Raw genomic sequence first — 112107 nt, forward strand, 5'->3', positions numbered from 1 at the left:
GCGTGCGGGGACTCCCGCGAGGACCTGCAGATGGCGCCCGTCGTCGACACCTTCTGGCTGATGGCGAACGCGCTGGAGGGCGACCCGTCGATCCGCGACGCCCTGACCGGCGTGCCGAACGTCCGCGTCACCGAGGCGACCTACGGCGGCGGCGTCTACGAGGCCGTCGTGACGACGCTGGCGCAGCGGGGTGATCGCCGGTGAAGGAGTGGTTGCGGACGTACGGCTGGAAGTTCGCGCTGGCGCTGCTCGTCGCTGCGGCGGCGATGTGGTGGCTCGTGCACCTGGAGCGCAAGTCGGCCGGCGAGGCGTCCGTCCCGTCGCCGGTGGTCGCGCTCGTGGCGCCGACCCCGCCCCCCGCCGTCCCTGTGCCGCCATCCATGCGGTGAATGCCGATCCACCCCGGCTGGGAGCCGTGCGATCGACCACTGACCACACGCGTCAGCGGTGAATGACGATCCACCCGGCTCGGAGCCGTGCGATCCGCCAGTGGCTGCGCACCCGGTGCCCGGTCAGGCCGGCGGCAGCTCGGCGCGGCGCTCGCGCCAGGTGCGCCAGCGGACCTTGAGCCGCGCCCACCAGCCGAGGCCGGCGACCACGTCGGCCGGCCGCCGGAACCGCGCGGGGGGCGGGACGGCGGTGCGCACGAGGCTGATCCAGCCGTCGAGCGGCAGCTCGCCCGCGATCAGGGCCGCCAGGCCCCGCGTCACGGGAGCCTCGACGCCGGCCCGCTCGAGCGCGCCGGCCAGCAGCGGGACCGACTCGAGGGCCTCGACGGCCTGCCCGATGCGTGCGGGGATCTCGGCGGTCGGGACGCCCTCGCCGAGCAGCTCGCCGGCGCGCCGGTTGCGCGACTGGGGCGCGAGCGCGGTCGCGACCAGGTCGCCCGTCCCGGCCAGCCCGATCATCGACTCCGCCTGGGCGGGCGGGTCCTGGATCGCCGCGAAGCGCCAGACCTCGGCGAAGATGTGGCCGGCGGCGGCACCGGCGGCGTTCAGCCCCTGCCGCTCGGTGGCCCCGGCGGCCAGGGCGGCGGCGTTCTTAGCGGCGCCCGCGAGCTCCACGCCGACCGGGTCGCTCGACTCCTCGCAGACGACGCCCGCCCGGATGAAGACCTGCGCGAGGGCGTGGGCCAGCTCCTCGTCCTCGGACGCGGCAACGAGGCCGGCACCCTCGTGGACCATCTCGCGCGCGTGGGCCGGTCCGCCGATGCAGCCGACGCGGGCAGCGCCGAAGGACCGGCGCAGCATCACCGTCGGCGCGACCCCATCCGGCGGGACCAGGCCCTTGGCCAGCGAGACGAGCTTCGCGCGCGGCGGCAGCCCGGCGGCGGCCAGGCCGTCGATGACCTCGTGCAGCCCGCGGGAGGGAACGCCGAGAAACACGTAGTCGGCCCGGGCGAGACCGGCGCCCATGTGCTCGATGCGCAGTTCCTTCGGGAACTCGACGCCGGCGAGGTAGACGCTGTTCTCCCGGTCCTCGGCCAGGCGCTCGGCCTGCTCCGGGGTGCGCGTCTGGAGCGTCGTGCGCAGTCCCCCGCGGGCCAGGAGGACCGCGACCGCCGTTCCGAAGGACCCGGCGCCGATGACGACCGCCCGGCGGCCGAACGGCGTCGGGAAGTTCACGCCGCGCAGGGGCGACGGCAGCTGGGGGCGTGGGCGATCCGGCGACAAGGTGTGCGCGAGCGTACCGGCCGGGGTGTCGGGGGCGACCCGCGGCCCGGGTCCCCGGAACTTCGCCGGCGACCGTGCGTCTGGGCCACAGGGGCACTGGCCCCGCCACCGCCCGCCACCGAGGGACCCGACGCCGTGACCACCCTGCCCCGCCCGACCATCTTCTGCCGCCTCGTCCTCGCGTCGGCCCTGACCCTGGCGGCCGCGGGGCCGCTGCCGGCCGTGGCGGGCGCCACGGGGCTCGACGTCGTGCAGGACTGCGCGTTCGACGGCGAGCTGGACCGGGTCTTCACCGCGCAGGAGTACGCCGACGCGCTCGGCGAGGTCGGCACGGACACCGACGAGTACAGCGACTGCCGCGAGTTCATCAAGCAGGCCGCACTCGCCTTGGCCGCCCGCTCCGCCGGGGCGGCCGGCGGGGACGACGCGAGCGATCCGAGCGGACAGGGTGGCTCGGCACCGGGCAGTCCCGGCGTCCTGGCCCCGGTCCCGGTCCCGGCTGGACCCGGAGCCCCTGCCGGGCCGGGGGCGCCGCAGTCCGAGGCAGCGCTGGCCGCGGCCTCGCCGCCGGAGCGCGCAGCCGTCGCGCGGGCGAAGCGCGTGGCCCCCGCCACGGCGCTCGCCGCCCGCCCCGGCGCCATCGCGACCGCCCCGGTGAGCCGCGCGAGCCTGATCCCCACCCCGCTGATCCTGGTCCTCGCGGGCCTCGGGCTCACCCTGCTGCTGGCCGTCCCCTGGTCCGTGCTCCACCACCGTCGCCGCTGACCGACGGGCGGACACTCGGGGGCTCGTGGTCAGAGGTGCCTCGTGGGCACATCTCGCAGCACGCCGGCGCAGGGCGACCCGATCAGGGGGTCACCCGACCGGGTAGGGGTACTCGTCCGTGCGCCCCTGGAAGGACAGGATCCGCGGGTTCTGGATGCGGCCGTCGCGGATCTCGATCGCCCGGCGGATCGTCTCGACGGCGTCCCACGCCGCCGGGCCCGCCATCACGGTCGGCAGGTACTCGAGCAGTGCCTCGCTGTTCTCCCACGTCGCCGAGTTCCACAGGTACGACGGGCTGTGGTCGACCGCATAGCTGTGCAGCCCGTCGCCGACCGCGAACATCGGATCGGCGAACGACGTGGGGCGCGTCCACTCGAAGCCCATCCCGGCATCGCAGGCGACGTCGATGAACAGCGTCCCGGGGGCGAAGTGCCCGAGGTCCTCGTTCATCACGAACATCAGCGGCGCGTCGGTGTCCTGCAGGATGCAGTTGACGATCACGTCGTACTGCGCCAGCACCTCGGCGAGCGGCCCGGGGTTCGGGTCCTTGAGCGCCAGCGTGTGCGTCGGGTTCGCCGGATCGCGCGCGAAGTGCTGCATGTGCACGGACGCGAACGGCGAGGCGACAGCGGCCACGTTGCGCTGCGTCAGCACTGTCACGTCGCTGATCCCGAGCGCCGACAGGGCCCGCACGGCGCCGCGCGCGGTGGCCCCGAAGCTGATGACCGCCGCTCGCAGCCGCCGGCCGTAGTCGCCGGTCGTCCCCCGCAGCTGCAGCGCGTGCAGGACGGAGCAGTAGCCCGCCAGCTCGTTGTTCTTGTGGAAGACGTGGACGCTGAAGTTGCCCTCCCGCGTCCAGTGGTTCATCGCCTCCCACGCGATCAGCGTGAGCCCGCGGTCGATCGCCAGCTGCGTCAGCTCGGTGTCCTGCACGCAGTGCGGCCAGCCCCAGACGACCTGGCCGGGCCGCAGCGTCTCGAGGTCCTCGGCCAGGGGCTTCGGCAGCAGGACGACGTCGCACTCGGCGAGCAGCTCCTCGCGCGTGCGCAGGCCGCCGACGAGCTTGCCGAGCTCGGTGTCGCTGAGGCCGAAGCGCTCGCCGTAGCCGTGCTCGGCGAACATCCGCGATCGCAGGCCGGGGTCGATCCGCGGCAGGTGCGCCGGGTGGATCGCCAGCCGGCGTTCGTCCGGCTTGCGCGACGTCGCGACGAGGGCGACGCTCAAGTTCTCCACCCCCTGAGTGTACGGCGGAGGGGGCTCAGGCCCCGCGCACGGCCCGGGCGAGGGCCACGGCGGCGGCCTCGATCGCCGCCAGACTCGTGGCCTCGCTGACCCCGGCCAGCCCGAGCGCGCCGCGGCCGGCATCGTCGGTCCCGTCCTGCCCGACGATCGCGTGGCACGGCATCCCGGCCGCCGCGGCCCGGGCCGCCAGCTCGCCGACGATCTTCCCCTGCCCGGTCTGCCCGTCGAGCCGGCCCTCCCCGACGACCAGCGCGTCCGCCGCCTGCAGCCGCTCGTCGAACCCGACGGCGTCCAGCACGAACGCAGCGCCCCCTTCGAGGTGCGCGCCGAACGCCGCCCACAGGCCGCCCGCCAGGCCACCGGCCGCGCCCGCCAGCGGGACGCCCCGCGGATCACGCGGCAGCCGCGCGGCGACCTCGTCCAACCGCGCCGACAGCCGCTCCACGCACGCCGCGTCGGCCCCCTTCTGCGGCGCGAACACGCGCGCGGCCTCCTCGAACGGCGTGCGGACGTCGCAGAGGACGACGAGCGCGGCGCCCCCCAGGCCCCCCGCCGCCTCGATCGCCGCCACCGCCCCCGCGCCGCCGTCCGTCGTCGCCGACCCGCCCGCCGCGACCAGGATGACCTCGGCTCCCGCCCGCGCCGCCGCCACGATCAGCTCCCCCGTCCCACGCGTCGACGCGTCCCACGCGGCCTGCGGCCCGACGCGCGAGTCCGGGACCAGCCCCAGCCCGCTCGCCCCCGCCACCTCGACGATCGCGGTCCCGCCGTCCTCGATCAGCGCGAACCCGGCCACGACCGGGTCGCCGAGGGGCCCTGCGACCGTCGCTCCGCCCGTCGTCCCGCCGAGGGCCGTGAGCAGGACGGCGAGCGTCCCCTCCCCGCCGTCGGCGACCGGGCACAGGTCCGGTGGCGGCGCACCGGAGGACTCCAGGCCGCGCCCGATCGCGGCCGCCACCTGTGCCGCGGTGAACGTCCCCTTGAAGCTGTCCGGCGCGACGAGGAAGCGGGCCACGGGTCAGCGCTCGAGCGCGCGGGCCAGGCGCGCCTCGTACTCGGCCTGCTCGATCAGGACGCAGCCGAGGCGCTCGGTGTGGGGCGTCGGCAGCTGGATGTCGCAGAGCTCGACGCCGACCGCCACCAGGTGGTCGAGCGTCCGCACCAGCAGCGCATTGCCGGCCGCCGGCCGCGTCCGGCGCATCGACTCGAGCATCGCCGCGCGCCCGAGCACGACCCCGAGGATCCCGGCCGTCAGCTCTCCCTCCGGCGTCCAGAGCTCGAAGCTGTGGGCGACCTGCGCGCGGTGCAGGCGGCGGTACAGCGCCGCCAGGCGCGGAGTGATCCAGACGCCGTCGCCCTGCGGCGGCTGCGCGCACAGCTCGAGCACCTGGTCGTACGCGGCGTCGACCCGCAGGACGAGGTCCTCGCAGGCGCGCACGTCACGCCGGACCTTGCGGCGGACCGCCGCCCGCGAGGCGTCGTCGAGCTCGAAGATCGCGCGCTGCGGCGCGACGTACCACGGCAGCTCCACCGCGTCCGCGTCGTCCATCGGGAACGCGCCTGAGGCGTAGCGGTAGACCGCCTCCTCGACGTCGGGCTGCCAGCGCGTCACGGTCGTTGCGGGATCGCGCGGCCGTCGCTCAGCTGTCGAGCTGGTCGACCGTGCACTCGGCCGGCGCCTTGTCGTCGCGCCAGCGGGCGACCTTGGCGCCGTGACGGATGCGCCCGTCCGAGACCTGGTCGAAGGTGACCTCCACGACCAGCTCGGGCCGCAGCCCGATCCACTCGAGCTCCTTGTCGGACTTCCAGCGCGACGCGTCCCCGGTCCCGCGGTCCCCGCTCTCGAACGGCGCCAGCTGATCGGGCAGCTCGCGCTTCTGCTTGGCGGTGAAGCCCGACGAGTGCCCGACCACGCGCAGGTCGCCGTCCGGCGTGTACAGCCCCAGGATCAGCGCGCCCAGCGTGCCCTCGGCCTTCCCCGGCCGCCAGCCGACGATGACCGCGTCGATCGTCCGCACGCGCTTGACCTTCGCCATGCCCTTGCGCTCGCCGGGCAGGTAGGCGGCCGCGCGCTCCTTGGCGATGACGCCCTCGGTCGAGTGCAGCCACGGCTCGGCCTCGGCGGCGGTCAGCACCATCGGCGTCAGCATCAGCGGCTCGGCGACGAGCGCCTCCAGCGCGGCACGGCGCTCGATGTAGGGCAGCTCCAGGAGCGTCTCGTCGTCCCGCGCCAAGAGGTCGAAGGCGACGAACGTCCCCGGGGTCTCGACGCTGAGCCGCTCGACCCGCGACGCCGCCGGGTGGATCCGCTGACCGAGCAGGTCGAACTCGGTCCCGCCGCCCGCGTTGAAGATGACGATCTCGCCGTCGACCACGTAGCGGCCGGCCGGGAACGAGAGCTCGGGGAAGTAGCGGGCCAACGGCTTGCCGCTGCGCGACTGCAGGAAGACGTCCTCCCCGTCGACGAACGCGATGCAGCGGAAGCCGTCCCACTTGGGCTCGTAGGCCCAGACCTCACCGTCGTCCGGCAGGCTCGAGCGCGAGCGCGCGAGCTGGGGCGGCAGCGGCGGGGCGAGCGGGAGGGCCACCCCGTGGAGGCTATCCGGCGGCTACCAGTTCTTCTCGTCCCGACGGCTGTCAGTGCCGTAGCGGGGGGCCAGGAGGCTGGCGACGGCGGAGGCGATGAGGATGATGAGGAAGGTCATGGACCACATGATGGGGACCGGGCTCGCGTTGCGGTAGCCTTGATCACCTCCACCAAGCAAAGGCTGAACCTTGACCCTGGCCCAGCTCGAGTACTTCATCGCCGCGAGCGAGCACGGCTCGTTCAGCGCGGCGGCCGAGCACCTGCACATGGCGCAGCCGTCCTTGTCGGACCAAGTGCGGCGACTCGAGGCCGAGTTCGGCGTGCAGCTCTTCCGCCGGGTCGGTCGCGGGCTCGTCATCACCGAGGCGGGCGAGACGCTGCGCGCCCACGCGACCGCTGTCCTGGACGCGGCCGCCGCCGCCCGCGAGTCGCTGAGCGCCGCCCGCGACCTGCAGGGCGGCACCGCGGTCTTCGGGACGTTCGGCAGCGCGAAGTACTTCCTGGGCACGGACCTCGTGGCCGACTTCCGCGAGCGCCACCCCCGGGTCGCGATCCGCCTGATCGGCCAGAACTCGGTCGAGACGGCCGAGGCCGTGCGGGACGGGCGCCTGGAGGCCGGCATCATCGCGATCCCGGTCGACGACCGTGGCCTCGAGGTCCGCCCGATCGCCCGCGACGAGATCGTCTACGCGTCGGCCGTCCCCGAGCGGCTGAAGCGCCACGCCACCATCCAGATGGTCGCCGCCGCGCCGCTGATCCTGCCGGATGCCACGTTCGGTGCCGAGGACCCCGTCCGCCGCCAGCTCGCCGAGCTGGCCCAGCGCGCCGGCGTCAGGATCGAGCCGGTGATCGACGTCGAGGACGTCGACTCGGCGCTGGAGCTCGCGTGGCGGGGGTTCGGGGACACGATCACCTCGCGGGCGTGGCTCGCCGGGATGGAGGACCGCATCCCGGACCACCTGGGCTGGGTGCCGTTCGACCCGCCGCTGTACGACACCTTCGCGTTCGTGTGGCGGCGGGGCGCACCGCTGTCCCCCGCGACGCGGTCGTTCCTGCAGCTGGCGGAGGAGCGGATGTCCGCCCGCACCCGCGAGCTCGAGACGGAGGGCCTGCCGCGGCGACGCCCCGCACGCGCAGCGCCGAGACCCGTTCTTCATCCACCTGGGTGATGAATGACGGGTCTCGGCGCGTGGTGGGGGTGTGTTGCCCGCCCGGCGGCGTCAGTCCACGCGCGGAGCCGCCCCGCCACCGCGCAGCGCGCGCAGGAAGCGGTCCGACAGCTGCGGCGACAGGCCGTGGACGGCCCCGAGGATCCGGACGAGGGGCGGGAAGTGCACTGCGCGTGCGTCCTTCTCGATCGCCGCGATGACCTTCGCCGCCAGCGCCTCGGGCGGCGCCGCGGCCGGCCCGCCGCGGTACCAGTCCGGCATGCGGTCCTTCTCGTGGTCGTGCAGGGTCGTCGCGATCTCCCCCGGGTAGACCATGGTCAGCCCGACGCCGGTCCCGCTCAGCTCGTGGCGCAGCGCCTCGCCGAACATGCGCTGGGCCGCCTTCGTCGCCCCGTACACCGCCGCCCACGGGAACGATCGCAGCCCGGCGCCGGAGGAGACGATCACGACGTGGCCGCCGGCCTGGTCCAGCAGCACCGGCAGCCCCGCGTGGACGGTGAACAGCGTCCCATACCAGTTGACGTCCGTCATCTGGCGCAGTTGCTCCATCGACTGGGCGCGGAACGGCCCGTAGTGCGTCAGGCCCGCGTTCGCCACCAGCAGGTCGAGTCCCCCGGCCGCCGCCACGAACGCGCTGATCGCGTCCCGGACGCTCTCCTCGTCGGCGACGTCGCAGCGCAGGACGTGGTGCTCGCCGGGCAACGAGTCCGCCAGCTCCTGCAGCTCGTCGGTCGAACGCGCCGCCAGGCCGAGCGTGACGCCGCGGTCGGCCAGCGCGACCGCGAGCGACCGTCCGATGCCGCGTGACGCGCCGGTGATGAACGCACGTGTGCCTGTCCCGAGAACCATGGGGCCGAGCCTATCCGCCGCCGGTACGATGGCCGGGTGAGCTCTGAGACCGTCACCGTCGCCGAGGAGGAGTACCTCCAGACCCTGTTCTGGCTCTTCGAGGCCGGGCTGCCCATGACGGGCGCCAACATCGCGCGGGCGATGCAGCTGTCGGCCCCGACCGTCCACGAGATGGTCGGCCGCCTCGAGCGCGACGGCTACATCACCCGCAGCGCGAGCAAGGCGATCTCCTTCACCGACTCGGGCCTGGAGCACGCCAAGGCGATCGTCAGCCGCCACCGCCTGATCGAGCGCTACCTCACCGACGTGGTCGGGGTGCCGTGGGACGACGTCCACGAGGAGGCCGAGCGGCTCGAGCACGCGATGTCGCCCCGCTTCGAGGCCTACATCAAGCGCGCCATCGGCGACTCGAAGACCTGCCCGCACGGCCACCCGATCGAGGTCGGCACGCGCGTGGACGGCGTCCCCCTCGCCGACGTCGAGCTCGGCGCGAAGGTCCGCATCCTGCGCTTCGAGAACGAGGCCGAGGACCTGCTGCACTACCTCATGGCGTCGGGCCTGGAGCCCGGCCTGGAGGGGACGATGGCGATCAACGACGACGACGAGGTCGCCATCGAGCTGCCCGACGGCACCCGCCGCAGCGTGACGCCGAGCGTCGGCGCGACGGTCAGCGTGGTCGCCGACCCGTCCCCGCCGCCCCGCGTGACCCTTCCCGAGGCACTCGTCCTCGGGAAGGACCGCTACGGCCGGTAGTCACCCCAGCGAGCGGTAGGCCTTGGCGAGGCGCGTGATGCCCTCGTCGACCTGCGCGACCGGCGTGCCCGAGTAGGCGAGCCGGAGCATGTTGCCGCCGCCCTCCAGCAGGAAGTCCGAGCCCTTGACGAACGTCACGCCGTGCTCGCCGGCCGCGTCGAACAGCGCGGAGACGTCGGTGCCCTCGGGCAGCGTGACCCACATGAAGTAGCCGCCTTCGGGGGCGACGTACTCGGCCTCCGGCAGCTCACGGTCGAGCGCCGCGGTCAGCGCGGCGACGCGCTCGGCGAGCGCGGCCTTCACGGTCGCGATCGACCGGTCCAGGCCACCGCCGATGCAGAAGCGGTAGACGATCGACTGGGCGACCTGGTTCGGGGAGATGTACGTGTTGGTCGCGCGGCCGGCGATCGCCTTGATCGTGTCCGGCGCGCCGACCAGGTAGCCCACGCGGATGCCGGGGCACACGGTCTTGGAGAACGAGGAGGCGTAGACGACGTTGCCCTTGCCCTCGTCGAGCTCCAGCATGGTCGGGAGCTGCTCGCCGGTGAAGCGGATGGCGACGTACGGGTCGTCCTCGAAGATCGTGAAGCCGTACTCGGCCGCGAGCGCGAGCAGGGCGTGGCGCTTCTCGAGCGACAGCGTGTAGCCGGCCGGGTTCTGGAAGTTCGGGATGATGTGCGCCAGCGTCGGGCGGACGCCGGACTCGAGCAGCGCCTTCAGCTCGTCCGTGTCGATCCCGTCGGCCTGGAGCGACACCATGCGCACGTCCGCCCCGCGGCCCTTGAGGGACAGCAGCGTGCGGTCGTAGGTGGGCTTCTCGACGACGACGGCGTCGCCGGAGCTCACGAACTGGTCGAACAGGAAGGCGTCCGCCTGCATCGAGCCGTTCGTGACCAGGACGTTCTCGGGCGCGACGCCGTGGCGTTCGGCGAGCCAGTTGCGGAGCGGGACGTAGCCCACGGAGGTGCCGTAGGCGGTGGTCCCCGAGGCGTCCTCGTCGAAGGCGGCCGCAGAGGCCGCCTTGAGGCCCTCGATGTCGATGATGTCCAGGGACGGCGCCCCGCGGGCGAAGGAGATCGTGTCAGGCATCGTCCGGCCATCATGCCACGGAGGCGGCGTCGTCGACCGGTCGGGCCGGCAGGTCTGACGGCATGTCCGTCCGTCCGGAGGAGGCACACCACACCCCCTGCGCCACTACGGTGTTGGTGGACCGATGCGCCTGCGCCGCCTCATCACCCCGATCGCCGCCGTGCTCGCGAGCTTCGGCGCCGCCGCGGGCGCGACCGCCGCGCTCAGCACCGGCACGCAGAGCCCGCGCGCGGCGTCGACGTCCGGGACGACGACAGGGGCGGGCACGGCCACCACCACGGCGGCGAGGACGGTCACGACCTACGTCACCTACCCGGAGGCGTCCGAGGGGGCCGACGGCGTTCCCGGGAAGCCCGGAGAGCCTGGCGCGACGGGGCCGCCCGGCCTTCCCGGCGCCCAGGGCCCCACCGGGCAGGCGCGCATCATCGCGTCGCCCGTGTCGATCAACTGGCAGAACAACGCCTCGGTCGGCCGGTCGACCGCGACGTTCACCGCCCCGGGCATCGGCGAGGGCATCATCACCTGCCGCCCGAACATCGACTCCGGCAACATGACCGACAACGGCGCGCAGTACATCGAGTTCACGCCCTACGACCAGGATGCGGACACGACCATGGCGTCGGTGCGGACGGACGACCGCTACTACACGTTCATCAACCCGAAGCGCCCGCAGGAGAACGACCCGAGCGCCGCGGCGGAGAACCCCATCACCGTCAAGTTCGCCCACCGCGAGCTGTACACCGGCCCGACGTTCCGCGAGGGCTTCAACCTCAAGGCGTTCAGCCCGACCTACCGCGGCCAGGGCGGCATGGTGGGCATCATCAGCCAGCGCGGGCGCCGCGGCGCGATCGGCGGCCCCGCCACCGCCAAGCCGACGACCTTCCGCCTCACCTGGCACTGGACCTTCGACGACGGAAATCCCCGCTGCTACGTGGCCGGGGCGTTCTACACGGAAGCGACCTGATCATGAGCAGCTCCCCCTCCCAGACGCCAACCCCCCGCCGCCGGCCCACCTCGCGCCAGGCGACGGCTGCCGCCGCCGTGGTGGCAGCCGTGGCCGGCGTCGCCACCGCCGGGACGTTCGCAGGTGCGGCAGGCTCCGGCTCCTCGAGCGCGGCGAAGACCACCAGCACCGCCAAGAAGCCGCTGACGGCCGCCCAGAAGAAGGCCGCCGCAGCGCGCAAGAAGGCCGCGGCCAAGAAGACGACGACCACGCCGAAGGTGGTCCGCGTCGTCGTCAAGCGCGGGCTGAAGGGCAGCGCGGGGCCGATCGGCAGGACCGGCGCCGACGGTCCTCAGGGCCCCGCCGGGACCCCCGGTCCGCAGGGCGCCCCGGCCAGCGACGCTGCGCGCTCGCTGTCGCTGAACTGGATCCGCGACTTCACCGGCAAGGACACGGCGGGCATCGACGTGGCCGGCATCGGCCGCCTGGACCTGACGTGCAACACCACGACGCGCGAGCTGCGCCTGACCCCGGCGCGCAGCGACGTGCGGACGATCATGACCGCGGACGTCTACTCGGCGACGAACGGCGACCACCGCCGGATCGCGTCCGCGGCCGGCGAGGCCGTCACCGCCGCGCTGCCGGTCAGCGGGCTGCTGACGGCGGTGCTGTCCGTCGAGCCGAAGGCCGGCGACGGCGGCGCGACCACCGCGCCCGCGACGGTGATGCTGTCGATCGAGTCGAAGACGAACGCGGTCCCCGCCGACAACGCGGACCCGACCAAGCAGGACTTCAACTACTGCTACGCCGCCGCCCAGACGCTGCAGGCGGCGGGGTAAGGCCTCGTCATCCACTGGCTGGGAAGCGCGAGCCCCTGGGCGAGCGGTTCCCGACGGAATCCGAGCCCCCTGGGCGAGGATTCCGCGTCCTAGCCGGAGGTGTTTGCCGCTCGGCTACGCCTCCCGGCGAGGACGTAGTCCTAGCCGGAGGTGTTTGCCGCTCCTTCACGGGAGTCCAGGACCCGGTAGAAGACCAGCGCCTGGTCGACGACCCGGTAGGCGCCGAACGTCGTCAGCGTGCTGTCGCCGGTGGCCGAGATCGAGTAGGACCCGAGTGAGGACTGGCGATTGCGGAGCGCGAACCACTGCGCTACGACCTGGGCCCGCGTGGGCTCGCGGCCGGCGGCGTTGATGGCCGCCAGCACGGCTCGCATCGTCTCGTAGCCGTAGATGCCGGACGGGTCCGGGACGCCACCGAAGCGGATGCCGTAGGTGGAGAGGAAGTCCTGCCCGGCCTCGTTGAAGTACTTCGAGGCGAGCGTCGGGGTCGTCAGGTACGTCAGCGGGCCGGCGCTGCCGATCCGCAGCGCGAACTCGGCGTTGGCCAGCGCGTCAGGACCGATGAGCCGCGCGTTGGGGAGCGCAGCGTGCAGGCGCCCCCACAGCGCGATGACATTCTCGCCGGCCGACCCCGCGTAGATCACGCAGTCCGGCGCGCCGGTGGCGACCGTGCGGATCCCGGCGCTGCCGTCGGTCTTCGCGAGGTCGATGGTCGCTTGGCGCCCGAGCGTGACGCCGCCCGCCCGGCCCTGCGCGACGAGCTGCTGCGCGAGGCCGCTGCCGAAGACGCCGCCGTCGTTGAGGACGCCGATCGCGCGGCAGTTGAGCGTCTTGGCGAGCGCGATCTGCGCGCCGGCCTGAATCTTGTCGGTCGGGACGATGCGGCCGTAGTTGCGCTGCCCCGACGGGTAGAACTTGCCGGGGGCGTCCTTGTCGAGCGTGCCGGTCTGCGTCAGGCCCGGGCTCGTGTTCGTCGCCGACACGTGCAGCAGCCCGGCGGCGTTCGTGATCGGCAGGGAGAACGCCGTGTCACCGGAGCCCTGATCGCCGATGTAGGCGATCGCGGTGGGGTCGGTGACCGCGGTCCGCGCGTTCTGCTCGATCGCGCCGCGGTCGGTCAGGCCCGTGCTCTGCAGGGCGTCGTCGAGGGCGACGAGGTCGACGCGCATGCCGCCGGCGCGGGCGCCGGCCTGCTCCAGGGCGAGCTGCGCCGAGTTGCGGATCGACTCGGCCGACGGCTTCGAGATGCCCTGGAACGCCTGGCTCAGGTAGACGGTGAGGTTGTCCCGCTTGAGCTTCTGGGTCGGGGACGGGACGGCGACGGTCGTGGTCCGGTTGACCGTCGTCGTCCGCGCGTTCTCGGTGCTGTTGTCGTCGTCACCGCAGCCGCTCGCGACGAGCGCCAGCAGGGCGGTCGCGGCGAGGGCGGGGAGGAGGTGTCCGCGGGTCATCGGGCTCACTCCCCCGTCGTCGTCGTGTTCGCGTTCGAGCCGGCCCCGTCGACGCCGGGGACCCCCCGGCCGCCGCTGCTCTGCGGGGTCGCGTCCTCGCCGGTGATCAGCGGGGTCGAGTTCGTCTCGGTGGTCGGGGTCGTCGTCGCGTCGGTCCCGGTGCCGGTCGTCCCGGTGGTCCCGGTGGTCCCGGTGGCCCCGGTCGTCGTCGTACCCGTGCCCGTCGTCGTCGTGGTCGTCGTCTCACCGGTCGTGGTCGTCGACGTGCCCGCCGGCGCGCCCGGGATCTCGCCCTCGTTGACCAGCGGCGTCTCGAGGTCGAGGTCGTCCGGCGTCAGCGTGCGGCCGGTGACGAGCTTGTACTGCTCGCCGCGGATGCCCTCGCCGAGCGGGATGAGCCGCTGCGCCGCGACGACCTCCTGGCCGCCGAGCAGGTAGTAGCCGAGGTAGTCCTGGACTTCCTTGCGCCGGATGCTGGCCCGCGAGACGTAGGCGAGCAGGCGCGTGGAGAGCGGGTAGACGCCGTTGGTGACGGTGGTCCGCGAGGGGAAGATGCAGCTCGGCGTCGTGTCGACGTTGATCGGGCCGCCGGCCGGGACGACGACCTTGCTGCCGAAGGAGCTGTTGTAGGTGGCGCCGGGCGTCGACGGTGTCGACGGGTAGCGGATCCGCTCGGTGGTGGACACCTGGTTCGGCCGGCGCGGGAGGGCGCGGGCGCGGATGGTCTCGGTCGGTGCGGCGCGCGTCCGGTTGGTCGCGATGCCCCGAGACTCGAACGTCGCCTGGGCGTTGACCGGGTCCCAGATCTCGAGCGGGCGCAGCTCGTTCTCGTAGAGCTCGTAGTAGGTGAAGCGGAAGTACCCGACCGCACCCGTGGTGTCGATCGCGGCGAGCTGCACGCGCAGGCGCCCGCGGATGTCCCGGACGATCCCGTCGATGACGGCCTGGGCGGCGCGCAGTCCGGCGGCCCGCTTGAACGCCTCGATGCGGCGGCGGTTGGTCCGCTCGAGCCGGTCCGCCTGCGCGGGGGTGAGGACGGTCTTCTTCCTCTTGAGCGCCGCGTTCTCGGCGCGGAGGATCCTGAGGAAGTCCCTGTCGGCCTTCGCGATCGCGGCGGCCGAGGCACGCTTACGCGCCGACCGCGATGCCCGCACGCGGCGGTTGCGGTCCCTCGCGGCCTGGTCGATGAGCGCCTGCATCCGGACGCTGCCGGTGATCTCGTCGCGCTCGGTGGCGTCGGAGGTCCGTGCCTGGTAGTCGGCGCGGACGTCGCCGCGCGTCGCGTCGCTCTGCGCGCCCAGGACCAGGTCCCCGAACAGGCCGAAGACGTCGGTGTCGGCGTTGCGGCCGGTGACCGTCATCGGGATGTTGTCGAACCCGACCTGGCTCCAGTTGTTGATGTTCGAGCCGGAGCCGAAGATTCGCCGCACGGTCTCGCGGCGCATGCAGTCGCCGCCGACGTCGGACTCGTTCTTCGTGGCGATGACGATGCCCTCCGCGGCGAGCTGCAGCGGACGCACCCGGCCGGAGGTGTCGGCCAGCAGGTTCACGCCGTTGTCGGCGCAGCGGTTCGTCTCGCCGGCGGACATGCGCCGGGTGGACTCGACGATGTCGATCTTGCCGTCGCAGAGGTCGCGGAAGCCCGCGGCGTCCGAGGTCTCACGCCTCCGGACCGAGACGTCGCTCTTCTTCTCGAACTCCTTCTGCACCTCGGAGGAGATCCCGAGCGGTGAGCGGCCGGCGATCGAGACCACGCCGCTGACGGGGCGCGGCAGCGCGGACCGCCGCCGGGCGACCTCGGCCGCTCGCTGGCGCTGCAGGGTCTGGAGCGCGTCGGCCTGCGTCACGCGCGTGACCGTCGACGTCGTCGTGAACGTCGCCGACTTGCCGGCCTCCTTGTTGTCGACGCCGCACGCGGCGAGGACGCCGGTGGCGGCGACCGCGGCGAGGCCGGCGGCCACCACGGGACCGCGGGGCATACGCCGCGGGCTGCTCTGACGGGGACGGCTCATGGTGCGACTCCTGCGGCGTTCGACGAGGTCGTGGACGTCGAGGTGGTGGAGGTCGACGTCCGCGGGGTCGTCGACGTGGAGGTGGTCCGCGGCGCCGTGGACGTGGAGGTGGTGCCGGCACCGGTGGTGGACGTGCTGGTGGTGGCGACGCCACCGGCCGCGGCCGCGCCGGCGGCGGTCGTCGTGACCACCTGCGGGCTGACCGACCCGAGCCGAGCCGTGGCCACGTCCAGCTGGTTGTCGAGCGGCGGATCGCGGCGCAGGACCGGGAGCGTCACGACCTCGAAGTCGGTCAGCAGCAGGCCCTGGATCTCACTGCCGCGCAGCAGCGGCGTGCCGGCGCGGTCGCCCACGCGGCGGATCTCGTCGCGGCTGACGACCTGCCGGCCGTTGGCCTTCAGCAGCGTGCCGTCGGCGCGCCGCAGCGGGTCGGACCACTTGACGTTCAGCTGCGCGTAGAGCGTCGGCGTCGCAGCGCGGTCCACGACGATCGCGCCGTATCGGCGCAGGGCGAGCAGCAGCGCACGGGCGGCGCGGCGGTTCGTGTTGCCGGCGAACGGGTCGCGGCGCTTGCGGACGATCTGGCCCTTGTTGTTGAGGATGCCGGTGGCGAACCCGGGGCGCTCGGACAGCAGGCGGTCGATCGAGATGTTCCGCTTCAGGCGGATGCGCGCACCCTCGGGCAGCGAGTCGAACGGACCGTTGCCGTTGGTGACCGACGCCGGCTGCACGTAGTTGCGGGCCGCCGGGCCGGGCACCGAGATGGCCAGGGCGTGGCGGACGGACCCGCTCTCGATGTCGGACTTCGTGATCAGGCCGCCGAACAGCGGCATGCCCGAGCCACGGGCGGACACGGTGGTGGGCGCCAGGAAGCCGGGGCCGTTCAGGTCCCAGGTGCGCATGAACTGGTAGGAGATCGAGCTGTCGTCGTCGGACCGGCGCGCGCGCCAGAGGTCGTACGCGACCCCGCGGGAGCGGTCGGTCACCGTGAACCAGCCGTCGTTCTCGGGGACCGGATCCTCGTCGGCGGGGATGCTGATCTCGCTCACCGACCACCCGTCACCGCAGTCGTTGTTCGGCGGCGGCAGGTTGATCTGGCGGCAGGTGATCTTCGTCGGGACGCCGTTGTCGGCGCCGTCGACGACCGGGACGGTCCACTGCGACGTGTTGATGTAGAGCGGCTCGTTGATGGTGCGGCGCCGCGTCTGGACGGTCTCTAGCTGCGTGGAGCCGCGGCCCTCCTCGACGCCGACGCGCGCGGTGGCGCTGCGGATCAGCTGGGTGGAGCGCGAATCGACCGCCAGCGTGTCGATGCGCGTGTTCCAGGGGCTCTGCGCCGAGAACGGGCGCTCGCCGGCAGCGCGCTGCTGGATGGTGCCGTCCTCGTTCGTCGAGGTGCCCCCGGTTCCGGTCCCGGTCGTGGTGGTGCCGGCACCGGTCGCCTGCGGCGCCACCGTCGCGCCGGGCAGGCGCGAGCCGCGCGGGCGCGGCACGGTGGGCGTGCGCGGGACCGCGGGCGTCGTCGCGACCGTCGCTGTCGACGTCGTCGGCGACGAGTTCTCGTCGTCGCCGCCGCAGGCCGCGAGCAGGCCGGCGGTCAGGACGAGCGTGGCGGCGAGCGCCAGGGGGGTGATCGGGCGAGGCGTCATGGCAGAGAGGTCCATCAGGGGTTGGTCGTGCTGGGGGCGATCGTCCGCGGGCGGCTGGTCGTCGTGGTCGTGGTCGTCCCACTCGTGGACGTCCCGCTGGTGCCGGTGGTGCCGGTGCCGGTGCCGGTGGCGCCGGTCGCCGTGCCGCCGGGCCGGGCCGCCGCACCCGGGGTCGTCGTGGTCGTCGCGACCGCCGTGCGGGCGACCTTCAGGAGGGCGTACCGCGGGGTGCGGAACACGACCTCGAGGCCGGGCACCTGGCCGTCGACCGCGGTCGGGTACCGCTGGCGGATGATGTCCGCCGACCGCGCGTTGGTGGTGAGCAGCATGTAGTCGACGGTGCCGAACGGCCGTTCGAGCGTCTGACGGAACTTCGTGTCGCCCTTGTCGATCCGGTCGAAGACGTTCTGCGGACGGCCGCTGAGCAGGATGACGCCGAAGGTCTGGGCGTCGTCGGCGAGGATCGAGCTCTTCTTCTGCGGGATGCGGGTGTTGATGTAGTCCGCCATCCGGGCCTCGGAGGCGATGCCGACGGTGAAGCCACCTCGGGAGGACGTGCCCTCCTGGTCGTCGCCGCTGAAGAGGGCGCGGGTGAACGCCTGCTCGAGCGACTGGAACGGGTAGTTCTGCATGCCGCGCCAGGCGGTGAACATGCCCAGCAGCAGGATCACCGTGGTCGCGGCGAACACGATCAGCCGGAACGAGACCATCGATCGGTAGAGCCAGCCCGCTCCCACGAACGCGGTGACGTACATCGGCATCGAGTCGCGCATCGTCAGCAGCGCCTGGTTGTCCGACGTGTACGCGTGCACGCCGATGATGACCATGCCGAGCACGATGAACGCGGCGAGCCACAGCGCCATGTCGTTGCGCTGGCTGACGAAGGCCATGACGAGCGCGGGGACGGCGACGAGGCCGAGCGGGAAGCACGCCAGCGCGAGCTGGAACAGGCGCTTGGCGACGTCGTCGATACCGAGCGAGCCCTGGTCGACGATGCCGGTGCCGTTGATGGCCTGCGAGGACGTGGTGGTGTCGGTGATCCAGCCGAACGGGTCGCCGATGATCAGCGTGTTGAAGAGGATCCACAGCCCGAGGACATAGACGATCGGCGCCGCGAAGGCGATCACCGACCCCTCGACCTCGATGCGGCGCGCCGCCCGGCGGATGAGCGCGACACCGATCAGGATGGCGACGAGCGCCGCCCAGATGATGAACGCGTATCTGACGAGCACCAGCAGGCTGAGGCCGAACCCGGCCGCGATCAGGAAGCGCGGTTCGGTCGTCGCGTACCAGCTGACGAACGCGTACAGCGTGAACGCGAGGAAGAACGAGTAGACGACCTCGCTCATCCCGTTGCCGGCGTAGAACAGCCAGTAGGGGTTCAGCCCGAACGCCAGCAGCATCGGGATGCGCAGCAGCGGCATGATCTCGCAGCGCGCGAGGACGCGGTCGAGCATCACGATCGTCGCCGACGCGAAGCACGCGCTGGCGACGGGGAGGGCGACGAGCGACGTCGCGAACGGCTTGACCACCGCGAACGGCAGCAGCGACATCGTGGTGATCGGCGGGAAGACGAAGCCGACCGCGGCGAGCTTCGGCGGGTCGTTGTGCCAGGTCAGGTACGAGCGCGACAGCCGGTCGAGCGCGTCGAAGACGACGACGTGCGAGGAGATCGTGGTCCGGTAGCCGATGTAGCCGTAGAAGATCGCGATGATCACGAACATCCCGAGCGTGACGATCTTGCCCGGGAGCTGGACGGGGGTCTCGTGGAGGGTGTCCTCGTCGAGACGGGTGCCGGCGCGATGACCGTGGTCGATCGACGCCGCGGGGCGGTGACTGGGGGGAAGGGCGATGGCCATGGTGGTTCTAGGTCGTGGGCTGATCGAGCCCGTGGACCGTCTTCTCCCAGTAGAACGGCGCGTAGAAGAGCTGCAGGAAGCCCTTCCAGGCCGCGATCGACATCAGGCCCCAGTAGAGGGGCGACAGCAGGGCGTACTTGGCGAGGTCGAAGTACCCGCGCTGCACCGACCCGGCCACGTTCAGGTACATGAAGATGAAGTTCCCGATGAACAGCTGGAACGCCGCGGCGTAGAAGATGAAGCTCGGGTAGATGTCCTGGATGATCCCGGCCTGGGTGAAGAAGAACATCGTCGTCATCGCCCAGAAGATCGGGTTCAGCAGGAAGATGAACGTGCCGCCGATCACCAGCTGGAAGCTGATGAAGCTCTTGAGGCCGAGCTGGCGGAAGAGCTTGAACGGGTGCCGCATGTGCACCAGGTACGTCTGCAGGTAGCCCTTGATCCAGCGCGACCGCTGACGGATCCAGTTGTTGAGGTCCGAGTTGGCCTCCTCGAGCGTCGTGGAGTCCACGATCGCCGTGGTGTAGCCGGCCTTGTGCAGGCGGATGCCGAGGTCGGCGTCCTCCGTCACGTTGAACGGGTCCCACGACGCGAGGTCGATCAGGCGGTCGGTGATGAAGTGGTTCGAGGTGCCGCCGAGCGGAATCGGCACGCCCTCGGCCTGGAGGCCGGGCAGCAGGAGGTCGAACCACATCGAGTACTCGGTGGTGAACCAGCGCGTGAGCAGGTTCTGGTTCGCGTTGAAGTAGTTGAGCTTCGCCTGCATGCAGGTGACGCGGGGCTCTGCGCGCTCGAAGGCGGCGACGCACTTCTTCAGCTGGTCGGGGTCCGGCTGGTCCTCGGCGTCGTAGATGACGACGTACTTGCCGGTCGCCTGCAGGAGGCCGTAGTTGCAGGCCTTCGGCTTGGTCTTCGGCTGGGCGTCCGGCACGACGACGAGCTTGAAGTGCGGCGGCAGGCTCATCGCCTGGATGGCGGGGACGGTCTCGTCGTCGTCCTCCTCGCAGAGCAGGCGCACGTCGAGCTTGGACTTCGGGTAGTCGAGGCCGTCGATGCCCTTGGTCAGCTTCGGCAGGACGCTCGCCTCGCGGTAGAGCGGGACGAGGATCGTGTACATCGGCAGCTCGCGTTCGTCCATCGCCGCGATCTCCTCCGGCGTGATCGTGACCTCGAACGTATGCCCGAGCGCGTTGTACGTGAGCCGGAACTTGTACAGCGAGGTGGCCGTGTAGAAGATCGAGCTGACGGCGATCAAACCGATCAGCGTGGGGATCGGGAAGGCCGCGATCAGGACGGCGACGATGATCACCGCGGCGATCAGGAACGCCTTCTGGCCATTCGAGAGGACGCGGTTGGCGCACTCGTCCGGGAAGCGCTCGAGCAGCAGCGACTTGGCGACCGCGACGTAGTCGCCGCCGTGGACGCGCTGCAGCAGCTGGTCGATGGCGTTGCGGCTCGCGAGGAACCCGCGCAGCTCCAGGTGCGTGTGCTCGCGGAGCGCGGAGACGGTCTCGTCGTCGAGGATGTCGCCGATCGCGAGGTAGAGCGTGGTGTCGTCGATCGCCAGCGGCACGATCCGCAGGTGGCGCGAGAGCGGCTCGGGGATCTGGGCCAGCGCAGCGGGGTCGGGCTCGTACTCGCTGAGGTCGACGAGCGGCAGCTGGAAGCGCTCGGCGAGGATCGCGACGAGCTCGTCCTCGGAGATGATCTCGTTGTGGACGAGCACCTCGCCGAGGCGGCTGCCGGTCCGCTCCTGCTCGACCAGAGCCTCGGCGATCTGCTCGTCGGTGGCCACGCCGCGGGCCACGAGCAGGTCGCCCAGGCGGGTCGGTGAGCCGGGGTTCGTGACCGGCGCCCATGGGGCGTCGAGGTCGTGGTCCTCCGGGACGGTGGGGTCGCCCTCGAGGCGAGGGTCGGGCGCGTTGCCCTCGGTCCAGCCGGCGAAGGTCTCGTCGATCGCGAGCAGCAGCTCGTCCTCGGCGGCGACGACGAAGGCGACGTCACGCCCGGTCAGGGAGACGGCGACGTCCCGGGCGACGTCGTCGGCGGGCGACGCCGTGGCGATCGTGACGACGCCGCCGGCGTAGGAGACGGGCAGGATCGTGAAGTGCCGGCAGATCTGCTCGCTCAGCAGGCGCGCCGCGAGTGGGTTGATGGCGCGGTACTCCTCGGTCCCCTCCGCGGCCGGGTCGAACGTGACGAAGTCCAGGCCCGCGTGTTCGGCCAGCTGGCGGTAGAAACGCTTACCGGGATCGATCGTGGAGGGCATCAGGCGTCGGGTCCTTGGGCGTGCGCGAGCACGCGATCAATCTCGTTGGCGGGTGCGATGACCACGTCGATCTGCAGCGCCGGGAAGTGCCGGTGCAGGACCGCGAGGTCGGGGTCGGGTGTGGCGCTGGCGACCTGCAGGCGGTTCCCGATGATCGTCATCGGGACCACGCGCTGTTCGAGCGCTTCGTGGAGCGGGAGGTAGTGCCACATGCGGGGGTCTGCTTCGAAGTCCTGCAGGGTGGTGGACTTGTGCCCACCGGCGCTCGGGAGCGGGTCCGTCACGGGCCCGGCCGGTCAGTCTGCCCGGCCACCGGCTCCGGCTCCATGCGCTCCATCACGGCGCGACGCTGCGCGGCCTCGCGGGCCAGGCGGTCGGCTGCGGTGTCCGGGACCTCGTCGTCGTACTCCTCCTCCGCCTCCGCGGGTGCGTGCCCGCCGCCGCTCTTCTTGCTGCGGTCCATCGCCGAGTACACGACGTAGAACACGAGCAGGATCGCGAGCGGCGCCACGAGGAAGCCGATGAAGAACACCGCGAACAGCAGCAGCGCTCCGATGACGATGGCGAACAGCGCCAGCGGGTTGTACTGCTCATTGGTCGGTTGTTCAGGCATGCCATCCGCCGTCGATCGTGATGGAAAGGTGGTCACTGGTTGCGGCAGTGATCGTGAACCCCAGAGGGGCGGTCTTGCGCAATTCGTCGCCCACTGCGACGGGCGCGCCGAGCACCAGGTCGATCAGCGCGCGGCTGCCCTCGAACCCGCGCACGTAGACGTCCTGCGTGCCCGGCAGGTGGCCCAGCGCCTGCTCGAAGGAGCTGAGGGTCGAGATGTCCTCGAACGGGCCCGCGTCCACGGTCACCTGACCGGCGAACGTGAGCTGGTCGTTCGGGCCCGGGCCGGCGGGCGCGGCCGGGTCGGTGCCGGTCACCGGCAGTCCGCCGTCGCCCGGGAGCGGGAGGAACGCCGAGGCGGGCGCCGGAGCGGGGGTGGGCTCCCAGCCGACGGGCGGCTGGGGCGGCTGCTGCGGCTCCCAGGCGGACGGCGGCAGCGGCTCGGCGACCGGCTGCGCCGGGGCCGCGGCCTCGGTCTCGTCCGGCTCGGGCGCCGGGGGCGGCGACCACGAGGGCGGCGGGGCGGCCGGCAGCGCCGAGGCGGGGGGCGCCGGTGCGGGGGGCGGGGTGGCAGCAGCCGGCGCGGGTGCCGCCGGGGCCGGCAGGGAGCCACCGAGCGTGGCGGCCGGGCCCGGGGTCGCAGGGATCGAGGAGCTGGGCAGGCCGCCGAGCAGCCGGTTGTACTCGCGCAGCAGCTCCTGGGCCGACCGCTCGAGGTGCTCGCGGAAGTGCATGAGCTCCGTGAGCTGGCCGTCGACGCTCTGGTGCGCGTCGGCGATCAAGCGGCTCGCGTCGACGCGAGCCGCAGGGGCCTGCGGGGTGGCGATGACCACATCACGGTGCGCGGCCGTGCTCGGGCCCGGGGTTGCCGGCGTGGTCGCGGCGGGTGCGGGTGCCGGGGGAGGCATCGGCACGGCGGCGGGCGCAGGGGCGGGGGCAGCCGGGGCGACGACCGAGAGGGACGCCGGGGGCGCGGGCTGACGGCCGGAGGACGCAGGGTCGCCGGCCGACGCGAGTTCGCGCTCGAGGTCCTTCAGCTTGCGCTCGAGGTCATCGAGCGTGGTGGCGACGTCCGCCGGACCGGTCATCGTGCCCTCCGTGGCAGATTTGGGGAGAACTGCATGTCGGGGATGCTGTGGCTGACGGGTGAGACGCCGGCGACAGCGAGGGGCTGCATCTGGCGCAAGGCTACCAGCGATCTGCGGGTCTTCCTCCGCTTCGAAACAGCGCGTGTCCAGGGGGATTCGACCGACCGTCGGACGCGACGGAGCAGACTGACGGCAGGGGCTGTCCGCCCCGCGGGCAAGGCCGGGAACGACGACAGCACTAAGCGTTCCTGCACGATGCGTTCACTTTCGGCCCCACCGGGCCTTCCCGGCATCGTCCGATCGGATGAGCGATAGGACGAGACGCGCCTCACCTTTGCGCCGCCTTCCGGCAAGTTCGCTCAGCAAACGGATTTGCCGAGGGTGCCAGGTTGCTCCCGCGCGTCCGTGCAAGGGGCGTGGAGGTGACGTGGCGGGCGCGGATCGGGCCGGCACGACGGAGACGGGGCATCGGACGTTGGTACGACGCCGGGCGCGCTTTGTCCTTCCCTGCCGGCAGCTGCACCGTCCCGCCCGTTCGCCGCCCACAGGCCGCGAACGTCGCTTTCCCCACCCCTGTCGACGGGGAAACGGACGCTCGCCGCCGGCAGACCCGCCCCGAGCCGCGAACGTCGGTTCCCCCGCGTCCTCCGACGGGGAAACCGACGCTCGATCCGGGCGGGGCAGCCCGCGGGCCGTCGCCGTCAGCCGGCCAGCGCGTCCAGGGCGTCGGCCTTGCCCTGCAGGTCGACCAGGGTTCCGGCGGACGTCGTCGCCGCCGTCGCCGTGCTCGCGGTCCCGCTGAGGTCGACCGCGGTGCCGACCTGAGCTGCCGCCGCCATCACGCTCGTCGAGCCGACCCGGCCGTCGGACCGCTGCCCGCCGCCGGAGCCGTCGGTCAGGACCCAGCGGATCCGGCCCGACCGGACGGCGTCCGCGAGCCACTGCACCGTGACCTCGCTCTCCCGGCCCGAGAAGCCGCCGATCGCGGCCACGTCGGTCGCGCCGCCGATGATCGCGTCCGACGCGCCCTGCTGCGAGGAGACCGCGATCGTGCCGCCGCCGTGGGCCTTGGCGTAGGCCCGCGCCGCGGTCAGGTTGCTGTTGCCGCCGAACATGCCGCCGCCACCGCCTCCCGGCCCGCCGAAGCCACCGCGCCCTCCGGCGCCACCGCCGGGCGCCCCGCCGGCGCTCCCGCGGCCGCCCGTCGCGCCGGTGCCGCTGCCGGTAGGCGCACCGCCGCCCGGGACGACCGGTGCACCCGGGACGACCGCGGACCCCGGCAGCACCGGTGGCCCGCCCTGGCCCGTCCCCGGGAACCCGCCGCGCGCAGCCCCGCCGCCCGGCCCGCCGCCGAAGCCACCGCGCCCGCCGCGGCCGCCGCCGCCCGGGCCACCCATGCCGCCGCCGACGCCGGCGGGACCGCCGGCGGGGAACGTCGAGCTCGTCGCGTGGTCGAGCGTCTGCGCCGACCACGACGCCGGCGCGATCAGGAGCACGCCGAGCGTGGCGGCCACCACGACGGTCCGGACGCGGCCGGCCCCGAGGACCGCCAGCGCGACCGCCCCGGCCGCGACAGCGAGGCCGAGCACCGGCGGCAGCCAGCCCAGCGACGCCGGGTTGTCGCGCAGGATGACGAGCTCGCACACGAGGCCCGCGACCACGGCGAGCGGGCCACCGATCCGGACGACCAGACCACTGCCACGAGCGATCACGCCGACCGTCGCGCCCACGAGCGCCGCCGCGAACGGCGCCAGGGCGGACACGTAGTACGGGTGGAAGATGCCCTTCGCCTGGCTGAACACGACCGCCGTCGTCGCGAACGCCCCGCCGACCGCGATCAGCCAGCCGGTGCGCGCATCGCTGCGGCGCAGCCGTGTCGACACGACGATCAACAGCCCGCCGACCGCCGCGAACCCGAGCAGCCAGCCCGCCTGACCGCCGAGCGACTCGTTGAGCAGCCGCAGCGGCCCGCTGTCGCCGCCGAACACGCCGCCGCCCCCCGGGCCGCCGGCGGCGCCACCCGGCCCGCCGGCCTGCCCGTCGACCCGGCCCAGGCCGTTGTAGCCGAAGATCAGCGACCAGATCGAGTTGTCGCTCGTCCCGGAGACCCACGGACGACTGCCCGCCGGGGTCAGCCACAGCAGGACCGGCCAGGCCAGCGCCACGACCGCGAGCGCGAGCCCGCCGAGGCTCAGCTGCCGGACCGCCGTCAGGTACCCGCGCGGGGCGACGTACAGGTAGGCGGCCGCGATCGCGGGGACGACCAGCAGCCCGGCGGCCATCTTCGTCTCGAAGCCGAGCCCGACCATCACGCCCGCGAGGACGAGCCAGCGCGTGCGCCCGTCCTCCAGCGCCCGGACGAGGAACCAGAGGGCCGCGGTCACGCACAGGACCAGCAGCGCGTCGGGGTTGTTGTGCCGCGACATGGCGACCGTGATCGGCGTGACCGCGAGCGCGGCACCGCCGGCGAACCCCGCGACCCGGCCGAACCGGCGAGCGACGAGGTCGTACACCAGCGCGACGCTCGCGATGCCCATCAGCGCCTGCGGGACGAGCAGCGCCCACGCGTTGAAGCCGAACACGCGCGCCGACGCCGCCTGCACCCACAGCGCCAGCGGCGGCTTGTCGACGGTCATCACCCCGCTCGCGTCGAACGACGCGTAGACGAAGTTGTGCCAGCTTGTGGTCATCGACTTCACGGTGGCGCTGTAGTAGGTGTTGGCCCAGCCGTTCTGGCCGAGCGCCCAGAGATCGAGGACGGCGGCCAGGACCAGGAGCGCCACGAGCTCCGGCCGCGGACGGGGCAGCCGCGCTGCCCAGCGCCGCACAGAGCCCCTGTCAGACGGCCCGGCGGCGGCGGACGAGGGGACCCGGACAGGTGCAGGGGGGACGGAGATCGACATGTCCGGGACGCTGACGGCGCGGACTGGGGTGGCCGTGAGCCTTTCCTGAGAGGCTCCTGGGAGCCCGTCCGCACTCAGCCCCCGCTCAGTCGCCGTTAAGTTCGCGCATAGGCTGGGCACCTACGTTCACTACCGATGCCCTCACCGCGACATCTCTGGTCCGGCTCCTGGCGCGAGGAGTCCGAGAAGGCCCCGCCCCCCGCCCCAGAGCTTCCCTTCACCGAGGCCGAGGAGGACCTGGCCGCCGGCGCGGCAGCCGAGCGCACCCAGGTCTTCCAGCGCGCCCCCGCCGGGCCGCCGGCGGCGCCCGCGCCGGCCGTCGCTCCGCCGCCGCCCTACCGCCGGGCGATCGCCGCGGGCGCTGCCGCCTCGGTGGTCGCCGTGACCGCGGTCGGCGGCTGGATGGTCGGCACGCACGACGACCGCCGCCGCGCCTCGACGACCGCCGCCCTGCCGGCGCTCCCGTCCACCCCGGTCAAGCCGCGGCAGGGCCAGACCCGCGCGTCGAAGGTCTACGCGAACGCCAGCCCGGCGGTCGTCTCGATCCGGACCGGCAGCGGCAGCGGCACCGGCTTCCTCATCAACGACGACCGGACGATCGCGACCAACGCGCACGTGATCGACGGCGCGAGCAACGTCACGGTGCGCTTCGGCCCCACCGGCCGGGACATCCCCGCCGAGGTCAAGGGCACCGACCCCTCCAGCGACCTCGCGGTCGTCCGGATCCCGGCCGGCGCGGCCCCCGCGAGCGCCAAGCCGCTCAAGCTCGCCGACTCCGACCAGGTCCGGATCGGGGACCAGGTCTTCGCCATCGGCAACCCCTTCGGCCTCGACCGCACGCTGACCGAGGGCGTCATCTCTGGCCTCGCCCGCGCCATCCCAGCGCCCAACAACTACGAGATCGACGACGCCCTGCAGACCGACGCCGCCATCAACCCGGGCAACTCGGGCGGCCCGCTGCTGGACAGCGGCGGCAAGGTCATCGGCGTCAACTCCCAGATCGAGACGGGCGGCGGCGGGTCCGCCGGCAACGTCGGCATCGGCTTCGCGGTTACCTCGAACACCGTCCGCCAGGTGATCCCCGCGCTGGCGCAGGGCAAGAAGATCGACCGCGCCTGGCTGGGCATCACCTCCCAGCCGTCGGCGACCGGCACCGGCGCGACGCTCTCGCAGATCACCCCGGGCGGCCCCGCCGAGGAGGCCGGCCTGCAGTCCGGCGACGTCGTGCTGTCGATCGACGGCACCCAGATCCGCGAGTTCTCCGACATCTCCCGAGCAGTCAACAGCCACCAGCCGTACGACGAGATCAAGGCCAACGTCCGCCGCAGCACCGGCGAGGTGCAGGACGTGACGGTGACGCTCGGCGTCCGTCCCCAGACCCCGATCCCGTGAGCTTCGGCACGCCGCTCGTCCTCCTGGCGCTCGTGGCGGTGCCGGTGCTGGCGCTCGTCTACGTGAGCCGCCAGCGCCAGCAGACCCGCGCCTTCGCCGCGTTCGCCGCCCCGGTGCTCGCGGCGTCCCACTCCCCGGTCCGCCCCGGCCCGCGACGCCACGTCCCGTTCGTCTTCTACGCGCTGGCGCTGATCGCGCTGCTCGTGTCGTTCGCCCGTCCGCAGCGCTCGGTCGCCGTGCCCGTCGAACGGGCGTCGATCATGCTGGTGACCGACGTCAGCGGCTCGATGCTCGCGACCGACGTGACGCCGAACCGGCTCATCGCGGCGCGCACGGCGCAGGAGCAGCTGCTCAACACGATCCCCAAGCGCGTCAACGTCGGGGTCATGGCGTTCAACCAGAACGCCAGCGTCCTGCAGTCCCCGACGCAGGACCGCGCCGCCACCTTCGACGCGCTGCAGCAGCTCGAGGCCAGCGGCAGCACCGCGACCGGCACCGCCGTCGCCACCGCCACCCGCGTCCTGCGCCCCGGCGGGTCGAAGGCGAAGACGGACAGCAAGCCGCCGGCGGCGATCGTGCTGCTGTCCGATGGCGCGTCCGTCAAGGGCGTGGACCCGGTCGAGGCCGCGACCGCCGCCAAGCAGGAGGGCATCCGCGTGTACACGGTCGCCCTCGGCACCGCCCAGGGCACGATCACCGTCCCCCGCAGCAACGGCTCCGAGCAGGTCAAGCCCGTCCCGCCGGACCCGTCGACGCTGCGCGAGATGGCGCAGGCCGGCGACGGCGCGTTCTTCGAGAGCGCCAGCGCGGACAAGCTCGCGCAGGTCTACGAGCGGCTCGGGTCCGAGCTCGGCACCCGCAAGAAGGACGAGTCCGTGACCCCGGCGTTCGCGGCCGGAGCCGCGCTGCTGCTGCTCGGCGGCGCCGGCCTGTCCATGACCTGGTTCGGCCGGCTGGTCTGACCGGCCGCCCGCGCTCGAAGCCCCCACCCCCCTTCCCGACGACGTCCCCGACCCAGCACGAGAGCCCATGACCGAGATGCCCCCGCCCCACACCTCCGCCTTCGACGGCCCGCCGCCGGAGGATCCCCGCACCGCGCTGCAGGAGGCCCTGCAGGAGATCAAGCAGGTGATCGTCGGCCAGGACGCGATGCTCGAGCGCCTGCTCGTGGCCTTGCTCGCGGGCGGTCACGTGCTGCTCGAGGGTGTTCCCGGACTGGCCAAGACGCTGACGATCAAGACGATGTCCGAGGTCCTGGGCGGCAGCTTCGCCCGGGTGCAGTTCACCCCGGACCTCGTCCCGGCGGACATCATCGGCACCCGGATCTACCGCCCGAACAGCGGCGACTTCGAGACCAGCCTCGGCCCCGTGTTCGCGAACTTCGTGCTCGCGGACGAGATCAACCGCGCCCCCGCGAAGGTCCAGTCGGCGCTGCTCGAGGTCATGCAGGAGGGTCAGGTGACGATCGCCGGGACCACCTACGAGGTACCCAAGCCGTTCATCGTCATGGCGACCCAGAACCCGATCGAGTCCGAGGGCACCTACCCCCTGCCCGAGGCCCAGGTCGACCGCTTCCTGATGAAGGTCCTCGTCGACTACCCGACGGTCAGCGAGGAGTCGGCGGTCGTCGGCCGCAGCCTCGCCGGCGGCCGCGGCGTCCGGGAGCTGCTGTCGCTCGAGCGCCTGGAGCACTTCCGCCGCGTGACGAAGGAGGTGAACGTCGAGCGCGACGTCATCGCCTACGCCGTCGCCCTGACCGACGCCACCCGCAACCCGGCCAACCACGGGCTCCCGGAGCTGACGGGCCAGATCGAGCACGGCGCGTCGCCGCGTGGCTCGATCGGGCTGGTCCACGCCGCCCGCGTGCTCGCGCTGCTCCGCGGCCGTGGCCACGCGACCACCCAGGACGTCCGCGACCTGGCCCGCGACGTGCTGCGCCACCGCCTGGTCCTCTCCTACGACGCGCTCGCGAGCGGGACGTCGTCCGACGACGTGCTGGAGCGCGTCCTCGAGAAGGTCAGCGACCCGAACGGCGCCCGGCTGACGAAGCGCCAGCGGGTGCAGGCGGCTTGATCACGGAGCGCCCCCCACTCCAGCCCCCTGCCGCCCGGCAGGGGCCCGGCGCCCTGCCGGAGCAGATGATCGACGCGCTCGACGTGGCGCTCGTCCGTCACAGCGCGCGCACGCAGCCCGGCGACCTGAAGGCCGCCGGCGTCGGCGCCGGCACCGAGCTGTCGCAGCTGCGCGGCTACCAGGTGGGGGACGACGTCCGCCACCTCGATGCCGCGGCCAGCGCGCGGACCGGCGAGCCGCACGTGCGGCTGCACGTCCCCGAGCGCACCCAGACCACCTGGATCCTGCTCGACGTCTCGGCGTCGATGGCGTTCGGGACGGCCGAGCGCCTCAAGAGCGACGTCGCCGAGGGCGTCACCCAGGTCGTCGGGCGGCTCGCCCTGCGGCGCGCCGGTGCGCTCGGGATGGTCCGCTACGGCGCGCCCGGACCGCCGCGGATCTCGCCGCTGCGTGCGGGGCGCACGGCGCTGGGCGGGCTACGGCACGCGCTCGCCGAGGGCGTCGCCGCCGACGGCAGCGAGGACGAGCACGCGCTCTACGACGCGTGCGCGGCACTGGGGCGGCTGGCGCAGACCCCGGCCCTCGTGGTGATCGTCTCCGACTTCCGCAGCACCCTGGACCCATCCCGCGCGCTCGGGCCCCTGCGGGCGCGGCACAGCGTGCTGTGCGTCGAGGTCTACGACCCGCGCGAGGTCGAGGTCCCCGACGTGGGGCACCTGTCGCTCGTCGACCCCGAGTCCGGCAAGACGGTCCGCGTGAACACCTCCAGCAAGCGGGTCCGCGAGCGCTTCGCCGAGATCGAGGCCGAGCGCCGCGCCCGCCTGCACGACGAGCTGCGCCGCCTGCGGATCGGCCACGTGCCGCTCGGGACGGACGAGAACTGGCTTCTGGCGCTGGGACGGGCCCTGCGCTGATGTCCTTCGTCAACCCCGTCGTCCTCGTCGCCCTCCTGGCCATCCCGCTGCTGATCGCGCTCGCGGTCCAGCGCTCGCGGCGCCGCGACAAGTTCGCGATGCGCTTCCCCGCCGCGGCGTCGCTCGCCCTGGCGGCCGGCCCGCAGGACGCCTACCGCCGGTGGATCCCGTCCGCGCTGGCGCTTGCCGCCCTGGCCGCGCTCGTCTTCGCGGCGGCACATCCCGAGCGATCGGTCCGCGTCGCGCTGCAGGAGGCGTCGATCGTCCTCGTCACGGACCACTCCGGCTCGATGGCCGCGACCGACGTGGCCCCCAGCCGGATGGAGGCCGCCAAGTCGGCCGCGTCGACGTTCGTCGACAAGCTCCCGGGCGACGTGAAGGTCGGCATCGTGGCGTACAGCGCGACGCCGGACGACGTCCAGCCCCCGTCGACCAACCACACCGCGACCAAGGACGCGATCGCCCGCCAGACCGCGAACGGCGGCACCGCGACGGGCGATGCGCTGGAGGCCGCCGTGGCGCTGCTGCGGCCGAAGAAGACCGACCGCACCCCGGCCGCCGTCGTGTTGCTCAGCGACGGCACGACGACCCAGGGCAGCGATCCGATCGACGCGGCGCTGATGGCCAAGAGCCTGCGGGTGCCGGTCTACACGGTCGCGCTCGGCACGCAGGACGCCACCGTCCCGAACCCGGACCCGTTCGGGCAGCCGCTGCCCGCGGTCCCGGATCCGGAGACGCTGCGGCGGATGGCCGAGGTCAGCGGCGGCCGCGCGTTCACGGCGCAGGACGCCGGCCAGCTCGGGGCGATCTACAAGTCGCTCGGGTCGGCGTTGGGCTCCAAGAAGGAGACCCGCGACGCGACGGGCTACCCGCTGGTCGCAGGCTTCGCGCTGCTGCTCGGCGCGGGCGGGCTCGCCCTCCGGCGCCGCGGCGTCTGACCGTCGGGGCACCGCCCGCCCGCCCGGCGCGACGCCGACGCAATGCGATAGCTGTCGAACCTCGACGGCTATCGCATTGCTGTTCGTCCGGTCCGCGCTACTTGTTGTCCCGCAGGATGTACTGCTTCTCGCAGCCCGTCACCGACCGGCGCTCGACCTGGTTCAGGCGGATCCGGTCGCGGCCGGTGCCGCAGCTGACCCGGGCCTTCGGGCCCTGGACGGCGACGTTGACGATGTCGTTGCCGCTGCCCGCGGTCACCTTGTCCGCGCCGTAGCCGGCGTTCAGGATGTCGGCGCCGGTGCCGCCGCTCATCGTGTCCGCGCCGGAGCCGCCGTTGACCTTGTCGTTGCCGGCTGCGCCCTCCATGACGTCGTTGCCGAGGCCGCCGGTCATGGTGTCGTTGCCGGCACCGCCGTACATCTTGTCGCTGCCGATGCCGCCGTTCATCGTGTCGCTACCGCCGTCGCCCTCGACGCAGTCGACGCCGCGGCCGCCGTCGAGCGAGTCGTTCGCGCCCAGGCCGATGATGCGGTCATCGCCGTTGGAGCCCGTGATGCGGTCCTTCCCGTTCGTGCCGACCACCGCGAACTTGGGGCCGCCGCCGGTGAGGCACTTCAGCCGGCCGTACTTCTTCAGCGCGTCGGCCAGGGAGATGACCGTGCCGCCGCTCGGCCCCTGGAACGGCTTGCCGACGACGATGACGTCCCCGGTGTTGCTGCCGGTCCCGGTCCCGGTGCCGCCCGGCCCCGGAAGGCCCGTCCCGGAGCCACCGGTGCCCCCGCCGCCGCCGGTGCCGCCGCCGCCGCCGCCGCCGCCGCCGCCGACCGTGATGAAGCAGACCCCGGTGTTCGCGTCGTAGGTGGAGCCCGTCGGGCAGATCTGACCGGTGAGGCCGGGGATCTGCTTGTCCGGGTCACACGTGGCGGGGCCGGCGGTGACCTTGCTCTCCGCGATCACGACGTCCAGCAGCGGCGTGTTGTCGCCGCGCAGGACCTTGATGTGCGCCGCACGCACGGTCAGCGTCCCGCCCTCGTTGATCTGCTCGTTGAACTTCACGTCGACGAGCACGCCGAGCGGGGCGAGCACCTGCTGCAGGCCGCCGAGCAGCTCGTTGAGCGAGATGACCTGGCCGCCCAGCGTCAGGTCCGCCATCGAGCTCGTGGCGGCGAGCTTGGGGACGCCGCCCACGCAGCTGCCGGTCACCTCGGAGTTCGCCGCACCCACGCCGATGACGACGGCCGTGCCGCCGAGCGGGAGCGAGAGGTTCTCGACGCGGGACGTCGAGACGACGGCCTGGTCGATCGCGCGGCCGAGCGCCGGCGTGATCGTGGTCTTGGCGGACGCCGTCTTGGCGGCCACGAAGGTCTGAGGGATGCCGACGGGCGTCGCGAGGTTCTCCTCGCCGGCGCCGCTGTTGGCGCACTGCTCGCGGTCGGGGCTGGTGGCCTTCGTGTCGCTGCCGTTGCCGTTGGCCACGATCGGCTCGATGCGGTCGTTGCCCGCCAGCGACGTGTACAGCGCGCTGGCGCGGCAGTTCCAGAGCGGCTCGCTCGTGAAGGCGTGGCTCGACGACGGGATCGCGAAGAGCGTGAGGCCGAGTACGAGCCCGGCCAGCCACGCGCGTCCGCGCAGTGTGGAATCGGTCATTGGTTGTCCTCCTCGGACAGGTGTGAAGGGTGCCGGGTGTCCCGAACCGGCGTGGCGAGGCCCCTCAGCCCGCAGTGGTGCTCCCCGTCCGTGGAGTCCCACACCGTGTCGTGCCCACGGGAAAGGTAGCGGACGTGCACCTTTCGTCAAAGCGCAGGCCGGCCACAGTCCCCCGCCATGGGGGGATCTAGTCGACCGCGGCGACCGTCGGCGGCGCGGCAGCGACCGCCTCGCCCGTGGCGTGCCGGTCGACCCACTCGGTGATCGTCCGCAGCACGAGCGGCGTGTCGTCCCACATCGGGACGTGGCCCACCTTCGGCAGGACGACGAAGTCGACGCCGGGGATCTCCCGCCGCGCGCGGCCGGCGTGGAGCGCCATCGGGAGGATACGGTCGCGCTCGGCCCACGCCACGCGGGTCGGGACGTTGATCTGGTCGAGGTCCTCGAGGTGCGCCCGGCCGGCGCGCAGCGCCCGCAGGACGTCATCGATGACCTGGCACTGGATCGACGTGCGCATCAGGTCGAGCGCGTCTGCGGGGCTCACGAGCTCACCGTGGCGCATGATGTCCCGGAAGGCCACGTGCCGGATCCCGGGCCGCTTGACGATCAGCGGCGCCTGCCGGCTGGTCGCACGGCTCAGCTTGATCTGCCGCGCGAAGAAGTTCGCGATGCGCTCGGGCTCGCCGCCGCCGACCTCCCAGGTCGCCCCGGGCGAGATGGCGACGACGCTGCGGGCGCGGCCGCGCTTGGCGAGCTCGAGCGACAAGGCGCCGCCCATCGAGTTGCCGACGAAGTGCGCGGTGCCGACGCCCAGCTCGTCCAGGTGGGTCTCCAGGTGGTCCGCCGCGACGGCGATCGTCGCGTGGTCCTCCAGGACCAGCGGCGGCCCGCCGGCATGCCCGGCGAGCGTCGGCGCGATGACGTCGTAGCGCGAAGCGAGATCGCCGAGCAGCGGCCGCCAGTGGTGCCAGGTCCCGGTGAACCCGTGCAGCAGGACGACGGGCTCGCCGCTGCCGGCGCGATACAGGGCGGGACTGTTCTCAGGCATGCGCGCAAGCGTACCGGCTCGTGGTACGCCTGCGTACCTTTTCTGTCAGCCCGCCGTCCGGGTCCCCGCCACGACGTCCGCCATGTGCTCGAGGCGGACGAGCTTCACGCGCGGACGGCCGTGTGGCTCGCCGGCGCTGACCTCGTGCGCGTCGATGGCCTTCCAGTCCTCCCAGGAGACCGCGCCCGGGACGCGCGAGCGGACGAACGCCTCCGTCTCCTCGGCGGACGGCTTGTCGCCCGCCAGGAGTCCCTCGTCGCGGTCGGCGAAGATCTTGGCCGTCGTGTCGGCGGCGTCCTTCTTGTTCGTGCCGATCACGCCCGACGGGCCGCGCTTGATCCAGCCGACGGCGTAGGAGCCGACGCGCACGGTGCCGTCGTTCTCGACGACGCGGCCGCCCTCGTTGTTGATGAGGCCGCCCCGCTCGCTGAACGGGATGCCCTCCATCGGGATGCCGCGGTAGCCGATCGACCGCACCACCATGCCGCACGGGATGACCTTCTCCTCACCGGTCGAGACGGCGCGCAGCGAGCCGTCGGCACCGGCCTCGATGCGGTTGCGGACCACGCGGATACCCTCGACCTGGGTCTCGCCGACGATCTCCACCGGGGACCACAGGAACTCGAGCACCACGCGGCGCTCCTTGCCGGACGGCTCGCGCGTCGAGTACTCGCGCATGATGTTGACGTTCTTCTTGTTGGTGGCGTGCGCGTCCTCGGACTCGAGCCACGCCTGCGAGGCGTCGTCCAGCTCCATGTCCTCCGGGTGGACGATCACGTCGGCACGGGCCAGCTCACCCAGCTCGAGCAGCTCGGGGTTCGTGAACGCCGCCTGCGCGGGGCCGCGGCGGCCGAGCAGCATGACCTCCTGGATCTGCCCGCTCGTGAAGACCTCGATCGCGTGGTCCGCGGTGTCGGTCGGCGTCAGCTCCTCCTCCGCCAGCACGATCATGCGCGCGACGTCGATCGCGACGTTGCCGTTGCCGATGACGACGACGCGGTCGCTCGAGAGGTCGTAGTCGTGGTCGGCGTAGGTCGGATGGCCGTTGTACCAGGCCACGAACTCGGTGGCGGGGTGTGACCCGAGCAGGTCCTCGCCCGGGATGCCGAGCCGGTTGTCCGTCGCGGTGCCGAACGAGTAGAGGACGGCGTGGTAGCGCTCCTCGAGCTCGTGCGGCTTGACGTCCTCCCCCAGGACGACCCCGCCGAAGAAGCGGAAGCCGTCCTTCGCCGCGGTCTTCTCGAACGCCTTCGTCACCGTCTTGATCTTCGGGTGGTCGGGGGCCACGCCGGCACGCACGAGACCGAACGGCGTCGGGAGGGCGTCGTAGACATCGACCTCGAAGCCCTCCGCGAGCAGCTGGCCGGCGGCGTAGAAGCCCGAGGGGCCTGCGCCGACGATCGCGACGCGCAGGGGGGAAGCAGAATCGGTCATGGTGTCTGGATCATATGTCCGAGTAGGGTGCAGTGGACCGGACGATCGTAGAGCGCCACCGTGCCAGCCGTGCGCGGACCCCCACAGATGGGGGTCACGAACCCCTCTATGGGGACGGGGAGACGCCGCCGGACGGATCCGCGGGCGTGGGCACCGCAGGCTTGGCCGGGGTGGTCGGCGTCGTCGTGGCGGGCGTGTCGTCGGCCGGCACCGGCGCGACCTTCTTGCCCTTCACGTCGTACCTCGTGAGCTTCTCGCTGCGCATCAGCGAGACCACCTTGTTCGCGTACTCGGGGTCAGTCGCGTAGTAGCGGGCGATGACGCGCGCGAACTGCTCCGGCTTCTCGGTGTAGGCGAACGCGCCCTTGTAGACGTCGTTCGCGACCAGCCGCGCGCCGTGGTCCTCGATCGACTTGGCGAGCGAGGCGTACGCGCGGAACGCGCCGATCGTGGTGACCATCTTGCCGCCGATGACCTCGCCGGTCTTGCGCAGCACGCAGCCGACTCCGTTCACGCCCCACTGGAAGACGCCTTCGCCCTCGTCGGCGACGACCCCCGCCTTGATGCCGAAGTAGTTGTTCGCCCCGGCCGCGATCGTCCCGCTGCCCGTCTCCAGGATCGACTGGGCCAGCGTCACCGACGCGGGCACCTGCGTCTCCCGGTCGGACTTCTGCGCGCCCGGGACCGCCGCCTTGATGAACGCCGAGCGGCTCGGGAACGGCGGGAGCTGCGCGACCGGCGACGTGATCCCGCAGGCACCGGTGGTGTCGCCGGGGAGCTGCTGCGGGTCGAGGGCCGGGGCGCCGCACAGCTTGGCGACGAGGACGCCCGAGGACCCGGTCTTCATCAGCACGTCGGACATGTAGAGGCGCTTGGTCCCGACGATGACCCGGTTCCAGATGTTCGAGCGGCTGCCCTTGGAGGAGGCGATCGGGCCGGACATCTGGCAGGTGATGCGCAGGCGGGTGCCGTGCTTGACCTTCGCCTCGACGGCGCCGCCGGGGCTGACGCGGGCCTTGACCGTGGTCCGGTCGGGCGACATCACGGTGCCCTTCGCGGAGCCGGACTGCGCGGCGGCGGGGCCGGCGAAGAGCGTCGACAGGATCGCCGCAGCGAGGCCGGCGGCGGCGGTGAAGCGGACGACCATGCGTCCAGCATGGCAAATCACCGCCGCGTGCAGGCCAGACCCTGGACGGGTGATGGCCGGCTGGGACGGTTCGCCGCGGGCGTGGAGCCCGGACGGGGCGGTCAGGCGGGCTCGTCGGCGACGAGCGCCCGGCGCACGTCGACCGGCAGGTCCGCCGCGATCTTGCGCAGCGCCATCACCTGACGCGCGCGGGCGTCGTCCACGATCGCGATGCCGGCCGCGGTGGCCACGACGAGCGAGCTGCGACGGTCCTCGGGGTTGGTCTCGCGGTGGGCGAGGTCCAGCTCCGCCAGGCGATCGAGCACCGGGGTCAGGCTTCCGCTGGACCGGCCGAGCAGGCGGCCCAGGACCGTCGGGCGGATCCCGCCGGCCGCCACGGCCTCGTGCAGGACCAGGTAGCCGTCGAGCGACAGGCCGGCGTCACGCGCGATGGCGGCCACCGCGTGGACCGCGTCGGCGAGGAGCCGGGCGGCAAAGGCTGCGTCGTCGCGTTCGGCCGTCACGAGCGCCAGCGTACACCGAGGCACGGCGCCGGGGGAGCGCCCCACCTCCACACCGACTTCCGGTACGACGGATGATGGAGCTGTGTCGCGACTCCACCTCGTCCGCTACGTGCTGCCTGCGGTGGTGACGGTCGTCGGCATCGGCCTGATGGCGTTCGGCGGTGGCGAGGACGGCCTGGAGGGCGGCGCGGCGGTCGTCGGCGCGGGCCTGTCGATCTGGCTGATGAACTTCCTGTGGCGGGTCGGCGTCAGCGGCGACAGCGAGCGGGACGACGAGTCGGCCGCCCGCGACTACTTCGACCGCCACGGGCACTGGCCGGACGAGAAGCCCGGTCGCTGACCGCCGGCGCTCAAGTTTCTCTAGGCGACGGCCGTACCCTGAGGGGAGACGGCATCGATGCTCGAGACCATCAACGACCTGCTGATCGCCGCGCGGCACGCGGCGTCCCTGATCCTCCGCGACGCGGCGGACGTGAACCCCCTGCTGCTGATCCTCGGCACGGTCCTCTACGTCGTCAGCCAGGCGGTGCGCACCCGCGGCTGGCACACGATCATCGAGGCGGCCTACCCCGGCAGCCCGCTGCGCCCGCGCGACACGTGCTTCGCCTACCTGGCGGGTTCGGGCCTGAACGCGGTCATCCCCGCCCGCGGCGGCGACGTCGTCAAGCTGACGCTGGTCCGCCGCCGCATCCCCGACTCGAGCTACGCCACGCTGACCGGCACGTTCGTCCCGGAGACCGTCTTCGAGACGCTGTTCGGCACCGCGCTCGTGGTGTGGGCCCTGACGCAGGGGTTCCTCCCCGTCCCGACGTCCAGCGGCGAGCTGCCGAGCTTCGACGTCACCTTCGTCATCCACCACCCGGTGCTCACCGCGCTGATCGCGGTCGGCGGCGGGGCGCTGCTGTACCTGGTCGGGCGCACCCTGAGGCGCGGCGCCACCACGCTGATCGAGCGCTTCCGCATCGGGCTGGCGATCTTCGGCACGCCGCGGCGGTTCGTGACCGGGGTCGCGTCCTGGCAGGCCCTGGCGCGGCTCATCCGCCTGGGGTCCCTCGCGGCCTTCATGGCCGCCTTCGAGCTGCCCGTGACGGTCACGACGGTGGTCCTGGTCATGGCCGCGCAGGGCGGCGGGCGCATCATCCCGCTCGCGCCCGCCAGCGCGGGCCTGCGCCTGGCGATGCTGTCCTACGGCTTCGTCGAGATCACCGGCCAGCCGGTCGACATCGCCCAGATCACGGCGTTCACCTTCGGCGTCGGGACGGTCCTCATGGTCACCGGCCTGGCGATCGCGTCCGTGATCCTGTGGCGGGAGCTGGGCACCCTCAACCCGCGCAAGGCCGTCCGCGCGGCGCGGGCGGCGATCACGCCGGAAGGGGACGACGCCGCGCCGTCGGTGGCGTGATCAGCTCGGGGGGACGGCGCGGAGCACGGGCCGGGGCAGCGGGACGTCCGGGTCGCCGCACGCCGCCGCGCTCTCGGCGACCGTCGTGAGCTCGGCGGCCACCACCCGGGCGTGCTCCGCCGGCACGTCCGGCGCCGCGTCGCCCGCGACCTGCTCGTAGCGACCGTCCACCCATTCGCGCGAGAACAGGCCGGCGTACTGGTCGAGGGCGCCCAGGGAGGTCCGCAGCCGCACCGCGCGATGGCGCTCCCAGCCGGCTCGCCCCTCGGACGTCGAGCCGAAATGGCGGATCAGGACGCGGCCCGCCTCCCCGCCGCGCCCGGCGATCGCGTCGACCGTCTCAGCGTCCATGTCGAGGTTCAGGCCGCCCTCGTGCGCCGCGAGCTCGATGCTCGCCACGCGATCGCGGAAGCCCGGCATGTCCGCCTGGGCGTTGTCGCGCCAGTTCTGCAGGGTGTCCTTGATCGCCGCGGCCAGCGCGCCGACGCTGTCCACCGGCCGCCACTGGCGCCGCGCGGCCGCGGCCGCCAAGGCGGGTCCGTGGACCGCGCCGTCCGGGCCCGGGACCAGGTTGATGCCGAAGGTCGGGCGGCCCGGGATCGGCGCGTCGAACAGGTGCAGCGGGAAGTTCGAGGCGATCCCGCCGTCGGCCACGACGACCCGTCGCACGCGGCCGCTCCCGGCCTCGTGCTGCCAGAGCGGCACCGCGGAGATCAGCAGCGGGAAGCTCAGGCTCATCCGCACCGCGACCAGCACGGGCAGCCGGCCGTCCAGCGGCAGCACCATCAGCCGCGGGTTCTCCGCGGCCGCGCGCGCCGCCGCGGCGGCGGGCTCTGCAGACCCGGCGAGTGCCCGCATGACCGGGCCGGGGAACAGGCGCGCCAGCTCGTCGGGGTTGTACAGCAGCGTGCGCTCGTTCGCTGACCCTGCGCGCACGCCGGTGCCGGGGAGCCGCAGCGGCCGGCCCTCGCTGAGGTCGACCGCCATCAGCTGCAGGTCGATCGCGCGTGCCTTCGGGTCGACGGCCGGATCGCCGTCGACCCGCTCGCGGCCGTGCGCCGGCACCGGGGCCTGGTCGGCCGTCCAGAGGTGGTGGAAGGTCAGCGGGTCCTCCCGGTCCCGGCCGGCGAGCTCCTGCAGCAGGTCGTGGAGCCAGTCGGTGAGCGCGGGCCGCGTGCGCCGGGTGCCCGGGGATGCCGGACCGAGCCGGCAGAGGCCGAGGTCGTTGGCGGCGATCGCGGCCAGCGCGCTGCGCACCGCGCGCCCGGTGAGCCGGAAGGCGGCCACGAGGAGCAGGACCGCCCCGGCCAGCAGCGCCAGACCGGCCGCGGGGCCGAGCCCGGCCGTGACCGCTGCGACCGGAAGCGCCGCGGCGAGCAGCAGCAGCGCCGTGACGGGCAGCGGCAGCCACGCGAGCACGCCGGCCGCGATGCGCAGCCGGCCGCCGCGCAGCAGCGCCAGCGCGAGGCGGAACGTGCGCGCGGTCGCGGGATCCGGCTGGAAGAGCGACAGCAGCGTCGACGTCCCGTCCGCGCCGCGCCGGCCAAGGACCTCCGGGAGGCCCGCCACCCGCGCGAAGGCCGCACCGCGGCCCGGGCCGCGCGACTCGGCCGCCGCCGCAGCGGCCGCGGCGATCGCGCCGACCGACGTCCCGCCGATGCTGCGCAGCCGGAACTCGCGCGCCAGCTCGCAGACCAGGAGCGGGTAGGCGACCCCGCTCGCGATCCCGCCCTTCATCACCACGTCCGCGTCGGCGCGCGGCTGCGCGTAGGCCGCGGCGTCGCCGAGCCCCAGGCCCGGGTCGGTCCCCGCCTCCCGCTCCTGCGTCACCCGATGTCCCCGCTCACGGCCTGGTCGATGGGGTCGTTCGCGCGGGCGGGCGGGCGGCGGTCAGCTCACGACGCGATCAGCACCGTCGCCCCCATCGGGACGCGCTTGAAGAGGTCGATGACGTCGCCGACGTGCATCCGGATGCAGCCGTGGGACGCGGCGCTGCCGATCGAGGCGTCGTCGCCCGTCCCGTGGATGCCGACGCTGCCCGAGACGCCCATCCAGCGCGCCTTCAGCGGGTTCGCGGCGCTCCCGCCGGTGACGGTCGTCCCCGCCAGCTCGCCCGCCCACGGGGAGTTCGGGACCGACCAGACCGGGTTGACCTGCTTGCTCTGGATGTTGAAGCGGCCCTCGGGCGTCGGGTAGGCCGGCTGCCCGATCGCGACGCGGTAGCGCTTGCTGATCTTCAGGTTCTTGAAGAGGCGCAGCTTCCGCTCGGACTTGTCGATCGTGAGGATCGTGCCGTACTGCTTGGCGAGGTCGTTCGTGTTGACGGCGGCGCGGAACTGCTTGAACTTGAAGTGGAGCTTGCGGGACGCGGCGGCGTCGGCGAGCGCCGCGTTGATCGCCTTGTAGGCGGCGGGCTGGTCCATGCGGTACCCCGGCTTCGAGCGCCGGACGGTCATGTGCTTGACGCCGATCTTCAGCGTGGCGTTCCGCGAGCTGCGGCGGGCGCTGCGCGCGGTCTGGACGACGAAGCTGCGGACCGCGGTCGTCGAGTGCTTGACGACGAGCGGGACGACCGCACCCACCTGCGCGCCGCCCTGGGCCGGATCGGGCGCGGCCGGGGTGGCCGTCAACGCGGACTTCGCCGTGGCGACGGCGTCGAAGCGGAACTTGGCGGCGGTCGTGGTCAGGCGGAACACCTCGCCGCCGATGTCGACGGCGACCGGGCGGGCCAGGTGCGCGCCGAGCTCGCCGCGCAGCTTCGCGGCGGCGGCCGTGACGGTCAGGCCGGAGAGGTCGACCCCGCCGGCGGAGACACCCGCAGGGATCTTGGCCCCGGGGACGCCGGGCGCGGGCGCGGGCGCGGGCGCCGGAGCGGCCTGCTTGGGCGCCGCGGCGACCGCGACGGTGGTGGGGGCGGCGACGGCGACGAGGGCGCAGGCGAGGGTGATCCGGCGGGCGGGCATATGTCCTCGAGGGTACCCACGGCGGATTCGCCGACACGCAATCCGGCTGTCACGGGCAGGACGCGCACCGTCGGCCGCGACGACGCGGGGGCGGCTCGCGGTCAGAAGTGTCGCATCGGCACTTCTGACCTCACGCCGACCCGGCCGCGTCCGCCGGCTCGGCCTTCCGCCGGCGCCGCGGCGCCTTGGCGGCGACGGCACCCGCCCCCGCGCCGAACTCCTGCAGCAGCCGGACGATCGTCTCCGGCACCTCGATCTGCGGGCAGTGGCCGACGTCCGGCAGCAGCTCGTACCGCATGTCCGGGAGCGCCTCCATCAGGTGACGCGACCCCTGGTGGCGGACCATCCGGTCGTGGTCGCCCCAGATCAGCAGGACCGGGACCCGGATCGCCTGCAGGTCGAACGGGCGCACCAGCTCGGGCAGCATGCGCCGACCCGTCGCGAGGTAGCGACGCAGGTCGCGCGTGGAGCGGTGGTGCTGGGTGAACGCCGCCACCGCCTCGGCGGCCGCGGTCCGGGGGTGCGCGAACGCGAGCTGGCGGAAGCCCTCGCCGACCGCGGCCCGGACGACCGCCTCGGGCAGCGGGACGGGCGCGGCGAGCAGATGGCGCAGGACCGGCTGCGCCTCGATGGCGCTGAACCAGACGGGATGGTCGAACCCGGCGGGGCCGATGGGGACGATCGCCGCCAGCGGCAGGTCGTCCCAGGCGGCGAGCCGCAGCGCCACGCAGCCGCCGAGGGAGTTCCCGGCGACCACGACCGGCTGGCCGGACTCTGCGGCCAGATGCCGGATCGCCGCGGCGGCGAAGCGATCCAGCTGCGGCAGCACGCCCTCGGCCCGGTCCAGGCGCGTCGCGGTCCCGAACCCGGGCAGGTCGACGGCCAGCGCGCGACGGCCCTCGCGGCCGAGCCGCGCCAGGACGCTGCGCCACGTGTCGGCGCTGTCGGCGTAGCCGTGCAGCAGCAGCAGCGGCGGGCCGTCCCCCTCGAGCTCGAGGGCCCGGGTGTCGACGCCCGCAAGCGTCAGCCGGTACTCGATCAGGGGCTGCTGCATGGTGTCGTAGTTCTATCCGGCGGCAGCGGACCCTGCGCCGCGGCGGCTCGATCCCGGACCGGGAAACAGCAAATCCGGCCCTTTGCTGGGGATTCGTCCGAAGCGCGGCGTAGCGTTCACCGTCGTGCCGGTCCGTGACTTCACCGACGGTCTCGACCTCGACCAGATCCTGCTGGTCCGGTCCGTCGAGGTCCAACCCAAACGCGACGGCGGCGAATGCCTGCGGCTCGTCCTCGCCGACCGCACCGGAAGCGTCGCCGCGACGATCTGGGACGGCGCCCAGGACGTTGCCCAGATGCTGCAGCCGGGCCGCCCCGTGCGCGTGATCGGGCGGTACGCGGTGCACCCGCGCCACGGGGCGCAGCTCACCGTCCGCGCCCTGCGGCCCGCCGCCCCGGGCACCTACGACCCGGAAGCCCTCTGCGACGGCCCCGCCGTCCCGGTCGCCCAGCTCGTCGCGCAGCTGCGCACGCTGATCGCCGGGCTGCGCTCGCCGCACCTGCGCGCGCTGCTGAACCGCACGATCGGCGAGACCGCACCGCTGTGGCCGCGCTACCGCGACGCGCCGGCCGCCAAGCACTACCACCACGCCTACCGGCACGGCCTGCTCGAGCACTCGCTCGCGGTCGCCCAGGGCGTCAGCGCGATCTGCGGGACGTTCCCCGGGGTCGACCGCGACCTCGCGGTGACCGGCGGGCTGCTCCACGACATCGGCAAGCTCGAGGCCTACACGGCGGACCCGTTCGCGATCGCCATGACGGACGCGGGGCGGCTGATCGGCGAGATCCCACTCGGCTACTACCGCGTGCGGCGGGAGATCGAGGCCGTCGCCGACTTCCCGCCCGCACTGGCCCAGGCGCTCCTGCACATCGTGCTGAGCCACCACGGCAAGCTCGAACACGGCTCGCCGGTGATCCCGGCCACGCGCGAGGCCACGCTCGTCCACTTCCTCGACAACCTCGGCGGCCGCTTCGGCGCCTACGACCGGCTCGAGAAGGCGCTGCCCGCGGGCGCCGACTGGTCGGGCTTCGACCGCGTCATCGGCGGCGGCGCCTACTTCGGCGCCGGGACCGGGACGCCCGCCGGTCCGCCGGAGGTCCAGCCCCCGGAGGTGGCGCCCGTCCCGATGCCGGCGGCGGACCTGCTGCCGACGCCCGCGCCGGTCCCCGCCCCGGACTCGCCGACCGTGCCGGTGCCGGTCCACGTCCACGCCCTCTGAGCGGGACTCAGCCCAGGCGGTCGGCGCGTTCGCTGTCGAGGATCGCGCGCAGGTCCGTGGCCGCATCGCCCAGCCGCGTCAGGTACTCGGCGCGCTGCTCCTCGGTCAGGTCGCTGCGGCGGCGCAGCAGGTCGGCGAAGCCGGACACGATCGTCAACGGGGTCCGCAGGTCGTGGACCAGCCGCGTGAGGCGCTCCTCGGGCGCAGACGGCCAGGGCTCGTCGCGCGCAGCCGGCGGACCGGGGTCGGCAGCGGCCAACGCCGTCAGCCGAGGTCGACGTCGTCGACGTTGCCCAATGCGATCTCGCCGCGCTCGAGGGCCAGCGCGATCGCGTGCACGCGGTTGCGCGCCTGCAGCTTGCGGATCACGTTGCGCACGTGCGTGCGGACGGTCTCGACCGAGACGGAGATCTGGTCGCCGATCCGCTCGGCGGTCAGTCCCTCGGCCATCAGGTGCATGATCTCGCGCTCACGCGGGGACAGCTGCGGCACGCTCGACGTCGCCCGCGGCGACAGCAGGATCCGGTCCAGGCGCGGGTCTACGTAGGAGCCGCCGGCCGCGACGCGCTGGATCGCGCTGACGAGCTCCTCCATCGACCCGGCCTTCAGCGCGTACCCGCGCGCCCCGGAGTCGAGGCCGTTGTACAGCAGCTCGGCGTCTGCGTCGCCGGTGTAGAGCATCACGCCGAGCTCGGGCCGCAGCGCGAGCAGGTCGCGGCAGAGGTCGATGCCGCTCCCGTCCGGCAGGCGGATGTCGACGATGGCGACGTCCGGGTCCGCGTGGGTGACGAGGTCCAGGCCCGCCGCCACGTTGCCGGCCGCTCCGACGACGTTCAGGCCGTGCGCTCCGAGCAGCGCGACGAGACCCTCGCGGAGGGCTTCGTGGTCGTCCACGATCACGAGCGAGGTCATCGCCGCCAACCGTACCGGGCCGGACGTGGCTTGCACGGAAAGTCGCAAAGAGCGGACGAGTTGGCCGTCCGGAGTGCACGCGGCGGCACGGGCACCGCCCGCGGCCCCCGCCGCCCGACTATCGTGCCCCAGCGAATGGCGAAGGACACCGAGAAGCTCATCCGTCAGCTCTCGCTCATCTCGTACCTGATGGCAGAGCGCCGGCCAGTGACCGCACTGGAGATCCGCCGGGACGTCGAGGGCTACAGCGGGATGAACGAGGACGCGTTCGCGCGCCGTTTCTACGCGGACCGGGCCGAGCTCGACTCGCTGGGGATCCAGCTCACCGTCGAGCGCCCGATCGACGGGATCGCCGAGCAGGAGAACTACTCGCTGCGGCCGGAGAACTTCCACCTCCCGCCGATCGCCTTCACCGACGGCGAACTGGCGTCGCTGCAGACGTCGCTCACGCTGCTCGACGGCGAGTTCGCCTACGCCGAGCCGCTGCGCCTGGCGCTGCAGCAGATCACCTGGGGCCGCCCGTCGCCGCTGACCGCCCCGGCCCAGCAGTCGATCGCCCTCGGCATCACCGGCAGCGCCGGCGGCCACGAGCTGTCGGCGCGCCTCGCGAAGGTCGAGACCGCGATCTTCCGCAGCAAGACGATCACGTTCGACTACTACACGATGGAGCGCGACGACACCGGCGCGCGCAAGGTCGACCCGTACCACCTGCTGTTCCAGGGCGGGCAGTTCTACCTCCTCGGCCACTCGCACGAACGCGGCGCGCTGCGCGTCTTCCGCCTGTCCCGCATGCGCGGCAAGGTTGCCTACGCGACGAAGGCCGAGCACGACTTCAAGCGTCCCGACACCTCGGTCTTCGACCCGCGCGACTACGCCGACCGGGCCACCTGGCAGTTCGGCGACACGGTCGACACCGGCCGCGTCTGGATCGCAGGCCGGATCGCCTGGCAGGTCGAGCGCCACTACGGCCGCTACGGCACCGTCGACACCGACCCCGCCCAGCCCGGCGGGATCGTCTTCAGCACCCCCTACGCCAACACGCGCCAGCTCGCGGCCTGGGTCCTGCGCCTCGGCGAGCACGCCCGCGTCCTGGAGCCGGCGGCCCTGGCCGACGACGTCAAGGCCCGCATCGACGTGCTGCGCGACCGCCACACGGGCCCCCTGCAGCTGGCGGCGACGGTCAGCCACGCCCCGGGCGCCGCCGAGGCCGAGACCCCGTCGCGCGCCAACGGCTCCGGCGGCGAGTCCCGCCGCGAGGCGGCCATCCGGCCGGAGCGCTTCGCGCGGCTCGTGACGCTCGCGTCGATCCTGATCGAGGCCGGCCGCGGCGGCGTGCGGCTGGACCTCGCCGAGCTGCTGCAGCGCCTGCAGATCACCGAAAGCGAGCTGCGCGAGGACGTCAACGTCCTCAACGTCGTGAACTTCGGCGGTGGCTCGTACGTCCTCTACGCCGAGGTCCACGACGACGGCACGATCGAGGTCGACCCCGAGCCGTACTCCGACAACTTCGCCCGCCCCGCGCGCCTGCTGCCCGTCGAGGCGAAGGCGCTCGTCGCGGCGATCGACCTGATCGGCGACCACCTCCCCGAGGGGACGCTGACCAGCGCCCGCGAGAAGATCGTCGCCGCCCTCGGCGCCGACCCGATGGAGCAGGGCCTGCACGTCGCGCGGTCGGGCGGGGACGATGCCGCGATCGCCCGGGCCGCCTCGCAGGGGATCCGCGACAAGGTCCTCGTGAACATCGAGTACTACAAGGCCAACGAGGACGAGTTCTCCGAGCGCCTGATCGAGCCGTACGCGCTGATCAACGGCCGCGAGGGCTGGTACGTCGCCGCCTACGACCCTGCCAAGGAGGACGTGCGGCACTTCCGCCTGGACCGCATCAAGACCGCCACGGTGACGGACACGCCGTACGAGCAGCGCCCCCAGACCGATGCGGCCCGCGACGTCGAGGGCTGGCCCCGGACCGGCGAGGTGCCGGCATCTCGCAGCGCGCGCGTCTGGGTCTCCCCCGACCGGGCCCGCTGGGCCCGCGAGGAGCGGCACGTGGCCGAGGAGCTCGAGGACGGCTCGATCATCGTCGAGCTGAGCTTCGCCGGGACCGACTGGCTCGTGCGCGAGATCCTCATGGAGGCCGGCGACGCCGCCGTCGTGGAGCCGGCCGACGTCCGCGAGGCGGTCCTGGCGGGCATCGCCCGCATCGCCTGACACTCGCGATGGTGGTCGGGCCCGGCTGCGCGGAGGGTTCCGGGGGGCTGACCCGCCGAATCCTCCGGGCGTCTAGCCCGAGCCCGCTGCGCGGAGGGTCCCGGGGGGCTGACCCGCCGAATCCTCCGAGCGTGCCGGCCACCGGACTGGGAGCCGTGCGATCCACCACGCGCCCCTCCCGGCCAGCCGCCCGCCCCACGCCCCGCACCGAGACCCCGCAGCCCCCCGCCGCCCACCGTCGTCAGCAGCCGCAGTTCCCAATGCCGCCAGGACAGGGACGGTCCTCGGCGTCAGCGCCACAGACCCCCCACCACCAGGCCTCCGGCGCCAGCGCCACCGACCCCCGACCACCAGGCCTGCCGGCGGCAGCATCTCGCCCCGACGACGCGTTTCTCGCACCCCCGGCGCCGTCCGTCCAGACACCCGGAAACAGCCGGCTCCCTGTGCTTTGATGCCGCTGACACAGGTTCTGCCTGGCGCATGGCGCCCGGGTGGGGGCAAGCCACAGGAAGGTCGTTCTCGATGGTCTCGCACTTCTCGGCGCGCGCGACGCGCCGCCGCACCGCTCTCGCGGCGACCGCGGCACTGCTGACCCTCGGCGGGCTCGCGGGGGCGTCAGGCGCCGCGGCGGCGACCGCCCAGTGGACCTGCAGCGCCGAGGCCGTCACCGCGTCGGTCGCCGGGATGAGCACGCTGAACCCGCTCACGGTCGCGCACACCCCGTGCACCGACCAGGTCGCCGGGCTGCCGAACACGACGAATGCCGTCGGCCTCGCGCCGTCGGTGGGCGCGAAGTCGGCCTACGCGATCACGTCGGCCAAGCCGGTCGACGCGATCCCGGCCGCCCAGTCCGTCGGCGCGGCGACCGGCGTGGAGGGGTTGACCCTGAACACCGGGGCGGGCGCCGTCGTGATCGGCGTCGGGGCGGCGGAGTCCGAGGCGAACGCGATCTGCCGCGACGGAGCCGTCGTGCTGAGCGGCGCGAGCCACGTCGCGGACCTCACGATCAACGGGCGCACCGTGTCGCTCGACGGCCTCCTCGGGCCGCTCACGGACGCGATCAGCGACTCCGGGCTGTCGGCGCTGCTGTCGATCCGGCTGAACGAGCAGGTCAGGACGGCGACCGGTCTGACGCAGTCGGCGGCCCACATCAAGCTGCTGAGCGTCCCCGGGGGGCCGCCGGTGGCCGAGGTCTTCGTCGCGCGCTCGACCGTGAGCTCGGCGAGCGCCTGCGACCCTGCGGCCGACGGCAACGGCGGCGGGAATGGCGGCGGGAGCGGCGGCGGCACGGGCGGCGGGGGTGCGGGCGGCAGTGGCTCGGGCGGCGGCAGCGCGCTCACGGTCTGCCCGGCCGGCGCGACGCTCGACCCGTCCCGCGTCGTCTGCGTCATCACCGCCGCGGCCTCCGGCGGCGCCGGCGAGATCACGATCGGCCGTCCGTTCAGCGGGCCGGCCGGCGGCAGCGTGACCTCGCTCGTCAACGCCCGCAAGAAGTACAAGAGCCCGTGCCTCGACGGGCCGGGGCCGAAGTTCGTCGTCCTGGGGACCGCGAAGGCCGACCGGATCACGGGCCGCAACGACGCCGACCGGATCCTCGGCCTGGGCGGCAACGACTCGCTTGACGGCGGTCGCGGCAACGACTGCCTCGACGGCGGGACGGGCGGCGACGGCCTCAACGGCGCGACCGGGAACGACCGGATCTTCGGCCAGACCGGGAAGGACCACCTCAACGGCGGCCCCGGCAAGGACCGGCTCGACGGCGGCGCGGGCGACGACTCCATCAACGCCGGCTTCGGCGCGGACACCATCACGGGCGGCTCCGGCGTCGACTTCGTCAACGTCGCGACGGCCGGCCCGGCGGCGCGGGTGAACTGCGGGTCCGGGAAGGACGTCGTGCGGCTGAACCGCAACGAGAAGCGCCGGACCACCGCCTGCGAGCGACGGTACGTGCTGAACGACTGACCGGGGGGTCTTCCGGTCGGAAGTTGGTGTCACGCCGCCCGGAGGCGCATACTGCGGGCAGGAACGCTCCTGCCGGACGGCAGGAGGGGCGGCGTGGCCGGGATCCACGCCGGGGACCACACATGGAGGAGCACCACTGATGCAGGGCATGGGAATTCGCAGGATCGGCGCGGCGCTGGGCGCCCTCGCCGTCATCGGGGCGTTCGCGCCGTCAGGGGCCGCAGCGGACACGACCTCGCCGTCGTGGAACTGCCGCGCGAGCGTCGCGTACGTCCTGACGAACCTCGGCATCGCACCGCTGAACCGCATCGAGCCGTTCGCGGCCAACGGCCAGCCGACGAACTCGGCCATGCCCGACAACCCGGTCTGCGCGGACGACACGCAGGCCGTCCCGCACATCGAGGTGAACCAGGATCCGCTCTCGGCGCTCGTCAAGCTCGACGCCGACGCGGTCAAGGGCGTCACCCAGATCGACCCGGACATCGCCGCCGCGCGTGACCAGACGGCGACCGCGACGGTCGCAGCGACGGACGTCGACCTGACCCTCGCCTCGATCCCGATCCATGTCGACGCGATCCTCTCCTCGGCCACGGTGAAGTGCCAGGCCGGCGTGCCGACCTTCCAGAGCACGAGCCTCGTCGCCGGCCTGGAGATCGCCGGGCAGGCGGTGCCGCTCCAGGAGGGACTCGTCCAGATCTCCACCGTCGTCAACGGCAGCCCGCTGGCGCAGCTCGTCCGCATCCAGATCGGCGGCAAGGACGGCGTGACGACCGGCGATGCGACGACCGACATCCAGACGCGCACGCAGACCGCGATCCGCGTGGAGCTGCTGAACGTGACCGGTAGCGCGCCGCTCGCGGCGATCGTCCTCGGCGAGGCCAAGGTCTCGCGCCAGGGACGCACCTGCGACGCCGACAGCACGCCGCCCGGCCCGGTCGGCCCGAGCCCGAACGACCCGAACTCCGGCAACACCGTCACGGTGACGACCCCGGGTGGAACGACGACCCCGTCGATCATCTACGTCCCGATCATGACCACGGGCGGCGACGGCTCGGGCTCCGGCACCGGGCAGACCACCACGATCGAGCTCAACGGCCAGAACGGCGGCTGCGGCAAGCTGTCGATGTACTTCGCGGTCCCGAAGAAGCCGAAGTTCCGCAGCAGCGTCTACGGCAACCGCGTGGTGACCCGTGGCCGACTCATCAGCTGCGGCGGGAAGCCGATCGTCGGCGGCCGCGTGGACGTCTACCACGTGATCAAGGGCAAGACGACGCGGATCCGCAAGACCGGCGTCCGCTCGCGGGCCGGCGGCCTGATCACGCTGATCCTGCCGCTGAACCTGACGACCCGGAAGATCGTGTTCGAGTACCGCGGCAACCTCGCGTCCTCGAAGATCACGTCCTCGCAGTCGCTCTCGCTGACCGTCCGCTACAAGGGCAAGGTCATCACGAAGGAGCCGGGGCCGGTCCGCAAGCCCTCGTTCTGAACGCCGTGACGGCGTGGGGTGAATCCGGTTCACCCCACGCCGGTAGGGTGGCGGCATGAGCCGCCGCGATCAGATCCTGATGACCGACGACGAGGTCCTCGCGTTCCTCGACGAGGAGAAGACCGTCGTCTGCGCGACGGTCGGCAAGGACGGCTGGCCGCACCTGATGCCGCTCTGGTACGTCGTCCGTGACGGGACCGTGTGGGCGTGGACCTTCGGGAAGTCGCAGAAGGTGAAGAACCTCGAGCGCGACGCGAAGGCGACGATCCAGGTCGAGGCGGGCACCGAGTACCAGCTGCTCCGCGGCGTGATGCTCAAGTGCGAGGTCGTGCTCCACACCGACCTCGACACCGTGCTCGGCGTGGGCCTCGACGTCATGGCCCGCTACGGCGGCGTGGCGCTCGACTCGATCCCCGGCGACACGCGGGCGATGGTGTCCAAGCAGGCCGAGAAGCGCGTCGCGCTGCAGTTCGTCGAGCGCGAGCGCGCCACCTGGGACCACCGCAAGCTGGCCGCCGGGGTCTACTAGGCACTCACTCCCCGGGACGCGACGACGCGCCGCGGACCCGCGGGCTTCAGCGCAGCGCGTCGTCCAGCGCCGTCTCGACGGGGTGCTCGCCGCCGTTGACGTAGAGCACGCGGCCGACCGCGCGCTGGCCGTGGAGGACGGCGTCGAGCACCGCGGCCACGTCGTCCCGGGTGACCTCGCCGCGGTACGGGTCGAGGTCGAGCCGCACGCTGCCGGTCCCGGCGTCATCGGTCAGCAGGCCCGGACGCAGGACGGTCCACGCGAGGGCGGAGGCCATGACGGCCGCGTCCGCCGCGGCCTTGGCCTGCAGGTAGACGGAGAAGACCTCGTCCCCGGCCGGCGGGTCCTCGGCACCGACGGCGCTGACAATCACGTAGCGCGCGACCTGCGCCTGCTGGGCCGCCTCGGCGAGCAGGATCGCGCCGTCGCGGTCGACCGTGAGCTTGCGTGCCGCGCCCGACCCGGCGCCGGCCCCCGCGGCGAAGACGACAGCGTCGGCGCCGTCGATCGCCGTCGCCACCTCCGCGAGGGTCGCGGACTCGAGGTCGCAGACGATCGGGATCCCGCCGTCGGACTCCACGTCGGCGACGTGATCGGGGTTGCGGAGCAGGCCGCGGACCCGGTCGCCGCGGGCGGCGAGCAGTCGGGTGAGGCGGCGGCCGATGGCTCCGTGGGCTCCGGCGATGACGACGTCCATCGGGTTCACGCTAGTGCCCGGGCGGGCGCCGGCCGCTGCGCGGGGGCTCTCACCGCAACTCCGTGGGCACCCCGGCCGTCTACCCTTCCGACCTCATGGATCCCCTCAAGGGCCTCATTCTCTCGGGCGGCAAGGGCACGCGCCTGCGCCCGATCACGCACACGTCGGCGAAGCAGCTGGTGCCGGTGGCGAACCGCCCGGTGCTGTTCTACGGCATCGAGGCGATGGCGCGGGCGGGCATTCAGGAGATCGGGATCATCATCGCGCCCGAGACCGGGGACGAGATCCGCGAGGTCGCCGGTGACGGCTCGCAGTTCGGGGTGACGATCACCTACATCGTGCAGGACGAGCCGGCCGGCCTCGCGCACGCGGTGCTGACCGCCGAGCCGTTCCTGGGGACGTCGCCGTTCGTGATGTACCTGGGCGACAACCTGCTGCAGGGCGGGATCGACGACCTCGTCGCGGCGTTCCGCGCCGACGAGCCGGACGCGCTGATCCTGCTGACGCCGGTCGACGAGCCGCAGCACTTCGGCGTCGCCGAGCTGGGGGACGACGGCAGGGTCGTCGCGCTCGCGGAGAAGCCGCCGGAGCCGAAGACGAACCTCGCGCTGGTCGGCGTGTACATGTTCACGGCGGGGATCCACGACGCGGCGCGCGCAATCCAGCCGTCCCCGCGCGGCGAGCTGGAGATCACCGACGCGATCCAGCACCTCGTCGACACCGGGAAGACCGTCGCGCCGCACGTGGTGCAGGGCTGGTGGAAGGACACCGGCCGCCTGGCCGACATGCTGGAGGCCAACCGGCTGATCCTCGACACGATCCAGACGCGGGTCGACGGCGAGCTGGACGAGGGGTCGCAGATCGACGGGCGCGTCGTGGTGGAGGCGGGCGCCGTCCTGACGCGCGCGACGGTCCGCGGGCCGGCGATCATCGGCGCGGGCGCGGTGCTGACCGACTGCTACATCGGGCCGTACAGCGCGATCGGGGAGCGCTGCGTGGTGCAGAACGCCGAGGTCGAGCACTCGATCCTGCTCGCGGGCTCGTCGGTGACCGGCCTGGACGGGCGGATGGAGTCCTCGCTGCTGGGACGTGACGTGAAGATCTCCCGCTCGGACCGGCAGCCGCGCGCCTACCGCTTCATGGTCGGCGACACCTCCGAGATCGAGATCCTCTGAGCTTCTGATGCGTGTCCTCGTCACCGGCGCCGCCGGGATGCTCGGCCGGCGCGTACTCGCCGACGCGGCCGCCCGTGGGTGGGACGCGGTCGGCATCGACCTGCCGGACGCGGACCTGACGGACGCGGCCGCCGCGTCCGCGATCGTCGCCCGGCACGCGCCCGACGCCATCGTCCACTGCGCCGCCTGGGTCGACGTCGACGGCGCCGAGGAGCGGGAGGCGGATGCGCTGCGCGTGAACGAGAGCGGCTCGCGCAACGTCGGCCAAGCCGCCGCGCAGGCGGGCGCACGCGTCGTCGCCGTCTCCACCGACTACGTCTTCGACGGGACACTCACCGGGCGCCCGTACGTCGAGTCCGACCCGGTCGCGCCGCTCGGCGCCTACGGCCGCACGAAGCTCGCGGGCGAGGTCGCACTCGCCGCGGAGGTCGACGACCACGCCATCGCGCGGACCGCCTGGCTGTTCGGCTGGCCCGGCAAGAGCTTCCCGGACACGATGCTGCGCGCCGCGGAGACCCGCGACCGCGTGGCCGTCGTCACCGACCAGGTCGGCTCACCGACCTGGACGGGTCACCTGTCCCCGGCGCTGCTTGACCTCGCGGCCTCCGATGTGCGCGGCCCCGTACACACCGCGGGCGGCGGGCAGTGCTCGTGGCACGAGCTGACCGTCGAGCTGTACCGCCAGGCCGGCGTGGCCTGCGCGGTCGACGAGACCACGTCCGCCGACTTCGTCCGTCCCGCCGAGCGTCCCGCGTGGAGCGTGATGGCGACCGAGCGCGCCGCCGCCGGTGCGCCCGTCCTGCCCGCCTGGCAGGACGGCGTGGCCGGCTACCTGATCGAGAGGAACAAGACATGAAGCTGCTGGTCTGTGGTGGTGCCGGGTTCATCGGCTCGAACTTCGCCCGGCTGCGGGTCCGCGACCACGGCGACGAGGTCCGGATCCTGGACAAGCTGACGTACGCCGGCCGGCGGGAGAACCTGCACGACGTCGAGCACGAGTTCGTCCATGCGGACATCGCGGACGCCGCGAAGGTCCGCGAGGCGATGGACGGCGTGGACGCCGTCGTGAACTTCGCCGCCGAGACGCACGTGGACCGGTCGATCGCCGAGCCCGACGCGTTCGTCACCACGCACGCCGTCGGCACCTACGTCCTGCTGGAGGCGGCCCGCGAGAGGAACCTGCGCTACCTGCAGGTCTCGACCGACGAGGTCTACGGGTCGATCGAGTCCGGCTCCTTCACGGAGGAGTCGCCGCTGCAGCCGTCCTCCCCCTACAGCGCGACGAAGGCCGGCGCCGACCTGCTCGTGGCGTCGTACGCCGAGACGTTCGGCCTGGAGACCGTCATCTGCCGCGGCTCGAACAACTACGGGCCCTACCAGTACCCCGAGAAGCTGATCCCGTTGATGGTGCTCAACGCGCTGCACGGCGACAAGCTGCCCGTCTACGGCGACGGGCTGCAGGTCCGCAACTGGCTGTACGTGGAGGACTTTGGCCGCGGGATCGGCCACGTCCTGGAGCACGGCGCCGCGGGCGAGGTCTACAACGTCGGCGGCCCCGACGAGTGCGCGAACATCGACGTGGTCAAGCGGATTGTCGGCCTGACCGGCAACGACGAGTCGCTGATCCAGTACGTCACCGACCGGCCCGGGCACGACCGGCGCTACAGCCTCGGCTCGGAGAAGGTCCGTGCGCTCGGCTGGCAGGCGCAGGTGCACTTCGCCGAGGGCCTCGACGCCACGGTGCAGTGGTACCAGGAGAACCCGGACTGGTGGCAGCCGATCCGCTCCGGGGACTACCTCGAGTACTACCAGCGGCAGTACGGCACGGCGCTCGGCGGTTGAGCGCCCAGCAGCTGCTGATCGCGCTGCCCCCGTCGGAGGGCAAGGCGACAGGCGGCGACGGGCCCCCGCTGGAGCTCGCGGGGCTGTCGTCGCCCGGCGAGCTGACCGCGGCGCGCGAGCGCGTGCTGCGGTCGCTGGTCAAGGTGTGCAGCGTGACGAGCCCACGCGCGGTCACGCGGGTCCGCGGGGTGCTGGGCCTCCCGGTCGGGCTGGCCGGGGAGCTGGCGGTGAACGCCGCGTTGCGGTCCGCCCCGACGCTGCCGGCGGCCGCCCGCTACACGGGCGTGCTGTACGACCACCTCGGGCTGTCGACCCTCCCGCCGGCGGCCCGCGAGCGGGCGGCGTCGCGCGTCGCGATCGTCTCCGGCCTCTGGGGCGTCGTCCGGCCGGACGACGCGATTCCGGCGTACCGCTTGAGCATGAACGTGACGCTGCCGGGCGTCGGGCGGCTCGGGACCTTCTGGCGCGCGCCGCTGGCCGCCGCCCTGCCGGACGACGCGCTGGTGGTCGACTGCCGCTCGGCGGCCTACGCGGCGGCGTGGAAGCCGCCGGCAGGCTGCACCGTGCTGGCGGTCCGGGTCTTCACGGTCGCCCCGGACGGCACGCGGAGCGTCGTCAGCCACATGGCCAAGGCGACCCGGGGCGACGTGGCGCGGCTGCTCTTGACGCGCCCGAGCGGCGCGGACGCGGACCCGGGGACGCCCGGCGACGTCGCCGCGCTGGTGTCGGCGGCCGGTCTGCGGTGCGAGCTCGTCCGGCCGGCGCGTCCCGGCGGCGGCGCGGCGGCGCCCTGGTTCCTGGACGTCCTGCTGACCACCTGAATCGGCGGCGGGCGTCCCGCCAGCGGGCGGCGGCGCTCAGCCCGCGAGGGCGCTGACCTTCCAGCGCTGCTCGGTCTTGCCGCCGCGGCGCTGGGCCTCCTTGACGAGCTGCAGCGTGTCGACCTGCTCGTCCTTGCCGGCCTCCGAGCGCACCTTCGCGGTGGCCGTCGTCCCGCTCACGACGATGCCGTTGTCGACGACCTCGAGCTTGAAGGCGTCGACGTCCCGCAGCGAGTCCTTGACGGCGTCGTCGCAGGACTGCTTGCTGGAGGCGCGGATCTTCTCGACGAGCGCAGCGGACAGGAGCTCGCTGCAGATCTCGTCGGCGTCCCGGCGGCTGCTGGCGTCCTGCAGGTCGTCGATCGCGGTCGCGACGGCTTTCGGCTCGCCCTTGAAGCTGTCCGCTGACTCGCTCGTCGACGAGCCGCAGCCGACCGCCAGGACGGCGAGCAGGCTCGCGGCGACGGCGGACGGGCGGCGGAATTCCATGTCGGGGAGCGTATCCCAGGGGCCATTTGCGAGGATGGGCGGCGTGGAGCGCGCGGAGAGAGCCTCGTCATCGGCCCCGTTGCCGCGTGGGCGCCACGCGCCACCGCTCGAGGTGCGCGTCGGCGTCCAGCGGTCGCGGCTGTTCGCAGCCGCCGCGGCCGTGTTCGCGCGGAGCGGGTACGCGGACGCGACCGCCGAGGGCATCGCGCGCGAGGCCGGCATGTCCAAGGCGACGTTCTACGAGCACTTCGCCAACAAGGAGGAGTGCCTGCTCGCGCTCTTCGACGCCGCCGCTACGGCGATCCTGCGCGCCATGAACAAGGGCGCCGGTCCGCGCGAGGGCGTCGCCACGTACGAGGAGTGGGTGCAGCGCGGGCTGCGCGCGGTCCTCGCCACGCTGGCCGCCTACCCGTCCGAGACCCGCACCCTGCTGGTCGAGGCGATCGGCGCCGGCCCGGAGGCGATGGACCGCCGTGACGCGTTCCTGGACGCGTTCGCCGAGGTCCTCTACCGCGACAACGTCGAGAACGCCCCGGCGTTCGGCGCGCCGGTCTTCGCCACGCCGTACGACGCGTTCACGGTGATCGGCGGCGTCATCGAGGTCGTCTCGCGCCAGCTCCGCACGCAGCAGCCGCCCGACATCCGCGACGTCGAGCCGACGCTCCTGCGGCTGATGCTGGGCGTCATCGCGCAGGCGCGGACGCCGGGCCTGCCGCCGGCCTGATGAGCGCGGCCGCGGACGGCGCCGACCGTCACGCGTCGCTCGCCGCGTTGCACGACGAGATCACGTCGTGCCGGGCCTGCCCGCGCCTCGTCGAGTGGCGGGAGGAGGTCGCCCGCGTCAAGCGCGCGGCGTTCCGCGACCAGGAGTACTGGGGCCGCCCGATCCCCGGGTTCGGGGACCCGGACGCGCGGGTGCTGGTGCTCGGCCTGGCGCCGGCGGCGAACGGCGCGAACCGGACAGGGCGCGTCTTCACCGGCGACCGGTCCGGCGACTTCCTGTTCGCGTCGATGCACCGGACCGGCCTGGCCAACCAGCCGACCTCGGTCAGCGCCGACGACGGCCTCGCGCTGACGGGGGCGTGGGTCACGGCCGCGGTCCGCTGCGCGCCGCCGGCGAACAAGCCGACGCCTGCCGAACGGGACACGTGCCTGCCGTTCTCCGTCCGCGAACTGGCGCTGCTGCCGGACCTGGGTGTCGTCGTCTGCCTGGGCGGCTTCGCGTGGGACGCGGCGCTGCGGCTGCGCCGCGCGGCGGGGGCACCGAAGCCCGCCGGCTCGCGGCGGCCGGCGTTCGGCCATGACGTCCTGTTCGCCGACGGCGGCTGGCTGCCGATGCTCGGCTGCTACCACCCGTCCCAGCAGAACACGTTCACGGGCAAGCTCACGGAACCGATGATCGACGCGGTCTTCACCCACGCGGCGGAGCTGGTCGGCCTGGCGTGAGGCGCCCTGCTGCTTCGTGCTGACGTGATGGTCGGGGGTCGGTGGCGCTGACGGCGGTGGGCACTGCGAGGCTGCGAGGTCCGGGTGCGGGGCGTGGAGCCGGCGGCGGGCCGCGTGGGACGAGTGGTGGATCACACGGCTCCCGGCCCGGCAGAACGCCAGTGGCCGCTGCCGGGCGGGGCGGGTGGTGGATCGCACGGCTCCGAGCCCGGCGGAACGCCATCGGCCGCCGCCGGGCGGCGGCCCGGCATCAGACCCACCAGACCCTCCGCGCGTCGCGCGGACGGTTGCTTTCGCGCACCCGCCGGACCGCCACCCCGAGGGTCCTGCTCAGGCCGGGACGGCGGCCGCCGGCGTCAGGCGACGGCCGCTCGCCGTCGTGATCAGCAGCGCCGCCGCGAAGCACAGCAGCGCCGACACGAAGAAGACCCCGTCGTAGGAGCCCGACTGGTCGCGCGTGAAGCCCGCCGCCCAGGCCGCCATCGCGCCGCCCAGCTGGTGCGCGGCGAAGATCCAGCCGAACGCCACCGTGCCGACCTGACGACCGAAGCGCTTGGTCACGAGCGCGACCGTCGGGGGGACGGTGGCGATCCAGTCCAGGCCGTAGAAGACCGTGAACGCGAGCAGCGTCGGCCCCTCGACGGCGAGCGCGACCGGCAGGATCAGGAGCGAGACGCCGCGCCCGGTGTAGTAGACGATCAGCAGCTTGCCGGCGTCGTAGCGGTCGGTGAGCCACCCCGATCCGGTCGTCCCCACGATGTCCAGGACGCCCATCGCGGCCATGATCCCCGCGGCGTGCCCGGTGCTGATGCCGTGATCGTGGGCGGCCGGGATCAGGTGGACCGCGATCAGCCCGACCGTCGTCGCCCCGCAGACGAAGAACGACCCGGCCAGCGCGAGGAAGACGCGGTCGCGCATGACCTGCCGCAGGACGCCGACGGCCGAGGGGCGGGCGGGCGCATCGATCGCCGCCGCGAGTTCGGGCGTGCCGCCGTACGGTGCCTCGCCCTCGGCCGGCCCGTCGCGCATGAAGAGGACCGCGAGCACGAGGGCGACCACGGCCGCACCGCCGACCACGACCATGGTCCAGCGCCAGCCGTCGTCGATCAGCGCCGCCATCAGCGGCAGGAAGATCAGCTGCCCGGTCGAGTTGGCGGCAGTCAGGCCGCCCAGCACCAGCCCGCGCTTCTCGACGAACCAGCGCCCGCTGATCATGGCGGCGAGGACCGGCGCCACCGCGCCGGTGGCCGCGCCCGCGATGAGGCCCCAGACCAGGTACAGCTGCCACAGCTGGTTCACCTGCGTGATGAGCGCGGCGCTGACCCCGATGAGGATCAGCGCGATCGTCACCACGCGGGTGAGCCCGAAGCGCTCGGCGAAGCTCGCGGCGAACGGCGCGCTCAGCCCGAAGACGACGAGGTTCACCGACGCGGCCGTCGAGATCGCGGTGTGGTTCCAGCCGAACTCGTCCATCAGCGGGTCCATCAGGATGCCGAACGTCGCCCGGATCGCCGCCGATGCGAGCAGGACGACGAAGCCGGCGGCGGCGACGATCCAGGCACGGTGGAGGCGACGGGGATGCTTCATGCGCCCGACATCCTGCCGCATCACGGCAGAACAGACCAGTGGCGGAAACGACAATGTTCGCTAGGTTTCCGCCATGACCGATTCCGGCTGTCGCGTCGCCCTGTTGCTCCTGGAGCAGGTCGTCCTGCACGACGTGGGCTCGGCGACCCAGGTCTTCGGACCGCGAGTGTCGCGCCCGGAGCGGCCGGACCAGCAGTACGCGATGACGGTCTGCGGCGCGCGGCGGGGCACCGTCATGTCGACCTCCGGGATCCGCCTGTCCGTGGACGCCGGCCTCGAGGCGCTCGCCGACGCGGACCTGATCGTCGTCCCCGGCACGCTGCCTGCCGCGATCGCAGATGAGCACCGGACCTTCGCTGCCCTGCGCGCCGCGCACGCACGCGGCGCCCGCGTGATGTCGATCTGCACCGGCGCGTTCGTCCTCGCCCACGCGGGGCTGCTCGACGGCCGCCGCGCGACCACCCACTGGGGCTACTGCGACGAGCTCGCGGCGCGCTTCCCGCAGGTCGACGTGGACCCGGGCGTGCTGTACGTCGACGACGGGGACGTGCTGACCTCGGCCGGGCTCACCGCCGGGATGGACCTGTGCCTGCACGTCCTGCGCCAGCAGTTCGGGCCGGACACGGCGAACGGCGTGGCGCGGTGGAACGTGGTCGCGCCCCACCGGGACGGCGGCCAGGCGCAGTTCATCCAGCAGCCCGTCCCGAGGGTCGCCGACGGCGGGCTGGCGGCGACCCGCGCTTGGGCCCAGGAGCACCTGCAGGAGCCGCTCGACGTGGACGCGCTGGCCCGGCACGCGCACATGAGCGAGCGCACGTTCACGCGCCGGTTCCGCGCGGAGACGGGGCTCGCACCCAAGCAGTGGCTGCTCGCGCAGCGGGTCGCCCGCGCCCGCGAGCTGCTCGAGGGGACGGACCTCCCGATCGAAGCCGTCGCGACCGCCGCCGGGTTCGGCAGCGCGGCGAACCTGCGGCTGCACTTCCAGCGCGCGACCGCCACCCGGCCGACCGCCTACCGCGCGACGTTCCGCGACCGCGCGGCTGTCGCGGCCGCCTGACCCGCGCCGCCGCGATCACGGGCCGCGCACCCCGGGTACGGTCCGGTGATGCGAATCGGCGTGTCGACGGCGTACTGGCCCTGGATCACCCCGGACCGCCAGCTCGAGATCGGCGTCCTGGCCGACGAGCTCGGCCTGGACAGCGTCTGGTGCTCGGAGGCCTGGGGCCAGGACGCGGTGTCGATGCTCGGCCTGCTCGCAGGCCGCACCGAGCACGTCCGCCTCGGCACCGCGATCATGCAGATCCCCGCCCGGAAGGCGACCGCCACCGCGATGGCCGCGGCGTCGGTGGACGTCCTCTCCGGCGGCCGCATGATGCTCGGCCTCGGGCCGAGCGGCCCGCAGGTCTCCGAGGGCTGGTACGGCGAGCCGTTCGCCCGGCCCCTGGCCCGGACGCGCGCGTACGTGGAGACGGTCCGCACCGCGCTGGCCGGGGAGACGCTCCCGGTGCAGCTGCCGGAAGGCGAGTCCGGCACCGGGCTCGCCAAGGAGCTGCGGCTGCTGGCCCGCCCCGTCCAGCCGCGGATCCCGATCTACCTCGGCGCGACCTCGCCGAAGGGCATCGAGCAGTGCGGCCAGATCGCCGACGGCTGGATCGGGACGGTCGTCGACCCGCTGCAGCCGGCCCAGACGATCGACCTGGTGGTGGACGCCGTCGCCGCGGCGGGCCGGGAGCGGACGGCGTTCGACGTCGCGTGCCTGACGCCGACCGCGGTCGCCCCGACCGAGGCGCAGGCGCTGGACCTCGTCCGGCCGTGGGTCGCGTTCTACCTCGGCGCGATGGGCGCGAAGGACAAGAACTTCTACGTCGACCTCGCCGGGCGGTACGGCTACGCCGAGGCGGCCGGTCGCGTCCAGGACCTGTACCTCGCCGGCGACCGCGCGGGCGCCGCCGCGGCGCTCCCGGACGACCTGCTGCGCTCGGTCACGATCGCCTGCGACCCGGCAGGCCTTCCGTCCCGGCTGGCGGCGTTCGCGGACGCGGGTGTGGACACCCTGATCGCGGTCCCGGGCGGCGGGGACCTGGACACCGTCCGGGCGCTGGCGGCGGCCCGCGCCGGCGCCGCGGCCTGATTCGTCACACCCTCGGCCGCTGCCTCCGCCCGCGGGTGCGGCCCGGAGTCAGAGCCAGCCCTGGTCCTCGGCCATCCGCAGCGCGTCCGCCCGCGTGGGCGCGCCCAGCTTCTGCATCACCGCCGACAGGTGGTTGCGGGCGGTGCCGTGGGACAGGTGCAGGTCGGCGGCGATCTGCGCCGTCGTCCCGCCGTCGCGGACGCGGCGCAGGACCTCCTGCTCGCGGGGGGTCAGTGGGTTCTCGGGCGCGCTGAGCGCAGCGGCCGCCAGCCCGGGATCGACGACCCGCTCGCCCGCGATGACCCGCCGGATCGCCGCCGCGAGCTCAGCGGCGGGGGCATCCTTCAGCAGGAACGCGGATGCGCCCTCGGCCATCGCGCGGCGCAGGAACGCCGGTTTGCCGAAGGTCGTGACGATCACGACGCGCACCGCCGGCAGTTGGTCGTGCAGCAGCGCGGCCGCGTCGAGGCCGCTGCAGCCCGGCATCTCGATGTCCATGACGGCAACGTCGGGGGACGCCCCTCGAGCGGCGTCCAGGACCTCGTCGCCGCGTCCCACCTGGGCGACGACCTCCAGGTCCGGTTCCATCCCCAGCAGGCTCGCCAGGGCCCCGCGGACCAGCGCCTGGTCCTCGGCCAGCAGCACGCGGATCACGCCGGCGCTCCGTCCGCCCGCAGCGCGCCGACGGTCGGCGGGCCCGCGGCGCCGTCCACCCCGGCCGGCGGCGCGGCGGCGGCCGCCGCCGCCGTCAACGACACGCGCATCTCCAGCCGGAATCCGTGACCGTCGTCCACGGGACCGGCCAGCACCCGGCCGCCGAGCGCAGACGCCCGCTCGCGCAGGCCGGCCAGGCCGTTGCCCAGCGGGTCGGCCGCGGCGCCCCGGCGTCCCCGCCCGTCGTCCTCGATCGCGACCGACGCCACGTCCCCCTCGGCGTGCGCGTGGATCCGGCAGCGGCCGGCGCCGCTGTGCCGGATGACGTTCGTCGTCCCCTCCCGGACCGTCCAGGCCAGCACCGCCTCGACCTCCGCGGGCAGGGGAGCGTCCGGGAGCGCCACGTCGAGGCTCACCCCGGCGGCCTCCAGGGCCATCCGCGCGCCCTCGACCTCGGCGGCGAGCTCCGGCCGGCGGTAGCCGCTGACGGCCTCACGGACCTCGCGCAGCGCCTCGCGCGCCACGCCCTCGATCTCGTTGACGTGGGTCTGCGCCTCGTCGGCGCGGGCCGGCAGCAGCCGGCCGGCCAGCTCGGCCTTCAGCGCGATGACCGACAGCGAGTGACCGAGCAGGTCGTGCAGGTCCCGCGCGAAGCGCTCGCGCTCGGCGGCGACCGCGTGCTGCGCGAGCTCCGCGCGGGCCATGTGCAGGGCGACGTTCGACTCGGCCAGTCGTCGCATGCCCATCATCATCAGCCCGACGCCGAACGTGGAGGCACCGACACCGATCGCGTTCCCCGGGCCACCGGTCGACGAGGCCGCCGCGGCCACGCCGGTCAGCGCGAGCATCGACGGGATCCGCCAGACCTCCGGCAGCCGGGCGAGTCCGACGCAGAGCGCGGGGAAGAGGGTGCCCCACGACGACCGCTCCAGCAGCGTCAGCGCCGTCACGTCGGCCGTCAGGAACAGGAGCGCGGGCACGAGCCGCCGCGTCGGCGGGGCCGCTCCGGCGATGCCGCTGCGGAAGGCCTCGTAGCCGAGCCGCAGGTAGACGCCGAAGCCGAGCAGCGCCAGCGCGACGCGCCACGGCGAGGACTCGCTGCTCAGCAGGTCGACGACCGGCAGGAACAGGAGCGGGACCCACAGCAGCCGCGGCCACCAGCGGCGGTCGCGGTCCTGCAGTGCGCGTTCGGCCACGGCGCGTGAGTCGATCTGCTCGGTCATCGGGTCGGTCGGGGGTCAGTCCCGTGCGTTCAGGTTACGGATGGTCCGCCGCATGATGACCGCGCCGGCAACCGCCCAGACGGCGAGAACAGCCAGGTCGTGCCAGACGAGCCCCGCGCCCGTCGTGGCAGGATCGAAGGCGTGCTGCAGACCGTCCGCCAGCGGCCGCAGCGGGAAGGCCTTCGCGATGTCCTCGAGCCAGCCCGGCGCGCCGTCCAGCGGATAGAAGACGTTCGAGATGAAGGTGATCGGCAGCGTGATCATCGTCAGCACGCCCATGCCGCTCTCCGTGCTCGTGACGAGTCGCGAAGCACCGATGCCGAGCATCGTCATCGCGACGGACCCCAGCGCGAGGGTGATCAGGACCCCCGGCATGGTGTGCGTCGGGATGTGCGCCCCGAAGAGCGCCGTGCCGACGACCAGCAGGATCGCCGTGCTGATGACCATGACGAGGATCGTCGAGCCGACGATCCCGGCCACGTAGACCCAGGTCGGCAGCGGGGTGGTGCGCAGCCGCTTGAGGACGCCGCGCTCGCGCAGGGCGGTCATCGTCATCGCGGTCGAGTTGAAGGTCGTCAGCGTCACGGCGTAGGCGATGATGCCCGGGACGAAGAAGTCGATGAACGCGAGCCCGCCGCGGGTGTCGATGGTCTCGCCGGTGTTCAGCGAGCCGAAGATCGCGAGGAACATCAGCGGGAACGCGATCGACATGACCGCGGCCCGGCGGCTGCGCCAGAAGCTGCGCTGGGTGTAGCGGACCTGCCAGGCGGCGAGCCGCAGGTCGCGTCGCAGTGCACCCGTGCCGGGTCGGTGGGCGGCGACGTGCGACGACGACCGGGTGGCGGCGGCGTTCATGACGGGACCTCCTGGGTCGTGTCGGCGGGCTGCTCGGTGAGCCGTAGGTAGACGTCCTCGAGCGTCGGCTGCGCCACCGACAGCTGTCCGATCGCGACCCCGGCGTCGAGGGCCCAGCCGGTGATGGCGTGGGTCACCGCGAGGCCGGCCTGCGTCGTCACGTGGACGGCGCCGTCACCGGCGTCGCGGACGGTCGTCGTGCTGCCGCCGGGCAGGTCCGGCAGGCCGCCGAGCCCTGCGCCGGCAGGGAGCGTGAAGCGGATCTCCGTGGGGAGCGCGTCGCGGCCGCCGATCGACTCCGGCGACCCCTCGGCCACGAGGCGACCGCCGACCATCACGGCGATCCGGTCGGCCAGGTACTGCGCCTCGTCCATGAAGTGCGTCGTGAGGAAGACGGTCTTGCCGAGCCCGCAGAGCGCGCGGATGGTGCTCCACGCCTGCCGGCGGGCGTGGGGGTCGAAGCCGGTCGTGGGCTCGTCCAGGAACAGCAGGTCCGGGTCCCCGACCAGCCCGAGCGCGAGGTCCAGCCGGCGCCGCTGGCCGCCCGACAGGTCCCCGGCGCGGGTGTCGCGGCGCGCATCCAGCTGGACGAGGTCGATGAGCTCGTCCACCGGCCGCGGGCGCTCGTACCAGCGGCCGTACATCTCGACGAGCTCGGCGATCGTGAGCTCCTCCTGGATGCCGCCGGCCTGCAGGACGACGCCGATGCGCTCGCGCAACGAGCGCTCGGAGGCCGCCGGGTCGTGGCCCAGGACGCGGACGTGTCCGCTGTCGGCCAGGCGGTGACCTTCGAGGATCTCGGTGGTCGTCGACTTGCCGGCACCGTTGGGCCCGAGCAGGCAGAACACCTCGCCTGGGCTGACGGTGAAGCTCACGCCCGCGACGGCCTGCAGGTCGTCGTAGCGCTTGTGCAGATCGCGGACGTCGATGGCGGGTTCGGTCATGGTCCTGAAGCTACGCCGGTCCCGGACCCTCCGGAAGTGGCGGCCGTCCGGACCTCGGGGTGACACGTGTCATGGGCGTCTCACGTGCCTCGCACGGGACCCGACGAGCCGTCGCGGCCTGCGAACATGCGGCGCATGGCCCCGGTCCCTCCCTTCGCCGCGCTCGCGGCCTCGCCGGCGCCGGCCCTCGATCAGCTCGCGCTCGCACTGGCCGTCGAGCTGCGCCCGCCCGGGTCCGTCGACACGGCGCTCGTCATCGGGGCGCTCGACGCGCTCGGGGCCGAGCTGGGTGCGGTCACCGCGAGCCTGGAGCCGGGGGACGTGGTCGGCCAGACGCAGGCGCTGACCGCCCTGCTCGGCGTCGCGCACGGGTTCAGCGGCGACCGCGAGGACTACGACCACCCGGACCACTCGATGCTGGACCTCGTCCTGGAGCGGCGGCGCGGGCTGCCCATCCTCCTGTCCGTCGTCTACACCGAGGTGGCGCGGCGGGCGGAGATCCCGCTGGCCGGGGTGGGGCTGCCCGGCCACTTCGTCGTCGGGCACTTCGCCGCGGACCCGCCCGTGCTGCTGGACCCGTTCGGCGGCGGCGGCCGGCTGGGCCCGATCGGCGGCCCCGACGTGCGGCCCTGGACCCCGACCGAGGTCGCGATGCGGATGCTGAACAACCTCGTCGGCGCCTACCGGATGCGGCGCGACCTGCCGCGGGCGATCCAGTGCGCCGAACTGCGTCTGCACCTGCCGTCCGGGGGCGACATGCGCAAGACGCTCGCTGCCGAGCTGCGGTCGATGCAGGCACGCATGAACTGATCCGAGACCGCTTCAGGACCGGATGTCTTCTGCCGATGAGTAGTCTGGTAGAGCAACACGAAAGAGAGAAAGGAGGACCGCCATGCGCGTCCTCTGTGCGAAGTGCCTGCGGCAATGGGCCGCGGAGCGTGTCGCGGATCGCGCGAGCTGCCCCCACTGTGGTGGCGCTCTGCTGCACCGCTGATCCCGCCGGGCGGCCACTTAGGCGCCGCCGGCACCGGGTCTGACACCCACACGATCCAAAGCCCCGCTCGTTGAGACACGGCGGGGCTTTTGTCGTTCCGGGGTCTGGGTAGGTTCTCCGCCGTGCCCGCGTCCCGCCCCCTCGAGCAGATCATCGACCCGGGCTGGGCCCGTGCCCTGGAGCCCGTCGCCGACCAGATCGCGGCCATGGGGGACTTCCTGCGCGCCGAGGTCGCCGCGGGCCGCCCGTACCTTCCGGCGGGGAAGCACGTCCTGCGCGCCTTCGCGCAGCCGCTGGACGACGTCCGTGTCCTGATCATGGGCCAGGACCCATATCCGACCCCGGGGCATGCGGTCGGCCTGTCGTTCTCCGTCGCGCCCGACGTGCGGCCGATCCCCAAGAGCCTGGCCAACATCTACAGGGAGTACGGCGAGGACCTCGGGTTGCCGCTGCCGTCGAATGGCAACCTGTCCCCGTGGGCCGAGCAGGGCGTCGTCCTGCTGAACCGCTCGCTGACGGTCCGCCCGGGCGAGTCGAACTCGCATCAGGGCAAGGGCTGGGAGGCCGTGACCGAGCAGGCGATCCGCGCGCTGGCCGCCCGCCAAAAGCCGCTGGTCGCGATCCTCTGGGGCCGTAACGCGCGAAACCTGAAACCGCTGCTGGGGGACGTCCCGTGCATCGAGTCGGCCCACCCGAGCCCGCTCTCGGCGCACAACGGGTTCTTCGGCTCGCGGCCGTTCAGCCGCGCGAACGCGCTGCTGGCCGAGCAGGGGGCCGGCCCGGTCGACTGGCGCCTCCCCTGAAGGCCGAGCTGCGATGAGCGTCGACCTGGGTGTCGCGCGTCGCATCTCGGCGGGTATGGCGCTGGCGACCGGGGTAACTTGGAGGGGTCGTGCACGATTCCGCCCTGAAGGACTTCACCCCCCGGACCCGCGAGTGGTTCACGAGCGCGTTCGCCGGCGCGACCGAGGTCCAGCAGCAGGCCTGGCCGGCGATCGCGTCCGGCGCGCACACGCTGATCGCCGCGCCGACCGGCAGCGGCAAGACGCTCGCCGCGTTCCTCTGGGGGCTCGACGCGCTTGCCCGCGAGGAGAACCCCGGCCACACGCGGATCGTCTACGTCAGCCCCCTGAAGGCGCTCGCGTACGACGTCGACCGCAACCTCCGGGCGCCGCTCCGGGGCATCGGCGCCCAGGTCACCGTCGGCATCCGGACGGGCGACACCTCGCAGAAGGACCGCGCGCACATGAAGCGCCGGCCGCCGGACATCCTGATCACGACGCCGGAGTCGCTGTACCTCGTCCTGACGTCGCAGGCCCGCGACATGCTCAAGGGCGTCGAGGCGGTGATCGTGGACGAGATCCACGCGCTCGCGTCGACCAAGCGCGGCTCCCACTTCGCGCTCACGCTCGAACGCCTGCAGGCTCTGCAAGAGCCCGGTCACGAGGTCCAGCGCATCGGCCTGTCCGCCACCCAGAACCCGCTCGAGGAGGTCGGCCGCTACCTCGTGGGCCCACGCCGGACCTGCCGCCTGGTCGACGCCGGCGTGCGCAAGCCGCTGGACCTGAAGATCCACGTCCCGGTCGAGTCGATGGTGGAACCCGAGGCCCTCGACGAGCACGGCGAGCCGCGCGATCCGCTGGAGCCCGTCATCGGGGGCGAGGCCACGCGCAAGTCGATCTGGCCCGCGATCTACCCGGAGATCCTGAAGCTCGTCCTGGAGCACCAGTCGACGATCGTCTTCGTCAACAACCGCCGCGGCGCGGAGCGGCTGGCCCTGCGGCTGAACGAACTGCACCACGCGCAGCGCGTCGAGCAGGACGAGAACGCCGAGACGGAGACCATCGCCCGCGCCCACCACGGCTCGCTCGCCCGCGAGGAGCGCGAGTCCGTCGAGGAGCTCCTGAAGTCCGGCGGACTGCCGTGCCTGGTCGCGACCAGCAGCCTGGAGCTCGGCATCGACATGGGCGCCGTCGACCTGGTCCTGCAGGTCGAGTCGCCGAAGTCCGTCGCCCGCGGCCTGCAGCGCGTCGGTCGCGCCGGCCACGGCGTCGGGGACACGTCCAAGGGCCGGATCTTCCCGAAGTTCCGCGCCGACCTGCTCGAGTGCGCGGTCGTCGTCCGCCAGATGCGCGAGGGGAAGATCGAGCCGACGGTCGTCCCCCGCAACGCGCTCGACGTGCTCGCGCAGCAGATCGTCGCGATGGCGGCCGACGCCACCGACAACGACGGCGGCGGGGGTATGGCGGTCGACGACCTGCACGCGCTCGTCACCCGCACCCACTCGTACGGGGAGCTCAGCCGGGAGCTGCTCGAGAACGTCCTGGACATGCTCGACGGCCGCTACCCGTCGCAGGAGTTCGCCGAACTGCGCGCCCGCATCACGTGGGACCGCGTCGCCGGGACGATCCGCGCCCGCAAGGGCTCGCGGTCGCTGGCGATCGTCAACGCCGGCACGATTCCCGACCGCGGCCTGTACTCCGTCACCCTCCCCGACGGCCGCCGGGTCGGCGAGCTCGACGAGGAGATGGTCTACGAGGCGCGCCCCGGCCAGACGTTCCTGCTCGGCGCGTCGGCGTGGCGGATCGAGGAGATCCAGCGCGACCGCGTCCTCGTCACACCGGCCCCCGGTGCCCCCGGTGCGATCCCGTTCTGGAAGGGCGACAGCGTCGGCCGCCCGAAGGAGCTCGGGCAGGCGATCGGCGAGTTCGCGCGGACCGCCGTCGACGCCGACCCCAAGCAGCTCGAGGTCGACTACGACCTGGATCCGCGCGCGGCGCGCAACCTCGTCGACTACCTGCAGGAGCAGCAAGCCGCGACGCGCGTCGTCCCGTCCGACACGACGATCGTCGTCGAGCGCTTCCGGGACGAGATCGGCGACTGGCGCCTGTGCGTCCTGTCCCCCTACGGCGGCCGCGTGCACTCGGCCTGGGCGCTGGCGCTGAGCGCCCGCATCCGCGACGTCTACGGCCTCGAGTCGGACGCGATCTGGTCGGACGACGGGATCATCGTGCACCTCCCCGACGCGGATGAGCCCCCGGGCGTCGACCTCGTCATGGTCGACCCCGACGAGGTCCAGGAGCTGGTGGTCGCCGAGCTCGGGTCCTCCGCGCTGTTCGGCGCGCGTTTCCGCGAGAACGCCGGCCGCGCCCTGCTGATCCCGCGCGCCTACCCCGGCAAGCGCACGCCGCTGTGGCAGCAGCGGCTGAAGTCGCAGTCGCTGCTGGAGGTCGCCAAGCGGTACAGCGAGTTCCCGATCATCCTGGAGACCTACCGCGAGTGCCTGCGGGACGTCCTGGACGTCCCGGGCCTGACGGACCTGCTGCGCGCGCTCCACTCCCGCGACCTGAACCTCGTCGAGGTGGAGACGCAGACCGCGTCGCCGTTCGCCAGCAGCCTGCTGTTCGACTACGTCGCGACGTACATGTACGAGGGGGACACGCCGAACGCGGAGCGCCGCGCTGCCGCCCTGTCCCTGAACAAGGACCTGCTGGCCGAGCTGCTCGGGCAGGAGGAGCTGCGCGACCTGATCGACGCCGACGCGTTGGACATGGTCGAGGCCGACCTGCAGCACACGTCGGACCGGACGAAGGTGGCGACCACCGACGACCTCGGGGACATGCTGCGCCGCGTCGGCGACCTATCGGACGCCGAGATCGCGGTCCGCACGATCGCGGGCGTCGACCCCACCGACCTGACCGCCCGCCTCAGCGCCGAGCGCCGCGCGGTCCAGGTCCGCATCGCCGGCGAGCCGCGCTGGATCGCCGCGGACGACGTCGGCCTGTACCGCGACGCGCTGGGGACCGTCCCGCCCGGCGGCCTGCCGGCGACGTTCCTGGAGGACGTCCCCGATCCGCTGCGGCGGCTGACGGCCCGCTACGCCGCGACGCACGGCCCGTTCACCACCGCCGAGCTGCGCGCCCGCTACCTGGTCGACCCGACCAGCGCGCTCAAGGAGCTCGAGGCGGCCGGCGCCATCGTCCGCGGCGAGCTGCGCCCGGGCGGCTCCGAGCGCGAGTGGTGCGACGCCGACGTCCTGCGGCGCCTGCGCCGCGCGTCGCTCGCGGTGCTGCGCAAGGAGATCGAGGCGGCGGACCCGGCGCAGCTCGCGCGCTTCGCCCCGTCGTGGCAGGGCGTCGACCGCCATCCGCCGGCCGGTGCCGGCATCGATCGCTTGCGCGAGGTGCTGATCCCGCTGCAGGGCCTGGCGCTGCCGGTCGCGGTCTGGGAGCAGGACGTCCTGCCGCGCCGCTGCGGCGCGTACTCGCCCGCGTGGCTGGACCAGCTGTGCGCGTCCGGGGAGCTCGTCTGGGCCGGCGCCGGTGCGGTGGGCCGGTCGAGCGGACGGGTCGCGCTGTGGTTCCGGGACGACGCGGAGGCGATCGGGCCGGTGCTCGTGAAGGGCGATCCACCGTCGTCCGAGGCGCACGAGCAGGTCCGCGACCGGCTCGCGAAGGCCCCGTGCTTCTTCACCGACCTGCTCGGCGAGCTGCCCCTGGTCCCCGAGGAGCTCCAGGAGGCGCTGTGGGACCTCGTGTGGGCCGGCGAGGTCACGAACGACGCCTGGGCGCCCCTGCGCGCCCCGCGGCTCGCCCTGGCCAAGGCGACGCAGCAGCGCGACCGGGCCACGACGCGTCCAGGCCGGCGGTTCGGCGGCTCCACGCGGCGCTCGACGGGTGCCGCTGCCCAGGTGAGCGGGCGCTGGTCGCTCACCTCGACGATCTTCCGGCACGCCGCCGCGCCCGACCAACAGCGGCGCACGGTCGCCGAGCTGCTGCTCGAGCGCCACGGCATCGTCACCCGCGAGACCGTCCTCGGGGAGGGCGTCCCCGGCGGCTTCAGCGCGCTCTACCCCGCGTTCGCGGATCTCGAGACGCTCGGCGTCTGCCGCCGCGGCTACTTCATCGAGGGCCTCGGCGGCGCGCAGTTCGCCCTGCCCGGCGCCGTCGAGCGGCTGCGCGCGCAGAAGGACCGCGACGCCACCGCGATCGTCCTGGCGGCGACCGACCCCGCCCAGGCGTACGGCGCAGCGCTGAAGTGGCCGGCGCGAGAGGAGGCGCAGACCACCGCGCCGTCCCGCAGACCCTCCCGCGTTCCCGGCGCCCACGTCGTCACCGTCGGCGGCGACCCCGTCCTGTACGTCGAGCGCAGCGGCAAGGGCCTGCAGACGCTCACGGACGACCCATCCGACGAGCGCATCCCGGGCGCGATCGACGCGCTGGCGACGTACGTCCGCGGCGGTCGTGGCCGCAAGCTCGCCGTCGAGCGGGTCGACGGCGAGGACGTCATCGGCTCCCCGTTCGAGGCGCTGCTGGTCGAGCACGGCTTCCGCCAGGGCCCGACGAAGCTCACCCTCAGTGCGTAGCCAACCCGCGCCGCGCCTCCCGTACAGCGCGCTAGGCTGCGCGCCACGTTGTCCGCGTTCCCGCGACATGTCCAGGCCGCCGGCGGGGTGATCCTCGCCGCCGGGAAGGTGTGCGTCATCCACCGCCCCGATTACGAGGACTGGTCGCTGCCGAAGGGCAAGCTCGACGAGGGTGAGTCGCACGAGGACGCCGCGCTGCGCGAGGTTCACGAGGAGACGGGGCTGCGCTGCACCCTCGGCGCCGAGCTGTCCCCGCAGCAGTACGTCGACCGCAAGGGCCGCCCGAAGACGGTCCGCTGGTGGGCGATGGCGGTCGTCGACGACGAGGGCCTGACGCCAAGCGACGAGGTCGACGAGCGCCGCTGGATCCCGGTCGCCGAGGCGGAGGCGCTGCTCGACTACGAGCACGACCGCGCCCTGGTCCGCGAGGCACTCGCGTCCGCGGACCGGGCCTGAGCCGCGCTTCAAGCACACCGCTCGGCGGCCGATCACCGGCCCATGAGCCCACAGCACGCGGCCGGCACCGAGCTCACCGTCCTGGACGGCACGATCGAGCCGCTCCGCGCCGTCGCCGCCCCCAACGTCGACCCGGTGATCGAGCAGCTCCGCGAGCGGCTGCGCAGCCTCGACAACACCTGCCTGGCCGGCCTGCAGGAGGGACTGACCCGGATGGTCGTCGGCGACCACAGCTTCAGCGCCGAGCCCGGCACCGAGCCGATCTACGACGACTCCCCCGACCCCAACGTCCGGGCCCTGGTCGACATCTTCAACTCGATGCTGCAGCGCAGCCAGGAGGCCCTCGGCGCATACGAGCAGCTGCGTATCCGGCTCGCCGACGCCCTGGGCGAGCAGTCGTGCCTGCCCGAGCTCACCGGACGGCTGCACAGCCTGGAGGAGAACTGCCTCACCGACCTGGACGAGGGACTGCAGGCCGTCGTCGACGGCGACCTCACCCGCAGTGCACGCCCGGTCACCCTGCCGCTGACCCCGGCCCCCGACCGCCGCCTCGGTGAGCTCGGCACGTCCTTCAACCAGATGCTCGCGCGCTCGCGCACGGCCCTTCACAGCTACGACACGATGCGCGAGGACCTCCGCAGCGCCCTCGGGGACACCTCGTGCCTCGACGAGCTGCGCGCCAAGCTCTACAGCCTGCACCGGCACTGCCTCCGCGATCTCGACGAGGGCCTGGAGGCGGTCAGCTCCGGCACCGCGCTGACGCGGGCGGTCGGGCCCGTTACCACCCCGCTGGTCGGACCGACCGAGGAGGCGGACATCGGGGAGCTCGCCGAGGTGTTCAACCGCATGCTCGCCCGCACGCAGTCGACACTCGCCCACTACGACGAGCTGCGCCGGCGCGCCTACATCGGCGTCGCCCCGACCCACCACCCCGGCGGCCCCCGCCCGTGACGCAGGCGCCCGCCACGCTGCACGAGGACGCCGAGCGCTTCGCACAGCTGCTGGAGCGCCGGGACCGCCGCGCCTGCATCGCCGCCGCGGTCGGCCTGATCGACGACGGCCTGAGCGTCGCCGACTTCGTCCTCGGCGTGCTGGCCCCCGCACTCGCACGGCTCTCGGACGGGATGTGGCATCGCGGCGAGTGGACGGCCGCCTACCAGCAGAGCGCCGTCGAGATCGCCGACACCCTGCTGGCCGTCACCGCCGCCCGGGCGCAGCCGGGGACCGCCGACGGCCGCCTCGTGGTCTGCGTCGCCGAGCGCGACAGCCAGAACCTCCCCGCGCGGATGCTGTGCGAGCTCCTGCGGGCCGAGGGCTTCACCGTTGCGTTCCTCGGGACGCCGACCATGACCGCGGGGGTCGCGCGCATGCTCGGGCAGATGCCGGCGGACGCGCTGGTGCTGTCGTGCTCGGTCCCGGTCAACCTGCCGGCCACCGTCCCCCTCATCGAGGCCGCCCACGACGCGGGCGTCCCCGTGCTGGCCGCAGGCCGCGGTTTCGGCGAGGACGACGTGCGCGCCACCTGCCTCGGGGCGGACTGCCTCACCCCGCGGATCGATGCCGTCCGCAGCGCCGTCGAGCGCCTCCGCCAGACTCCGGCACCGCTCGCGGCGTCGACCGCCGAACGCGTGCAGGCCCAGGAGATCCTGGCCATCCGCGCACCGCTGACCGAGCAGCTCGCCGAACAGGTGGAGTACCGCAGCGGCCACCTGCTCGCGCGCGGCCCGCGGTCACGCAACGCGCTGCGCGACGACCTCGACGCCGTGCTCGGCTGGCTCGCCGCGGCGGTCCTGTGCGACGAGCGGATCCTGGTCGAGCACGTCGAGGGCCTCGCTGCGCGCGGTCGCCACCGCCGGCAGGACCCGCGCATCGTCACCACCATGCTCAGGACCGTGGAGGACCGCCTGGCGTTCGACGTGCCGGCCGCGGCCGCGCCGCTCGCCGCCGCTCAGGGCGTCATGCGCCTGGCCGGCTGACGCCGGGCGGCACACCGCCGGGAGCCGCGCTCAGGGCGTCTTCTTGCCGGGGTTGAAGAGGCCCGCGGGGTCGAGCGCGAGCTTGATCGCACGGTGCGCCGCGACGGCCGCCGGGGCCCACTGCTTGGACAGCTGCCCGCGCTTGAGCCAGCCCAGCCCGTGCTCGCCGCTGACGGTTCCCCCGAGCGACACGGCCAGGTCGAAGAGCTCCTCGGTCGCGACCTCGGCCCGGGCGAGCTGCGCACCGTCGCCCGGGGTCAGCAGGAAGGTCGAGTGCAGGTTGCCGTCGCCCGCATGCCCCCAGGAGCACGCGTCGAGGCCGTGGCGCAGGCCGATCTCCACCGTCCCCGCGATGCCCTCGGCGAGGCGATCGAGGGGGACGCCGATGTCCTCTGACAGCTTGCCGCCCTGGACGGCCGTCACCGCGATGCCGACCCCGTCCCGCCAGCGCCACAGCTCCTTCGGCTCGTGCGGACGTGCCCCAGGACCAAGCGCCTCCAGGAGCTCCGCGACGTCGTCCGGCCCGCCGTCCGCCTCGCAGATGACCAGGAACTGCGCGTCACCGGGCAGCCCGCCGGGGAACGACGCGCCGGCGGCCGCCAGGGCACCGGCGTCGAGGTACTCGATCGTGGCAGGGACCGTGCCCGACGCCAGCACCGCCTCGATCGCGGCGCAGCCCGCGTCGATGGTGGGGTAGGCGGCGGCGACCGGCACCGGCGCATGGACGGGTGCCGGGATCAGCCGCAGCCACGCCGCGGTGACGATGCCGAGCGTCCCCTCGCTGCCGGTGAGCAGGCCGACCAGGTCGTAGCCCGCGACGTCCTTGCGCGTCGGCCCGCCGACCGACACGAGCTCCCCCGGGGCCAGGACGGCCTCGAGCCCGGTCACCCACGCGCGGGTCACGCCGTACTTGAAGCAGTGCGGGCCGCCGGCGTTCGTGGCGATGTTGCCGCCGATCTGCGAGGCCTCGGCCGCCCCCGGGTCGACCGGGAAGAAGAGCCCGTTCTCGCGCGCGTGCCGGGCCAGCGTCTGGGTCGTCACCCCGGCCTCGACGTTGATCCGCCACAGGCCGGGGTCGAACGACCGGATGCGGTCCAGCCGGTCCAGCGCGACGACGACCGTCCCCTCGGGCCCGGCCAGCTCCGGCACGGGCGCCGGCGTGGCACCGCCCGAGTAGCCCGTCCCGCCGCCGCGCGGGACGATCGCGACCCCGCGCTCGTAGCACCAGGCCACGACCGCGGCGACCTGCTCGGCGTCGCGCGGGAGGACGACGGCGTCGGCGTGCCCGCGCAGCCCCATCGCGATCGAGGCGTCCTGGGTCCACTCGGGTGCCGGCGGGGCGGGATGGCCGAGGACGTACTGGTCGCCCACGATCCGTGCGAGGTCCGATCGCATTCGGGGAACGTACCCTTCACGGCGCGCGTGCCCCTTCGCGCCCGACCTCGCGATGCCCGAAGGCGACACCATCCACTATGCGGCCAACCGGATCCGCCCCGTCCTGGAGGGCGTGGTCCCGGACGAGCTCCGCACGCCCCACCCGCGTTTCGGGCGTGACCGCTGGCCCGCCCGCCTGGCCGACCGCGCGGTCACCGGCGTCGACGCCCACGGCAAGCACCTGTTCCTGCGCTTCGACGGGGACCTCGTCATCCACTCCCACCTGCGGATGACCGGGTCGTGGGGCGTGCACCCGGTCGGCCAGCGCTGGAAGCGCGCGCCCCGTCGCGCCTGGCTCGTGGTCCGCGCCGGTGACGTGGAGGTCGTCCAGTTCGACGGCCCGATCCTCGAGCTCATGACCGCCGCCCGCGCCCGCGGGGACCGCCGCCTCGCGCTCCTCGGCCCGGACATCCTGGCCCCCGACGCGTTCGACGAGCGGCGCTTCCTGCGGCGCCTGCGGGAGGACGACCCCACCCGCACCATCGGCGACGCGCTCCTGGACCAGCGCACGGTGGCCGGGCTGGGGACGGTCTGGCGGACCGAGGCCTGCTGGGCGGCCCGCATCGACCCGCACCGCACGACCGCGAGCGTCCCCGACGACCTGGTGCTGGAAGGAGTTCGGGACGTGCGCCCGCGCATGCAGCTCAGCGCGAGGACCGGCACCGAGGCACGCGAGCGCTCCTGCTACGGCCTGCGCGGGCGTCCGTGCTCGCGCTGCGGCACGAAGATCCGCAGCGGCCACCTCGGGGACGACAACCGGCCCGTATTCTGGTGTCCCGGATGCCAGACCTGAAGACCACGGACGGCCGCGTGCTCCGCGTCGGCCACAAGGGCGCGGACCTCATCGCGCCCGGCAACACCCCGGCCTCGTTCGACGCCGCGTTGGCCGCCGGCGTCGACATGATCGAGTTCGACGTCCTGCCCGAGCACCGCGACGGGACCGGCGAGCTCTACCTCGCCCACGACTACAACCACGTCGCCGGCGCCCCGACCCTGGCGGACGGGCTCGCGCACCTGGCCTCGGCGCCGTTCGACGGCCTGCGCCTCGACGTCGACCTCAAGCTGCCGGGCTACGAGGACCGCGTCTGCGCCGCCCTGCGGGACGCCGGCCTGGCCGAGCGCACCCTGATCTCCACGATGGAGGAGGCGTCGCTACCGCGGGTCCGCGCCGCCGCCCCCGAGATCCGGCTCGGCTGGTCGGTGCCGAAGGTCCGCCGCAACTACCTCGCGCACCCGGTCACCAAGCCGCTCGCGCTCGCCGCCGCGACCGCCGCCCGGCGGCAGATCCCGCGCCGCGCCGCCGCGAAGGTCCGCGCCGGGGAGATCGACGCGGTGATGTCGCACTGGGCGCTCGTCAGCCCCGCCTTCGCCCGCGCGATCCAGCGCGCAGGAGCGGAGCTCTACGTGTGGACCGTCGACGAGCTGGCGCTGCTGCGGCGCCTGGAGGCGATCCCCGGCGTCACCGGGATCATCTCCAACGACCCGCGCCTGTTCGACGCGGACTGACGGCCGGGTCTACTTCGTGACGGAGCAGGTCGCGGCGCTGAACCCACTCGGGTCCGCGCCGGCGGTGCTGCCGCGCTTGCCGGACGTGCTCATCCGGGCGCGCTTGACGACCTCGGTGCCCTCGCGCCACTCGAACGTCACAGCGCCTCTGAGCTTGAAGGAGCCGGTCTGCGGGGGGACCACGGTGAAGTTGCGCCCGGTCTGACGGCGCTGATACTTCGCCGAGCCGACGTCGATCCAGCCGCTGTCCCCGGCGTCGCCGATGTTGTGCCACTTCTTGTCCTCGGCGGACAGGTACTGCAGCTGGAAGCGCATGTACATCTCCTGCTTGCGGATGCCGTTGCCGGGCATCGAACCGCGGATCCCGATGGTGTCGGGGTGGTCCGCGGTGTCGCAGACGTTGACCGTGGCCCACAGGAGACGGTTCGGCTTCGCCTTCTTCGCGGCCGCCCCCCCGCTGACGGGCGCGACCGCGAGCGCGGTCAGCAGCACCATGAACGCGGCGATGAGGGTTGCGAAGCGGCGCGGCACACCGGCAGGGTAGCGGGCGCCCAGCGGACGCTGAAATCCGTTTGTGATGGACCGCTCACCGCGGCGTAGTGGACGTATGGGCGACACCTTGACCATGGCTCTACCAGCCCCGAACACCGCCGCCGTCGCGTTCGATGCGCTCTACCGTTCGTGCGTGGACGACGTCCACGCCTACGCGTGGTCGCTCCTACGGGACCGTGCGGCGGCCGAAGACGTCACGGCGCTCGCGTTCGAGCGCGCGTACCGGAAGCGAGGCAGATTCGACCCCTCCAAGGGGACCGAGCGCGCCTGGATCTTCGGGATCGCGCGCAACGCCGCGCTCGACGAGCTGCGGCGACGGCGCAGGACGGCGACGCTGGTCACCGATCCTGAGGACCCGGCCGCCGCCGCTGCCGTCAGCGACTCCGGCGAGGCCGCCGAGCGCCGCGCGACGGTGCAGATGGCGCTCGCGACGCTCGATCCCCGTGACCGCGAGCTCGTCGCCCTCAAGTTCCACGCCGGGCTGTCCAACGCCGAGATCGCCGAGGTCCTCGGCGTCTCCGAATCCAACGCGGGCACCAAGGTGCACCGTGCCGTCACCAAGCTCCGGGAGGCCTGCGCCTGATGTCCCGCCACCAGCCCCACACCGATCACGACCTGGACCCGACGATCGCCGCCGAGCTCGACGCGCTCGAGGCCGCCCTCGCCGGCACGCCGTCCGCCGACCCTGAGCTGCTCGCGCTCGTCGCCGCCGTTCGCGAGGACGCCGTCCCGCCCACCATGGCCTTCCGCCAGGACCTCGACGAGCAGGTCGCCGCCGGGTTTCCCCGGCGGCGCAGCGCCCGGTCCGTCCCCACCTGGCTGTGGGCACGCCGTGCGATCGCGGGTCCCGCCGCCGCGGTCGCCGCGTCGGCGCTGATCGCGCTGGTCGTGGTCGCGGGCGGGAGCGACAACGGGACGGTGTCGTCGCTGTCCGCACGGCAGGACAGCACCGTGTCGGAGACCGAGTCCTCTGCCGCCGCCACGACCGCCACGTCGGCACCGTCGACGTCCGCTCCCGGCGATTCGGCGGGTGGCGGCACGGCGGCCGACAGCGACGCCTTCTCCGAGCCCCAGGCCAATCAGCTCAAGCCCGGCACAGCGGGCGAGGACGCCGCTCGCCAGTCCGCTCCGTCACCGTCGACCGTCGCCCCGAGCGCCGGCGTGGCGGTCCCGCCGAGCGCCCCGAAGCCGGTCGTCCCCGGCCGCGACCGCAAGGTCGAGCGCTCCACCCAGCTGGCGCTGCGGACCAACGCCCGCAGCCTGCAGCGCGTGTCCGACGGCGTCGTCCGTGTGACGCAGACCGCCGGCGGCGTGGTGCAGCAGTCGAGCGTCGACGCGACGGACCGCGGCGGCACCTCGGACTTCACGCTCACCGTCCCCTCGGGGAAGGCCGACCTCGTCGTGACGCGGCTGAGCAAGCTCGCCCACGTCGCCTCCATGAGCCAGGCCACGAACGACATCACCGCCGGGTTCGTCAACTTCGAGGACCAGCTCAGCGACGCCCGTGCCGAGCGCGCGGCGCTGCTCAAGGCCCTGAAGGGCGCGAAGACCGAGGAGGGGATCGCGCGCCTGAAGTCCCGCATCGTGGCCAACCGCGACGAGATCGCCCGCCTCAAGGGCCAGCTCGCCGGCCTGAAGAACCGCGCGGACAACGTCACGCTCTCGGTCACCGTGACCGCCAGCGGCGGCGCCGTGCCGAAGTCCGACAACGGCGAGGACGAGGGCGGCGCCTGGTCGCCCGCCGACGCTGCGGGCGACGCGCTCCGCGTCCTCGAGGTCGCGGCCGGCGTGATGCTCATCGCCCTCGCGGTGATGGTCCCGCTCGGCGTGATCACGCTTCCGGCCTGGTTCGGAGCCCGCGCCGCCCGGCGGCGCCGTCGCGAGCAGGCCCTCGACCCGGCCTGATCGCCAGGCGCGCCGCATCTACCGCACCCCGGCCCCGGGAACCACGTTCCCGGGGCCTGACGGCGCGGCCGGTGTGGTAGGAAGAGGGCTGTGGGATCGGGTGACACGACAGAAGCCAGCGCGCTGCTGGCCAAGGTGCCGGTGTTCGAGGCGCTCGAGCCGGACGACCTGGACCGCGTCGCCCGTGTCGCCGTCGCGCGCCGCTTCGCCACCCAGCAGGTGATCTTCCGCGAGGGCGACACGAGCGACACCTGCTACGTCGTGCGCTCCGGCCACGCCCGTGCCGTCCGCGAGCACACCGACGGCCGCGCGATCGCGCTCGCGCACTTCGGCCCGGGCGACATCTTCGGCGAGCTCGCGATGTTCGACGACGAGCGCCGGTCGGCGACGGTCGAGACGCTCGACGACGTCGACGCGATCGCGATCGCCGGCCAGGACATGCGCCGGCTGCTGCGCGACCACCCCGACATCGCGGTCAAGCTCGTCATCGCGCTCGGCCGCCGGATGCGCGAGGCCAACGAGCGCCTCACCCGCCAGTCGTTCCAGACCGTCCAGAGCCGTGTCGCCGGGGTCCTCGGCCAGCTCGTCGAGCAGGCCCGTGCGGAAGGGGCGGAGGACCGCGACGTCCTCGTCACCATCACGCAGGCCGACATCGCGCAGCTCGCCGGCTCCAGCCGGGAATCCGCCAGCCGCTTCCTCGCCGTCCTCGAGCGGGCGAACGTCGTCACCCAGGGACGTGGCCGCATCACCGTGCACGACCCGGCGGCGCTCGCGAACTACATCTACTGATGGCGGCGTCCCGCGCAGCGGAACCCGAGTTCTCGGCGGGCGGCGTCGTCCTCCGGGACGACCCCGCGGCCGCGGGCGGCAAGGGGCCGTTCCGGTGCGTCGTGATCGTCCCCACGCGCCGGGCCGCCGACGGCAGCAAGGTCCTGGCCCTGCCGAAGGGGCACCCGGACCCCGGGGAGAGCGCCCTCGACGGCGCCCTGCGCGAGGTCCGCGAGGAGGCCGGCATCGTCGCGGAGCTGATCGCCGAGCTCGGGGACGTCCGGTATTTCTACATGCGCGACGGGCGGCGGATCGCCAAGGTCGTGCGGTTCTTCCTGATGCGCGCGGCGTCCGGCGACATCGCCGACCACGACCACGAGGTCGAGGCTGCGCGCTGGGTCACGCTCGAGGAGGCGGCGGCCAGCCTCAGCTACGCCGGTGAGCGCGAAGTCGTCCGCAAGGCACTGTTGTACCTGCAGCCAAACGGATAGGGTCCGCTCCACATGCAGGTGCTGAACTTCTACTCGACGATCTTCGCGGACCAGCTCAAGCGTGGCCGCAAGACGGCCACGATCCGCCTTGGCGACAAGTCGCACAAGTACAAGAAGAACCAGGCGGTGCTGGTCACGATCGGCTATCAGCACTCGCCCCGGGAGAAGATCTTCGACGCGGTCATCGACCAGGTCGAGGTCAAGCGCGTCCGGGACCTCTCCCCGCGCGACATCGAGCACGACAACCCGGAGTTTCGGCGCGTCGAGGAGATGATCCACTTCCTCGAGCAGATCTACGGCAAGTCCGTGACGCTCGACGACCTCGTCACCGTGGTCCGCTTCTCGCAGATCATCGACAACCCGCCGACGGTCACCGAGCGCCTGCGCGGGATCGGCGGCGCCCAGAACTAGCCGGACGCCCGACTGCGTCGGGGTTCGGCCGGGAGAAGCGACTTCGTCGCTCTCCCCGCCCGCGGGCAGACTCGCCTGTCGGCGTAGCAGCGCAGCGGCGGCTCGGTCAGCGTCGCCGGGACCTTGCCCGCACCCTGCGCGGCGGACGCCGCCGCCAGGACGCCACCGAGGTAGTCCATCCCGGGGATCAGCGGCTGCGCGCAGCCGGCCTTCCCCACCCGCCGCGAGTCGGCAGGCCCGTCGTGCGTCAGCGCGTCCGCGGTGAGCGCATAGGCGACCGGGCTGAGCGTCGGGGTGAAGACGTGGCTGAAGGGGTCCTGCGCGCAGATGTCCTGGGTGATCACGTTGACGATCCGGCCCCGCCCGGTGGTGAGCGCGCCGGAGGTGATCGGCTGGACGGTCTCGTCGTGACGCGTGGAGATCGTCGTGTAGTCGATGCCGGCGAACGTCTCCGCCCCTGCGTTCAGACGGGTGATGAAGCGCGAGTGGGCCAGCTGCTGTCGCAGGGCGGGGACGCATGCCCCCGGGCAGGCGTTCGCGGTCGTCCCGTGGTTCGACGGGACGATGCCCACGAGCTCGCCGACCAGCTTGCGCGTCGACGGCCAGAACCGCAGCATCCAGCGCGGCAGCATCCCGCCCTGGCTCCCGCCGACGATCGCGATCCGCCGGCCGCCGGACCGCGCCGCGAGCGCCCGCGTCGCCGCGACGACGTACTCGACGTTGTCCTGCAGGTCGCCCGACGCACGGGACGGGATCTCGATCGCGCACCAGGGGATCCCGAGGCGGTCGAGCGCCGGCACGTAGCCCCAGCTCCAGCTCTCCGAGCGCGTCACGTTCGTGCCGTGCACCAGGAGGACGGGCGGATGGCGACTGCGGGCGGCGTCGCCGTGGCACTGTTGGGCGGCGGCCAGCCTCACGGCCGGCGCGCGCAGCGCCGGCTCAACGGCGGCCTTCGCCGCCGCGGCCGCGGCGGGTGTTGCGAGCATCGCCGCCGCGACGCACGCCGTCGTGATCGGACGCCGCAATACGGATCGCGCACCTGCCAGGCCCATGAACACGGATGTTCGCACGATTCGCGACGACTCGTTTCTGCCTGCACACGGCCGTTTTCACCGGGTCATCACCGGATCGGCTGTCCGCTCTCCTACACTGGTCACCAGCTGGCACTCTCGCGTAGGGAGTGCCAACGCCGGTTGACATCTGCGTGGACCACACGTAGATTCGACAGACGTTGGCACTCGCGCCCGTCGAGTGCCAGATCGATTCGCACCCATTCCGACGGAGGTAGTTCCTACATGAACCTCAAGCCCCTCGGCGATCGTCTGATCGTCAAGGCCATCGAAGAGGAGCAGACGACCGCGAGCGGTCTCGTCCTCCCCGACACGGCCAAGGAGAAGCCGCAGAAGGGCAAGGTCCTCGCCGCGGGCGACGGCCGCTGGGACGAAGACGGCGAGAAGCGCATCCCCCTCGATGTCGCCGCCGGCGACACCGTCCTGTACTCCAAGTACGGCGGCACCGAGATCAAGGTCGACGGCGAGGACCTCCTGGTCCTCCGCGAGTCCGACGTCCTCGCCAAGATCGACGACTGAACCAAAGGAACTTAGAACATGGCTCATAAGGAACTGAAGTACGGCGCGGAGGCTCGCGCCTCCCTCGAGGCCGGCGTCGACGCCGTCGCGAACGCCGTCAAGGTCACGCTTGGCCCCAAGGGCCGCTACGTCGTCCTGGACAAGAAGTTCGGCGCCCCCACGATCACGAACGACGGCGTCACCATCGCCCGTGAGATCGAGGTCGAGGACGTCTTCCAGAACCAGGGCGCGCAGCTCGTCCGCGAGGTCGCCACGGCGACCAACGACGTCGCCGGCGACGGCACCACGACGGCCACGGTCCTCGCCCAGGCGATCGTCCGCCAGGGTCTGAAGAACGTTGCCGCGGGTGCCAACCCGCTCGCGCTCAAGCGCGGCATCGAGAAGGCCGTCGACGAGGTCGTCGCCGCCATCGCCAAGCAGTCCAAGGAGATCTCCTCCAAGGACCAGATCGCTCGCGTCGCGACGATCTCCGCCGGTGATGAGGACATCGGAGACGTCATCGCCGACGCCATCGACAAGGTCGGCAAGGACGGCGTCGTGAACGTCGAGGAGGGCCAGACGTTCGGCATGGACCTCGAGTTCACCGAGGGCATGCAGTTCGACAAGGGCTACATCTCGCCCTACATGGTCACCGACCAGGAGCGCATGGAGGCGACGCTCGAGGACCCGTACATCCTCATCGCCAACTCGAAGATCGGCGCCGTCCGCGACGTGCTCCCCGTGCTCGAGGCCGTCATCCAGTCCGGCAAGCCGCTGCTGATCATCGCCGAGGACGTCGAGGGCGAGGCCCTCGCGACGCTCGTCGTGAACAAGCTGCGTGGCACCTTCACCGGTGTCGCCGTCAAGGCGCCGGGCTTCGGCGACCGTCGTAAGCGCATGCTCGAGGACATCGCGATCCTCACCGGCGGCGAGGTCATCACCGAGGACATGGGCCTCAAGCTGGAGAACACCACGGTGTCGCAGCTCGGCCGTGCCCGTCGCGTCGTCGTGTCCAAGGACACGACCACGATCGTCGACGGCAACGGCGAGGCCGCGGCCATCAAGGGCCGCATCAACCAGATCAAGGCCGAGGTCGAGAACACCGACTCCGACTTCGATCGGGAGAAGCTGCAGGAGCGCCTCGCGAAGCTCTCCGGCGGTGTCGCGGTCGTCAAGGTCGGCGCCGCCACCGAGACGGAGATGAAGGAGAAGAAGCACCGTGTCGAGGACGCCCTCCAGGCGACCCGCGCGGCGCTGGAAGAGGGCATCGTCCCCGGCGGTGGCGTGACGCTGCTGCGCACGGCCGACGCCATCGACCCCGAGACGTACGAGGGTGACGAGAAGACGGGCGCGAAGATCATCAAGCGCGCGCTCGAGGAGCCGCTCCGTCAGATCGCCGAGAACGCCGGCCTCGAGGGCTCGGTCGTCGTCAACGACGTCCGCAAATCCAAGAAGGGCAACGGCCTCAACGCGGCCGACGGCACGATCATCGACCTCGTCGCGGCCGGGATCATCGATCCCGCCATGGTGACGCGCTCTGCCCTGCAGAACGCGGCGTCGATCGCGAAGAACATCCTGACCACCGAGGCCATCGTCTGCGAGATCGAGGACGAGGGTTCGGGCGGCGGCGGCATGCCGGACATGTCCGGGATGATGTAGGCCTCAAGGCCCGACTTCGTCGGGCCTAGAGCCTTGGGAGTACGGCAGCAACCGACTTCGTCGGCCGCCACCGTACTCCCGCTGCTCGATGCTTCGTGCGAGGGGCCCCAGAAGGGGCCCTTCGTGCGTTCTCGGGCATGATCAGCGGTCCTGATGTCCGCCAACGTTCCCCTGATCACCACCGACCCCGGCGCCGACGAGGCCCGCCGGCGCGGGCTGCGACGTATGCGCGCGGTCGCCGGCGCGCTGCTCGGGTTCGCCGCCGTCGTCTACGTCGCCACCCACGACCAGGACGGCGCGCTCGGCTTCGTCAACGCCGCTGCCGAGGCCTCCATGGTCGGCGCGATCGCCGACTGGTTCGCCGTGACCGCGCTTTTCCGGCGGCCGCTCGGACTGCCGATCCCGCACACCGGCCTGATCCCGCGGCGCAAGGACGAGCTCGCCAAGGGCCTGGAGGAGTTCGTCGCCGGCAACTTCCTGCAGGAGGACGTCGTCCGCGAGCGGGTGGGCGCAGCGAACGTCGTCCTGCGCCTCGGCGTCTGGCTGGCCGACGAGCCGCACGCACGCCGCGTCGTGGACGAGGTCGCCGACGTCGCGCAGGCCGTCCTGCGGCGGGTGCGCGACGAGCACATCGAGGGGCTGTTCAACGAGGCGTTCCTGCCGCGCTTCCGCGACGAGCCGGTGTCGCCGGTCCTGGGCACGGTGCTCTCCGAAGTGGTCCGCGACGACCTGCACCACGGGCTCGTCGACCTCACGCTCGAGGAGCTGCTGCGCTGGCTCGAGCACAACCGGCGCACGTTCATGGAGGTCCTGGCCGAGCGCGCGCCGTGGTGGGCGCCCGAGAGCCTGAACGAGCGCGTCACGGCGCGTGCCCACGTCGAGGCCGTCGAATGGCTGCGCGACATCCGCGCCGACCAGGGCCACCACGCCCGCCGCGCGCTCGACTCGATGCTGGAGCAGCTCGCGCACGACCTGCTCGAGGACCCGGACACCCAGGAGCGGGCCGAGCGCTTCAAGATCCGCGTCCTGGAGCACCCGCAGATGCTGGCCTCCGGGATCTCGCTGTGGAACGCCCTGCGCGGGGCGCTGCTCGAGGCGCTCGCGGACGGGGACGGCGCGGTGCGCGCGCGGATGGTCCAGGAGACCATGTCCGCCGGCCGTCGCCTGCAGGCGGACGAAGCGCTGCGCGACCGCCTGAACGGCCTGCTGGCCGACGCCGTCGTCTTCGGCGTCTCGCGCTACGGCGAGGAGATCACCGCGGTCATCTCCCACACGATCGCCCGCTGGGACGGCGCCGAGGCCGCGCGGCGGATCGAGCTGCACGTCGGGCGCGACCTGCAGTTCATCCGCATCAACGGCACCCTCGTCGGTGGTCTCGTGGGCCTGCTGATCCACGCGGTCTCGGTCTCGGCGTAGCCTGTCCCGGATGGCCGCGACCCCTGCCGGGACCATCACCGAGCTGCACCGCTGGCCCGTCAAGTCGCTGGCCGGCGAGCCGGTCCCCACCTTCCTGGTCGACGACCGCGGGGTCGCCGGTGACCGCACGCACGCGCTCTTCGACAGCTTCAAGGACGCGCCGCGCCGGCTGACGGTGCGGCAGGAGCCGCGCATGCTCGCCTGGGCCGCGAGCTACGACGGGGTGGACGTCGGAGCGGCCGACCCACCGCTCGCGCGCGTGACCGGGCCCGACGGCACGGACTACTCCTGGGACGACCCTGCCCTGCCCGGCGCGCTGTCCGCCGACCTCGGCCGGGCCGTGACCCTGCGCCGCGACGTCGCCGGGCAGCAGGACCTCGAGCGCTCCGTCCTGATCACGACGCAGGCGACGCTCGAGGCGGTCACCGCCGAGCTGGGCTACGAGCGCCTGGACCTGCGACGCATGCGGACCAACGTCCACGTGGACTTCGGGACGACCGTCCCTGCCTTCGCCGAGGAGACATGGGAGGGTCGCCACATCACCCTCGGGGCGGCGCGCTTCGTGCTCCTGCACCCGTGCGTGCGCTGCGCGATCCCCACCCGGGATCCCGACACGGGCGTGAAGGACCCGCTGATCCTGCGCCACCTGACGCGCGAGCACGGCGGGCTCTTCGGGATGAACGCGCGCTACGTGGGGCCGGCAGACGGGACACGGGTGAGCGTCCAGGACGCGGTGACGGTCTCCGCCTGAGGTGGCGGCTCGCCGATCCCTGCAGGCCGCCCCGTCGCCGAACGTCGATTTCTCCGCGTCCTGCCGTGGGGGAACCGACGCTCGGCACACCAGCCCAGCCATCCCGGCGCCGAACGTCGGTTTCCCCGTGCGTGGGCGCGGGAGAACGGACGTTCGGAACGCGTCGGCGCGCGCTAGGCCGGTGGCGCGCGTCCGCTCGGCGCGTCGTCCGACGCCGCCGGTCAGGCCACCGAGTACTCGGAGTCGACCGGCGGCGGCGACGATGCATCGCCGTGGCCACCTGCAGCCGGCGGGCCGGCGACCGTCTGCAGCACGAAGATCGCCACCAGCAGCGCGACCCCGACCAGTCCGGCGCCCACGACGTAGCCCAGGTGGTAGCCGGAGTTCAGTGCGGTCGCCTCGATGACGCCATCCGCCCGTAGCTCGCTGGTGCGGTCGGCGGCCAGCGTCGCGAGCAGCGCCAGGCCCACCGCTCCGCCGACCTGGACCGTGGTGTTGATGAGCCCGGACGCGAGGCCCGTGTCGCTCGGGGTCGCGCCCGACATCGCGAGCTGCATCAGCGGCGGGAACGCCAGGCCGGCGCCGACACCCGTCAGCATCGTCGCGGGCAGGATGTCGATCAGGAACGTCCCGTCGTCCGGCGTGCGCGCGAAGAGCAGCAGGCCGCCGGTGAGGCAGACCAGCGTCGGGATCAGGACGGTGCGGGCGCCGAACCGCGACACGAGCTTCTCCGACGTGCGGAGGGACAGGATCGCCACGACAGCGGTGGACGGCAGGAACGCGAGGCCCACCTGAAGCGGGCTGTAGTCCAGGACCTTGGTCATGTACAGCGCACCGAGGAAGAACTGCGTGAACAGGCCCGCGACCGTGAAGATCATCACGAGGTTCGCGCCGCTGACGTTGCGCGAGCGGAACAGCCGCAGCGGCATCAGCGGGTTGGAGGTGCGCTGCTGGCGCAGCAGGAAGCCGGTGAGCAGGACGACGGCCACGGCGAGCCCGGCGAGGGTCCGCGTCGAGCCCCAGCCCTGCTGCTCGACCTGGAGGATCGTGTAGACGAACAGCATCAGGCCGCTGACGATCAGCAGCGTGCCCGGGACGTCCGCCCCCTGCTTGAGCCCGAGACCCTTGTCGTCCGCGACCAGACGGCGGGCCATGACGCCGGTGGCGATCCCGATCGGGATGTTGACGAGGAAGATCCAGTGCCAGCTGATCGCGTCGGTGAGGATGCCGCCGGCCAGCAGGCCGACCGAGCCGCCGCCCGCCGCCACGAAGCCGAAGACGCCGATCGCCTTCGCCTGCTCCTTCGGCTCGGGGAACATCATCACGATCATCCCGAGCACGACCGAGGAGGTCAGAGCGCCGCCGACACCCTGGACGAACCGCGCGGCGACGAGCACCTCCTGCGTCGGCGACAGCGCGCACGCGAGCGACGCCAGCGTGAAGACCACCAGGCCGACCAGGAAGATGCGCCGGCGGCCGGCCAGGTCGCCGAGGCGTCCCGCCAGCAGCAGGAGGCCGCCGAACGCGATCAGGTAGGCGTTGACGACCCACGCGAGGCCGGACTCGGAGAAGTCGAGGTCCTCCTGGATCGTCGGCAGCGCGACGTTCACGATCGTGCTGTCGAGGACGATCATCAGGACGCCCGTGCAGAGGACGTAGAGGGCCAGCCAGCGCTGACGGTCGGTGAGGGGCGTCGGCTCGTGCGGCGCGGTATCGGCGGTCATCTACGACAAGGAATAGCACATAGCTGCTGTCGATCGTCGGTCGCAGCAACTCATTAGTTGGAATATCCGACTCTTTGGTAGGATCGACCGATGGCACAGAAGAAGCGCACCTACGGGGACGCCTGCGGCGTCGCTCGGGCCCTGGACCTCGTCGGCGAGCGCTGGGCGCTGATGGCCGTCCGCGAGCTGCTGCTCGGCCCCAAGCGGTTCACGGACCTCCGTGACGGCCTGCCGCACGTGAGCGCCGACGTCCTCTCGCAGCGCCTGCGCGAGCTCGAGCGCGCGGGCATCGTGGCCCGCCGGACGCTGGCACCGCCCGCCGCATCGAAGGTCTACGAGCTGACGCCCTGGGGCCGGGACCTCGAGGACGTCGTCCTCGCGCTGGGCCGGTTCGGCGCCCAGGCGCCCGACTCCCCGGACGGCGTGGGCACGAGCTTCGACGCGCACCTGCTCTCGATGCGCACGCTGTTCTCCCCGCTGCGCGCCCGCGACTTCGCGCTGACGGTCGACCTGCACCTCGACGGACAGCACTTCCGCACGTCCGTCTCGGACCAGGTCTACTCGCTGGAGCGCGGCGACAGCGACGCACCGGACGTCGTGATCACCGCCGACCCCGGCGTCCTGCTGGACGTCGTGCACGGCCGTGCGGAGCTCGACGACGCCCTCGCCGCCGGGACGATCGCCGTCGAGGGTGACTGCAAGCAGGCGCGGCACTACCTGACGCTCTTCCCGCTGCCGGATCCCGCGGAGGTTCCGGCCGCCGCCTGAGGCCTCGGCGCGCCGTCAGTCCGACGTCACGCGGTTGAAGGCGCGCACGGCGAGCGGGGCCGTGATCGCGATGATCGCCACCGCCCAGATCACGGTGTAGAGCACCGGGTGCTGGAGCGGCCACGCGTCGCTCGAGCCCGCGACGACGTCCGGGTTGCCGAACTGGGCCCGCAGCGCGCCCGACAGCGACGTCACGGGATTCCACTCGGCGAAGGTGCGCAGCACCCCCGGCAGCGTGTCCACCGGGACGAACGTGCTGGCCAGGAACGTGATCGGGAAGATGCCGGTGAAGGCGACTCCCTGCACGGCCTGAGGCGTCGAGAGCAGGCTGCCCATGAGGATGCCCACCCACGTCATCGCGAACTGGAACAGCACCATCAGGGCGTAGCCGCCGAGGGCGTCGAGCACCCCGGTGTGGATCCGCCACCCGACGACCAGCCCCGCCAGCGACATCAGGATGATCGGCAGCAGGCCGATCAGGACCGCGGCCATCGCGCGTCCGGTGAGGACGGCGCTGCGGGCGATCGGCAGCGTCCGGAAGCGGTCGATCGCACCGGTGGAGCGGTCGGTGGTGAGCCCGATGGCGATGCCGAAGCAGCCGAAGACGACCGTCTGGGCGAAGATGCCGCCGAGCAGGAACTCCTTGTAGCTGCCGCCCTGGGGCACGGAGATCGCGCCGCCGAACACGTAGGCGAAGAGCAGCACGAACATGATCGGCTGGATCGTCGCGTCGGTCAGCATCTCGGGCTGGCGGCGGATGTGCTTCAGGCTGCGCCGGGCGATGACCCACGAGTCGCCGACCAGCGCGAAGCGGCCGGGCACCGCGGGCGGGTTGCTGCGCGGGGTCATCCCGGGCGTGGCCGCCGGGGCGGACACCGGCTTGGTCAGGTCGGTCATGGTGCGGGCTCCTCGCTCGCGGAATCGGTGGCACTGCGGCCGGTGAGCTCGAGGAAGACCTCGTCCAGCGTGGCGGCCCGCAGCGCGAGCTCGTCGACCTCGATGCCGGCGTCGGCCAGCGCGCCGGCGACGGCGGCCACCGCGGCCGCGCCACCGGTGGTCGCCACGACCACCGCATCGCCGTCGGCGTCGAAGGTCGCCTCGGCCCCCGCCGCCTCGGCGACGATCCGCAGGGCGTCGGCGCGGCGGGCCGGGTCGCGCAGGCCGGCGCGGATCTGCTCCCCGCCGATCTGGCGCTTGAGCTCACGGGCGCTGCCGCTGGCGATCACCCGGCCCTGGTCGACGACGAGGATGTGGTCGGCGAGGCGCTCGGCCTCCTCGAGGTACTGCGTGGTCAGGAGGATCGTGACGCCGCTCTCGACGAGCGTGTCCAGGACCTCCCAGAGCTCGTTGCGGGCACGCGGGTCCAGCCCCGTGGTGGGCTCGTCGAGGAACAGGACGTCCGGCGTGGCGACCAGCGTCGCCGCCAGGTCCAGGCGCCGCCGCATCCCGCCCGAGTACTTGCCGACGACACGCTCCGCGGCGTCGACGAGCGAGAACTGCCTGAGCAGCTCGTCCGCCCGCGCCTTCGCCCGGCTGCGGCCGAGGTGGTAGAGCTCGCCGATCATCACGAGGTTCTCGCGGCCGGTGAGCAGCTCGTCGACGGTCGCGTCCTGCGCGGCGAACCCGATCCGCCGGCGCACCTCGGTCGGGTCCCGCATGACGTCGTAGCCGGCGACGCTGGCACGGCCCTCGTCGGGGGCGCTGAGCGTGACGAGCATCCGCACCATCGTCGTCTTGCCCGCACCGTTGGGCCCGAGGACCGCGGTCACGCTGCCCGCTCTGACGCTGAGGTCGATCCCCGCGACCGCCGTCATGTCTCCGAAACGCTTGACGAGGCCGGTTGCCTCGATGGCCAGATCCGTACTCACGGCGACCACGAAAGCACAGACGGACGACGGGACGCGGTCCGGCGGGCCGTCCACCGCCGTCCGTCGCGCGGCGCCCCCGGGGACGGCGGGTTCGAGTCCCCGTGGCCCGTCGCCGTCAGGCGTTGGCCCACGACGCGAGCTCGACGAGCTTGGCGTCCGGCACCGTCGACGGCGCGTCGATCACGCAGGTATGACCGTCCTGGGTCCAGGTGACCGTCGTGCGCCCGTCGGCCTTCGCCACGCGGTAGGTCCCCGGGCCACTCCGGACGTCGCGGCCCGCGGGCGCCCCGCCGATCGGCTCCCCGGCGACGATCGAGTAGCCGAGCGTCGCGCCCTTCTCATTGCGGTAGAAGACCGTCCGCACGCTCCGTCCCGCAGCCTCGTCGGACCGTTGGCCGGTCGCGACCCAGCGGAACTTGCCCTCCCAGTCGGGGAACGGGAGCCCCTCGACCTCGGCGTCGAGGCTCGCTTTCTGGGCCGGGCCCGGCGGCGGGGCGGCCGCCGGCGCCGGACCTGTCGCGGGCAGGCGGCCGATCGAGGCGACCTGGACCGCGGTCGGCCCCCCGGGGCCGTCGCCCGACCCGCCGAGCGCGAGCACCAGGGCGATCACGGCAGCGGCGAGCACGCCGCCGCCGGCCAGGACGCGTGCCCGCGCGACGCCGAACCAGCCCGCTCGGCGCGCCGGGACCGCCTTCGCGCGGTCGCGCTCGATCGCCTCGCGCAGGGAGTGGGGTGCGAGCGTCCGTGGGTCGGCGACGGCGGCAGCGATCAGCGCCGCGCCGCGGTCGGCGAGGGCCTGCTCCTCGTCGGTGAGGGGGGTGGTGTCGTCGGGGTCGTGGTCGGCCATCGGTCAGCGCTCACCATCCAGGACGCCGGCAGGGCCCGAATCCATCCCGCGGGCCACCTGAAGGCGTGCGCGGTAGACACGCGAGGTGATCGTCGCCTCCTTCGTACCCAGAAGCGCGGCAGCCTCTCCATAGCTGAGGCCGACCACGTCGACGGCCACGAGCGCATCCCGGTAGACGTCGTTCAGGCCCGCGATGACGCCGAAGACCTCGCGGGTCTCCGCAGCACGCTCGGGCTGGGTCCGGTTCGACGGGTCGGCGGGTTCGTAGCCCTCCGGTGCGTCGACGGGCGCGATCCGGCGGGCGGCGGCCCGCCGCGAGCTGATGAACGTGTTACGCAGCACCTGCATCAGGTAGCCGATGTCGTCGTCGCCCCGGACGCGGCGCGGCTTGGCCAGCACCTTCGCGAACGTGTCCTGCACGAGGTCCTCGGCGTCCGTGCGGGAGCCGCACAGCGACCACGCTGCGCGGTACAGCCGGTCGACGTGGTCGCCCAGCGTGTCCGTGTCGAGGATGCGTCCCGCGTCCACCATCCGTTCGCGACGTTACCGGGACCGAGCGACATCGCGCCATGTCGTGGCTTGGCTGCGCGGCAGCCCGACGTCCGATGGTTCGCCGTCGAAATGATCGCCGTCCTGGATTACCGTCGCAGGCCACCACGTATCATCGAGGGGGTGAGCACCCCCGCCGCCGAGCAGACGTCCGCCGCCTCCGAGGCGTGGCGCCTGATGGGCCGGTTGTTCCAGGCGAACCGGGGCGCGCTCTTTCAGGCGTGCAGCGAGGTCAGCCTGTCGCCGCCGCAGGTCATGGCGCTGCGGCTGCTCGACCCCGAGCGGCCGATGCCGATGAGCGAGCTCGCCGGCCTGATGCACTGCGACAACTCGAACATCACCGGGATCGTCGACCGGCTCGAGTCCCGGGGGCTCGTCGAACGCCGGCCGGCCACCCACGACCGACGCGTGAAGCACCTGCTCGTCACCGCGGACGGCGCGGCCACCCGAGGTCGCGTGGAGGCGCTGCTCGCGCATCCGCCGGAAGCGCTGCTGACCCTCAGCGTGGCTGAGCAACGCCAGCTGCTGGCGCTGATCAGCAAGGCCGTCGCCGAGGAGCCCTAGGCGACCGCGTCAGGCGACCGCGTCGACCGGGCGCGGGCCTTCGCCGACGTAGATCGCCGTCGGGCGGATCAGGCGGGCCTCGCGCTTCTGCTCGAGGATGTGGGCCGACCAGCCGGCGACACGGGCGCACGTGAACATCGGCGTGAAGAGGTCGGCCGGGACCTCGGCCAGGTCGAGGATCACCGCGGACCAGAACTCGACGTTGGTCGCAAGGACACGGTCGGGCTTGCGCGCCTTGAGCTCGGCGAGCGCCGCCTTCTCGAGTGCCTCGGCGACGGCGAAGCGCGGTGACCCGAGCTCGGACGCCACCCGGCGCAGGACGCGGGCACGCGGGTCCTCGGCGCGGTAGACGCGGTGACCGAAGCCCATCAGCCGCTCACCGGAGTCGAGGGCCTGCTTGACCCACTTCTCGGCGTCGCCCATGGCCTCGACGCCCTCGATCATCTTCAGCACGCGCGACGGCGCGCCGCCGTGCAGCGGGCCGCTCAGCGCACCGACGGCGGAGGACAGCGCCGCAGCGCAGTCGGCCCCGGTCGACGTCACCACGCGCGCTGTGAAGGTGGAGGCGTTCATCCCGTGCTCGGCAGCGGAGATCCAGTAGGCGTCGATCGCCTTCGCGTGGCTCGGGTCGACCTCGCCCCGCCAGCGCATGAGGAAGCGCTCGGCGATCGTCGCCTGCTCGTCGATGACGGACTGCGGCACCCACGGCTGCCCGAGGCCACGCGCCGACTGCGCGACGAAGCTCAGCGCCTGCACGGACGCGCGCGCGAGGTCGTCCCGCGCCTGCTCGTCGCTGATGTCGATGACGGCCTTGTAGCCGTACTCGGGCGCCAGCATCGCCAGCGCGCTCTGGACGTCGACGCGATGGTCGCCGGAGCGCACGAGCAGGGGGTGCGGCTGCGCGGGCGCGAGGCCGGGCTCGAAGCTGCCGTCCACGAGCAGGCCCCAGACCTGCTCGTACGGGACCTTGCCGACGAGGTCCTCGATGTCGACGCCGCGGTAGCGCAGCGCCCCGCCTTCCTTGTCCGGCTCGGCGATGGTCGTGGCGAAGGCGACGACGCCCTCGAGCCCGCTCTGTACCGCGCTGGTGTCAACTGTGCTCATGGCGCGAGCCTAACGTCACGAAGTGAGGCGGTTCTTCCCTTTCCGGGCACGGCGGCCGCGTAGGCTCGCGTCCATGTCCGACGCCGACCTCCTCTTCCAGCCCGTGCACGAGCTCGCCGGGCTCGTCCGCGACGGGACGCTGTCCGCCCGCGAGCTCGTGCAGACCTCGGTCGACCGGATCGAGTCCCTGAACCCGCAGCTGAACGCCTTCGTCGACGTCTTCGCCGAGGACGCACTCGCGGAGGCCGACGGGATCGCCGCCGATGACCCCCGACCGTTCGCCGGCGTCCCGATCGCGATCAAGAACAACCGCGCGATCGCCGGCCGCCGGCTCACGGTCGGCTCGGCGCTGATGGACGACTTCGTCCCGCGCACGGACCACAACGTCGTCACGCGCCTGAAGGCCGCCGGCTTCGTGATCGTCGGCTCCACGACGCTGCCCGAGTTCGGGATCGTGCCCGTCACCGAGACCGCGCGCTTCGGCCCCACGCGGAACCCGTGGGACGTCGCGCGGACGCCGGGCGGGTCCAGCGGCGGATCGGCCGCCGCGGTCGCCGCCGGCATGGTGCCGGTCGCGCATGCCAACGACGGCGGCGGGTCGACGCGCATCCCGGCCGCCTGCTGCGGGCTGGTCGGCCTGAAGCCCCAGCGCGGGCGGATCTCGCTCGCGCCCGACCTCGGCTACCAGTTCCTCGTGCAGGACGGCGTCCTGACGCGGACCGTCGCGGAGACCGCCGCGCTCCTCGACCTGCTGGCCGGACCGGTCCTCGGCGACACCTCGTGGGCCCCGGAGCCGGCCGTCCCGTTCGCCGAGCAGGCGCGCCGCGACCCCGGGCGGCTGCGCATCGCGCTCACGACCACGATGCCGCTCGAGCGCACGACCGTCGACCCGGTCTGCGTGCAGGCCGCACGGGACGCGGGCGCCCTGCTGGAGTCGCTCGGCCACGAGGTCGTCGAGGTCGACGCGCCGTGGCAGATCCCTGGGCTCCTGCCGCTGTTCGCCGCCTCCTTCGGCCCGGCGCTGACGATGTCGATGGCGTTCGCCGCGACGGTGAGCGGGCGGCCGGTGTCGCCGGAGTCCGTCGAGCCGCTCAGCTGGGCGATGTGGGAGCAGTGCCGGTCGATGACGGCGACCGATGCGGCGCTCGCCGACGCGCAGCTGCAGGGCCTGGCCCGGCTGATCATCACCTGGACCGCCGGCTACGACCTCGTCCTGACGCCGGCGCTGGCGGAGGCGCCGGTCCCCATCGGGACGATCGACGCGTGCTCGGACCAGCCGCTGAGGGACTTCGCGCGGTCCGGCGCGTTCACGCCGTACACGGCGCTGTGCAACGTCACCGGCTCGCCGGCGATCAGCCTGCCGCTCTACGCGTGGCCCGAGGGCGACCCGGCGGCGGGCCTGCCGCTCGCGGTCCAGCTGATCGGGCAGCCGGCGGACGAGGGCACGCTGCTGGCGGTGGCCGCCCAGCTCGAGGCGGCGGCGCCGTGGGACGGCCGACGCGCAACGGTGTCCTGAGCCCGGCGGGCCGTGCGGCGGCGCCGTGGGACGGCCGGCGCGCAACGGTGTCCTGAGCCCGGCGGGCGGGCGCGGCGACCCGGGGGACCCGCTACGCCGTCCCGAGCACCGCGGCCATGCGCTGCGGGACGACGCCGAGCGCCTCGGCCTGCGCGGTCCCGTGGCGGCTGGTCATCGCCACCTGCAGCAGCTCGGCCTCGTCCCAGGTGACCGGGGTCCGGGACTTCGCGAGCGCCTCCGCCACGCGCAGCGCGCGGGACGCGATGAAGGTGGGGACGGACACGACCGCCCGCTCGCGTCCGGCGGCGCGCAGGATCGTGTGCGCGACCTCGGCGCTGCTGAGCGTGTCCGGGCCCGCGAGCTCGTAGCGGGCGGACGCGACGTCCGGGTCCGCGGGCGCGCGGATGATCGCCATCAGGCAGTCCGCGACGTCCTCGGACCAGATCGGCTGCGACCGGGAGTGCGAGCCGCCGGGCAGCGGCACGACAGGCGCCAGCGCGAGGCGGCCGATCAGGGTCGCCCAGTAGTCGCCCGGGGCGTAGACCAGCGACGGCGCGACGACGGTGTGGCGCAGCCCCGAGTCGGTGACCGCCTGCTCTGCGAGCGCCTTCGCCCGCAGATAGCGCGTGCGGTTGTGGGAGCCCGCGCCCAACGCGCTCAGGTAGACGAAGTGCTCGACCCCGGCGCGCTCGGCGGCCTGGACCATGCGCCAGGTCGCGATGCCGTTGAGCTCCTCGATGGAGCCGACCGACTGGTCCCGGATCGCGCCGGCCAGGTGGACGACGGTCTTCACGCCGCGAAGCGCGTTGCGGAACGAGGGCGGGTCGGTCAGGTCCCCGAGGGCGATCTGCACCCGCACGCGCTCGGGCCCCAGGCGCTTGGGATCGCGCACGAGGCAGCGGACAGGGACGCGAGCCGCGACGAGCCGCCGCAGCAGCGGCGTCCCGACCATTCCCGTGGCGCCGGTGAGCAGGAGCACCCCCTGAAACCTAGCGATGCCGGCCCGGCGGAGACCGCTGCACACCGCACCGGCACTCGCCTTTCGGCCCGTCACGAGGACCGTGATGGGGATCGGCGCGGCGATGACCCCCCACTGTCGTAGTATGCGGCAGCTGTTGAGCAGTTCGCCTTAGTCCACGGAGTCAGAGGAATTACCTGTATGGCCTACGTCATCGCGGAGCCCTGTGTCGGCACGAAGGACAACTCGTGCGTCGAGGTCTGCCCGGTCGATTGCATCCACCCCACGCCGGACGAGCCCGACTACGACAAGGTCGAGCAGCTGTACATCGATGCGGAAGAGTGCATCGACTGTGACGCGTGCGTCGAGGCGTGCCCTGTCGACGCCTGTTTCGCCGAGGACCAGATCCCGGACGAGTGGAGCAAGTTCGTCCAGATCAACGCGGACTACTTCGCCGGGAAGTAGCACCCGGAACTGATGCGCTCCCGTCCGGTCCGCCGCGGCGGGAGGCGCACAGCGGTCCGTGCGTCGGTTGCGCCCGTGCTGGCCGCCCTCGTCGTCGCGGCTGCGGGATGCGGCGGGGACGACGGTGACGACGGCGGCATGCCGTCCGCGGACGACTACTACGGCGCGATGAACACGTTCTGCATGGACGTGACCGCGGCCGCTCGCGCGGCCACCCGCACCAGCACGGCTGCCGCCAAGGGCCCGGCGGGCACGCGGGTGAAGCGCATCTCCACGTCCCTGGGGACGTTCGCCGACGCCGCCGAGGAGGCACTCGCCGAGCTCGAGGACGCCGGAGCCCCGGAGCGGTTCGCCAACTACCAGCGGGAGAACGCCGCAGGCTTCCGCCGTTACATCGTGACGCTGCGCGCGGCGGCCGCGGATCCCGACGACCTCGCGAAACTGCAGACGCGCGTGAACGCGATCGAGCTGCCGGACCCGCCGCAGGACATCACGACGAACGCGAAGTCCTGCGCGTCGTTCTCGCCCGCCGGCTGACCCGTCACACCATAGGGAGCGACATGCCCGACGGCGCGGGCGCCTCGGGCAGCGGGACGTCCGGCTGGATGACCGACAGCACCGGCAGCGGTTCCGGGGTCATCGCGATGATCCCGCGTGCCGCCTGGCGGATGTTCTGGGCGGCCGGGTCGTCCGGGTCGGTGATGACCAGCGGCGTGCCGGCGTCGGCCTGCGCCCGCAGCGGCATCGTCAGCGGGACGCTGCCGAGCAGCGGCACGTCCAGCTCGTCGGCGAGCGCCTTGCCGCCGCCCTCGCCGAAGATCGCGAACCGCTCGCCCGACGGGGTCGTGAACCCGGACATGTTCTCGATGACGCCGGCGATGTCGAGGCTGACCTTGTTCGCCATCTCGGCGCTGCGGCGCGCGACCTTCTGCGCGGTGTCCTGCGGCGTGGTGACGATGATGAACTGCGCCTGCGGCAGCAGCTGGCTCAGCGTCATCGAGACGTCGCCGGTGCCCGGGGGCAGGTCGACGAGCAGGTAGTCCAGCTCGCCCCAGGCGACGTCCTCCAGGAACTGGGTGAGCGCCTTGTGGAGCATCGGGCCGCGCCAGACGACGGCCGCGTCCTCGGCGACGAAGAACCCGATCGACATGACCTTGACCCCGTGCGCCGTCAGCGGCTGGATCTTGCGGTCGGCGGAGACCGGCGGCCGGTCGGACCCGAGGCCGAACATGCGCGGGATCGAGTAGCCCCACACGTCGGCGTCCAGGATGCCGACCTTCTTGCCGTCCGCCGCGAGGGCGGCCGCCAGGTTGGAGGTCAGCGTCGACTTGCCCACGCCACCCTTGCCGGACCCGACGCAGATGACGTTCTTGACCTGCGCGAGCGCGCCCTTCGGCATCGAGCCGCGGCCGAGCTTCTGCTGCAGCGAGCCCTTCTCGCTGTCGCTGAGGACGTCGAACGCGACGTTGACGCTGGTCACGCCCTCGAGCTCGCTGACGACGTTCGTGACGTCGGCCTGGAACTGGGACTTGATCGGGCAGCCCGGGGTGGTCAGGGAGACCGTCACGTGGACCGCGCCGTCGGTCGACACGTCGACGGTCCGGAGCATGCCCAGCTCGACGATGTCCTGGCGCAGCTCGGGGTCGATGACCGCGCGGAGGGCTTCGCGGATGGCGTCAGTCGAAGTCATGCGTCCCATTGTCGCAGGGTCGGTCGAGCACGTACCCTTGCGCGCATGAGGCGTGCGGCGATTGCGTTGATCTGCTCCGGTCTGCTCGTGGCCTGCGGGTCCGACGAGGGTGGCGGGACGGATCCCGGTGAGACGCTCAAGACCGCAGCTCAGCGGGTGAAGGACGTCGACACGCTCGAGGCGACGATGTCGTTCGCCACCGAATCCAAGCGCGAAGGACGCACCCGCTTCACGGCGAAGGGCACGTTCAACTCGGACGGGACCCGCGGCCGGATGACCGCGACGTTCCTGGAGGGTGGCGGCTTCGACGCCGGCGAGAAGATGGAGATGATCCTGCGCGGGGATGAGGGCTACATGCGGGGGAAGGCGTTCTCGGATCTGCTTCCCCCCGGCAAGCGCTGGCTGCACATGACCGACGACGAGCTCGGCGACCCGACGCTGAGCTTCACGCAGCTGTTCGAGCTGATGGAGAAGGCGGGCGGGATCGAGGACAAGGGCGAGGACGCCGTGAACGGCCGTCCAGCGCACCGCTACCACGGCGAGATGCCACTCGCGGCGGCGGTCGAGGCCATCGGGAAGGACCGCATCGCGCAGACGACGCGGGACCGGGTCGAGAAGCTGGCCGACTTCCGGGTCCCGCTCGACGTCTGGATCGCCCCGGACGGCCGCCCGGCCCGACTCCTGCTGGATCTCGACATCCAAGGGGAGAAGGCGCGCATCGACGCGACCATCACCCGCTTCGACCCGCCGCTGGACGCCGACGCGCCCCCCGCCGCCCAGGTCGCCGAGCTGTCCGACGTGACGCCCTGAGCCTTTAAAGACAAAGGGCCCACACAGAATGCGGGCCCTTTGTCGAGGGAGGAGAGGGTACTTCGACTGACGACGGGATATGAGGTCGTCAGACCTGACCGCGAACCCGGACCCTCTCGGCCGGTGCGGGGAAGTTCGAGACCCGTCCAGCGCCGCGCGCGAGACGCAGCGACTGGCGCCGGACGGGTGCGTGGGTGCTACGCCAGTGCGGCGACGCGCTCCACGACGGTGTTGCCGACCTGCGTGGCCGTCTTCGACGCGGACGTCACGACGTTGTCGACGGTGGAGGTGACGAGCTCGGTGCGGGCCTCGACCTCCTTGCGGATGCCGTCGACCTGCTTGTCGAGGTCCTTGCGGAAGGCCTTGATCTCCTTCTCGGCCTTGGTGCGGTTCTTCTTCAGCTCGCGCTCGGCCTTGGTGCGGCGGGTGCGCAGCTCGCGCTCGACCTTGGTGCGGTTCTTCTTCAGCTCGCGCTCGGCCTTGGTGCGGGCGGTGTTGCCGCGCTTCTCGGCCTTCTTGAGGTCGGCGGTGAGCTCCTTGACGATGAGGTCGAACTGCTTCTGGGCGGCCTCGACCGAGCCGTACTTGGCGGTCAGTTCGTCGACGGTCGCAACGACGCGGTCACGAGCGATGAGGGCGGCACCGACGGGGATGAGGACGGCCTTCTCGGCGTAGACGGCGGCCTTGTCAGCGGCGGTCTCGACGGTCGGCTCAACCTTGGCCTCGGCCTTCTTGGCGGCGGACGTCGCCGTGGACTTCGCAGCGTTCGCCTTGCGCGTCCGGGCGGCCTTCTGCCCCGTGGTCGAGCGCTTCGTCGCGGCGGTCGCGCGCTTCACGGCCGGCTTCTTCGCGGTCGTGGCGGTCTCGATGTTCTCGGCGGGGGTGGGGGCGGTGCGCTGGTCGGCCATGTGGCGTCTCCTGTTCGTCTAAGGATATTAGAACTAAGTTGTCCGGAGAATACCACCGAACATCTGTTTGTAAACCCGTCCGGTGAGGTTGTTACAGGGATGGTCACCGGACGGTCATGAAAGCCTATGGATACTGGGATCTGCGAGCCCGGGCTTGTGACAGACAGAACGCGCGTTCGGCCCTCTTCGTGGCGCACGAGTGCGGGCCGACGACGCAGCTTGTGCGGCAGCTTGGCGCGTTCGAGTCGTCGGGCGGGCGCTCAGCGCGCGCGGGCCACCCACGCCGCGGGCGCCTTGAGCTCCGCGGCGGTGGGCAGCAGATCCGGCTCCGCGAAGGCGCGGTGCAGCGTCGCGACATCCGCGGCGGCGACGACGGCGTCGCAGAACCGCTTGCCGTCCTCGTACTGGCGCAGCTTGAGCTCGAGGCCGAGCAGGCGTTCGACGAGCTTCCACGGGCTGAGCCCGGCCGTCGACTCCCGCCGCGCCTTCAGCGCCGACCGCAGCCCGGCGAGATCCGGCAGCACCGCAGCGCCGGCGGCGTCCATCACGTGCTCCGCGTGTCCCTCGATCAGGGACATCGTGCTCTGCACCCGCTCGACGAGCGCCGCGCGCTCCGGTCCGAGCGCGAGCGTCAGGAACGACCCGTCTCGGGCCTGCGCGACCAGCCGCCGCACGTCGTCCGGGGTCCTCGGCAGGGCGTCTGCCGCACCGCTGCTGGAGTCCAGCAGCTCGGTGATCATGCTGCCGAGGTGGGCGCGCAGCCACGGGACGGCCGTGAACTGCACCGCATGCGTCAGCTCATGGATGGTGACCCAGCGGACGAGCTGGGCCTCATCGACCTCGAGCGCGGCCGCGACGCCGTGGAGGTTCGGGACGACCAGGAGCAGCCGCAGCGGCGCATCCGGGTCGGTGAGCCGGACGTCGACCTGCCCGAGGACACGCCGCCCCAGGAGCCCGGTCAGCGCACCGGCCTCGGCTCCGACGACCATGCCCGCGCCGCCGGCGACCACGCCGTGCAGCGGTCCCAGGCCCTTGCCGGCCTGCTCGACCAGCGGGCCCATCAGGGCGTCGAACGACGCGTAGTTGGCCGCGCGCCAGGCAGCGCGGCCGACGGCTTCCGCCTCGGGGAGCGGCTCCGCGGGCACCAGGCCGGTGTAGGCGATCACGCGCTCGGCGGCGTCGGCGGCGACCTCCCGCAGGTCGACGGCGAGCGGCGACGTATCGCCTGGACCACCACCGGTGAGGCCGGCGACGTGCTCGGCGAGTCCCCAGTCGATGCGCGACATCAGGGCGCCGCGAGCGTGGCGAGCAGGGCGATCGCCTCGGGCGTCCGGGCGGCGACGACGGGCGAGTGCGGAGCGAGGTCGAGCGGGGCGCCGAGCGGGTTCTCGTAGCCGGTGAACGCGACCAGCCCGCCCGCCTCGCGGACCACCAGCTGCGCCGCGGCGGCGTCGACGGCACGGCACCGCCAGAGCGTGGCCATGCCGTCGACCCGCGCCGGCGCGACCTGGCACATCGAGATCGCGATCGAGCCGAGGGCCCGCACGCGGTAGGTCGCGGCCTGCAGCGCCTCGGACGAGGCCGCCAGCCAGCGCGGGTCCGCGTTCTCGACGGCGACCAGCTCGAGGCGCCCGTCGGCCCGCCGCCGCTCGCCCGGGACGTCGACGAGCTGGACGTCGTTCAGGAACGCCCCGCCGCCGCGCTCGGCGCGCCACTCCTCGCCGGTCCCGAAGTCGTGGACGAAGCCGAAGCAGACGTCCTCCATCGTGCTGCCGTGGGCGAGGGCGATCGAGACCGCGTGGCTGCCCATCCCGCGCTTGGCGTTCGTCGAGCCGTCGATCGGGTCGACGACGACGAGGACGCCGGGGTCGCCGAAGTCGACGGTGCCGCGCTCCTCCGACACGACCGTGAAGCGCGCGCCGGCGTCGTACACCCGCTGCAGCTCGTCGAAGACCAGCTGCTCGGCCGCTGCGTCGATCACGAGCGTGCGGTCGCCGCCCTCGCCGACCACACCCGTCTCGGCCGTGCGCGCCGTCCCCGGGGCGGTGTCCGCGAGCATCGCGGCGAGGCCCGTCGTCGCGCGCCGGCATGCCCCGAGCCAGTCGTACGTCAGCACATCGGTCGGGTGGGGCATGCGCGGCATACTAGGACGCTGGTGTCGCCCGACCCCCTCGCAGTCCTCACAGAATCCCAGCAGGCCGCAGCGACGCACCGCGGCGGCCCCCTTGTCGTGCTCGGCGGGGCCGGCACCGGGAAGACGTCCGCGCTCCTGGCGCGTTTCGCCCATCTGACGTCCCCCGAGGGCGATGTGGCCCCCGAGCAGGTCCTGATGCTGACCGGCGGCGAGGCCGCGGCGGACGAGCTGCGCGCCCGGGTCGAGGACGTCCTGGGCGACCGCGGCTTCGCGGAGCTCGCGGTCCACACGCCGTCCGGCTTCGCGGCGCGGCTGCTGCGCGAGGAGGCGATGGAGGCGGGCATCGACCCGACGATCGGCATGGCGACCAGCGCCGACCGCCTGGCACTGCTGCTGGCGCGGATCGACGAGCTGCCGCTGAAGGTGCACGACCTCGCCGGCCGGCCCGCGGCGACGCTCGCCCGGCTGCTGGCGCGGATCGACCGCAGCAAGGAGCAGCTGGTCAGCGCCGACGCGTTCCGTGCCTGGGCGGACGGGCTGGCGGACGACGACGCGCGGACCGTCCGCGAGCGCGAGTTCGCCGCGCTCTACGGCGCCCACGACGCACTGCTCGCACAGCTGGACCTGCTCGACAGCGGCGACCTGGTCCTGCGTGCCCACGCGCTGCTCGCCGGCCGCCCGCACGTCCTCGCCCGCGCCGCCGCCCGCTACCGCCACGTCCTCGCCGACGACCACCAGGACGCCACCCCGGCCGCCCACGCGCTCATCGCGCTGCTCGGGTCGGCCAACGGGACGCTCACCCTCGCGGGCGACGACGACCAGGCCGTGCGCCGCACCGGGCCGACCCGGCCGCCCGGCATGGACGCCCTCCGGGGCGACGAGCCGAAGGCGACGGTGATCCGCCTGGAGCGCTCGTTCCGCTGCCGCGCGCGCATCATCACCGCCGCGCAGGCGGTCGTCGCCCAGGCCCCCGAACGGCTGCCGAAGCGCCTGGAGGGCGAGGGCGGCGGCAACGTCCGCTTCTGGCGCTGCGCGAACGAGCGCGCCCAGGCGCAGGGCGTCGCGGCGGAGATCGAGCGGCTGATCCGCGAGGGCGTCCCGCCGGAGGGCATCGGCGTCCTGGTGCGTTCCGTCCGCAACGAGGGCCAGGCCGTGGCGGTCGCGCTCGAGGAGCGGGCGGTGCCCTACCGCATCGTCGGCGCGGCGGCCTTCTTCCAGCGGACCGAGGTCCGCGACGTGCTGGCCTGGCTGCGGCTCCTCGTCGAGCCCGGCGACGCGGCGGCGGTCGTCCGCGTCCTGGCCCGGCCACCGGTCGAGCTGCGCGCGGTCGACCTCGCCCGCTGCGTGCAGATCGCGCGCCGGCGCAAGCTCGACATGGTCAGCGCGCTGGGGGCGGCGATGGAGTCGCCGCAGCTCCCGCCGGAGGCCCGCGAGCGGATCCTCGCGTTCCTCAAGCTGCACCGCCAGACCGCCGCGGCGCTCGACACGATGCGGCCGGACCTCTTCGTCCACCGCCTGATCGACCGGCTCGGGCTGCGCCGCCAGCAGCTCTTCGCCGCACAGGCCGACGTCGTCGAGCGGCTGCTCGCGCTGGCGCGGCTCGGGGAGCTCGCCGCCGCCCACACGGCCCGGACCCCCACCGCAACGGCACGGGACTTCGCCCGCTACCTGACCGCTGTGGCGGACGCGGGCCTGCGCGACGAGGAGGAGCTCGACGAGTCCGCGGCCGCCCCGCGCGGCGCCGTCGCCGTCCTCGCCATGCACGGCGCGCGGGGGGTCGAGCTGCAGCACGCGTTCGTGCTCGGCCTGCAGTCCTCGCGGATGCCGGGCGCGCGGCAGGAGCTCGTCGAGCCCGTCCCGGCCGAGCTGCTCGACGGCTCCCGGGCGATCGAGGACGACCGGGCCCACCATGTCGCGCACATGCGGCGCCTGCTCCACGTCGCGATGACCCGGGCGCAGAGCGGCCTCGTGCTCGCCTACGCCGCCGCGTCCGACCGCGGTGCACGCCAGCCGCCCTCGCCGTTCGCCGAGGAGGCGCGCGCAGCGCTCGGCGCCGGCTGGGAGGACCGCGAGGAGATCCTGTTCGGCCCCGACGAGGCGCTGCACGCCACCTACGCGACGCTCCGGGACGAGCTGCTCTCGTCGGTCTCGCGCGTCGGCTCGCGCCTCGGGGAGCTGCGGCTGGACACCGATCTCGACGTGACCCACGGCGTCACCCGCTACCTGGAGCTCGTCAAGCTCGCCGCGATCCTCGAGCGGCCCGCCGGGCAGTCCGTCCGCGACGCGATCGTCGACGTCAACTCGAAGATCCTGCAGCCGGTGTCCGCCCACCAGCGGGAGGTCTTCACGAGCAGCGGGCTGGACGAGCTGCTGCTGAACGCGGAGGCGGACGCGCGGGCCCGCGCGGCAGTGATCGCCGATCGCGCCGAGCCGTCCCTCGAGCCGTTCCTGCCCAAGCGTGGCGACGGCCTGATGCTGAGCGCGTCGGACATCGAGACCTACCGCTCGTGCCCGCTGAAGTACAAGTTCGCGCGCGTCTTCCGGATCCCGAGCGAGTCGACGATGAACCAGCGCTTCGGGATCCTGTTCCACCAGGTGCTGGAGCGCTTCCACGGCACCGCGCCTGCGGAGGCCTACGGCGCCGCGGTCGCGATGGCGGAGCCCGGGTCGGTCGGGCAGCTGCTGGGACTGCTCGACGCCGGCTGGCGGCGCGGCGGCTTCGGCGACACCGAGGAGGAGCGGCAGTTCCGGGCGAAGGCCGTGGCCGCGCTGCACAGCTACCACGCGCGGTTCACGGCGGAGCAGGCCGAGCCGATGTGGCTCGAGAAGGGCTTCCAGTTCAAGCTCGGGCCGCACGTGCTGCGCGGCCGGGTGGACCGCGTCGACAGGCTCGCCGACGGCAGCTACGAGCTGATCGACTACAAGACCGGCCGCCCGCGGACCGTCGCGCAGCTGCGCGAGGACGTGCAGCTGTCGCTGTACGCCGTCGGTGCCCGCGAGGCGTGGCAGCTCGAGTCCTCGCGCCAGGCCTACCACTACGTCCTCGACGACCAGAAGGTCCGCGTCCCGGCCGAGGACCTGGACCGCGACTGGATCACCGACACCGTCATGCACGTCGCCGACGGCATCCTGTCGCAGGGCTTCGAGCCGACGCCGTCGTTCAGCGCGTGCTCGATGTGCGACTACCGCATCGCCTGCCCGGCGGCCGAACGTTAGGCTGCGCCGTGCACGGGGGGCCTCTACCCCACGTGCCATGACCCGGGGCGTGTTACAACGCCGCCGGGTCGATTTCTACCCGGATCAGGCGGTCGAGAGCACGAACGCGACGGCGAACCCGAGCACGGTGACGAGCCCGACGAGGTCGCCGCCCTCCTCGAACGCCTCGGGCATCATCGTGTCCGCGAGCATCGTGAGGATCGCGCCGCCGGCGAACGCCTGGATGACCGCGACCACCTCCGGCGAGGCGCCCCCGAGCGCGAGATACCCGAGCGCAGCGGCGAGCGAGGACACCACCGCGACGCCGAGCCACAGCCCCATGATCCAGCGCGGCGAGTGGCCGGCGGCGCGCAGGCCGGTGGCGGCGGCCAGCGACTCGGGGACGTTCGACAGGAAGACGGCCGCCACCACGGCCACGCCCACCCCGTCGCCGGCCAGCAGCGACACGCCGATCGCGACCGACTCCGGGATGCCGTCGAGGACGGCGCCGAGCACGATCGCCTGCGGGTCCCCTTCGGCCTGCGCGCCGGACGACCGCTTGCGCTTGTCCCCGCCGCGGGCGTCGATGACGCGGTCGCCGGCGAAGAAGGTCAGCGCTCCCGCCGCCAGGCCGATCGCGACCGCGTCCGTCCCGCCCGTGCGGAACGCCTCGTCGGTCAGCTCGAACGCGAGCGCGCTGATCAGCACGCCGGCGCCGAAGCCCATGATCAGGCCGATGACCCGCTTGGAGACCGGCAGCGTCAGGCCGGCGGCGGCACCCAGCAGCAACGCGAACCCGCCGACGAAGCCCCAGAAGGCGGCCGTGAGCATGGCGCGGCGTATCCCCGCCGATCCCCGTGCTCACGCATGAGAGCCGGCTCAGGGAAGGCTCAGGTGCCGTCGGGCCCGCGCTGCTTGAGGAAGCGCTGGAACTCGCGGGCGATCACGTCGCCCGACGGCAGGTCGGACGGCTTGACGTCCGGCTCCTCCTCGGCGGCGGCCTGCTCGAGGCGCTCGACGAACTCGCGCACCTCGGGGTCGCTCTGCACGGCCAGCGAGACCTGGCGCTCGTAGTCGGCGGTCGCCTGCTCGAGGTCGGTCGCGTCGACGGTCACGCCGACGAGCCCCTCGAGCTTGCGGACGAGCGCGAGGGCGGCCTTCGGGTTCGGCGCGGCGGCGACGTAGTGCGGGACCGACGCCCACAGCGAGACGGACGGGATGCCCGCCTCCTCGCACGCGGCGTGAAGGACGCCGACGATGCCGGTCGGGCCCTCGTAGTTGGTCGGCAGCAGGTCGGTGTGGGTGGTGAGCGAGTCGTCGGACGAGAGCCCGCTCACGTGCACGGGCCGGGTGTGCGGGACGTCGGCCAGCAGCGAGCCGAGCGAGACGACCATCTGGACGCCGAGCGTCTCGGCGAGGTCGATGACCTGCCGGCAGTAGGCGCGCCAGCGCATCGAGGGCTCGGGACCGGAGAGCAGGATCAGGTCGCGGGAGGCACGCGGGATGCGGGCCTCGAAGATCTCGACGGTCGGCCAGTCGATGCGCCGGGTGCGGCCCTCGGTCAGCGCGATCTGCGGGCGCGTGGCCTGGAAGTCGTAGTAGTCGTCGGGGTCGAGCTGCGCGAACCGCGTGGCGCTCAGCGACGACCCGAGGAACTGCAGCGCGGCGGACGCGGAGTCGCCGGCGTCGTTCCAGCCGGTGAAGGCGCACACCAGTGCCGGGGCCCGGAGGCCTTCGGGTCGGTGCTCCCAGATCAGCGGCTGCATCCGGTTCACGGTACACAATGGGTGGATGTCCTCCGCGCCCACGCCGCCGGCCACACCGGGCGCGGGCCCGCCCGGCCAGGCCCCGGCGCATCCCCCGGGCTCGGTCGCGACCTTCCGCGCCGGCGACGTCGTCCGCGGGACGTACGCCTGCACCCGCAAGGACCGGCTGACCGCAAAGACGGGCACCACCTACCTCGCCGTCGAGCTGCGGGACCGCACGGGCGCGATCGGCGGCCGCGTGTTCCGGGACGCCGACCTGGTCGCCTCGCGCTTCGACCGCGGGGACCTCGTCCACGTGCAGGCGAAGGTCGAGCGCTTCCGCGACGAGCTGCAGCTGGACATCGCCCAGATCGCCCGGGCGCCGACGGCCGAGGCCGACCCGGCGTCGTTCCTGCCCGTGGCGTACCGCGACATGGAGGAGCTCGACGGCTTCCTCGAGCACCTCGCCCGTGAGGTGCACGATCCCGGCTATCGCGGCGTGCTCGAGCGGCTGCTGGCCGACGAGCCGCTGCGGACCGCGCTGCGCCGCACCCCGTGCTCGCGGGCCGGCCACCACGCGTACCTCGGCGGCCTGCTGGAGCACACCGTCGCGGTGGCGACGCTCGCGCAGGAGGCGTCGCTCCTGCATCCGCGGCTGAACAGCGACCTGCTGATCTGCGCGGCGATCGTGCACGACCTGGGCCACACGCAGTCGTTCGACTACGGCGCGGAGATCACGCTGAGCGAGGCGGGCCGCCTGCTCGGCCACGTCGAGCTCGGGCTGCGGATCGTCGACCGCCTGACTGCGTCCGTGCCGGCGATGGACACCGCGCGCCGGCTGCAGCTGGCGCACTGCGTCCTGACCCACCACGGGCCGGACGCGGCGCCGGGGCGGCGTTTCGGCAGCGTCGAGGCGCTGGCCCTCGCCCGGCTGAACACGCTCGACGCCGGCATCAAGGGCGCGCTCGAGCACGGCCTGCAGTAGCCGCTGCCTCCGCCTCAGAGGCCGGCCTTCTCCAGCAGCCGCAGCCAGATCTCGCTGCGGGTCGGGAACGGCGGCACCGCGTGCGCGAGCGTGCTGAGCGGGATCTCGGCGACGACGGCGATCGTCGCCGCCTGCAGGAAGTCCTGGATGTCCGCGCCGGTGATGGTCGCGCCCACGATGATGCCGCGGTCGTCGTCGATGACCAGCCGCGTGCGGCCCGGCGCCTCGCGGCCGTAGAAGCTGCCGCCCGCGTTGCCGGAGGTCTCGACCTCGACGATGCTCGCGGCGATGCCCGCGTCGAGCGCGGCGTTCAGCGTGAGCCCGACCGCGGCGACCTGCGGCTCGGTGAAGGTCACGCGTGGCGACCTGGCGCCGTCGATCCGCAGCTCTGTCGGCTTGCCGAGGATGTCGTCCGCCGCGATCCGCGCCTGGTACTTGCCCATGTGCGTGAGCAGCACGCGCCCGTTCATGTCGCCGATCGCGTACAGCCAGTCGCGGCCGCCGACGCGCATGGTGTCGTCGACGGCGACGTGGCCGCGGTCGGTGGGGGTGACGTCGACCGTCTCCAGGCCGAGGTCCTCGAGCGGGACGTGGCGGCCGGCGGCGACCACCAGCTCGGCGACGGTGATCGCCTCACCACCCTCCAGCACCACCGTGACGGGGCCGTTGTCGACCGCGCGGGAGACCTTCGCGACCTTGGTCTTCGTCCGCACGTCGACGCCGAGCTCGGCCATCGCCTCCTCGACGAGCTCGGAGGCGAACGGCTCCTCCTTCATGAGCAGGTGCTCGGAGCCCTCGATCAGCGTCACCTCCGATCCGAGCGTGCGCCACGCCTGCGCCATCTCGGATCCGATCGGGCCGCCGCCGATGATGGCGAGCGACTCCGGGACGGCCTTCGCGGTCGTGATCTCGCGGTTGTCCCACGGCATGACGTCGGCGAGGCCGTCGATCGGTGGCATCGCCGCACGGCTGCCGACCGCCAGGACGATCGCCCGCCGCGCGGTGTGGCGGGTGCCGTCCTCGGTGACGATGGTCCGCTCGCCGTCGAGCCGTCCCTCGCCGCGGACGAGCGCGATGCCGCGCTCCTCGATCCACGGCAGCTGGGCGTCGTCGGCCTCGCCGTGGATGACCTCGGTGCGCCGCTCCAGGACGGCGGCGACGTCGAGGACGGCGGAGATCGCCTCCGCGGCGCCCGGGATCCGGCGCGCCTCGGCGATCGCCTGCGCGGGCCGCAGCAGCGCCTTCGACGGCATGCAGCCGTAGAAGCTGCACTCGCCGCCGACGAGGTGCTTCTCGATCAGCGCGACCTGGAGGCCGGCCTCGGCCAGCCGACCGGCGGCGACCTCGCCGGCCGGGCCGGCACCGAGGACGATGACGTCGTATTCCTGGGAAGACATGAGCCGACAGTCTGCCCAGGTCGAGATGACGACAAGCGAAACGCGGCTGCCGGGCGGTCAATCCGGCGCGGCCACGGGCGTCCGCAGCGCGCGCCGGATCAGCTGCGCGGCGACGAACAGCTGCAGGCACGCGAAGGCGACCTCGACGACCCGCTCGGGCAGCGCGTTGACGAGCGCCACGCCGCCGACCGCGCCCGGGATGGCGAGCCCGCCGACGATCAGTCCCTCCTTGACCCGTAGGTTCCCGTAGGCGTGCTGCCGCCACGCGCCGACGGCGGCCACCGGCACGATCGCCAGCAGCGACGTCGCCTCCGCGTCGACCTGGCTCAGGCCGACGATCGCCACGAGCGCCGGGACGAACAGCGCCCCGCCGCCGATGCCGAGCATCCCGGCCAGGACGCCGGCCACCACCCCGATCAGGATCACCTCGACCATCGTGCTCAGCCCACCAGCAGATCGCCGGCGCTCACGACGAGCAGCAGCGCGAAGCCGACCGTCACGGCCTGCACCGGCACCCGCTGCTGCAGCCACGTGCCGCCCAGCACCCCGATGACGGCGGGGATGCCGATCAGCAGCCCGTCGTCCACGTGCAGGTTCCCGTAGGCGCCGTGCGTGACGGACGCGACGGCCGCGATGACGACGATCGCGCCGAGCGACGTCCCGGTCGCCTCACGCTCGCCATAGCCCAGCCAGAGGATGAGCAGCGGGACGATCACCACGCCGCCGCCGACCCCGAACAGGCCGCTGAACAGCCCGGCCGCCGTGCCCACGACGGCGAGCAGGAGGAGGCGCCGACGGTCCATCGGCCGAAGCTTATGGGTGGCCCGCGGGCCGGGTCCTGCGCTGCCGCGACAGCGTGCCGCACCGGCTCTGCCACACTGGAGGGGTGTCCGTGGCCGCCACCCCACTCCACGACGCACTGGCGCCGCTGCTCGCCGACCCCTCGGCCGCCGCGGTACTGCTGGACGTCGACGGAACGCTCGCGCCCATTGTCCGCCACGCGGACGACGCGCACGTCCCCGAGAGCACCCGTCGCCCGCTGATCGCCGTCGCCCGCCGTTACGGCTTCGTCGCCTGCGTCAGCGGCCGCCGCGCGGCCATCGCCCGCCGGATCGTGTCCCTCGGATCGATCACCTACGTCGGGAACCACGGCAGCGAGGTGCTCGTCGGCGGCGCGTCGGAGGTGGTCGTCGACGCCGAGGTCGCCGAGTGGACCGATCGCGTCCGGGCGTTCGCCGCGGTCGAGCTCGACCGCGAGGACGTTCGCCGCACCCGTGTCCGCGGTGAGGACAAGCACGCCATCGCGGCCTTCCACTGGCGCGGTGCGCCGGACGAGGCCGCCGCAGAGGCTGTCGCCGAGGCCGTCGCCGCCCGCGCGCTGGAGGCCGGCTTCGCGGTCCACCACGGGCGCAAGGTGATCGAGGTGCGCCCGCCGGTGACGATGGACAAGGGCATCGGCATCGAGCGTCAGCTGCAGGGGCGCGGCATGAAGGTCGCGCTCTACGCCGGCGACGACAAGACCGACTGCGACGCGTTCGCCGGACTGCGCCGGCTGGTGGCCGCCGGCGAGCTCGGCGCCGCCGTGTGCGTCGGCGTGCGCTCGGACGAGACCCCGGCCGAGCTCGAGCAGGACGCGGACCTGCTCGTCGACGGTCCCGCCGGCGTGCGCGAGCTGCTGAACGCCCTGGCCGCCGCCGAGTAGCGCCCGGTGCGCTTCGTCGACCTGCTGCGCACCGCGGTGCTGCTGTGCGGGGGCGCCGCGAGCACGCTCGCGGTCCTGTGCCTGATCGGCGCCTCGCAGGACGCCGACGAGAAGCTGGTGGTCTACGCCACCGCGTGGTGGCTGATCGCGTCGATCCTGGGCTCCTACCTGGGCCGCCGCAACGAGGCCAGCCCGCCGATCGCGCGCCTGCTCGCCGACAGCAAGGCCGCCACGATGATGCCCGAGCTGCGTCCCGGCGCCGTCGTCGTCAACCGGCTCTGGCCGCTCCTGGTGGCCACGCTGCTGGCGGGGGGACTCGCGTTCCTGGCCCCCCAGATCCCCGGCATCGCGGCCGGGTTCACGATTCTCTGGGCGCTGACCTGGCGCCGCCAGGACCAGGCGGTGGTCGCGATCGAGGAGCGCGACGGCGTGCAGTTCTACGTCGAGCGCACGTCGCCGCTGCAGCCGGTGAAGCTCGTCCGCGTGCCGGGCCTGCGGCGCGAGGTGCCGTCGCTCGACGGGGTCCCGCGGCCCTAGGCGACGCGTCCGGTCGACCGCGGGGCGCCGTCGCTCAGGACGGCGTGCTGCGGGTCCGGACCAGCAGCAGCGCGTCGCGCAGCCGCTCGAGGATCAGCGGCTTGCCGATCACGCCGTCCATGCCGGCGACCAGGCACGCCTGCTGCTCGTCGTCCGCCCCGGCCGAGATGCCCAGGATCACCGGGCGGCGTCCGTGGGCGGCGCGCGCGATGATCTGGCGCGTCGCCTGCAGCCCGTCCAGCCGCGGCATGCGCACGTCCATCAGGACGACGTCGTAGTCCTGCCGGAGCACGACGTCCACCGCCTCCTGTCCGTCCGCGACCGCGTCGGCCTCGTAGCCCAGCCGGCGCAGGACGCGGGTCGTGACGAGCCGACCCACCGACATGTCGTCGGCGATCAGGATCCGCAGCGGATGGCGGGCGGCCATCCCGTCGTCGATGCGGGCGGGCTCGAGCTCCGCGACCTCGCTCCGCAGCGACCGTGCGACCGCGCGTTCGATCGCGCGGCGACGCGGCGGCTTCACGATCCGCTCGGCGCCCTCCACGGAGACGCTCGCCGTCGGGACCAGCATCACCAGCGGCGTGCTCGCCCCGGCGAGCGCCCGCCCGCGGGCCGCGTCCTCGGCGATGACGAGATCCGCCGGAGCGTCCTGCGCGACGACCGCGATGCCGAGGCGTCCCAACTCGCGCACGAACTGCTCGTGCAGTCCCGGCGACGCAACGATGACCGCGGCAGTCCGCGGGGGCGCGGGCAGCGCCTCGTCGGGCGCGGGCTGCGGCTCGGCGTCCAGCCGCACGTCGAGCGCGAACGTCGTCCCCTCGCCCTGCGTGCTCCGGACCGTCAGCCGACCTCCCATCAGCGTGACGAGCTCACGGGAGATCGCGAGGCCGAGGCCGGTGCCGCCGTAGCGGCGACTCGTCGACGTCTCCCCCTGGACGAAG

The 112107-nt window shown here is 73.1% G+C and carries 107 protein-coding genes (2 of these 107 only partly in view); 54 read left to right on the forward strand and 53 right to left on the reverse strand.

Translation table 11 applies throughout. The annotated features are described in order from the left end of the window. Together DSM112329_RS25545 and DSM112329_RS25550 are read left to right on the forward strand one after the other, a co-directional pair. Positions 1-204 carry the 3' portion of a hypothetical protein gene (locus DSM112329_RS25545; RefSeq protein ID WP_354699393.1) on the forward strand. The gene continues 630 nt to the left of window position 1, outside the view, so only the last 204 of its 834 coding nucleotides appear in the window; its start codon lies beyond the left edge, outside the window; its stop codon occupies positions 202-204. Beyond that, a complete protein-coding gene (locus DSM112329_RS25550) occupies positions 201-389 on the forward strand; it encodes a hypothetical protein (RefSeq protein WP_354699394.1) in 189 nt (62 codons plus the stop codon). Before DSM112329_RS25545 ends, DSM112329_RS25550 begins: the two co-directional genes overlap by 4 nt. A 123-nt stretch (positions 390-512) precedes the next feature. Here the strand turns inward: DSM112329_RS25550 and DSM112329_RS25555 are convergent, their stop codons facing one another. After that, positions 513-1673 (reverse strand): NAD(P)H-dependent glycerol-3-phosphate dehydrogenase, encoded by a 1161-nt coding sequence (locus tag DSM112329_RS25555; RefSeq protein ID WP_354699395.1) that lies wholly within the window; start codon positions 1671-1673, stop codon positions 513-515. Positions 1674-1808: 135 nt separating this feature from the next. On the opposite strand from DSM112329_RS25555, the gene DSM112329_RS25560 reads away from it, so the two are divergent. Beyond that, positions 1809-2438, forward strand: coding sequence for a hypothetical protein (locus DSM112329_RS25560; protein ID WP_354699396.1), 630 nt, complete (start codon positions 1809-1811; stop codon positions 2436-2438). A 90-nt stretch (positions 2439-2528) separates the two neighbouring features. On the opposite strand, the gene DSM112329_RS25565 is transcribed toward DSM112329_RS25560, so the two are convergent. Genes DSM112329_RS25565 through DSM112329_RS25580 form a run of 4 tightly spaced genes read right to left on the reverse strand, consistent with a single transcriptional unit; the run spans position 2529 to position 6268 of the window. Then, positions 2529-3671, reverse strand: a complete 1143-nt coding sequence (locus DSM112329_RS25565) for a N(5)-(carboxyethyl)ornithine synthase (RefSeq protein ID WP_354699397.1) — start codon at positions 3669-3671, stop codon at positions 2529-2531. Between the two features lie 25 nt (positions 3672-3696). After that, a complete protein-coding gene (locus tag DSM112329_RS25570) occupies positions 3697-4695 on the reverse strand; it encodes a glycerate kinase (protein ID WP_354699398.1) in 999 nt (332 codons plus the stop codon). Between the two features lie 3 nt (positions 4696-4698). Further along, positions 4699-5292 (reverse strand): leucyl/phenylalanyl-tRNA--protein transferase, encoded by a 594-nt coding sequence (locus tag DSM112329_RS25575; RefSeq protein WP_354699399.1) that lies wholly within the window; start codon positions 5290-5292, stop codon positions 4699-4701. A 28-nt stretch (positions 5293-5320) separates the two neighbouring features. Further along, the gene (locus tag DSM112329_RS25580) at positions 5321-6268 is read right to left on the reverse strand and encodes an ATP-dependent DNA ligase (RefSeq protein ID WP_354699400.1); all 948 of its coding nucleotides are present in this window, start codon (positions 6266-6268) and stop codon (positions 5321-5323) included. A gap of 187 nt (positions 6269-6455) precedes the next feature. Between DSM112329_RS25580 and DSM112329_RS25585 the strand changes: the two genes are divergently transcribed. Further along, positions 6456-7436 (forward strand): LysR family transcriptional regulator, encoded by a 981-nt coding sequence (locus tag DSM112329_RS25585; RefSeq protein ID WP_354699401.1) that lies wholly within the window; start codon positions 6456-6458, stop codon positions 7434-7436. A 51-nt stretch (positions 7437-7487) separates the two neighbouring features. Here DSM112329_RS25585 and DSM112329_RS25590 read toward each other — a convergent pair whose 3' ends face one another. Continuing rightward, entirely contained in the window at positions 7488-8285 is a 798-nt protein-coding gene (locus DSM112329_RS25590) for an SDR family oxidoreductase (protein WP_354699402.1), read from the reverse strand. Between the two features lie 36 nt (positions 8286-8321). Here DSM112329_RS25590 and DSM112329_RS25595 point away from each other — a divergent pair, with 36 nt between their 5' ends. Continuing rightward, positions 8322-9038, forward strand: coding sequence for a metal-dependent transcriptional regulator (locus DSM112329_RS25595; protein WP_354699403.1), 717 nt, complete (start codon positions 8322-8324; stop codon positions 9036-9038). On the opposite strand, the gene DSM112329_RS25600 is transcribed toward DSM112329_RS25595, so the two are convergent. Beyond that, positions 9039-10127 (reverse strand): PLP-dependent aminotransferase family protein, encoded by a 1089-nt coding sequence (locus DSM112329_RS25600; RefSeq protein WP_354699404.1) that lies wholly within the window; start codon positions 10125-10127, stop codon positions 9039-9041. It lies immediately after the preceding gene. A gap of 124 nt (positions 10128-10251) precedes the next feature. Between DSM112329_RS25600 and DSM112329_RS25605 the strand changes: the two genes are divergently transcribed. Together DSM112329_RS25605 and DSM112329_RS25610 are read left to right on the forward strand one after the other, a co-directional pair. After that, positions 10252-11091, forward strand: coding sequence for a collagen-like protein (locus DSM112329_RS25605; RefSeq protein WP_354699405.1), 840 nt, complete (start codon positions 10252-10254; stop codon positions 11089-11091). A gap of 2 nt (positions 11092-11093) precedes the next feature. Then, complete coding sequence (locus DSM112329_RS25610; RefSeq protein WP_354699406.1) at positions 11094-11909, forward strand: collagen-like protein; 816 nt, start codon at positions 11094-11096, stop codon at positions 11907-11909. A 140-nt stretch (positions 11910-12049) separates the two neighbouring features. On the opposite strand, the gene DSM112329_RS25615 is transcribed toward DSM112329_RS25610, so the two are convergent. From DSM112329_RS25615 to DSM112329_RS25655, 9 genes are all read right to left on the reverse strand, one after another. Beyond that, entirely contained in the window at positions 12050-13360 is a 1311-nt protein-coding gene (locus tag DSM112329_RS25615) for a branched-chain amino acid ABC transporter substrate-binding protein (protein ID WP_354699407.1), read from the reverse strand. A gap of 5 nt (positions 13361-13365) precedes the next feature. After that, entirely contained in the window at positions 13366-15372 is a 2007-nt protein-coding gene (locus DSM112329_RS25620; RefSeq protein WP_354699408.1) for a hypothetical protein, read from the reverse strand. Next, positions 15369-17021: a hypothetical protein gene (locus tag DSM112329_RS25625; protein ID WP_354699409.1), complete on the reverse strand. Its 1653-nt coding sequence runs from the start codon at positions 17019-17021 to the stop codon at positions 15369-15371. The genes DSM112329_RS25620 and DSM112329_RS25625 overlap by 4 nt, the downstream gene beginning before the upstream one ends. Positions 17022-17035: 14 nt before the next feature. Beyond that, positions 17036-18880 carry a hypothetical protein gene (locus DSM112329_RS25630; protein WP_354699410.1) on the reverse strand — a complete coding sequence of 615 codons (1845 nt, stop codon included), beginning with the start codon at positions 18878-18880 and terminating at the stop codon, positions 17036-17038. Positions 18881-18887: 7 nt separating this feature from the next. Then, entirely contained in the window at positions 18888-21149 is a 2262-nt protein-coding gene (locus DSM112329_RS25635) for a glycosyltransferase (protein ID WP_354699411.1), read from the reverse strand. After that, positions 21149-21433: a hypothetical protein gene (locus DSM112329_RS25640; protein ID WP_354699412.1), complete on the reverse strand. Its 285-nt coding sequence runs from the start codon at positions 21431-21433 to the stop codon at positions 21149-21151. The genes DSM112329_RS25635 and DSM112329_RS25640 overlap by 1 nt, the downstream gene beginning before the upstream one ends. Further along, positions 21430-21762, reverse strand: a complete 333-nt coding sequence (locus DSM112329_RS25645; protein ID WP_354699413.1) for a hypothetical protein — start codon at positions 21760-21762, stop codon at positions 21430-21432. Before DSM112329_RS25645 ends, DSM112329_RS25640 begins: the two co-directional genes overlap by 4 nt. Further along, entirely contained in the window at positions 21755-22849 is a 1095-nt protein-coding gene (locus DSM112329_RS25650) for a hypothetical protein (protein WP_354699414.1), read from the reverse strand. The genes DSM112329_RS25645 and DSM112329_RS25650 overlap by 8 nt, the downstream gene beginning before the upstream one ends. Before the next feature lie 701 nt (positions 22850-23550). Further along, positions 23551-25677, reverse strand: a complete 2127-nt coding sequence (locus DSM112329_RS25655) for a glycosyltransferase family 39 protein (RefSeq protein WP_354699415.1) — start codon at positions 25675-25677, stop codon at positions 23551-23553. A gap of 210 nt (positions 25678-25887) precedes the next feature. On the opposite strand from DSM112329_RS25655, the gene DSM112329_RS25660 reads away from it, so the two are divergent. The 5 genes from DSM112329_RS25660 (at position 25888) to DSM112329_RS25680 (ending at position 31069) form a co-directional block, all read left to right on the forward strand. Next, positions 25888-27144 carry a trypsin-like peptidase domain-containing protein gene (locus DSM112329_RS25660; RefSeq protein ID WP_354699416.1) on the forward strand — a complete coding sequence of 419 codons (1257 nt, stop codon included), beginning with the start codon at positions 25888-25890 and terminating at the stop codon, positions 27142-27144. After that, entirely contained in the window at positions 27141-28106 is a 966-nt protein-coding gene (locus DSM112329_RS25665; protein WP_354699417.1) for a VWA domain-containing protein, read from the forward strand. The genes DSM112329_RS25660 and DSM112329_RS25665 overlap by 4 nt, the downstream gene beginning before the upstream one ends. 76 nt (positions 28107-28182) lie before the next feature. Continuing rightward, positions 28183-29217 (forward strand): MoxR family ATPase, encoded by a 1035-nt coding sequence (locus DSM112329_RS25670; protein ID WP_354702529.1) that lies wholly within the window; start codon positions 28183-28185, stop codon positions 29215-29217. Between the two features lie 65 nt (positions 29218-29282). Next, positions 29283-30131, forward strand: coding sequence for a DUF58 domain-containing protein (locus DSM112329_RS25675; protein ID WP_354699418.1), 849 nt, complete (start codon positions 29283-29285; stop codon positions 30129-30131). Next, a complete protein-coding gene (locus DSM112329_RS25680; protein WP_354699419.1) occupies positions 30131-31069 on the forward strand; it encodes a VWA domain-containing protein in 939 nt (312 codons plus the stop codon). Before DSM112329_RS25675 ends, DSM112329_RS25680 begins: the two co-directional genes overlap by 1 nt. A 97-nt stretch (positions 31070-31166) precedes the next feature. Here the strand turns inward: DSM112329_RS25680 and DSM112329_RS25685 are convergent, their stop codons facing one another. The 5 genes from DSM112329_RS25685 to DSM112329_RS25705 form a co-directional block, all read right to left on the reverse strand. Beyond that, the gene (locus tag DSM112329_RS25685; protein ID WP_354699420.1) at positions 31167-32717 is read right to left on the reverse strand and encodes a calcium-binding protein; all 1551 of its coding nucleotides are present in this window, start codon (positions 32715-32717) and stop codon (positions 31167-31169) included. Between the two features lie 187 nt (positions 32718-32904). Continuing rightward, complete coding sequence (locus DSM112329_RS25690; protein WP_354699421.1) at positions 32905-33765, reverse strand: alpha/beta fold hydrolase; 861 nt, start codon at positions 33763-33765, stop codon at positions 32905-32907. 45 nt (positions 33766-33810) lie between these two features. Continuing rightward, a complete protein-coding gene (locus DSM112329_RS25695) occupies positions 33811-35199 on the reverse strand; it encodes an FAD-dependent oxidoreductase (RefSeq protein WP_354699422.1) in 1389 nt (462 codons plus the stop codon). A gap of 106 nt (positions 35200-35305) precedes the next feature. Then, positions 35306-36346: a glucosaminidase domain-containing protein gene (locus DSM112329_RS25700; RefSeq protein WP_354699423.1), complete on the reverse strand. Its 1041-nt coding sequence runs from the start codon at positions 36344-36346 to the stop codon at positions 35306-35308. Positions 36347-36447: 101 nt separating this feature from the next. Then, entirely contained in the window at positions 36448-36849 is a 402-nt protein-coding gene (locus DSM112329_RS25705) for a MarR family transcriptional regulator (RefSeq protein WP_354699424.1), read from the reverse strand. An 82-nt stretch (positions 36850-36931) separates the two neighbouring features. Here DSM112329_RS25705 and DSM112329_RS25710 point away from each other — a divergent pair, with 82 nt between their 5' ends. Further along, complete coding sequence (locus DSM112329_RS25710) at positions 36932-37189, forward strand: hypothetical protein (protein WP_354699425.1); 258 nt, start codon at positions 36932-36934, stop codon at positions 37187-37189. A gap of 57 nt (positions 37190-37246) precedes the next feature. Beyond that, positions 37247-38251: a lysylphosphatidylglycerol synthase domain-containing protein gene (locus DSM112329_RS25715; RefSeq protein WP_354699426.1), complete on the forward strand. Its 1005-nt coding sequence runs from the start codon at positions 37247-37249 to the stop codon at positions 38249-38251. Here the strand turns inward: DSM112329_RS25715 and DSM112329_RS25720 are convergent, their stop codons facing one another. From DSM112329_RS25720 to DSM112329_RS25730, 3 genes are all read right to left on the reverse strand, one after another. Further along, the gene (locus DSM112329_RS25720; protein ID WP_354699427.1) at positions 38252-40081 is read right to left on the reverse strand and encodes a hypothetical protein; all 1830 of its coding nucleotides are present in this window, start codon (positions 40079-40081) and stop codon (positions 38252-38254) included. It abuts the gene before it with no gap. 65 nt (positions 40082-40146) lie between these two features. Next, complete coding sequence (locus DSM112329_RS25725; protein WP_354699428.1) at positions 40147-41214, reverse strand: L,D-transpeptidase; 1068 nt, start codon at positions 41212-41214, stop codon at positions 40147-40149. Between the two features lie 130 nt (positions 41215-41344). Beyond that, entirely contained in the window at positions 41345-42268 is a 924-nt protein-coding gene (locus tag DSM112329_RS25730; protein WP_354699429.1) for an alpha/beta hydrolase, read from the reverse strand. Positions 42269-42392: 124 nt separating this feature from the next. On the opposite strand from DSM112329_RS25730, the gene DSM112329_RS25735 reads away from it, so the two are divergent. Then, on the forward strand, positions 42393-43487 hold the full coding sequence (locus tag DSM112329_RS25735; protein ID WP_354699430.1) for an HD domain-containing protein: 1095 nt from the start codon (positions 42393-42395) through the stop codon (positions 43485-43487). A gap of 7 nt (positions 43488-43494) precedes the next feature. Here DSM112329_RS25735 and DSM112329_RS25740 read toward each other — a convergent pair whose 3' ends face one another. Both DSM112329_RS25740 and DSM112329_RS25745 read right to left on the reverse strand, forming a co-directional pair. Beyond that, a complete protein-coding gene (locus tag DSM112329_RS25740; protein ID WP_354699431.1) occupies positions 43495-43746 on the reverse strand; it encodes a histidine kinase dimerization/phospho-acceptor domain-containing protein in 252 nt (83 codons plus the stop codon). 5 nt (positions 43747-43751) lie between these two features. Further along, a complete protein-coding gene (locus DSM112329_RS25745; protein ID WP_354699432.1) occupies positions 43752-44399 on the reverse strand; it encodes a response regulator transcription factor in 648 nt (215 codons plus the stop codon). A 135-nt stretch (positions 44400-44534) separates the two neighbouring features. Between DSM112329_RS25745 and DSM112329_RS25750 the strand changes: the two genes are divergently transcribed. From DSM112329_RS25750 to DSM112329_RS25765, 4 genes are all read left to right on the forward strand, one after another. Then, the gene (locus DSM112329_RS25750) at positions 44535-46607 is read left to right on the forward strand and encodes a WYL domain-containing protein (RefSeq protein WP_354699433.1); all 2073 of its coding nucleotides are present in this window, start codon (positions 44535-44537) and stop codon (positions 46605-46607) included. A 522-nt stretch (positions 46608-47129) separates the two neighbouring features. Next, positions 47130-48569, forward strand: coding sequence for a calcium-binding protein (locus tag DSM112329_RS25755; RefSeq protein WP_354699434.1), 1440 nt, complete (start codon positions 47130-47132; stop codon positions 48567-48569). 148 nt (positions 48570-48717) lie between these two features. Continuing rightward, positions 48718-50055 (forward strand): hypothetical protein, encoded by a 1338-nt coding sequence (locus DSM112329_RS25760; RefSeq protein WP_354699435.1) that lies wholly within the window; start codon positions 48718-48720, stop codon positions 50053-50055. A 55-nt stretch (positions 50056-50110) separates the two neighbouring features. Further along, a complete protein-coding gene (locus DSM112329_RS25765; protein WP_354699436.1) occupies positions 50111-50584 on the forward strand; it encodes a pyridoxamine 5'-phosphate oxidase family protein in 474 nt (157 codons plus the stop codon). A gap of 46 nt (positions 50585-50630) precedes the next feature. Here DSM112329_RS25765 and DSM112329_RS25770 read toward each other — a convergent pair whose 3' ends face one another. Further along, the gene (locus DSM112329_RS25770) at positions 50631-51281 is read right to left on the reverse strand and encodes an NAD(P)H-binding protein (RefSeq protein ID WP_354699437.1); all 651 of its coding nucleotides are present in this window, start codon (positions 51279-51281) and stop codon (positions 50631-50633) included. A gap of 95 nt (positions 51282-51376) precedes the next feature. On the opposite strand from DSM112329_RS25770, the gene DSM112329_RS25775 reads away from it, so the two are divergent. Genes DSM112329_RS25775 through DSM112329_RS25790 form a run of 4 tightly spaced genes read left to right on the forward strand, consistent with a single transcriptional unit; the run spans position 51377 to position 55119 of the window. Further along, positions 51377-52456: a glucose-1-phosphate thymidylyltransferase gene (locus DSM112329_RS25775; protein ID WP_354699438.1), complete on the forward strand. Its 1080-nt coding sequence runs from the start codon at positions 51377-51379 to the stop codon at positions 52454-52456. Between the two features lie 7 nt (positions 52457-52463). Then, positions 52464-53312 (forward strand): dTDP-4-dehydrorhamnose reductase, encoded by an 849-nt coding sequence (gene rfbD / locus DSM112329_RS25780; RefSeq protein WP_354699439.1) that lies wholly within the window; start codon positions 52464-52466, stop codon positions 53310-53312. Next, positions 53309-54298, forward strand: a complete 990-nt coding sequence (rfbB, locus tag DSM112329_RS25785; protein WP_354699440.1) for a dTDP-glucose 4,6-dehydratase — start codon at positions 53309-53311, stop codon at positions 54296-54298. Before rfbD ends, rfbB begins: the two co-directional genes overlap by 4 nt. Then, positions 54295-55119, forward strand: coding sequence for a peroxide stress protein YaaA (locus DSM112329_RS25790; protein WP_354699441.1), 825 nt, complete (start codon positions 54295-54297; stop codon positions 55117-55119). The genes rfbB and DSM112329_RS25790 overlap by 4 nt, the downstream gene beginning before the upstream one ends. Before the next feature lie 36 nt (positions 55120-55155). On the opposite strand, the gene DSM112329_RS25795 is transcribed toward DSM112329_RS25790, so the two are convergent. Then, positions 55156-55608 carry a hypothetical protein gene (locus tag DSM112329_RS25795; RefSeq protein WP_354699442.1) on the reverse strand — a complete coding sequence of 151 codons (453 nt, stop codon included), beginning with the start codon at positions 55606-55608 and terminating at the stop codon, positions 55156-55158. 112 nt (positions 55609-55720) lie between these two features. On the opposite strand from DSM112329_RS25795, the gene DSM112329_RS25800 reads away from it, so the two are divergent. Together DSM112329_RS25800 and DSM112329_RS25805 are read left to right on the forward strand one after the other, a co-directional pair. After that, on the forward strand, positions 55721-56332 hold the full coding sequence (locus DSM112329_RS25800; protein WP_354699443.1) for a TetR/AcrR family transcriptional regulator: 612 nt from the start codon (positions 55721-55723) through the stop codon (positions 56330-56332). Further along, positions 56332-57054 carry a uracil-DNA glycosylase gene (locus DSM112329_RS25805; RefSeq protein WP_354699444.1) on the forward strand — a complete coding sequence of 241 codons (723 nt, stop codon included), beginning with the start codon at positions 56332-56334 and terminating at the stop codon, positions 57052-57054. Before DSM112329_RS25800 ends, DSM112329_RS25805 begins: the two co-directional genes overlap by 1 nt. Positions 57055-57384: 330 nt before the next feature. Here the strand turns inward: DSM112329_RS25805 and DSM112329_RS25810 are convergent, their stop codons facing one another. Further along, the gene (locus DSM112329_RS25810) at positions 57385-58641 is read right to left on the reverse strand and encodes an MFS transporter (RefSeq protein WP_354699445.1); all 1257 of its coding nucleotides are present in this window, start codon (positions 58639-58641) and stop codon (positions 57385-57387) included. Positions 58642-58714: 73 nt separating this feature from the next. Between DSM112329_RS25810 and DSM112329_RS25815 the strand changes: the two genes are divergently transcribed. Next, positions 58715-59698, forward strand: coding sequence for a DJ-1/PfpI family protein (locus DSM112329_RS25815; protein WP_354699446.1), 984 nt, complete (start codon positions 58715-58717; stop codon positions 59696-59698). A 48-nt stretch (positions 59699-59746) separates the two neighbouring features. After that, a complete protein-coding gene (locus DSM112329_RS25820) occupies positions 59747-60772 on the forward strand; it encodes an LLM class flavin-dependent oxidoreductase (RefSeq protein ID WP_354699447.1) in 1026 nt (341 codons plus the stop codon). Between the two features lie 48 nt (positions 60773-60820). Here the strand turns inward: DSM112329_RS25820 and DSM112329_RS25825 are convergent, their stop codons facing one another. From DSM112329_RS25825 to DSM112329_RS25840, 4 genes are read right to left on the reverse strand one after another with little or no spacing between them, the layout of a single operon-like run. Then, on the reverse strand, positions 60821-61426 hold the full coding sequence (locus DSM112329_RS25825) for a response regulator transcription factor (RefSeq protein ID WP_354699448.1): 606 nt from the start codon (positions 61424-61426) through the stop codon (positions 60821-60823). Further along, a complete protein-coding gene (locus DSM112329_RS25830; RefSeq protein ID WP_354699449.1) occupies positions 61423-62649 on the reverse strand; it encodes a sensor histidine kinase in 1227 nt (408 codons plus the stop codon). Before DSM112329_RS25830 ends, DSM112329_RS25825 begins: the two co-directional genes overlap by 4 nt. A 15-nt stretch (positions 62650-62664) precedes the next feature. Beyond that, entirely contained in the window at positions 62665-63504 is an 840-nt protein-coding gene (locus DSM112329_RS25835; RefSeq protein ID WP_354699450.1) for an ABC transporter permease, read from the reverse strand. Further along, entirely contained in the window at positions 63501-64448 is a 948-nt protein-coding gene (locus tag DSM112329_RS25840) for an ABC transporter ATP-binding protein (RefSeq protein ID WP_354699451.1), read from the reverse strand. The genes DSM112329_RS25835 and DSM112329_RS25840 overlap by 4 nt, the downstream gene beginning before the upstream one ends. A gap of 135 nt (positions 64449-64583) precedes the next feature. Here DSM112329_RS25840 and DSM112329_RS25845 point away from each other — a divergent pair, with 135 nt between their 5' ends. The 6 genes from DSM112329_RS25845 (at position 64584) to DSM112329_RS25870 (ending at position 73239) form a co-directional block, all read left to right on the forward strand. Next, positions 64584-65258: a transglutaminase-like domain-containing protein gene (locus DSM112329_RS25845; protein ID WP_354699452.1), complete on the forward strand. Its 675-nt coding sequence runs from the start codon at positions 64584-64586 to the stop codon at positions 65256-65258. A gap of 306 nt (positions 65259-65564) precedes the next feature. After that, a complete protein-coding gene (locus DSM112329_RS25850; protein WP_354699453.1) occupies positions 65565-66245 on the forward strand; it encodes a uracil-DNA glycosylase in 681 nt (226 codons plus the stop codon). Between the two features lie 89 nt (positions 66246-66334). After that, positions 66335-70807 (forward strand): DEAD/DEAH box helicase, encoded by a 4473-nt coding sequence (locus DSM112329_RS25855; protein ID WP_354699454.1) that lies wholly within the window; start codon positions 66335-66337, stop codon positions 70805-70807. 48 nt (positions 70808-70855) lie between these two features. Beyond that, positions 70856-71263 carry an NUDIX hydrolase gene (locus DSM112329_RS25860; RefSeq protein ID WP_354699455.1) on the forward strand — a complete coding sequence of 136 codons (408 nt, stop codon included), beginning with the start codon at positions 70856-70858 and terminating at the stop codon, positions 71261-71263. A 42-nt stretch (positions 71264-71305) separates the two neighbouring features. Continuing rightward, positions 71306-72214 carry a hypothetical protein gene (locus tag DSM112329_RS25865; protein WP_354699456.1) on the forward strand — a complete coding sequence of 303 codons (909 nt, stop codon included), beginning with the start codon at positions 71306-71308 and terminating at the stop codon, positions 72212-72214. Continuing rightward, on the forward strand, positions 72211-73239 hold the full coding sequence (locus DSM112329_RS25870) for a hypothetical protein (RefSeq protein ID WP_354699457.1): 1029 nt from the start codon (positions 72211-72213) through the stop codon (positions 73237-73239). The genes DSM112329_RS25865 and DSM112329_RS25870 overlap by 4 nt, the downstream gene beginning before the upstream one ends. 30 nt (positions 73240-73269) lie before the next feature. On the opposite strand, the gene DSM112329_RS25875 is transcribed toward DSM112329_RS25870, so the two are convergent. Then, on the reverse strand, positions 73270-74634 hold the full coding sequence (locus tag DSM112329_RS25875) for an FAD-linked oxidase C-terminal domain-containing protein (RefSeq protein ID WP_354699458.1): 1365 nt from the start codon (positions 74632-74634) through the stop codon (positions 73270-73272). A 52-nt stretch (positions 74635-74686) separates the two neighbouring features. Here DSM112329_RS25875 and DSM112329_RS25880 point away from each other — a divergent pair, with 52 nt between their 5' ends. Together DSM112329_RS25880 and DSM112329_RS25885 are read left to right on the forward strand one after the other, a co-directional pair. Further along, positions 74687-75466 (forward strand): DNA-formamidopyrimidine glycosylase family protein, encoded by a 780-nt coding sequence (locus tag DSM112329_RS25880; protein WP_354699459.1) that lies wholly within the window; start codon positions 74687-74689, stop codon positions 75464-75466. Continuing rightward, the gene (locus tag DSM112329_RS25885; protein ID WP_354699460.1) at positions 75454-76179 is read left to right on the forward strand and encodes a glycerophosphodiester phosphodiesterase; all 726 of its coding nucleotides are present in this window, start codon (positions 75454-75456) and stop codon (positions 76177-76179) included. The genes DSM112329_RS25880 and DSM112329_RS25885 overlap by 13 nt, the downstream gene beginning before the upstream one ends. A 9-nt stretch (positions 76180-76188) precedes the next feature. Here the strand turns inward: DSM112329_RS25885 and DSM112329_RS25890 are convergent, their stop codons facing one another. Beyond that, a complete protein-coding gene (locus DSM112329_RS25890) occupies positions 76189-76710 on the reverse strand; it encodes a hypothetical protein (RefSeq protein ID WP_354699461.1) in 522 nt (173 codons plus the stop codon). Between the two features lie 94 nt (positions 76711-76804). On the opposite strand from DSM112329_RS25890, the gene DSM112329_RS25895 reads away from it, so the two are divergent. The 5 genes from DSM112329_RS25895 (at position 76805) to DSM112329_RS25915 (ending at position 80306) form a co-directional block, all read left to right on the forward strand. Continuing rightward, the gene (locus DSM112329_RS25895) at positions 76805-77314 is read left to right on the forward strand and encodes a sigma-70 family RNA polymerase sigma factor (protein ID WP_354699462.1); all 510 of its coding nucleotides are present in this window, start codon (positions 76805-76807) and stop codon (positions 77312-77314) included. Further along, the gene (locus DSM112329_RS25900; protein ID WP_354699463.1) at positions 77314-78636 is read left to right on the forward strand and encodes a DUF4349 domain-containing protein; all 1323 of its coding nucleotides are present in this window, start codon (positions 77314-77316) and stop codon (positions 78634-78636) included. The genes DSM112329_RS25895 and DSM112329_RS25900 overlap by 1 nt, the downstream gene beginning before the upstream one ends. 90 nt (positions 78637-78726) lie before the next feature. After that, positions 78727-79425 carry a Crp/Fnr family transcriptional regulator gene (locus DSM112329_RS25905; RefSeq protein WP_354699464.1) on the forward strand — a complete coding sequence of 233 codons (699 nt, stop codon included), beginning with the start codon at positions 78727-78729 and terminating at the stop codon, positions 79423-79425. Continuing rightward, positions 79425-79895 carry an NUDIX domain-containing protein gene (locus DSM112329_RS25910; protein ID WP_354699465.1) on the forward strand — a complete coding sequence of 157 codons (471 nt, stop codon included), beginning with the start codon at positions 79425-79427 and terminating at the stop codon, positions 79893-79895. Before DSM112329_RS25905 ends, DSM112329_RS25910 begins: the two co-directional genes overlap by 1 nt. A gap of 12 nt (positions 79896-79907) precedes the next feature. Continuing rightward, positions 79908-80306, forward strand: coding sequence for an ASCH domain-containing protein (locus DSM112329_RS25915; RefSeq protein ID WP_354699466.1), 399 nt, complete (start codon positions 79908-79910; stop codon positions 80304-80306). Here the strand turns inward: DSM112329_RS25915 and DSM112329_RS25920 are convergent. Continuing rightward, on the reverse strand, positions 80303-81292 hold the full coding sequence (locus DSM112329_RS25920; protein ID WP_354699467.1) for a lipase: 990 nt from the start codon (positions 81290-81292) through the stop codon (positions 80303-80305). The two genes, DSM112329_RS25915 and DSM112329_RS25920, sit on opposite strands and share 4 nt — an antisense overlap. Positions 81293-81601: 309 nt before the next feature. On the opposite strand from DSM112329_RS25920, the gene groES reads away from it, so the two are divergent. The 4 genes from groES (at position 81602) to DSM112329_RS25940 (ending at position 85700) form a co-directional block, all read left to right on the forward strand. After that, complete coding sequence (gene groES / locus DSM112329_RS25925; RefSeq protein ID WP_354699468.1) at positions 81602-81895, forward strand: co-chaperone GroES; 294 nt, start codon at positions 81602-81604, stop codon at positions 81893-81895. Between the two features lie 18 nt (positions 81896-81913). Beyond that, the gene (gene groL, locus DSM112329_RS25930) at positions 81914-83533 is read left to right on the forward strand and encodes a chaperonin GroEL (RefSeq protein WP_354699469.1); all 1620 of its coding nucleotides are present in this window, start codon (positions 81914-81916) and stop codon (positions 83531-83533) included. A gap of 153 nt (positions 83534-83686) precedes the next feature. After that, positions 83687-84949: a DUF445 domain-containing protein gene (locus DSM112329_RS25935; protein WP_354699470.1), complete on the forward strand. Its 1263-nt coding sequence runs from the start codon at positions 83687-83689 to the stop codon at positions 84947-84949. A 10-nt stretch (positions 84950-84959) separates the two neighbouring features. Beyond that, complete coding sequence (locus tag DSM112329_RS25940) at positions 84960-85700, forward strand: MOSC N-terminal beta barrel domain-containing protein (RefSeq protein ID WP_354699471.1); 741 nt, start codon at positions 84960-84962, stop codon at positions 85698-85700. 221 nt (positions 85701-85921) lie between these two features. Here the strand turns inward: DSM112329_RS25940 and DSM112329_RS25945 are convergent, their stop codons facing one another. Continuing rightward, positions 85922-87424, reverse strand: coding sequence for an MFS transporter (locus DSM112329_RS25945; RefSeq protein ID WP_354699472.1), 1503 nt, complete (start codon positions 87422-87424; stop codon positions 85922-85924). Between the two features lie 90 nt (positions 87425-87514). Between DSM112329_RS25945 and DSM112329_RS25950 the strand changes: the two genes are divergently transcribed. Further along, on the forward strand, positions 87515-88192 hold the full coding sequence (locus DSM112329_RS25950; protein WP_354699473.1) for a winged helix-turn-helix transcriptional regulator: 678 nt from the start codon (positions 87515-87517) through the stop codon (positions 88190-88192). A gap of 15 nt (positions 88193-88207) precedes the next feature. Here DSM112329_RS25950 and DSM112329_RS25955 read toward each other — a convergent pair whose 3' ends face one another. The 4 genes from DSM112329_RS25955 to DSM112329_RS25970 form a co-directional block, all read right to left on the reverse strand. Continuing rightward, the gene (locus DSM112329_RS25955; RefSeq protein ID WP_354699474.1) at positions 88208-89089 is read right to left on the reverse strand and encodes an ABC transporter permease; all 882 of its coding nucleotides are present in this window, start codon (positions 89087-89089) and stop codon (positions 88208-88210) included. Continuing rightward, positions 89086-90060 (reverse strand): ATP-binding cassette domain-containing protein, encoded by a 975-nt coding sequence (locus DSM112329_RS25960; RefSeq protein ID WP_354699475.1) that lies wholly within the window; start codon positions 90058-90060, stop codon positions 89086-89088. The genes DSM112329_RS25955 and DSM112329_RS25960 overlap by 4 nt, the downstream gene beginning before the upstream one ends. A gap of 115 nt (positions 90061-90175) precedes the next feature. After that, positions 90176-90907, reverse strand: coding sequence for a hypothetical protein (locus DSM112329_RS25965; protein WP_354699476.1), 732 nt, complete (start codon positions 90905-90907; stop codon positions 90176-90178). Between the two features lie 3 nt (positions 90908-90910). Next, a complete protein-coding gene (locus tag DSM112329_RS25970) occupies positions 90911-91438 on the reverse strand; it encodes an RNA polymerase sigma factor (RefSeq protein WP_354699477.1) in 528 nt (175 codons plus the stop codon). 141 nt (positions 91439-91579) lie between these two features. Between DSM112329_RS25970 and DSM112329_RS25975 the strand changes: the two genes are divergently transcribed. After that, positions 91580-92020, forward strand: a complete 441-nt coding sequence (locus tag DSM112329_RS25975; protein WP_354699478.1) for a MarR family transcriptional regulator — start codon at positions 91580-91582, stop codon at positions 92018-92020. A gap of 9 nt (positions 92021-92029) precedes the next feature. On the opposite strand, the gene DSM112329_RS25980 is transcribed toward DSM112329_RS25975, so the two are convergent. Continuing rightward, complete coding sequence (locus DSM112329_RS25980) at positions 92030-93124, reverse strand: citrate synthase 2 (RefSeq protein ID WP_354699479.1); 1095 nt, start codon at positions 93122-93124, stop codon at positions 92030-92032. Between the two features lie 73 nt (positions 93125-93197). On the opposite strand from DSM112329_RS25980, the gene DSM112329_RS25985 reads away from it, so the two are divergent. Further along, complete coding sequence (locus DSM112329_RS25985) at positions 93198-94640, forward strand: amidase (protein WP_354699480.1); 1443 nt, start codon at positions 93198-93200, stop codon at positions 94638-94640. Positions 94641-94731: 91 nt separating this feature from the next. On the opposite strand, the gene DSM112329_RS25990 is transcribed toward DSM112329_RS25985, so the two are convergent. Continuing rightward, on the reverse strand, positions 94732-95619 hold the full coding sequence (locus tag DSM112329_RS25990; RefSeq protein ID WP_354699481.1) for an NAD(P)H-binding protein: 888 nt from the start codon (positions 95617-95619) through the stop codon (positions 94732-94734). 180 nt (positions 95620-95799) lie between these two features. Here DSM112329_RS25990 and DSM112329_RS25995 point away from each other — a divergent pair, with 180 nt between their 5' ends. After that, positions 95800-96063, forward strand: a complete 264-nt coding sequence (locus tag DSM112329_RS25995; RefSeq protein WP_354699482.1) for a 4Fe-4S binding protein — start codon at positions 95800-95802, stop codon at positions 96061-96063. A gap of 12 nt (positions 96064-96075) precedes the next feature. After that, entirely contained in the window at positions 96076-96600 is a 525-nt protein-coding gene (locus DSM112329_RS26000) for a hypothetical protein (RefSeq protein WP_354699483.1), read from the forward strand. 4 nt (positions 96601-96604) lie between these two features. Here the strand turns inward: DSM112329_RS26000 and DSM112329_RS26005 are convergent, their stop codons facing one another. Continuing rightward, on the reverse strand, positions 96605-97753 hold the full coding sequence (locus tag DSM112329_RS26005) for an Mrp/NBP35 family ATP-binding protein (RefSeq protein WP_354699484.1): 1149 nt from the start codon (positions 97751-97753) through the stop codon (positions 96605-96607). A 45-nt stretch (positions 97754-97798) separates the two neighbouring features. Between DSM112329_RS26005 and DSM112329_RS26010 the strand changes: the two genes are divergently transcribed. Beyond that, the gene (locus DSM112329_RS26010) at positions 97799-98563 is read left to right on the forward strand and encodes a hypothetical protein (protein ID WP_354699485.1); all 765 of its coding nucleotides are present in this window, start codon (positions 97799-97801) and stop codon (positions 98561-98563) included. A gap of 197 nt (positions 98564-98760) precedes the next feature. Here DSM112329_RS26010 and DSM112329_RS26015 read toward each other — a convergent pair whose 3' ends face one another. The 3 genes from DSM112329_RS26015 to DSM112329_RS26025 form a co-directional block, all read right to left on the reverse strand. Then, positions 98761-99471: a hypothetical protein gene (locus DSM112329_RS26015; RefSeq protein ID WP_354699486.1), complete on the reverse strand. Its 711-nt coding sequence runs from the start codon at positions 99469-99471 to the stop codon at positions 98761-98763. A 260-nt stretch (positions 99472-99731) separates the two neighbouring features. Beyond that, entirely contained in the window at positions 99732-100757 is a 1026-nt protein-coding gene (locus DSM112329_RS26020; RefSeq protein ID WP_354699487.1) for a zinc-dependent metalloprotease, read from the reverse strand. Continuing rightward, positions 100757-101605 carry an inositol monophosphatase family protein gene (locus DSM112329_RS26025; protein WP_354699488.1) on the reverse strand — a complete coding sequence of 283 codons (849 nt, stop codon included), beginning with the start codon at positions 101603-101605 and terminating at the stop codon, positions 100757-100759. Before DSM112329_RS26025 ends, DSM112329_RS26020 begins: the two co-directional genes overlap by 1 nt. 21 nt (positions 101606-101626) lie before the next feature. On the opposite strand from DSM112329_RS26025, the gene DSM112329_RS26030 reads away from it, so the two are divergent. Next, positions 101627-104821: an ATP-dependent DNA helicase gene (locus DSM112329_RS26030; RefSeq protein WP_354699489.1), complete on the forward strand. Its 3195-nt coding sequence runs from the start codon at positions 101627-101629 to the stop codon at positions 104819-104821. 84 nt (positions 104822-104905) lie between these two features. Here DSM112329_RS26030 and DSM112329_RS26035 read toward each other — a convergent pair whose 3' ends face one another. Together DSM112329_RS26035 and DSM112329_RS26040 are read right to left on the reverse strand one after the other, a co-directional pair. Then, positions 104906-105631: a ZIP family zinc transporter gene (locus tag DSM112329_RS26035; protein ID WP_354699490.1), complete on the reverse strand. Its 726-nt coding sequence runs from the start codon at positions 105629-105631 to the stop codon at positions 104906-104908. A gap of 59 nt (positions 105632-105690) precedes the next feature. Then, positions 105691-106566, reverse strand: a complete 876-nt coding sequence (locus DSM112329_RS26040) for a PAC2 family protein (protein WP_354699491.1) — start codon at positions 106564-106566, stop codon at positions 105691-105693. A gap of 25 nt (positions 106567-106591) precedes the next feature. On the opposite strand from DSM112329_RS26040, the gene DSM112329_RS26045 reads away from it, so the two are divergent. Beyond that, positions 106592-107530 carry an HD domain-containing protein gene (locus tag DSM112329_RS26045; RefSeq protein ID WP_354699492.1) on the forward strand — a complete coding sequence of 313 codons (939 nt, stop codon included), beginning with the start codon at positions 106592-106594 and terminating at the stop codon, positions 107528-107530. A gap of 14 nt (positions 107531-107544) precedes the next feature. On the opposite strand, the gene DSM112329_RS26050 is transcribed toward DSM112329_RS26045, so the two are convergent. From DSM112329_RS26050 to DSM112329_RS26060, 3 genes are read right to left on the reverse strand one after another with little or no spacing between them, the layout of a single operon-like run. Beyond that, complete coding sequence (locus tag DSM112329_RS26050; RefSeq protein WP_354699493.1) at positions 107545-108927, reverse strand: NAD(P)/FAD-dependent oxidoreductase; 1383 nt, start codon at positions 108925-108927, stop codon at positions 107545-107547. Between the two features lie 57 nt (positions 108928-108984). Continuing rightward, positions 108985-109362 (reverse strand): sulfite exporter TauE/SafE family protein, encoded by a 378-nt coding sequence (locus DSM112329_RS26055; RefSeq protein ID WP_354699494.1) that lies wholly within the window; start codon positions 109360-109362, stop codon positions 108985-108987. A 5-nt stretch (positions 109363-109367) separates the two neighbouring features. Next, the gene (locus DSM112329_RS26060; protein ID WP_354699495.1) at positions 109368-109730 is read right to left on the reverse strand and encodes a sulfite exporter TauE/SafE family protein; all 363 of its coding nucleotides are present in this window, start codon (positions 109728-109730) and stop codon (positions 109368-109370) included. An 89-nt stretch (positions 109731-109819) separates the two neighbouring features. On the opposite strand from DSM112329_RS26060, the gene otsB reads away from it, so the two are divergent. Both otsB and DSM112329_RS26070 read left to right on the forward strand, forming a co-directional pair. Next, positions 109820-110629: a trehalose-phosphatase gene (otsB, locus tag DSM112329_RS26065; RefSeq protein WP_354699496.1), complete on the forward strand. Its 810-nt coding sequence runs from the start codon at positions 109820-109822 to the stop codon at positions 110627-110629. Between the two features lie 6 nt (positions 110630-110635). Continuing rightward, positions 110636-111166: a hypothetical protein gene (locus DSM112329_RS26070; protein ID WP_354699497.1), complete on the forward strand. Its 531-nt coding sequence runs from the start codon at positions 110636-110638 to the stop codon at positions 111164-111166. 34 nt (positions 111167-111200) lie between these two features. Here the strand turns inward: DSM112329_RS26070 and DSM112329_RS26075 are convergent, their stop codons facing one another. Further along, positions 111201-112107, reverse strand: partial view of an ATP-binding protein gene (locus DSM112329_RS26075; RefSeq protein ID WP_354699498.1) — the 3' portion only. The gene runs 1499 nt beyond the window's last position; the window shows 907 of its 2406 coding nt (coding positions 1500-2406); its start codon lies beyond the right edge, outside the window; the stop codon is at positions 111201-111203.

This window comes from Paraconexibacter sp. AEG42_29, assembly GCF_040581415.1.
Classification (GTDB): domain Bacteria; phylum Actinomycetota; class Thermoleophilia; order Solirubrobacterales; family Solirubrobacteraceae; genus Paraconexibacter.

Excerpts from the sequence above, each read along its gene's own strand:
- DSM112329_RS25645 (WP_354699413.1), bottom strand. The coding sequence starts at position 21,762 with ATGCCTGAACAACCGACCAATGAGCAGTACAACCCGCTGGCGCTGTTC.
- DSM112329_RS25660 (WP_354699416.1), top strand. The coding sequence starts at position 25,888 with ATGCCCTCACCGCGACATCTCTGGTCCGGCTCCTGGCGCGAGGAGTCC.
- DSM112329_RS25675 (WP_354699418.1), top strand. The coding sequence starts at position 29,283 with ATGATCGACGCGCTCGACGTGGCGCTCGTCCGTCACAGCGCGCGCACG.
- DSM112329_RS25840 (WP_354699451.1), bottom strand. The coding sequence starts at position 64,448 with ATGACCGAACCCGCCATCGACGTCCGCGATCTGCACAAGCGCTACGAC.
- DSM112329_RS25760 (WP_354699435.1), top strand. The coding sequence starts at position 48,718 with ATGGGAATTCGCAGGATCGGCGCGGCGCTGGGCGCCCTCGCCGTCATC.
- DSM112329_RS25835 (WP_354699450.1), bottom strand. The coding sequence starts at position 63,504 with ATGAACGCCGCCGCCACCCGGTCGTCGTCGCACGTCGCCGCCCACCGA.
- DSM112329_RS25615 (WP_354699407.1), bottom strand. The coding sequence starts at position 13,360 with ATGACCCGCGGACACCTCCTCCCCGCCCTCGCCGCGACCGCCCTGCTG.
- DSM112329_RS25635 (WP_354699411.1), bottom strand. The coding sequence starts at position 21,149 with ATGCCCTCCACGATCGATCCCGGTAAGCGTTTCTACCGCCAGCTGGCC.
- DSM112329_RS25955 (WP_354699474.1), bottom strand. The coding sequence starts at position 89,089 with ATGACCGACCTGACCAAGCCGGTGTCCGCCCCGGCGGCCACGCCCGGG.
- DSM112329_RS25755 (WP_354699434.1), top strand. The coding sequence starts at position 47,130 with ATGGTCTCGCACTTCTCGGCGCGCGCGACGCGCCGCCGCACCGCTCTC.
- DSM112329_RS26060 (WP_354699495.1), bottom strand. The coding sequence starts at position 109,730 with ATGGACCGTCGGCGCCTCCTCCTGCTCGCCGTCGTGGGCACGGCGGCC.
- DSM112329_RS25605 (WP_354699405.1), top strand. The coding sequence starts at position 10,252 with ATGCGCCTGCGCCGCCTCATCACCCCGATCGCCGCCGTGCTCGCGAGC.
- DSM112329_RS26050 (WP_354699493.1), bottom strand. The coding sequence starts at position 108,927 with ATGTCTTCCCAGGAATACGACGTCATCGTCCTCGGTGCCGGCCCGGCC.
- DSM112329_RS25830 (WP_354699449.1), bottom strand. The coding sequence starts at position 62,649 with ATGACCGAGCAGATCGACTCACGCGCCGTGGCCGAACGCGCACTGCAG.
- DSM112329_RS25795 (WP_354699442.1), bottom strand. The coding sequence starts at position 55,608 with ATGGAATTCCGCCGCCCGTCCGCCGTCGCCGCGAGCCTGCTCGCCGTC.
- DSM112329_RS25745 (WP_354699432.1), bottom strand. The coding sequence starts at position 44,399 with ATGACCTCGCTCGTGATCGTGGACGACCACGAAGCCCTCCGCGAGGGT.
- DSM112329_RS25815 (WP_354699446.1), top strand. The coding sequence starts at position 58,715 with ATGACCGATTCCGGCTGTCGCGTCGCCCTGTTGCTCCTGGAGCAGGTC.
- DSM112329_RS25900 (WP_354699463.1), top strand. The coding sequence starts at position 77,314 with ATGTCCCGCCACCAGCCCCACACCGATCACGACCTGGACCCGACGATC.
- DSM112329_RS26035 (WP_354699490.1), bottom strand. The coding sequence starts at position 105,631 with ATGCTCACGGCCGCCTTCTGGGGCTTCGTCGGCGGGTTCGCGTTGCTG.
- DSM112329_RS26020 (WP_354699487.1), bottom strand. The coding sequence starts at position 100,757 with ATGTCGCGCATCGACTGGGGACTCGCCGAGCACGTCGCCGGCCTCACC.
- DSM112329_RS25810 (WP_354699445.1), bottom strand. The coding sequence starts at position 58,641 with ATGAAGCATCCCCGTCGCCTCCACCGTGCCTGGATCGTCGCCGCCGCC.
- DSM112329_RS25875 (WP_354699458.1), bottom strand. The coding sequence starts at position 74,634 with ATGCGATCGGACCTCGCACGGATCGTGGGCGACCAGTACGTCCTCGGC.
- DSM112329_RS25820 (WP_354699447.1), top strand. The coding sequence starts at position 59,747 with ATGCGAATCGGCGTGTCGACGGCGTACTGGCCCTGGATCACCCCGGAC.
- DSM112329_RS26010 (WP_354699485.1), top strand. The coding sequence starts at position 97,799 with ATGAGGCGTGCGGCGATTGCGTTGATCTGCTCCGGTCTGCTCGTGGCC.
- DSM112329_RS25985 (WP_354699480.1), top strand. The coding sequence starts at position 93,198 with ATGTCCGACGCCGACCTCCTCTTCCAGCCCGTGCACGAGCTCGCCGGG.
- DSM112329_RS25915 (WP_354699466.1), top strand. The coding sequence starts at position 79,908 with ATGCAGGTGCTGAACTTCTACTCGACGATCTTCGCGGACCAGCTCAAG.
- DSM112329_RS25680 (WP_354699419.1), top strand. The coding sequence starts at position 30,131 with ATGTCCTTCGTCAACCCCGTCGTCCTCGTCGCCCTCCTGGCCATCCCG.
- groL (WP_354699469.1), top strand. The coding sequence starts at position 81,914 with ATGGCTCATAAGGAACTGAAGTACGGCGCGGAGGCTCGCGCCTCCCTC.
- DSM112329_RS25670 (WP_354702529.1), top strand. The coding sequence starts at position 28,183 with ATGCCCCCGCCCCACACCTCCGCCTTCGACGGCCCGCCGCCGGAGGAT.
- DSM112329_RS25765 (WP_354699436.1), top strand. The coding sequence starts at position 50,111 with ATGAGCCGCCGCGATCAGATCCTGATGACCGACGACGAGGTCCTCGCG.
- DSM112329_RS26045 (WP_354699492.1), top strand. The coding sequence starts at position 106,592 with ATGTCCTCCGCGCCCACGCCGCCGGCCACACCGGGCGCGGGCCCGCCC.
- DSM112329_RS25940 (WP_354699471.1), top strand. The coding sequence starts at position 84,960 with ATGGCCGCGACCCCTGCCGGGACCATCACCGAGCTGCACCGCTGGCCC.
- DSM112329_RS25995 (WP_354699482.1), top strand. The coding sequence starts at position 95,800 with ATGGCCTACGTCATCGCGGAGCCCTGTGTCGGCACGAAGGACAACTCG.
- DSM112329_RS25935 (WP_354699470.1), top strand. The coding sequence starts at position 83,687 with ATGTCCGCCAACGTTCCCCTGATCACCACCGACCCCGGCGCCGACGAG.
- DSM112329_RS25700 (WP_354699423.1), bottom strand. The coding sequence starts at position 36,346 with ATGGTCGTCCGCTTCACCGCCGCCGCCGGCCTCGCTGCGGCGATCCTG.
- DSM112329_RS26000 (WP_354699483.1), top strand. The coding sequence starts at position 96,076 with ATGCGCTCCCGTCCGGTCCGCCGCGGCGGGAGGCGCACAGCGGTCCGT.
- DSM112329_RS26025 (WP_354699488.1), bottom strand. The coding sequence starts at position 101,605 with ATGCCCCACCCGACCGATGTGCTGACGTACGACTGGCTCGGGGCATGC.
- DSM112329_RS25805 (WP_354699444.1), top strand. The coding sequence starts at position 56,332 with ATGAGCGCGGCCGCGGACGGCGCCGACCGTCACGCGTCGCTCGCCGCG.
- DSM112329_RS25865 (WP_354699456.1), top strand. The coding sequence starts at position 71,306 with ATGAGCCCACAGCACGCGGCCGGCACCGAGCTCACCGTCCTGGACGGC.
- groES (WP_354699468.1), top strand. The coding sequence starts at position 81,602 with ATGAACCTCAAGCCCCTCGGCGATCGTCTGATCGTCAAGGCCATCGAA.
- DSM112329_RS25625 (WP_354699409.1), bottom strand. The coding sequence starts at position 17,021 with ATGACGCCTCGCCCGATCACCCCCCTGGCGCTCGCCGCCACGCTCGTC.
- DSM112329_RS25965 (WP_354699476.1), bottom strand. The coding sequence starts at position 90,907 with ATGGCCGACCACGACCCCGACGACACCACCCCCCTCACCGACGAGGAG.
- rfbD (WP_354699439.1), top strand. The coding sequence starts at position 52,464 with ATGCGTGTCCTCGTCACCGGCGCCGCCGGGATGCTCGGCCGGCGCGTA.
- DSM112329_RS25885 (WP_354699460.1), top strand. The coding sequence starts at position 75,454 with ATGCCAGACCTGAAGACCACGGACGGCCGCGTGCTCCGCGTCGGCCAC.
- DSM112329_RS25775 (WP_354699438.1), top strand. The coding sequence starts at position 51,377 with ATGGATCCCCTCAAGGGCCTCATTCTCTCGGGCGGCAAGGGCACGCGC.
- DSM112329_RS25590 (WP_354699402.1), bottom strand. The coding sequence starts at position 8,285 with ATGGTTCTCGGGACAGGCACACGTGCGTTCATCACCGGCGCGTCACGC.
- DSM112329_RS25600 (WP_354699404.1), bottom strand. The coding sequence starts at position 10,127 with ATGCCTGACACGATCTCCTTCGCCCGCGGGGCGCCGTCCCTGGACATC.
- rfbB (WP_354699440.1), top strand. The coding sequence starts at position 53,309 with ATGAAGCTGCTGGTCTGTGGTGGTGCCGGGTTCATCGGCTCGAACTTC.
- DSM112329_RS25690 (WP_354699421.1), bottom strand. The coding sequence starts at position 33,765 with ATGCCTGAGAACAGTCCCGCCCTGTATCGCGCCGGCAGCGGCGAGCCC.
- DSM112329_RS25725 (WP_354699428.1), bottom strand. The coding sequence starts at position 41,214 with ATGCCCGCCCGCCGGATCACCCTCGCCTGCGCCCTCGTCGCCGTCGCC.
- DSM112329_RS25630 (WP_354699410.1), bottom strand. The coding sequence starts at position 18,880 with ATGGCCATCGCCCTTCCCCCCAGTCACCGCCCCGCGGCGTCGATCGAC.
- DSM112329_RS25730 (WP_354699429.1), bottom strand. The coding sequence starts at position 42,268 with ATGCAGCAGCCCCTGATCGAGTACCGGCTGACGCTTGCGGGCGTCGAC.
- DSM112329_RS25685 (WP_354699420.1), bottom strand. The coding sequence starts at position 32,717 with ATGACCGATTCCACACTGCGCGGACGCGCGTGGCTGGCCGGGCTCGTA.
- DSM112329_RS25910 (WP_354699465.1), top strand. The coding sequence starts at position 79,425 with ATGGCGGCGTCCCGCGCAGCGGAACCCGAGTTCTCGGCGGGCGGCGTC.
- DSM112329_RS26005 (WP_354699484.1), bottom strand. The coding sequence starts at position 97,753 with ATGACTTCGACTGACGCCATCCGCGAAGCCCTCCGCGCGGTCATCGAC.
- DSM112329_RS26040 (WP_354699491.1), bottom strand. The coding sequence starts at position 106,566 with ATGCAGCCGCTGATCTGGGAGCACCGACCCGAAGGCCTCCGGGCCCCG.
- DSM112329_RS25980 (WP_354699479.1), bottom strand. The coding sequence starts at position 93,124 with ATGAGCACAGTTGACACCAGCGCGGTACAGAGCGGGCTCGAGGGCGTC.
- DSM112329_RS25620 (WP_354699408.1), bottom strand. The coding sequence starts at position 15,372 with ATGAGCCGTCCCCGTCAGAGCAGCCCGCGGCGTATGCCCCGCGGTCCC.
- DSM112329_RS26015 (WP_354699486.1), bottom strand. The coding sequence starts at position 99,471 with ATGGCCGACCAGCGCACCGCCCCCACCCCCGCCGAGAACATCGAGACC.
- DSM112329_RS25970 (WP_354699477.1), bottom strand. The coding sequence starts at position 91,438 with ATGGTGGACGCGGGACGCATCCTCGACACGGACACGCTGGGCGACCAC.
- DSM112329_RS25945 (WP_354699472.1), bottom strand. The coding sequence starts at position 87,424 with ATGACCGCCGATACCGCGCCGCACGAGCCGACGCCCCTCACCGACCGT.
- DSM112329_RS25845 (WP_354699452.1), top strand. The coding sequence starts at position 64,584 with ATGGCCCCGGTCCCTCCCTTCGCCGCGCTCGCGGCCTCGCCGGCGCCG.
- DSM112329_RS25650 (WP_354699414.1), bottom strand. The coding sequence starts at position 22,849 with ATGACCGGTCCGGCGGACGTCGCCACCACGCTCGATGACCTCGAGCGC.
- DSM112329_RS25770 (WP_354699437.1), bottom strand. The coding sequence starts at position 51,281 with ATGGACGTCGTCATCGCCGGAGCCCACGGAGCCATCGGCCGCCGCCTC.
- DSM112329_RS25950 (WP_354699473.1), top strand. The coding sequence starts at position 87,515 with ATGGCACAGAAGAAGCGCACCTACGGGGACGCCTGCGGCGTCGCTCGG.
- DSM112329_RS25880 (WP_354699459.1), top strand. The coding sequence starts at position 74,687 with ATGCCCGAAGGCGACACCATCCACTATGCGGCCAACCGGATCCGCCCC.
- DSM112329_RS25920 (WP_354699467.1), bottom strand. The coding sequence starts at position 81,292 with ATGCTCGCAACACCCGCCGCGGCCGCGGCGGCGAAGGCCGCCGTTGAG.
- DSM112329_RS25715 (WP_354699426.1), top strand. The coding sequence starts at position 37,247 with ATGCTCGAGACCATCAACGACCTGCTGATCGCCGCGCGGCACGCGGCG.
- DSM112329_RS26055 (WP_354699494.1), bottom strand. The coding sequence starts at position 109,362 with ATGGTCGAGGTGATCCTGATCGGGGTGGTGGCCGGCGTCCTGGCCGGG.
- DSM112329_RS25895 (WP_354699462.1), top strand. The coding sequence starts at position 76,805 with ATGGCTCTACCAGCCCCGAACACCGCCGCCGTCGCGTTCGATGCGCTC.
- DSM112329_RS25695 (WP_354699422.1), bottom strand. The coding sequence starts at position 35,199 with ATGACCGATTCTGCTTCCCCCCTGCGCGTCGCGATCGTCGGCGCAGGC.
- DSM112329_RS25750 (WP_354699433.1), top strand. The coding sequence starts at position 44,535 with ATGGCGAAGGACACCGAGAAGCTCATCCGTCAGCTCTCGCTCATCTCG.
- DSM112329_RS25610 (WP_354699406.1), top strand. The coding sequence starts at position 11,094 with ATGAGCAGCTCCCCCTCCCAGACGCCAACCCCCCGCCGCCGGCCCACC.